Origin of the sequence: Nonomuraea solani, from assembly GCF_900108335.1 — a bacterium.
In the GTDB taxonomy this organism is placed as follows: domain Bacteria; phylum Actinomycetota; class Actinomycetes; order Streptosporangiales; family Streptosporangiaceae; genus Nonomuraea; species Nonomuraea solani.
Window position 1 is genome coordinate 57,672 of sequence record NZ_FNVT01000015.1, and the last position, 115,343, is coordinate 173,014.

Sequence of the window (115,343 nt, forward strand, 5' to 3'; positions counted from 1 at the left end):
CTGGGCGCGCGGCTGCCCGGCTACATGGTGCCCGAGATCGTGATCTTCCTTGACGAGTTGCCCCTCGGCACGTCGGGCAAGCTCGACAGGGCCCGGCTGCCCGAACCGCCTCAGACCCGTCCCGATCTCGACCGGCCCTACGTCGCCCCGGACACCGCCACCGAGCGGCGCCTGGCGGCGGTGTGGGCGCGGGCGCTGGGGGTGTCCGAGGTGGGGCGGCACGACAACTTCTTCGACCTGGGCGGCAACTCGATCCGGCTGCTCGCCGTCCTGGCGGGGCTGCGGGAAGACGGCCAGGGTGGCGGCGTCGAGCTCGTCGACCTGTTCCGGCATCCGACGGTGGCGGCGCTCGCCGCCCACCTGGACGGCTCCGGCCAGGACGATCACGGCGAATCCCGCCGACGGGGGCAGGCCAGACGCGAACGGCTGGCCGCCCGCAGGAACGTACAGAGAGGCAGGGGGCAATGACCGACGTACCGGCGGTGGCCATCGTGGGGATGAGCGGCCGCTTTCCCGGCGCCCGCGATCTGGGCGAATTCTGGCGGAACCTGCGCGAGGGCGTCTGCTCGATCGCCGACTTCACCGAGGAGGAGCTGCTCGCGGACGGGGTGGACGCCGCCGAGCTGCGCGGCCCCGGCTACGTGGCGGCCAAGGGGTTCCTGGCGGGGGCGGACCGGTTCGAGCACGAGCTGTTCGGCTTCAACGCCACGGAGGCGGCGGCGCTGGATCCGCAGCATCGGCTGCTGCTGGAGACGGCGTGGTCGGCGCTGGAGGACGCCGGGTACGACCCGCGCCGCGCGCCCGGCAGGACCGGCGTGTACGTGGGCGGCGGGCCGACCGAGCACTCCGTCGCGGCACAGGTCGACCGGGGGCTGCGGTCGCGGCTCGGGCCCATGCATGTGCGGGTGTTCACCGATCGCGAGTTCCTGGCGGGCTGGCTGTCGTACCGGCTGGACCTGACCGGGCCGAGCCTGACCGTGCAGACCGGCTGCTCGACCTCTTTGACCACGGTGCACGTGGCGGTGCAGGCGCTGCTGGCCGGGGAGTGCGACCTGGCGCTGGCGGGCGGGGCGTCGATCGACTCGCCGTACAAGCGGGGTTACGTGTACGAGCCCGGCGGCATCCACTCCCCCGACGGCCGCTGCCGGCCCTTCGACGAGAAGGCGGCCGGCATGGTCGGCGGCGACGGCGTCGGGCTGGTGGTGCTCAGGCGGCTGGAGGACGCCGTCGAGGACGGCGACCCGATCTACGCGGTCGTGCGCGGCACGGCGGCGACCAACGACGGCATGGCCAGGGTGGGGTTCACCGCGCCCGGCGTGGACGGCCAGACGGCGGCGATCGTGGAGGCGTGGGCGGCGGCCGGGCTGGAGCCGTCCGAGGCCCAGTTCCTGGAGGCGCACGGCACGGGGACGGACCTCGGCGACCGGATCGAGGTGTCGGCCGCGGCGGCGGCGTTCGCCGGGGCCGGGCGGTGCGGGATCGGCTCGGTGAAGTCGAACGTCGGCCACCTGAACGCGGCGGCGGGCATCGCCGGCCTGATCAAGGCCACCCTGATGCTGCACCACCGCACGATGGTGCCCACGGTGAACGTCACCCGGCCCGGCCTGGACACCGCCCCGTTCCACCTCCTCACCGAGACCATGGACTGGCCCCGGCCGGCGACCGGCTCCCGGCTGGCTGGCGTGTCCTCTTTGGGCATCGGTGGCACCAACGTCCACGTCGTCCTGGAAGAGTCCCCCGAGCCTTCGCGCTCCTTGGAGACCACGTCCGAGACGCCGAGGGTGCTGCCGTTGTCGGCCCGGACCGAGAATCAGCTCGCGACCGCGGCCGAACGCCTGGCCGCCGCGCTGCGGGCCCCCGGCGCGCCCCCGCTGGCCGACGTCGCCCACACCCTCACCCACGGCCGCGCCGCCATGAACGTGCGCGCCTATGTGCTGGCCACCACCCATGAGGAGGCCGCCACCGCCTTGGAGACCCTCGCCTCCCGGCCTTCCGGAGGCTCGGCGCTGGGTGAGGCATGGGTGGCGGGGCAGGACGTCGTGTGGCCCGCGACCGCCGGACGGCGGGTACGCCTGCCCGGCCACCCCTTCGCGGGCCCCGCCCACGGCGCCCTCACCCTGACCACCGCCCCCCAGACGGTCGAAGAACCCGCCGGGGACGACGACCTCGCCACCGCGGTGACCGAGCTGTTCCTGACCACCCTGGCCCTGGAGAGCTCCGACGACCTCACCAAGACCTACTTCGCCGTCGGCGGCGACTCCCTCACCGCCGTGTTCCTGGTCAGCGAGCTACGCGACCGCTTCGGCAAGGACCTGCCCATCGAGCTGTTCCTCGGCGAGCTGACCCTGGAGCAGCTCATCGCCCGCGCCCTGGGCGACGAGGAGGACGACCTGCTCGGCGACCTCCTGGACGAGCTGGAGCGATGAGACCCCACCCGGACCCCGCCGCGATCGACGGCCTGGACCTCCTCGACCCGCGGCTGCACGCCGACCACGACCTCACCCCGGTGTGGCGGTGGTTGCGCGCCCACGACCCGGTACGCAGGCACGACCGTTTCTGGAGCGTCACCCGGCACGCGGACGTCCTGCGCGTCATACGCGACCCCGCCACCTTCACCTCGCTCCAGGGCAACATGCTCCGTACCCTCCTGCGCGGCCACGACCCGGGGGCGGGCAAGATGATCGTGGTCACCGACGGCCCGAAGCACGCCGGGCTGCGCCGCCTCCTGACGCCCGGCTTCGGCCCCCGTACGCTCGGGCCGGTCACTCACTCGATCACCGAGGCGACCCGCGACCTGCTCGGCGCCCTGGTCGAGCGTGGCGGCGGCGACTTCGTGGCGGAGGTGGCCGCCCAGGTGCCCCTGCGCGCGATCTGCGAGCTGCTCGGCGTCCCGGAGCGGGACCGGCAGCGCGTACTGGAGCTGACCGGCGAGGCCATGCTGGGCGAGGTCGAGCAGGGGCACACGTCGATGGACGCCAGGATCGCCCAGAGCGAGATCCTTCTCTACTACACGCACCTGGCGGCCCAGCGCAGGGCCGCGCCGGGCGAGGACGTCATCAGCCTGCTCGTCTCCGCCGGCCTCACCGAGGAGGAGGTGCTGCTCAACTGCTACAACCTCATCATCGGCGGCGACGAGACCGCCCGTCTGGCGATGGCCGGCGGGCTGCTGGCGCTGGCCACGTACGAGGAGCAGTGGGCCCGCCTGCGCGCGGACCCCGGCCTCGTGCCGGCCGCCGTCGAGGAGATCCTGCGCTGGACCACCCCGGCGGCCCACGTCGGCCGGGCCGCGACGCGCGACACGGAGCTGGCGGGGCGGCAGATCGCGGCCGGTGACGTGGTGGCGCTGTGGACCGTGTCGGCCAACCGCGACGAGTCCGTCTTCGACGGCCCCGACCGGTTCGACGTCGGGAGGGCGCCGAACCGGCACCTGACGTTCGGCTACGGCCCCCACTTCTGCCTGGGCGCCCAGCTCGCCCGCGCCGAGCTCACGGCCCTGCTGACCGAGCTACGGGAGACCGTGACGGCCGTCGAGGTGACGGGCCCGGTCACCTGGCTGCCGTCGAACTTCGTCAACGGCCTCGCCACGCTCCCCGTGAAGCTGGCGTAGCCTGCGGACATGCCCGTCCATCTGAACCACACGATCGTGCCGGCCAGGGACAGAGACCAGACGGCCGCCTTCCTCGTGGACCTGCTGGGGCTGGAGCCCGCGCCGGTGTACGGCCCGTTCCGGGTCGTCACGCTCGGCAACGACGTCTCGCTCGACGTCGTCCAGGCCGGCGACGAGGTGCCGTCCCAGCATTACGCGTTCCTGGTGGGTGACGCGGAGTTCGACCAGATCTGGGGGCGCATCAAGGAGCGCGGCCTGCCGTACTGGGCCGACCCGTTCCACCAGCGACCCGGCGAGATCAACACCAACGACGGCGGCCGCGGCCTCTACTGGGACGACCCCAACGGCCACAACCTGGAGATCATCACCGTCCCCTACGGCGGCTAGCCCCTCGGCCCACGGTGGGTGCCCGGCCACTCCGTCCTGCGACGGCACCCCGGCACGCCGTCCCACGAGAGCGGCCCGACGCGCCATCTCACGGTCACCTCCCGACCCACACCACCGCCCGTCCCCTCCGAAGGGACCTGCACCGCCCGCCCCGCGCCCTCCCAGAGGACCAGCGCCACCACCCCTCCCTCTCCCAAAGGGACCTGTGCCGAAGTGCGGCGGGGAGCGGAGGGGCGGTGGGACACCCGGTGGTGAGCGAGCGTGCCGACGTCAGGGAGCCAGCGCCTCCAGAGCCTCCTCCGCCCGCCGCATCGCCTCCTTGGCGTCCGTCATGACGAACTCCCGGTCGAAGTTCAGGTCATGGAAGACGTCCGTCACCCCCTGGTCGGCCAGCGCCACCACATCGCTCCTGATCTTGGAGTACGTGCCCGTCAGCGGCCGCTCCTCATCCACGTCCCGGACCTGGGTGACGCCCCGGCACACGTACCGGAAGGCACTGCCGTCCCGCCCCGACTCCGCCAGCGTCCCCTTGATCAGGGCGATCCGCCCGGCGATGGCGGCCAGGTCCTCGCGGCTGGAGCTCACCCACCCGTCGGCCACCCGCGCCGCCCGCCGCAGCGCGACCTCGGCCGTGCCACCGAGCAGGATCGGCGGCGGCCCCGGCACCGGCTTGGGGTCGATGTGGGACGGCGGCACCCGGTAGAACTCGCCGCCGTGCTCCACCGGGTCGTCGGCCCACGCCTTGCGCAGCACCTCGACGAACTCCTCGCCCCGCCGCCCGCGCCGCGCCATGTCCACGCCCGCCGCCTCGAACTCCTCCGGCAGCCAGCCCAGCCCGATCCCCGCGGTGAGCCGGCCGCCGGAGAGCGTCTGGAGCGTGGCGAGCTGCTTGGCCAGCGGCACCGGCTGCACGTACGCGTTGATCACCGCCACGCCCAGCCCGATCCGCTCGGTGACGGCCGACAGGTGGGCCAGCGTGATGAGCGGGTCGTGCACGCTGCGGTAGGTCGGCCCCATCGGGTGCCCGACGGGGTACAGCACCCGCTGGAACGTCCAGAGCTCGGCATAGCCCAGCTCCTCCGCGCGGGTGGCGATGCGGCGCATGTTGTCGGGAGTGGCCCAGGGCCCTGACACGGGTACGGCGAAACCGACTCTCATGGCCCCTAGTCTGTACGACGTGAATTCGTTCTTGAAGTGAGCGTGTGACCTGCGCGGGAATATGTGGCGTCACCCGTGTCGTGGAGGCCGGCCGCGGCCACCACCCCGGCCGGCCCATGGTGCGGGGCACCCGCCGACCGGGTGCCCCCGCCATCGCGCACACTCATGTGGTCACTTTGCTGTTGCCGCTCAGCACCGTCTGATAGGTGCTCTCCCCGCTGTGGATCACCTGGACCTCGACACGTGTCCAATATCTGACCCCGGGCAGCTTGGCGCGGTGTATCTGCGGGTGATGGCCGAGAGTGCACGCCCGCCACCCGCTGGATGTGGTGGTGACGACGCCGCCCTCGTACATCCTGTACCTCACCCGGCAGGGGCGGCCGGGATTGCCCCTGGAATTGAGGTAGATGTCCCCGGAGACCTGAACCCTGTCGGAACTGCACACTCCCACATTCCATCCACTATGGATGTAGTCGTTGCATCCGCCCCCGGCGGCGGTGGCAGCCGGCGCACCCGCGACCAGCACCGCGCTGATGGCCGCCGCCGTCACTCCCCCGGCGAGCGCGCGCAGCAGGACGGCTCTTCCCCGTAACGAATTCACTTGCGCTCCTCACTTCTGGTCACCGACTTCTGGATTCCGACGGTAGGAGAGCGAGAGCCGAACATACTTACCGTTCAGCGCCAACGTGTTGTCATCGCGTGCCAGATTCAAGGACCCGGCACGACGTCGGGCGACGCGGGGTCGCCTGCCGCGGACGAGGCCGGCGGCGCGGTGGAGATCGCAGGTCCCGGGCGACCGCGTCCGGTGGCACGCGCGCCCGACACCGCCCCATAGTCTGTACGCGTGGGGCTGGAGGACGAGCTCGCGGGGATCGCCGCGGCATATGGGGGCAGGGGCGAGCCGGTTTTACACCCGACCCGCACGGACGTCGTGGTGTTACGGATGGGCGAGGTCGTGGTCAAGGCACACTCCGCCCGCGACGACGCCGAGTCGTTGCGGCCCAAGTTGAAGGCGACGGCTTCGGCCTCGGTCAGCGGCGTGATGCTGCCCCCGCTGGAGCCCGAGGTGCTGGAGGCGGCCGGCCGCGCGGTGACGGTGTGGCCGGCGGGCCGCCCCGTCGCGCAGGACGACCCCGACTCGGCGCCCTGGGAGGAAGGGGCCAGGCTGCTGGCCAGGCTGCACGCCATCCCCCTCACGCTGCTGCCGGGCCTGCCGCCCGCCGGAGGGCCCGCCAGGGCCGCCCGCGCGGTGGCCCGCATGCCGGGCGACGGTCCCGTCGAGCAGCTCGTCAGGCGGGCGTTCAAAGAACTGCCAGAGCCGCACTCCTCGTCGCTGCCCGAGCTGCTGACGCACGGCGACTGGCATCTGGGCCAGCTCGTCCACCGCGACCGCTGGCTGCTCATCGACGTGGACGACCTCGGCGTCGGCGACCCGGCATGGGACCTGGCCAGGCCCGCCGCCTGGTACGCCGCGGGCCTGCTCGACCCGGCCGTGTGGGAGCGGTTCCTGGGCGCGTATCTGGCCTCGGGCGGGCCCGCGCTGGGCCACGGCGACGACCCCTGGGGGCGGCTCGACCTGCCCGCCAGGGCACTGACCGTCCAACTGGCCGCCGTGGCGGTGCTCAACGCCGATCGCGAAGGCCGGGAACTGGACGAGGTCGAACATTCGTTGGTCGAATCGTGCAACAGAATCGTCCGAGCGTGATGACGTTGCGCGCGGTAGGTTTCACCCTGAGACCTCAAAGCCAAGGAGAGCGACTTAGATGCAGTGCCCTAAGTGCCGCGGAAGCATGCGGACCTATGAGCGCAACGGCGTCCACATCGAGCAGTGCGACAACTGCCGCGGGATCTTCCTCGACTACGGCGAGCTCGAGACGCTGACCCGGATGGAGACGCAGTACCACGCGCCGCCCCCTCCCGCCCCTGGCCACGCCCCCGGCCCCGCCTGGGGCGCCCCGCAGCACGGCGGCCACTACGGCCACCACCGCGGGCAGCGTAGCTGGGTGGGCATGCTGTTCTCCACCTGATCGCGAAGGCCGCGCACCTCATGGTGCGCGGCCTGTTTTTCAGCGCCTGTTCCGGCTCCGGGGCCTCAGCCGCCGGGGAAGTCGTCCGGATCCACGGGCGAGGTGCGGGCGTTGCCGCCGGTGATGGCGTGCAGCGTGATCCGCCAGTCGTGCCAGAGGATCTGCGTGGCGGTGAACGTCGTCTTGAACTTCACCGTCTTCTGGAACCGCTCGAAGCTGCAGTTCCTGGTGAACGCCTTGGTCTTGCCGTCCCAGTCCACGCCGTGCGTGAAGTAGATCTTGTAGTTGCCGTCCCGTACGCCCCGGACCTTGAACTTGGTCTTCCTGCGCACGTAGACGCTCATCGTCTTCGAGCCGCCCTTCATGACCGTGACGACGGCGTCGCGGGTGCTGCCGTTGTCGATCTCCAGGGAGCTGCGGCCGTTGAGCGTGCTCTTGCGAATGAAGGCGCCGTTGCGCAACCTCCTGGTCTGGCGGTCGCCGGCCTTGACGTTCACGACGTCGGCCGGGTAGTCGCCGGCGCTCTGCAGGGCCTTGCCCGCCTCGTCGAGCGCGGCCAGCTTGTCGTCGAGGTCGATCAACACGGCCGATGACGTGCACAGGTCCTTGGCGCCGACCTTGCCCGACGTGGAGCCCAACTCGGTGGAGAAGTCGCGCAGGGCGGTGACGTAGGCATCGTGCTGGGCGCGTACGGCCTCGGGCGGGGCCAGGGCGCCCAGCGCGTCGGCGGCGCCGGTCAGCTCCCGCTCGGCGCGCTCGACCCGCTGGTCCAGCGCCTTGATCCCGCGCGCGCCCGTCAGGGCCTTGATCGCGTCTGCCATCGATTCGCGCCGGCTGTCGAGCTCGCCCTTGTACGCCTCCGGCGTCAGCGCGGCCGCGCTCGGGCTGCCCTCGGCCGGACCGCTTCCGGTGGCGGGAGCGGCACCCTGGCCACCGGCGACACCGGAGACCGTCGCGTCACCGCCGGTCGGTGACGGCGCGCCGGAGGAGCACGCGCCGAGCGTGAGCGTCGCCGCGGCGAGAACACAGGAGATCAACCGGGGTGCAGCCACCTGTCACACTATCGCCGGGTTGATCCCCTACCGTCAATTACGATTCCGTCAGTCCGTCCTCCCGGTCCTGCCGCAGCCACCGCGTGATCCCGAGCGTCTCCAGGAACGGCAGGTCGTGGCTGACCACGATCAGTGCTCCCCGGTACGCGGCCAGCGCCTGCGCGAGCTGGCGGACGCTGGCCATGTCCAGGTTGTTGGTCGGCTCGTCGAGCAGGAGCAGTTGCGGCGGCGGATCGGCGGACAGCAGCGCGGCCAGGGTGGCGCGGAAGCGCTCGCCGCCCGACAGCGTGCCGACCGCCTGGTTGACCCGTTCGCCCCGGAAGAGGAAGCGCGCCAGGCGGGCGCGTACCTCGTTGACGGTGGCGGCGGGGGCCACGGCGCGCACGTTGTCCACCACGCTGAGCCCGTCGTCCAGCAGGTCGAGCCGCTGGGGCAGGTAGCGTACGGGCACGTGGGCGCCGTGCTCCATGATCCGCTTGAGGAGCGTGGTCTTGCCCGACCCGTTGGGGCCGAGCAACGCGATCCGCTCAGGACCGCGCACGACCAGCGACTCCAGCACGGCGGCCACCCGCTCCTCCGCCTCCGCCGCCGGCCGCTCCGGCGGCTCAGGCGGCTCAGGGCGGCCCGGCGGTCCGGACGGCTCCAGGGGCAGCGTCAGGACCGTGCGGCCCGCGGGGACCTCGGTGCCCGGCAGTTCGATGCGGATCTCGGCGTCGTCGCGTACGGCCCTCTCGGCCTCGGTGAGCCGGTCGCGGGCCTCCTCCAGTCTCTCCAGGTGGAGGGTGCGCTGCTTCCCGGCGGTGACCTGGGCCTTGCCCTTGAGGGTGTTGGCGACGATCTTGGGGACCTTCTTGTTCTCGAAGGCCTTCCTGCCGTACCGCAGCCCCCTGTCGGTCCTGGTCCTGGACTCGACGAGCTCCCGCTGCTGCCGTCGCACGTCCCCCTCGGCGGTGCGCACGACGCGTTCGGCGGCGTCCTGCTCGGTCGCCACCCGCTCCTCATAGTCGCTGAGGTTGCCCCCGTACATGCGCACGGCCCCGTCGCGCAGCTCGGCGATCTGGTCGACCAGTTCGAGCAGCGCCCGGTCGTGGCTGACCACCACCAGCACCCCCTGCCAGGCGGCGACCGCGGCGTAGAGCCGCCGCCGCGCGTCCAGGTCGAGGTTGTTGGTGGGCTCGTCGAGCAGCAGCACCTCGGGCCGTTTGAGCAACTGGGCGGCCAGCGCGACCATGATGGTCTCGCCGCCGGACAGCGTGCCGACCGTGCGGTCGAGCCCGATGTGGCCGAGCCCGAGCCGGTCGAGCTCCGCCAGGGCGCGCTCCTCCACGTCCCAGTCGTCGCCGACCGCGGTGAAGTGCTCCTCGGCGACGTCGCCGCCCTCGATGGCGTGCAGCGCCGCCCGCGTCGCGCTGATCTCCAGCAGGTCCGACACGGTACGGCTCGCGCCCAGCGGCACGTTCTGGGGCAGGTATCCCACCTCGCCCGAGACCGACACGCTCCCGGACCGGGGCGCCAGCTCCCGCGCGATGATCTTCAGTAGGGTCGACTTGCCCGACCCGTTGACGCCGATGAGCCCGGTACGGCCCGCGGGGAACGCGGCGTCGAGCCCGTCGAGGACCGTGGTGCCGTCCGGCCAGCCGAAGGACACGTGGTCGACCACAATGGAAAAAGACATAAGGCGGCTCCCATCACAAAACCCGAAATTTCGTGACTTGGCGGGAATCACCGCATACGCATGCGACACATGGGAAAGAAGAACGAGTCCGCGGCAGGGTCGAGGATGCGTTCGAGGTCCAGGTGTGCGCACGCGTGCCCATGACAGGGCGGAACGGCGCGGTGCCCGCGACCTCAGATCCTCACGTCAACTGCCTCCACGGCTCGGCGATAAGACATTCGAAAGCTTAGGGGATGCCCAGATCACGTGGCAAGTTTCCGAGCCCGGTGGGCGGCCACGTTGACCCTGTTCGCGCAGGCCGGCGAGCAGAACCGGCGCCGCCCGTTGCGCGAGGTGTCCACGTAGACGATCTCGCACCCGTCCCTGCCGCACCGCCCGAGCCGCCCGCCGCCGGCGAAGCACATGGCCATGGCCAGGCCGCCCGCCGAGGTGTCGCGCGCCCTGGAGACGATGTCGGCGTCGATGGAGAAGAAGTGCAGGTGGGGCTCGCGGCCGTCGTGGGCGCTGACGTACGGCTTGGACGCGGTGACGTCGAGCAGCTCGTTGACCAGCTTGATCTGCAGCTCCTGGTCGCTCTCCCCGAACACCGGGGCCAGCCGGCGCGCCCACGCCCGCAGTTCGCCCGCCTGCTCCACCGTCACGGCGGTGCGCAGCAGCCGGTGCTCGGTGAGCATCGCCTCGACGGCCCCGGGCGTGAAGTCGGTGGCGTTGACCAGGGCCGCCGCGAGGGCCGCCCCGTTGCCCCCGTAAGCGTTGAAATGCATAAGGCCATTACATCAGGTTGGAATCATGCACTCCAGAGATCTACACGATCCCCTCGCCATGACCGTGATCTCCTCCCACCGCACCTCCGAGGGCCTGGTCTCTTACTTACGGTGCGCCTGTGGCGCGTGGGAGGTGCGCACCGCGCGCATGGTCGCCACCGCCACGCCGCGATCACCGCGCACCATCGACTGACACGCCGCCCAGCCCCTAGAGTCGGGGCCAAGCACCCCCTGGAGGTCAGGCATGTCCAGCATTCCCTCCCTGCTGCGCGACCGGATCGCGGCGACCCCCGACGCAGAGGCGTACCGAGTGCCCTCAGATGGCGGGTGGACCTCTTTGACTTGGCGGGAGGTGGGCGAGCGCGTACGCGGGCTCGCCCTCGGCCTGTCCAAGCTGGGCTCGGGCCCCGGCACCCGCGTGTCGATCCTGTGCTCGACGCGGCTCGAATGGATTCTGACGGACCTGGCGGTGCTGGCCACGGGGGCGGCCACGACGACGATCTATCCGTCCAACACGGCCGCCGAGTCCGCGTTCGTCATCACCGACTCGGGCAGCACGATCGTCATCGCCGAGAACGACGACCAGGTCGCCAAGCTCAGGTCCGTACAGAAGGAGCTGTCCGACGTCGCCCACGTGGTGGTCATCGACGGCTCGGCCGCCGACGACGGCTGGGTGGTCACGCTCGACTCGGTGAGCGACGGCGAGGGCGACTACGACGCGATGGTGGACGCCATCGCCCAAAACGACCTGGCCACCCTCATCTACACCTCGGGCACCACCGGCCGGCCCAAGGGCGTGGAGCTGACCCACGACAACTGGATCTACGCCGCCGGCGCGGTCCGCGAGCTCGACCTGCTCTCCGGCGACGACCTGCACTTCCTGTGGCTGCCGCTGTCGCACTCCTTCGGCAAGCTGCTGGAGGTCGTGATGATCCACATCGGCGTGCCGACCGCGATCGACGGCCGCCTGGACAAGATCGCCGAGAATCTCGGCGTGGTGAAGCCGACCATCATGGCGGCGGCGCCGCGCATCTTCGAGAAGATTCACAACACGGTCGTGGCGACCCAGCAGCGCGAGGGCGGTGCCAAACTGCGCATCTTCACCTGGGCGCGCAAGACGGGCATCAGGGTCGTCAAGGCCCGCCAGCGCGGCGCGGAGATCCCGGTCACCACCAGGCTGGAATACGCCGTCGCCGACCGCCTGGTCTTCTCCAAGCTCCGTGCCCGGTTCGGCGGCCGGATCCGCTTCTTCATCTCCGGCGCCGCCCCGCTGTCCCAGGACATCGCCGAGTTCTTCGACGCGGCCGGCCTGACCATCCTGGAGGGCTACGGCCTGACCGAGTCGTCGGCGGGCAGCTTCCTCAACCGGCCCGACTCGGTGCGGTTCGGCACGGTCGGCCCGCCGCTCCCGGGCACCGCGGTCCGCATCGCCGAGGACGGCGAGGTCCTCATCGGCGGGCGCGGCATCATGCGCGGTTACCACGGGTTGCCGCAGGAGAGCGCCGAGGCGCTGGACGACGGCTGGCTGCGCACGGGCGACATCGGCGAGCTCGACGAGGCCGGGCGGCTGCGCATCACCGACCGCAAGAAGGAGCTCATCAAGACCTCAGGCGGCAAATACGTCGCGCCCACCTACCTGGAGGGCCGGATCAAGGCGGCCTGCCCGTACGTGTCGCACGTGTTCGTGCACGGCGACCTGCGCAACTACGTCACGGCGCTGGTCACCCTCGACATGGACGTGGTCACCCCGTGGGCGCAGGCCGAGTCGCTGCCCGCCGACGCGGAGAAACTGAGCGGGCACCCGCGCATGCGCGAGGAGGTCGAGAAGGCGATCGACCAGGTCAACGCCGACCAGGCCAGCTACGCGACGGTCAAGAAGTTCGCGATCCTGGCCGAGGACTTCACGGTGGAGACCGGCGAGCTGACGGCCAGCCTGAAGATCAAGCGCAAGGCCGTCGAGGCGCGCCACAGCGCGACGCTCGACTCCTTCTACGCCTGACCGGTGAAGGCGGTCACGCGCACGGTGTGGCCGCCCGACTCCAGGGTCACGGTGGCCGGCCCGGTGGTGAGCACCGCGCCGACCCACACGGCCGAGTGCCCGGCACAGCCGGTGAAGCGGTAGGACGCCGTGCCGTCGGCCAGCGAGTAGACGTTGTCGGCGCGGTAGCACGCCTGGTCGAACAGCAGCGCGGTGCCCGGCGTCCTGGTGGTCAGGGTGACGTCGGCGCATCGGCGCTGCCCCGGCGGGTCGTTGACGTCGGCAACGGTGGCGGCGGCACAAGCGGTGGCGGTACAGGCGGTGGCGAGCAGCAGCGCGCCCGCGGCGAGAAGTCTCATGCCCCCCGTTACACCGGCCGCCCGCGTAGGGTTCCTGACGTGATCTCGCATCTCCCGGTACGCCCCCGGCACTGCGACGCCCAGGCCATGATGCACGCGGCCCGCTACTACGAGTACTTCGAGGACGCCTTCCTCGACTGGCTGGGTGCCAGGGGCGGCTACGACCGGCTCCGGGCGGAGGGCGCCGACGTGGTGGTCAAGGCCAGCGGCTGCGAGCACCACTCCCCCGCCAGGCTCGGCGACGTGCTGGCCGTGGAGAGCGCGCCGGCCCGGGTCGGCACCACGTCGATCACGATGACGTTCACCATGCGGCGCGGGGAGGAGCTGGTGGCCGTCGGCACGATCACGTACGTGTGCGTCCGCGACGGCCGCGCGGCCCCGCTCCCTGCGATGCTCACAACACCCGCTTAGCTCCGGGCAGCGAGCGCGCCAGGTAGGCGATCCACCAGCACAGCGGCAGCGCCAGGGCCAGCACGATCGCGAACTTGACGATCGCGATCGCCTCCAGCCACCGGAACGCCCAGCCGAGCCCGACGAGCACGAGCGGGTGGATGACGTAGACGGTGTAGGCGTGGTCGGCCAGGAACCTCCCGCGCGGCCCCTGGCGGTTGAACCGTTCCCTGAACCACACCGTCAGCCCGATGATCATGCTGACCGCGAACGCCGACTCCCACAGGGCCGACACCGCCGAGGAGAGCGCCCCGCCGGTCACGAACAGCAGCGGCACCAGCACCGCGCTCGACACACCGGCCGCGACGAACCCCAGCCGCCCCGCCCGCGCGGGCAGCGTCTCGAACCAGCCGCGCCTGAAGGCCACGCAGCCGAGCGCGAACATGCTCGCGTACTGCGGCAGGAACTGCGGCGACGGCAGCCCGAGCACCGGAACGTAGGTGCCGGTCGGCACCGGGATCCGCCACAGGAACGTCACGGCCGCAAGCCCCAGCACGTAGAGCACGATCCACTTCGCCCTGAGCGGCTCGGCACGCTGCTCAAGGGGGGCGCGGCGACTCCGCCACAGCGCGTAGGCCAGCGCGAAGACGATCAGCACCTCGGCGAACCACATGGGGCCCGGGTCCCACGAGCCGATGTAGTAGTGCCAGTACGGCATGCCCTCCCGCCCGGCGAACCCGCCGAAGTTGACCAGGGGCCGCAGCAGCACGAGGAAGACCAGCAGCGGAATGCCCAGCCGGATCAGCCGGTCGCGCACGAACGAGCGCCCGCCCTTGCGGTCGTGGGAGCCGGGGGTGAAGAAGCCGGAGATGAGGAAGAAGAAGCCCATGAAGAACGCCTGGTCGAACATCACCAGCAGGTCGAGCAGGCCGCCCGAGGCGTCCTTGGCGGGCTCGGTGTAGAACCACAGCGGGATGTTGCCGTACGTGACCGCCACGTGGTGGGCGACGACCAGCACGGTCAGCACGATCCTCAGGTTGTCGATCGCGTAGAGCCTGGTCCTGGTTCTCGGCTCGGCCTTCATTTCCTGCATGCCCTTTCGAAGAGGTCGGCGAGCTGCCTGGCGTGTGCGTCGAGGTCGTGATCCGGAGTGGTCACCCAGTAAGCGAACATGTTGTCGATGGCCGAGGAGTGGGTGATCGCCATGACGCGGGTGTCGAAGTCCCTGAACTCCCCGCTCTCCTGGCCGAAGAGATAGATCCGTTCCAGGGCGAGGTAGACGTCCTCGTTGGCCTTGATCCCGTAGCGCGGCCGACCGTCGGCGGTGCGGAAGTTGTAGAAGATCTCCCCCAGCGCCTTGAGCTGGCTGCGGTGGCCGCGCATGTGCTCGGCCACGGCCAGGATGTGCGTCCTGAGCAGCTCGGTGGCCGTGACCACGCCCTCCATCTTCGCGGCCACGTGCTCGGCGATGGTGCCGTAGGTGCGCTCGACGACCTCCACCATCAGCTCGTCCTTGCCGGCGAAATGGTAGGAGATGACGCCCTTGCTGATGCCCGCGTGCTTGGCGATCCGCGCCAGCGACGCCTGGGCGAAGCCGGACTCGGCGATGACCTCGATGGCGGACGCCACGATCTGGGCGCGCCTGGCCTCCTCGATGAACGACCGAGGCTTCTGGCCGACCGGCTCATTTTCTGACCGCATGGCCAAAATTTAGCACGCTCGGATGGAGCCCGCGAGACGAGGGTGGTCAGAAGGGCAGCCAGCCCATGCGGCCGTACCAGGTGCCGCCGGCCGCGAGGTGGTCGGCGATGCCGCGTTCGAGCCGGGTGCGGCGGGGCAGCGCGGCGGCGTCACCCGGGGAAGGGGCGTCGCCGCCGAACACGAACGCCAGCAGGTCGCTGTTGTCGAACCGGTGCAGCAGGTGGAAGCGGCGCTGGAAGGCGAGGATGTTGGAGTCGGCGGGCAGATATCGCGCGAGCTGGTCGTCGAGCAGCCACGAGCCGCACGTCATGACCCGGACCTCGTCCCCGGGAAAGTGCCGGGGAAAGAACCGCCGGGCCCGCTCGAACGAGGCGTCGCACGCCTCGGGCGTCAGCGGGCCGTGGAAGTCGGGCACGTGCACCCCGAGCGACGGCGATCCGGGCCCCACCGGCAGCCCGGCGGCGCGGAGGGTCTCGCCGGTGGTCCGGCCCAGCGTGTCGCGGTTGAACTGGAGCCGGCCCAGCTCGTAGAGGATGCCCCGGGCGTGCAGCATGAACCAGTAGGGCACGAGCAGGCCGCCGGTGCCGAAGCGCTTGCGGTGCACGGCCATGTTGCGCCCCAGGTCGGTGAACGTCGCCCAGGACACCTCCTCCGGGACGCCCAGCTCGCGGTGGTAGGCGCGGGTGTGCGGGAGAGTGGCCAGGAAGACGTAGACGTAGAAGTAGGGCCCCAGCTCGGGCAGCGACTGGAACGGCGGCGGATCGGCCATCTCGCCCATGGTGGACACGAGCGAGTGCGCGCACCGCTCGGCCAGCCACCACTGCCAGGTGCCCGGCTCGGGGCGGGCGGCGAGGACCGCGTTGACGTCCTCGTGCGGCACCGCGAGCCGCAGCAGCTCGTCGGCCAGGTCGCCGCCGGGCAGGGCGAGGTCGAAGCCGCCGAGCGACTCCAGGTGCGCGAGCCAGTCGGGATAGGGCCGAAGCAGGGCTTTGACGTCCATCGGAGTCAGCCTAGCCGCCCCTGGTAAATCGTCCTGGCCTGCTGCAGCAGGGACACGTGGTCGCCGAACTGGTAGGGGCTGGCGAGCCTGCCGTGCTGCCTGATCAGGTCCTCCAGCAGGTCGAGCCATTCCAGGCACCAGAGCACGTCGTCCCGCCTGGCTACCTGGCGGCCGCCGACGTCCACGTACACGGGGCTGGTCAGGGCGTAGCCGGTGGTGGTCAGCGTGCGCGGGTGCGGGTCGCACAGGACCTCGGCCATCACGTACGTCGGCGCCTCCACCCGGAACTCGGCCGTCACCGTCAGCAGGTCCTCGCCGCGCCGCCGGTAGTCCGCCGACAGGCGTTCCGCCCCCGCCCGCACGCCCTCCGCCGTGCGGATGCGGACCGCCGCCACCTCGGGGCCGATGGCGGAGGCGGTGACGCTGATGCGCTCCCCCTCGCGGGCCAGGTGCACGTGGCCGGGACCGTGGCCGTTCACCGTCATCTCCAGCCAGGGGCCGGTCGTGGCGAACGTACGGCCCGCGCGTACGGCCGCCGCGAACGACCGGGCGGTCAGCTCGCCGTCGATCTGGGCGTAGACGCGCGCCCAGCCGGGCGGGTTCGACTGGTTGTCCGAGCGGGTGAACGAGATCATCGCGTCCGTGCCCGCGGTCACCGCCAGCCGGTTGCCCGCGCCGATCAGCCGCCGGTACACCGCCGCCGTGGACGGGATCGAGGCGTGGGTGAGCACGTCGAGGCTGTCGACGAGCCCGAGCGCGGCGTCGGCCACAAGCTCGCGGGCGGCGCAGTTGCGCGGCGCGGGCGACACGATGCCCTTGGGCGGGTCGCCGTCGCCGATCGGGGTGCGGAACGGGTGGCTGTAGCCGACCAGCGCACCGAGTCCGCGCAGCTCGCGCAGCCCGTCGGCGTTGGGCGGCCAGTCCGCGTCGCCGTCGAAACCCGTGTGGTAGCGGCCCGGGGCCGAGCGCGGCGCGAAGGCGTAGATGTGGCCGAGCAGGTCGTTGCGGTATTCGACGCCCATCCTGGCCAGGTGGGTGCCGTCGGACCAGGGCAGGTCCTGGCCGGTCCAGTGCTCCAGCGCCTCGCGGTCGTAGACGCGGCGGCCGGAGACGTTGCCGGCCAGCAGGTTGAGCACGTGCAGGTCCTCGCCGTGCTGGGCGGCGGCCGCGTCCGCGGGCACGCCGACCAGGTCGCCCGCCCAGTTGAGGTGGACGTGCATGTCGGCGCCGTACCAGCCGCGCCTGGCGGCGTCGTAGATGCGTTCGGGGGTCAGCTCGATCCGGTGCTCGGCGCCGGGCTCCGGGGTCAGCTCCAGCCGGGCCTCGTCGTACTCCATGCCCCTGGCGGCGATGATCGTCAGGGCGGTGGAGGGGACCTCCAGGACGAGGTCGTCGCCGTGGAAGTACGGGCGGCCGTGGTAGTCGTGGCGGTTGGGGGTGTCGGGCGGGAACCAGCCGCTGCCGTCGGCGGCCACGACGCTCCACCGGCAGGGCATCCCCGCCACCAGGCGCAGCCGGGACGCGCGGATGGGCCGCAGGAGGGTGTCCAGGCGGACGCGGGTGCCGTCGACGACGACCGTGCTGTCCTGGTCGACCTCGACGAGCCAGGCGCCGCCCGGCGGGAGCAGCCGCTGGGCGTCGTCCACGCCGACCAGGCAGGGCTCCTCCCGCCTGGAGTCGATGAGCAGCGACATCCGCTCCTCGCCGCGCCCCGGCAGCGGCGGGGTTTGCGCGCCGCCGGACGGCGCGGGCCTGGCGCCGCCGGGCAGCACCACGAACGGCACCTCGCCCGCCCAGCGGGCCGCCCTGCCGCGCCGGCCGCCCTCCCCCTCGCCCTGGATGGGGCGCAGCGGGTTCGACGGGAGCAGGACCGTCCTCGGGGCGCCCTCCAGGGCCACCCCGTCCTCCTCGATCCGTACGGCGACGAGGTGTCCCGGCAGGTCACCGTCGAGGGTGTCGCGCAGCACCCGGTCGTAGTCGGGCTCGTCGAGGCGGGCGGCGAGCTGGTCGAGCGGCCGGTCGGGATGCTTCTCGGCCACCGCCTTCAGCACGAGCTCCCAGAACCGGTCGAACAGCGCGGGCGGCAGCACTCTGCGCCTGGCGAAGAACTTCACGTAAGGGATCTCCGGCTCCCCCCAGGTGATCCCGTGCTCGCCCAGGAGGCGGCCGTACTCCTCCAGCGCGCCCGCCACCGTTTCCGGCAGCATCGACTCCGCACACATACGAGCCTCTCCCCACGTCGGTTGCGCGACATCGTGACATGGATCACGGGGCCGGTCCGACCGGTGCCGAGGCGGGGGGTGGGGATACTTCAACCCCGGGAGAGGTATCTTCACTCCGGGGTTTCCGATGCTGCTCCGGCACCCGGATGAGGGCGTCTCGTTCGCGGCTTTTCAGGGGCTTTCGAGGGGTTCTTTGCCAGAATCTTTTACCTTCCCCTTACCGGACGGTGACGGGCTTCTGGCGGGCGGTGACGGGCTTGCGGCGGGCCTGGCGAAGGCGGCCAGGAGGCGGTCGGCCGCGAGCGCCGGGGTGAGCCCGCCCGCCAGCACCTCCCGCTCCACCTCCTCCGCGATCGCGGTCACCCCCGGGTCGTTGCGCAGCTCGGTCAGCAGCCGGTCCTGCACCAGCGTCCAGGTCCACCGCACCTGCTGCCGGCGGCGTTTGCCGGCCAGGTCGAGCCCGTCCTGGTGGTCCAGCACGTGCCGCCAGAGGTCGTCCAGCCCGTCGCCGGTGAGCCCGCTGCAGGTGAGCACGGGCGGCGGGGCCGCGCCCGAGCGCAGCATGCGCAGCGCCCCGGCCAGCTCCCGGGCCGCCTTCCTGGCCGGCAGCTCGTGCTCGCCGTCGGCCTTGTTGACCGCGATGACGTCTGCCAGCTCCAGCACGCCCTTCTTGATGCCCTGGAGCTGGTCGCCGGTGCGGGCCAGGGTGAGCAGCAGGAACGTGTCCACCATGTCGGCCACCGAGGTCTCCGACTGCCCCACCCCGACGGTCTCCACCAGGACGATGTCGAAGCCGGCCGCCTCCACCACGACCATGGCCTCCCTGGTCGCCTTGGTGACGCCGCCGAGGGTGCCGGAGGTGGGCGAGGGGCGGATGTAGGCGGCGGGGTCGACCGACAGGCGGGCCATGCGGGTCTTGTCGCCGAGGATGCTGCCGCCCGTCCTGCTGGACGAGGGATCCACGGCCAGCACGGCGAGCTTGTGTCCGTCACCCGTCAGCCGGGTGCCGAGCGCGTCGATGAACGTGGACTTCCCCGACCCCGGCACGCCCGACACGCCGACCCTGCGCGCTTTTCCCGAGAACGGGGTCAGCTCGATGAGCAGCCGCTGCGCGAGAGCGATGTGGTCGGGTCTCGTCGACTCGACAAGCGTTATGGCGCGGGCGATCCAGGTACGCGACCCGGCTCGTACGCCCTGCGCGTAGTCCTCCAGCGAGTGCACCCTGCGTGCCCCTTTCTTCCCAGATAGTGAGCCTAACGTCTGACAAGTTTTGACTTTTGCCAGTAGGGTGCTGGACGTCTCATCACAGCCGTCACAGGAGTCACTCCCCTCATGCCCAACGTCGAACCCCTCCGCGAGGGCGACCCGGCAGCGGTGGGGCCCTACCGGCTGGTCGGGCGGCTCGGCGCGGGCGGCCACGGTGTCGTCTATCTCGGCCAGGCACGCAACGGCACCCCCGTCGCCGTCAAGGTGCTGCGCGAGGGGCTGACCGTGGACGAACGCCTGGCCAGGGCGATCGCCGCCGCGCGCAAGGTCGAGCCGTTCTGCCTCGCGCAGGTGCTCGACGCGTCGACCAGCGGCAGGCCGTACATCGTGGCCGAGTACGTGGACGGGCCCTCGCTGCAGCAGACGGGCCGGCACGGCGGGACGGAGTTGCAGCGGCTCGCCGTGGCGACCGCGACCGCGCTGGACGCGATCCACCAGGCCGGCGTCGTCCACGGCGACTTCACGCCGTCGAACGTGCTGCTCGGGCCCGACGGGGCGCGGGTGGTGGACTTCGGGCTGGCCGGGGCGCTGAGCTCGGGCATGAAGGCGACCAGCAACATCGTGGGCACGCCCGCGTACATGGCGCCCGAGCAGCTCGCCGGCCGGCCGGTGGGGGCGGCGGCGGACGTGTTCTCGTGGGCGTCGGTCATCGTGTACGCGACCACGGGGCGGCCGCCCTTCGGGGACGACTCGCTGCCCGCGGTGATCAACCGCATCCTGCGTGAGGACCCGAAGCTCGGCGACCTGCCGGGGCCGTTGCGCCAGGTGGTGCCGGCCTGCCTGGCCAAGGACCCGGGGGCCAGGCCCGCGATGCGCGACGTCCTGCTGCGCCTGGCCGCCCCTTCCCGCCGCCCGTCGGCCCCCGCCCCTGCCCCTGCCCCGCCGCCGCAGACGCCCGAGCAGAGCTGGGACCAGACTCCCGACCGCTCCTGGGAGCCGCCCGCCGACCGCTCGCGCGCTCAGGATCGGGGATCCGACCGCGCGTGGGAGCAGACCGCCGACCTGGACGCCGTCCCACCCCACGGCCATGCGCCCGGTCATGCGCCCGGCCACCAGCAGTCCCCCGGCCACTCGCAGGCCGCCGGTCACGCCCAGACGGCCGGGCACTCTCAGGCCGGGACGCCTCGCCGGCCGCATGACGTGCCCCGGCGGCACCCCGCGCGCCGGCCCGTCTCCGATCCGCACGAGGCTCAAGACGCGCACGACGGCTCCTCGCCGCTGCAGGCGCTGTTCGACCTCTCCTCTCCGGTCGAGCAACCGGCCGGCGATGGGCCGCAGGGCGGGCAGTCGATGCCTCTGGGAGCACCCGTGGCCACCGGCCCCGGATCTCAGGGTTCGCATGTGCCCGTCGGCACCACCGGGCCGCTGGGCGTGGTCGTGGCGTCCGATCAGATGGTTGCTCCCCCCGGGAAGGGCGGCGGGCAGGGCCCCCCGCCGCGCTCGCGGGGGCGGCGGGTGAAGACCGTGCTCATCGCGGGCGTCTCAGGCGTGTGCGTGCTGGCCCTGGCCGGCGCCATCATCTGGCTCACCCCCACGACCCCCACCCCGAAGACCTCGAACGTCTCCGGCAACTCCAGCGCCCCCGCCACCGACGCGGGCGCCACGCCGTCCAGTACGCCGCGCCCCACCCGTACGCGCAACACCAACAGGCCGACCCCCCAGTCGGACGGCACGCCGAGCGCCGTCACCAGCGACGACCCGGCCGCGAACCGGCTCAGGCTCGTCTACATCCGCCCGAACGGCACCAAGAACGGCACCTGCTGGTCCGGCGGCGAGGTGACGCTCCAGGCGCTGGTGCAGCGCACGGGCGCCCCCGTGACGTTCAGCTACACCTGGATCATCGACGGCGTGACGACCAGCCGCGCCTCGGCGATCATCTCCGAGAACGGCCGGCGCTACCTCGCCTCCCCGCGCACCCTCCAGAGCACGGGCGGCACCCACAACGTCACCTTACGGATCACCGCGCCGACGACCGCCCAGCGGACGATCTCGGTCGCGATGTGCGAGGACGGCCTCTAACGGTCTCCTCTGAGCTGTTCGAGCAGGTCGAGGGCGGCGTCGGCGATCACGGTCCCCGGCGGGAAGATCGCGGCGGCGCCCGCGGCCCGCAGCTCGTCGTGGTCGCCGGGCGGGATGACGCCGCCCACCACGATCATGACCTCGGGAGCGTCGAGCCCGGCCAGCGCCTCGCGCAGCGCGGGCACCAGCGTGAGGTGCCCGGCGGCCAGCGACGACACGCCCACGATGTGCACGTCGGCCTCGACCGCCTGCCTGGCGACCTCCCCCGGCGTCTGGAACAGCGGGCCGACGTCCACGTCGAAGCCCAGGTCGGCGAAGGCGGTGGCGATCACCTTCTGGCCGCGGTCGTGCCCGTCCTGGCCCATCTTGGCCACCAGGATGCGCGGCCGGCGCCCTTCGGCCCGCTCGAAGTCGGCGCAGGCCGTACGGACGCGTTCGATGTTGCCGGCCTGGCCTGATTCGTCGCGGTACACGCCAGAAATGGTACGCACCTGCTCGGCGTGCCGCCCGAACACCTTCTCCAGCGCGTCTGAGATCTCGCCCACCGTGGCCTTGGCGCGGGCGGCGTCCACGGCCAGTTTGAGCAGGTTGTGCTCCAGGCCGGGCGCGGGATGCCCGGCGGCCTTGGTGAGCTCCTCCAGCGTGTGCCCCACGGCCGCGTCGTCGCGTTCGGCCCTGAGCCGGGCGAGCTTGTCGAGCTGCTGGGCGCGTACGGCGCTGTTGTCGACCTTGAGGACCTCGATGTCCTCGTCGCTCGTGGCCCGGTACTTGTTCACGCCGATCACCGGCTGCCGGCCGGAGTCGATGCGCGCCTGCGTGCGGGCGGCGGCCTCCTCGATGCGCAGCTTCGGCAGGCCCGCCTCGATGGCCTTGGCCATGCCCCCGGCGGCCTCGACCTCCTCGATGTGGGTCCAGGCGCGTTCGGCGAGGTCGTGGGTGAGGCGTTCGACGTAGTAGGAGCCGCCCCAGGGGTCGATCACCTGCGTGGTGCCCGACTCCTGCTGCAGGAGGAGCTGGGTGTTGCGGGCGATGCGGGCGGAGAAGTCGGTGGGCAGCGCCAGGGCCTCGTCGAGGGCGTTGGTGTGCAGCGACTGGGTGTGGCCCTGGGTGGCGGCCATGGCCTCGACGCAGGTGCGGGCGACGTTGTTGAACACGTCTTGGGCGGTGAGCGACCAGCCGGAGGTCTGGCTGTGCGTACGCAGGCTCAGCGACTTCGGATTCTTGGCCCCGAAATCGGCGACGAGTTTCGCCCACAGCAGCCGCGCCGCGCGCAGTTTGGCGACCTCCATGAAGAAGTTCATGCCGATGCACCAGAAGAACGACAGGCGCGGCGCGAACCGGTCGATGTCCATTCCCGCGGCGACCCCGGCGCGCAGGTATTCGACCCCGTCGGCGAGCGTGTAGGCCAGCTCCAGGTCCAGGGTCGCCCCGGCTTCCTGAATGTGGTAGCCGGAAATGCTGATGGAGTTGAATTTCGGCATCTTCTCGCTCGCGTACGCGAAGATGTCCGAGATGATCCGCATCGACGGGCCCGGCGGATAAATGTAGGTGTTGCGGACCATGAACTCTTTGAGAATGTCGTTCTGAATGGTTCCGGCGAGTTGCTCGGGCGCGACGCCCTGTTCCTCGGCCGCCACGATGTAGAGGGCGAGAATGGGCAGCACGGCGCCGTTCATGGTCATCGACACCGACATGCGGTCGAGGGGGATGCCGTCGAAGAGCTGCCGCATGTCGTAGATCGAGTCGATCGCCACTCCCGCCATGCCGACGTCGCCGGCCACGCGCGGGTGGTCGGAGTCGTAGCCCCGGTGCGTGGCCAGGTCGAAGGCCACCGACAGGCCCTTCTGCCCGGCGGCCAGGTTGCGCCGGTAGAAGGCGTTGGAGTCTTCGGCCGTGGAGAAGCCCGCGTACTGGCGGATGGTCCAGGGCTGGTTGACGTACATGGTGGGGTACGGGCCGCGCAGGTAGGGGGCGGCGCCGGGGTAGGTGCGCAGGAAGTCGAGCCCGTCGAGGTCGGCGGCCGTGTAGAGCGGCTTGACCCCGATGCCCTCGGGGGTCTCCCACACCTCGCCCGCAGGTTCCGGCCCGCCAGAGCTTTGGGCGGGCAGGTCGTTGAGCGGGATGCCGGAGAAGTCCGGGATCATCGGGTCACCTCCAGGCCGTCGGCCGGGTCATCGGGCCGGTCATGGGGCCGGTCGTCAGGCCGATCATCGGGCAGGTCATCGGACCGGTCGCCCGGCCGGTCGTCGGGCAGGTCGTCGGGCAGGTCGTCGAAGGTCGTGCGGAGGACGGCGAGCGCGTCGCAGCCGGCGTGGAGGTTGGCGTCCACGCCCTCGTAGCGTCCCTTACCCGCCAGCCACACCCTCTTCGCGCCCGCCTTGTGGAGCGCGGCGGCCACGGCGGTGGCGTGCTCGTCGTAGAGCCGGTCGCTGGAGCACAGGCAGGCGACCGTGGCGCCGCTGACGGCGAAGGCGGTGGCGATCTGCTCGGGGTCGGTGCCGGGACCGGCGGTCTCGGTGGCCAGGCCGCCCGCCTGGAACAGGTTCGCGGCGAACGCGGCGCGGGCGGTGTGGGCGGCGATGGGGCCGATGGTGGCGAGGAAGACGGCGGGCCGCTCGGGCCGGGCGTCGGCGAGGTCGCGCAGCCGCTCGAACGGCTCGGCGTACCGAATCTTCGGCAGGCCCTCGGGGTCCTCGGGGTCCTCGGCGGGCCGCGCGTCCGGCAGGCGCCCGGGCTCCTCGGTCTTCGTGCGGCGGACGGGTTTTTCGTGGATGTCGGGGTATTCGGACACGCCGGTGATCGGGAGGCGGCGGTGCGCGATGTCGGCGGCGCGGCGGTCGCGGGTGGCGGCGAGGCGGTCGGCGATCAAGCCCGACGCCCGCCCGGCGCCGCCGACGGCCTCGATCTCCTGGAACCAGGCCCAGGCGGCCTCGGCCAGGTCGGCGGTGCGGCGTTCGACGTACCAGGAGCCGCCCGCCGGGTCGATCACCCGCCCCAGCCCCGACTCCTCCAGCAGCAGCGCCTGCGTGTTGCGGGCGATGCGGCGGGAGAAGGCGTCCGGCAGCCCGAGGCAGGCGTCGAACGGCTGCACGGTGACCGCGTCCGCCCCGCCGACGCCGGCGGCGAAGCAGGCGAGGGTGGTGCGCAGCATGTTCACCCAGGGGTCGCGGGCGGTCATCATGGCCGAGCCGGTGACGGCGTGCTGGCGCTGACCGCCGGCCTCGGGGGCGCCGCACACCTCGGCGACCCTGGCCCACAGGCGGCGCGCGGCGCGCAGCTTGGCGATGGTGGCGAACTGGTCGGCGGTGGCGGCGTACCGGAACTCGATCTGTCCCAATGCCTGCTCGGCGGTGAGCCCGGCGCCGGTGAGCGCCCGCAGCTCGGCCACGCCCTGGGCGATGGAGCAGCCCAGTTCCTCGGCGTCGCTGCCCCCCGCGTCGTGGAAGGGCGTCGCGTCGACCAGCACGGCCCGCAGGCCGGGGAAGCCGGCGGCGCAGCGCGACGCCAGCTCGGCGGCGGGCCCGTGCGCCGCGGATGCTCCCAGGTTGCCGCTCAGCGTCGTGCCCCGGGCCGCGGCCAGGCCGAACAGCACCTCGGCGGCCTCCCGCACCCGCTCCCCGGCCTCCAGCGCGATCGGCGCCAGGTCGAGGTAGACGTCCTTGAGCACGGTTTCGAGCGATTCCACCGGGATCGCGCCGTCGCCGACCACCAGCCACAGCGAGGTGACGCCGTTCTCCAGGTCGGCGAGCACGGCCTCGGGGTCGGCCACGGCGTGCCGCTGCCGCACGTCCCATCCGGGCGCGGCCGTGGCCCCGCGCACGTAAGGCGCCGCGCCCGGCGGCCCCGGGTCGCCCGGCAGGTCGCCGGCGTCGTAGAGCGGCGCGACCGTCACCCCGTCGCAGGTCGTCCTGGACAGCGCCTCCTCCGGCGACCCCGCCTCGACGCCGGATTTTCGCAGGACCTCCAGCGCCAGCTCTCGCCAGTCGTCTCGGGAGGTGGACGCGAACCCCGCTGCCAGTTCCATGTTCGGATAGTAGGCCGAACACGCGGGCAACCAGTACCCCAGGGTTAGGGGACAGGGGCCTCCCACGTCAGCCGCCAGGTGATCGGCCCGACCACGCCGTCGTCGTCGATGCCCTGCTGGCGCTGGAAGCGGCGGCACATCTCGCGCGACTCGCTCCCGTACGCGCCGTCCACCTCCAGCTCCCAGCCGCGTTCGAGCATCCGCGCCTGCCAGGTGCGCACGTCCTCGCCGCGCATCACGGGCGGGTATGTGAGCAGGCGGCCGGGGAACGGCGGCGTCTGGGGCTCGGGGGTTCCGTCCGGCCGGGGCGCGCCGCGGCGTACCCAGGCGTAGAGGGACTCGCCCGGGCAGTCGGTGGCGTAGCCGTCGCGGTGTCCCTTGATCTCGTTGCCGGCGCGGCCGCGGTCGCGTACGTATTGGACCGCGTCGAGGATGCCGTGCAGCATCTCGTCGGGCGGCTGCACGAGGCCGGCGTTGCCCACGAGCCCGAGCACGGCGTAGTGCCCGGCGTTGAGCCCTGGGCCGTTGGCGGCGGGCAGGTGGTGCAGCCCGCGGCCCTCGAAGACCTTCATGTGCGGGCAGGCGACATAGGAGTATCCGATGTCGATCCAGCCGTTGCCGTCCATGTGATGGCCCTGGATGGAGCGCACCAGGGCCGCGCAGCCCGTGTGGTCGGAGACGATGCCGGGATCGACTCTGCCGCCCGTGTAGTGGACTTTGACTCCCTTGGTGGAGTCGAGCTGTGTGTAGTCGCCGCGCGGGGCGCGGGCGTTCCAGTCGCGCCGTAACACCAGGTCGATGGCCACGGTGATCTCCGAGGGTCGCTGTCGTGACGACTGAGCGTAACGCGGGCGACGTGAGCCGTCCCGGAGATCCCGGGATTCGGCGTTACGGTCTGATCACTCGTTTGTCCGTGACGATGGCGGTGATCAGGTCGTGTGGCGTCACGTCGAACGCGGGGTTCAGGGCCTGCGTTCCCTCGGGCGCCAGGCGTACACCTCTGATCGTCACGATCTCGTCCGCCCCGCGGTCCTCGATGTCGATCTGGTCGCCGGACGGGGTGCCCGGGTCGATCGTGGTCTCGGGCGCGACCACGATGAACGGCACCCCGGCCCGTTCGGCGCCGAGCGCGAGCGCGTACGAGCCGATCTTGTTGGCGGTGTCGCCGTTGGCGGCGATGCGGTCGGCGCCGATGAGCACCGCGTCCACCCCGCCCTTGGCCAGCAGGTACGGCCCCGCCGAGTCGGCGATCAGGCGGTGCGGCGCGCCCATCCTGGCCAGCTCCCAGGTGGTGAGCCTGGCCCCCTGCAGCAGGGGCCTGGTCTCCAGCGCGAGCACCTCGGCCAGCCGCCCGCGCTCGTGCAGCGTCTGCACCACGCCCAGCGCGGTGCCGCGCTCGACGGCGGCGAGCCCGCCGGTGTTGCACACGGTCATGATCCGCAGCCGGTCGCCTTCGAGCAGATCGGCCCCGCGCTCGCCCATCGCCCGGCAGGCGGCGAGGTCGTCGTCGCGCACCCGCAGCGCCGCCGCCAGCACCGCCTCGCGGCCCCGGGGTAGCTGGGCGGCGGCCTGGTCGACGCCCCAGGCCAGATTGACGGCGGTGGGCCGGGCGGCGCGCAGCGCGGCGATCTGCTCGGCGACCTGGGCGGGCTCGCCGTCGGCCAGCAGCACGCCGAGCGCTCCCGCCACGCCGAGCGCGGGCGCGCCGCGCACGGCCAGGCGCCTGATGGCGTCCACGAGCTCCCCGACGGTCTCGATGCGCAGTGTCACGCACTTGTCGGGGAGCAGTGTCTGGTCGACGAGCTCGATGGCGCCGTCGACCCAGTCAATGGTCCTCACGGGCGCAACGTTAGCGTTCTGCGAGGACGATGACGGAATCCTTCTCGCCCAGGACGAGACTCTCGGCCTTGTCGGGGTTCAGGACGATGCCGTAGTGCGGCGGGTCGTTGCGCGCCGTGGCCTTGCGGTAGCCGATGGCGGTCTCGCCCCTGCGCCTGGCCGACTCGACGACCGTGGAGAACGTCACCTGCGCGCCCGGCTTGACGTACGAGGCGGCGGGACGGGGGTAGATCTCCGACCCGCGCGAGTCGAAGAGGTAGCCGAACACGTCCGCCAGGTGCCGGTTCTCGGCGAGCTGGGCGAGGAGCAGGCCGATGACGGTGTCGCTGATGACGATGTCGTCGGCCTCGGTGACCTCGGCCAGGGAGCGGTTGTTCTCGTCGTGCATCTCGCTCACGATCGAGTAGTGCTCGCCGAGCCGGCTCTGCATGTCGCGCAGTTGCAGCAGCGTCATGAGGGTGCGCGTGTCGGAGTGGTGGGGGTCGAAGCGGTCGTCGGACAGGACGATGACGTGCTGGAAGAGGCCGACGCCGAGCGACTCCAGCGCGTACCGGTCGGTGGTGTCGCAGTCCTTGACGTTGACGGTGAGGTTGCGCAGGCCGGCCAGGTTCGTCCCGGCCTTGGGGTGGTCGGCGGCGACCTCTAAGACCGAGCCGGGTGCGACGTAGCCGTCCAGGTAGCGGATGATCTGCTCGGCTCTGCCGTTCCAGTTGAGCAGCAGCGTGCGCTCGGGCTCCGTGGGCGCCTTCTCCTTCACGACGACGGCGCTCTCGTTCACCGACGGCTTGCCCGCGGCCAGGCGGACGTGGGAGTCGTCGTGCGCGATGACGATGACCTCGTCCTCGGCGGCGATGACGGTGTCCATGGGCGGGTTCAGCACGACGCCCGACGGCCTGCGCAGGCCGATCACGGACGCGGTCTGGTAGGCGTGCAGCGCCTCGCCGTAGGTGAGCCCGACGGTCTTCTTGGGCGTGCGCAGGTAGATCTCGCCGCCGTCGAAGTTGAGCAGGTCCATGCAGACCACGGACATGCCGGACTGCCGCGAGGACTGCACGATGAGCCTGGAGGCGGTGTCGTCGGAGTCGACGAGGTGCACGTCCGCGCCGCCGGCCAGGCGGGCGGCGGCGATGTTGCGGCTGGAGGCCAGGCCCGCGACCACCGGCGGGTGGATGCCGGTGCGCTTGGCCAGCGCGAGCAGGATCTTGATGACGTGGGCGTCCGGGTCTTCGCTCTCGGGCGAGAGCACGACGACCGAGCGGGCCGCGGCGAGGTTCATCAGCGCGAGGTCGCGCGGCTCGGTGGGCCGCCCGGTGCGGCAGACCACCCTGGTCCTGCCGAGGTCGCCGACGTGCTCGCGGATCTCCTCCTCCATCTCCAGCTTGTCGCGTTCCGCCAGTACGGCGATCACCGAGCCCTTCTGGCTGGCGTGCGCCTTGACCAGTTCGGCCACGATCGTGAACATCTGGTCCGACCAGCCGAGCACGACCGTGTGGCCGGACTCGACGATGCGCGAGCGGCCTCTGCGCAGGCGGTCTACCCGCTCCTTGAGCCCGTTCGACAGCAGGCCGACGAGCATGCTGACGATGAACAGCCCGCCGAGGGAGCCGGCGAACATCACGGTCATGTACGTGATCGAGCCCTTGTCGCTGGCGATCCTGCCGGGGGTCAGCGCGTGCATGAGAGCGATCCAGAGCACTTCCCCCGCACTCCCGACGCCTTCCGGCTCGCCAGGCGTGAGCCAGAGCGTCAACCCGGCCACCACCACGATCAGCCCGATCGACACCACGGCCAGCCAGCCGATCAGCGACGCGGTCCCCCTGGACATGGTGTTGTCGAACCAGTACCGCGCCCGTTCGCGGAACGTGATCTTCGACACTTCCCCGATACCTCCGTGTAAGGAGTGATTTGACCCGACGACACAAGGTACCGGTGGATCTTGGCTTCCGCATGACGACCGGTAACGTATCGGCCATGGCGCAGCCCCTCACTCCCGGCGATCCGGCGTCGCTGGGCGGGTTCCGGCTGGCCGGGCGGCTGGGCGAGGGCGGGCAGGGGGTGGTCTACCTCGCGCATTCGGCCGACGGCGAACCGGTCGCGGTCAAGCTGCTGAGCGCGGGCGACAGGCAGACGCGGGCCCGGCTGGCGCGCGAGCTCGACGCGCTGGAGAGCATCGCCTCCTTCTGCACGGCCCGCGTCATCGACGTCTCGGCCGACGGCCCCCGGCCTTTCGTGGTCAGCGAGTTCGTGGACGGCCCTTCGCTGACCGAGCGCGTACGCGAGCGTGGCCCGCTGCGCGGCGGCGACCTCGAACGCCTGGTCGTCGGCACCGCCACGGCGCTGGCGGCCATTCACGCGGCCGGGATCGTGCACCGCGACTTCAAGCCGTCCAACGTGCTGCTCGGGCCGGACGGGCCGCGCGTGGTGGACTTCGGCATCGCCAGGACCGAGGGGCCGGCGACCATGACCTCGGGGCTGATCGGCACGCCCGCCTATCTGGCTCCCGAGCAGATCAACGGTTTACCCGCGACGGGCTCATCGGACGTGTTCGCCTGGGCGGCGTCGATGGTCTACGCGGCCACGGGGAGGAGCCCGTTCGGGGCGGACACCGTACCGGCTGTGCTGCATCGGGTGCTGCACGCCGAGCCGGACCTGTCGGCGCTGCCGGGGCGGTTGCGCGAGGTGCTGGCGTCCTGCCTGTCCAAGGACCCGGCACGGCGGCCCACGGCACAGCACCTGATGCTGTCCCTGGTCAACCCCAGAACCCCACCGGCCGGCCCGCCTGCCGGCGGCTCCTACCGGCAGGATCCGACACAGAGCACGGTGGGAACGGCACGCGGGGCGCGGCGCAATCTGCTCGTCGGCGCCCTGGTGGCGGTCGTGGTCGCCGTGGGAACGGCCGGCGGCACGGCCCTCTACCTGAACCGCACCCCCACCACCACCCTCACGTCGTCACCGTCCACCACTCCGGAAACGGCGCCCGGCACATCACCTCCGCCGGCCACGGAGACGGGAGGCGACGGGAATCTGAAAATACCGGCCGCCTTCGCGGGAGAGTGGTCCGGGCGCACCACCAGCACGAACCCGCTCGACTCCGACGGCGCGGACAACACGGTGTCCCTGAAGGCGGGCGAATCCACCGCACCCTGGACGGAGAGGGACCAGAATGACGACTGTAAGGGAACCATCAACCTCACCAAGGTCGAGGACGACCGCCTCACCTTCCACTTGGGCGAGAACGACGGCGGCTGCATCGCCGGCACGATCACGCTGACGCGGAAGGGCGGCGACGCCCTCACCTATACCTGGCGCGACGTACCGGGGCCCGGTCTCGTCACCCAGACCGGTATTCTCAAGAAGTCTTGAACGAATTCCTGACCAAAACCCTTAGACATCCGGCGGGGAGATGGAGATCATGGACGATATGTCTGTGATCAGGGAGGTGCCGTTCCCAAGCCCGGACTCCTCCGCCGAGCTCCCGATGAACATCTGGATCGACGACGCCGACTCCGCCATCGATGTCATCGACGCGCTGGCATTGTCGCCGTTCGCGACGGGTGCTCAGCCGTGGTCGCGCCTGGCCAACCTGGAGCGCGTACGCCCTGACGCCACGCTCACGCCCGCCGGCGGGCGCGTCCTGCGTACCGCGCGGGTGGAGGACGGCTCGGAGTCGCGGCTCATCTCCGGCGACGGCTGGACGCTGCGCGTCATCCGCCACCGCAACCGCACGGCGACCGTCAGCGTGACCGCGGTGAACGAGGACCTCGCCAAGACCGTGCTCGCGGAGAGCATCGAGGGCGCCGAGGAGCCGGTGCCGGAGGTCGATCACGTCGAGATGGGCTTCTGGTGGCGGGGCATGCACGGCGGCACCCGCTCGGAGAAGCCGATCACGGCACAGCCCTGGAACGAGATCAGCGCCAACTACTCGGCCAAGGTCCGCCCGGCCCTCGACCGGCTCATGTCGGTCACGCCCGCCGACGTCAACGGCCGCCTCATCCTCCTGCACGGCCAGCCCGGCACCGGTAAGACCACGCTGCTGCGCACCCTGGCCAAGCAGTGGAGCGAGTGGTGCCAGGTCGACTGCGTCCTCGACCCGGAGCGCCTGTTCAACGAGCCCGGCTACCTGATGGAGGTGGCCGTCGGCTACGACACCGACGAGGACACGCAGCGGTGGCGGCTGCTGGTCCTGGAGGACTGCGACGAGCTGATCAGCGCGGGGGCGAAGGCCCAGGCGGGGCAGGGGCTGTCGCGCCTGCTCAACCTGACGGACGGCCTGCTCGGCCAGGGCCGCGACGTCCTGGTGGCGATCACCACGAACGAGGACCTGACCCGCCTCCACCCGGCCGTCGTCCGCCCGGGCCGCTGCCTGGCGCAGGTGGAGGTCGGCCCGCTGACCAAGGACGAGGCGGTCACGTGGCTGGGCGCCTCGAAGGGCGTCGGGCCGTCCGGGGCGACGCTGGCCCAGCTGTACGCCCTCCGCGCCGGCCGCGACATCACCCCGACCCCGGAAGACGACTCCACGGGCCTGTACCTCTAAGCGGCCGGGTTTCTTCTCGCCCTCGACGTAGGCGAACCGGCCCCACCGGTTGGGGCCGGTGTGGCGCCGTGCCCTGACAGTCGTTTTGACCCTTTGAGTACCGGTATTGACCTTATTGATCTCTTCGCTTCGACGATTGATCATCGAGGGCAGTAGCTCTTCCTCCCCCAGGAAGGATCCCCATGATTCGCCGCGTATCGCTGGCCGTCCTGCTCGCCGTCGGCACCCTCACCGTCATCAGCTCGCCGGCGCACGCCCGCGCCTGCAAGATCGACTACCACTGCGAGACGTACTACTACACCGACTCCTCCCGCACCACGCTGGTGGGGGTCAAGTACGAGAACTGCGTCGGGGATGAGACGTGGGTGGGCAGGCGCGGGTCGTATCCGGAGTTCTTCGAAACCCCCTGCTGAGCGTCCACCCAGAGGCCTCCGCACAGAAGTCGAGGCCGCCCGGTCGGCGAACAACGCTCGGCAGGCAGGCCCGCCAGAGTCGCGATGGCGACCTCCGGCGGGTGCGGGAGCCGATGTCGAGCCCGATCGGGCGGCGCGGGCGTGCTCCCGGCCTGAGGGGGACGCGGCCGCAGGCGGCACACCCACCTCCGGCCCTCTCCGATTGGGCGACAGCGCCAAGACCGCAACCAGGGACGCGGCCGCAGGCGGCACACCTACCTCCGGCCCCCTCGGCCCCCTCGGCCCCCCGAAGAACGAAGAGGGCGGCCGGCCTGACTCCCGCGGCCCTCCGACATACCGCAGACGTCAGGTGAGGTAGGTGTGGAGACGGCGCGCCTCACGAACGAAGTTGTTCGACGCCCTGCGCCGCGCGATCTCCGCCACACAGGGCACCGGCCCTCGTGCCCCGGCCCACTGAGCGGCGCGCAGGGCGAAGCCGAGACACTGGGTGTGCCTGCTGAGCACCTGCTCCCCCGGCCCCGGCAGGTACGCGGCCAGAAACCCCATCATGATCCGCCACACCTCCCGATGAGCGCCCAGCTTGGCGGCACTCTCCAACGTCTCGAACACGGGCCCCGTCTTGAGCGCCGTCCTCCGTACCAGTAACGCCAGTTGCCGCCCCAGTTGCTCGGCGTCGAGATCCCCGCGAGCCACCATGCCGACCACCGGCCGCGCCCGCTCCTCCGGCCACCGCGACCAGGCCCGGTCGGCCACGAAGTACGCCTGCACGAGCGCCACCCCCTCCCCCGGCGGCCCGCCCGCCAGAGCCAGCGCCTGCGCCTGGGCCGGCTCGACCTGCGGCCGCCGCCACCGCAGCAGCAGGTGCGGCACGAGGTGAAGCGCCACGGCCTCCCGATGGGACGGCATCACGTACGGCCACCACGACATGCAGGCGTCATGGTCCTCAAGGCGGTGCGCGGTGGGCCCGGACAACAACTCGTCGACGAGCGGCAGCCCGGTCGGCGTGGCCCGCATCCTCGGCACCAGGTCATAGACATGCGCACCGGACACCTCGCGATCGTCGAGATACTCCCCCACCCACCCGACCTCGGCCCCACCCGACGTGTACGCCCTGCGCGACCCATCCGCACCCGACTTCGCAAGGCCACCTCGCCCAGAACCCGCCTCACCCATTCCAGAGGGGCCGAATCGACCAAGATCAGCCTCGAACGACCCCGAAACGCCAACTCGACCCGGGCCCGCCTGCTCCGGCTCCTGCTTCGGCACCGGCTCCTGCTCCGGCACCGACCCCGGAACCGGAACCGAAAGACCCTCTCGACCCGGATCCGCCTCGCCCGGCCCCGAGGAGCCACCTCGACCGAGATCCGCCTGACCCGAGCCCGGCAGACCGGCTCGGCGCGGATCCGCCTCGTTCGAGCCCGAAAAGGCGACACGACCGAGATCCGCCTGACCCGACCCCGGCAGACCGGCCCGGCGCGGATCCGCCTCGTTCGAGCCCGAAAGGGCAACACGACCTCGACCTGCCGCACCCGCCCCTGAAAGACCGGCTCGGCCCGGATCCGCAACGGCGACATGACCGAGACCCGCCACATCCGCCCCCGAAACGCCGGCCCGGCCAGGGGCCGCCTGGGCTGGGCCCAGCAGGTACGCCCAGCCGATCTCTGAGACCGGGTCGGGTCGGCCGCCGTTCATCCATCGCGCCACCGCCCGCCCCGCCGCCGAGGTGAGGCGATTCGCCCGTGCGGCCACCTCCGGGGCGACCTCACGCGGCAACCGCAGCAACGCCTGCTGCAGATCGACCGGCAATGCCTCCACTCCCAAGCGCTCGTACCCCGCCACCCGCTCGACCAGCTCACCCGCGTTCAGATGCCCGGTCCCTTCGGTGGGCTCGCTCAGCAGGTACGGCGGAAGCGTCCCGGCCTCGATCGCCTCGTACACCTCGGCCCACCGCCGCAACAGGAACAGGTGCACCACCGGCACCTCACCGGCCAGGGGCAATCGCGGCCCTCCTCGCCTGGGACGCCTCCCCGTCCCGAGCACCCCTCGCCCCCGCGCCTTCCTCCCGGCCCGGCCCACCGCACCGCCCGCCTCGGCCACAGCCCCAAGAGACCGCCGCACGACCCCGCCGGTGTTCACGCCGGTCGCTCCTCCGGCGATCGCTTTTGCGGCGGTCGCTCCTCCGGCGGTCGCCACGTGAGTCCCTTCCCCGATCAACTTCTCTTCGGGTAAGGGGGTACGGGTCACGATGAGGCGGGCGATCTCATCCGACCACTGCCCGATGTGCGGCCACGGGCGTTCCAGGGCCTCGCCGGACGTACGTTCCCGCGCCAGCCTGACCGCCAGTCCCTCCGGGTCGTGGGCGTGCAGACGTACGACCCCCGCCAGCCACAGTTCGGCCGCCACCCACCCTGTGCCGTTCGGGACGGTGCCCAGGTTTTCGGCCGCCAGAATCGGGGCGGGGAACGGGCCCGGCTCCCGGGGCGCGGGCAGCGGGGTAGGGGTGAAGGCGTCCGGGTCACGTTCGGCCTCACCGCCGAACACCGCGGCCAGCGTCTCACCGAACTCCTGTGGCAGGGCGCCGATCGCGTCCCTGAGGGCCTGTGCCCCGGGTGCGGTGAATCGTTTGGCGTGTTTGACCGCCATTCGTACCGCCCGTCCCTGTACGTCGGCGGACTCGCAGGCGAACGCGCTCCCCAGGGCGGGAGCCAGTGCGTCGAGGTCGATGGCGGGGTCACGGGCTGCCTCGTCGAGCCACGTGAGCCCGGCCGTCAGCAGCTTGCGCTCCCCTCGGAACAGCAGGGCCCGCAGCGCCTCCGTCACCTCGCCGGGGCCGAGCGCTTCGAGCCGCCGTACGTACCGCAGCACCGACTCCGCCACGGGCCCGGGCACGGTGGGCAGCAGCCGCAGGTAGGTGTGGCGGCGCTGGTACACCTCGTCGTGGGACGGGTCGAGCAGCTCGTGCAGGCGAACGAAGAAGCGCAGGTCGGCGGCGGGACCGCCACGCAGGAAACGTCCCAGGCAGCCGTCGAGCAGCAGGTCGCGGCTGATCCTGCCCTCGTGCGTGAGCTCGTCGAGGGCGGCCAGCCAGGCTCGGGAGGTGGGTGACGCGCTGCGCTCGTCCCGCAGCACGGCCCCGGCACCCTCCGCCTCGAACAGCCGTGGCAGGAGGTGGTCGAGCAACGGGTCCGTCCGCAGTTCCGCGACCGTGGGCGGGACGCTCGCCCAGGCCACCACCAGCGGGTCGTGCTCGGGCGGGACGGCACCACTGCGGCGCAACATGGCCAGCGCGAGCGCGGCCGTCCCGTCGGGTCCGCGTCGCTTGCGCGGGGCGGGGGCAAGCGAAAGCGCAAGGCGAACGGCGAAGTCGACATGCCAGCCGATCGGCCGGTCCGCCAGCACCCGCTCCAGGGCGGTCATGGCACCGCCCTGACCGGTCGAGCCCGCCGTCGGGTCCTGACCGATCGGGCGATCCGGGTTGATCGGGCGATCCTGGCTGATCAGCCCAGTCCGCCGGTCCTCACCAATCGAACCGGGAGGCTGACCCTGGCCAAGCGAGCAATCCGAGCCGATTCGGCGGTCAGAGCCGGTCGAGCCGATCGGCTGATCCGGACCGGTCAGGCTGGTCGGCCGATCCGGGGTGGCCGAACCAGTCGGCCGGTCCTGGCTGCTGGTCAGGCCAGTCGGTCTGGTGGCACCGGCCGCCCGATCCGGGCCGCTCAGAACAGTCGGACCGGCCGGCCGATCCGGGGTGGTCGAACCGGTCGGCCGGTCCTGGCTGGTTTGGCTGGTTTGGAGGTCGCGTAGGTTGAGCCAGGCCACGACGGCTGCGGCGTCGCTGATGGTGCCGGCGCCGGCGACGCGCATGGGCTCGATCCAGCTCTCGCCGGGCTCCGGGTGGCGCGGTGGGTTCCAGGGGGCGTCCCAGCGCCAGCGTTCGTGGTCATAGACGGTACGGCCGGCGCGGGCGGCTTGGCGTACGTATTCGCGCCAGGTCGCCTCGGCCTTTCGCTCTGTTCTGGTCACCCGCTCCTGGCGTCTGAGCGCCGCCCGCCGTTCCGCCACCAGGAGGTGATCGGGCAGCGCGGCGGCCACCGCGCGGCGCTCCTCGTCATCGAGCGCCAGCACCCGGTCGGCCACCAGTTCGGGATCACCGGTGTCGATCGCCGCCACCACCATCTCCCACGCACCGGCGTCCGTCGTCCCCGGCACGCTCACAGCGCCCGGCCCGGCCACGATCCCTGACACCGCCACGACCGCCGCACCGGGCTCTGCCTCCTGAACGACCTTCCCATCCGGAGCCGCCACATCTCCCGAGGCGAGCGCGGCTCCCACAGCGGGCACGGCCTCCTGAACGGCCCTCCCGCCCGGAGCCGCCACATCCCCCGAAGCGGGCACGGCCTCTGGAGCGGGCACTCCGCCGGGAGCCATCGCGCCTTCCAGAGCGGGGATCCCTTCCGAGGCGGTCACACCTTGCGAAGTGAGGATTCCTTCCGGGGCCGTCACACCTTGCGGAGTGGGCACGGCCCCCGGAGCGGGTGCCTCTGCCAGGGTGGTCGCACCTTCCGTAAGGGCGGGCGCCCCTCCCTGCCCGGGCACAGCCCCCGGAGTAGGTGCCCCTCCCAGGGTGGTCGCACCTCCCGTAGCGACGAGCGGCCTTCCCGACCTGGGCACAGCCCCCGGAGTGGGCGTTTCGCTCGGGGGCGGCGAACTCCCCACGACGGGTTCGCTCCCCGGAACGAACGTCGCTCCCGAAGCGGGCACCAGGTCCGGAGCGGCTGCCAGGTCCGGCGTGGGCGCTAGGTCCGAGGTGGGTGCGGTCGCGGAGGTGAGCGGGATGCCCGGAGATGAGGTGGGCGCCACGTCGGGGGTGAGTGCGGTCGCCGGAGTGAGCGGGGCGCCCGGAGAGGGGGTGATCAGGCCGTCTGGCGTGGTCATGGGGCTGCCTGCGCGGTGGTGGCCGTCGGTGCGTCCGTGGTGACGCGGGCGGCGATTCGGGCGGCCAGGACGTGCTTGCACGGCCCCCGCGAGCCCCGGTGGTCGAACCACCACGGGCACGTGCACTCCCCCGCCGACACCCGGACCCGCCGCACCCCGCCGTCCGTCGTGACCTCGGCCTCGTCGGTGGGCAGGAGGCGGACGGCGCCCGAGTCGACCAGGCGGCGGGCCGAGGTGAGGCGGGGGTTGAGTTCGGCGACCTGCTCCTTGTCGTACGGCAGCTCCCGGTGGAAGTGGGCCGCCTCGTGCAGGTCGTAGCCGACGCGGCCGGCGGTGCCGAGCTGGGTGAGGGCCGCGCGTACGCGGTCGAGGGGCAGGCCGGCGCGGTCGGCGAGGAGGCCCAGCTCGACGGTGGGTTCGAAGTTGAGGAGCATGCCCACCACGTCGGCGTCGGCGGCGGCCTCGTCGGTGGACAGGTCGTCGAGGACGGCGCCCTCGCCGGAGAAGCCGCGCCACGGCTCGGGCGAGATGGCCAGGGTGTAGCGCATGCCGGGCAGCTCCAGCTCCCACGCGCTGGCGGTGGAGGAGCCGTCGGCGGGGCCGTACACGCGCAGGGCCTTGGCGAACCTGAGCAGGGGCAGCAGCGTGGCCACCCGGCCGGTGCCGGACAGGCAGACGCCGCCCCGGACGGGGGCGGAGGAGACGCGGAGGTCGCGGCCGGAGGGGACGGCCCAGACGGTGGAGCGGGCGCCGCGGGGCAGGGAGCGCAGGAAGCGTACGGCGTGCGGGCCGGTCAGCTCGGCGCGCAGGTCCCAGGCGGCGGCGATCACCTGGACCTCCGCGAAGCCGCGCAGCCACCGCGACGGCAGCGGCACCTTCTTCTCCACCACCGCCCCGTCGAGCGTGGTCACCGTCAGCTCGTCGGGCCCGACCCCGAGGTGGAGCGGGTCCCGGCCGCCCACCCTGGCCAGCGACTCGCGCAGCGGCCCGTTGACGTCGACGTTGGTGGTGCCCCGGTCGAGCACGTCGCCTTCGAGCTCCAGCACGTCGAGCCGGGCGTAGACGCCGCCGCACGCCGAGAACGACTCGAACCGCAGTCTTCCGCCGTCACACGTCACCACCGGGTCGCGGGTCCAGCCGGGACGGGGCTGGTGGTAGCGGGTGAGCGCCACGTCGGCCACGGCCAGCAGCCCGGCGGCGGCGGGCGCGGCCTGGGTGAGCAGGCCGCTGAAGAACCTGGGGTGGGCCTGCGGGCCGGCCAACGCCGTGCCACCGGAGGTCGAGAGGCCGAGCCTGCCGTCGGTGAGTGTGGAGTGGCCGGCGTAGGCGTAGGACTGGATCGCTTGGGTCATGTCCCGAACGATAGAGATGATCACTGACACAATCGGGCCGGTACGTAAACCATCCGATGTGCGACACAGTGTGCGAAAGCACAATGTGTTCGGTGCTCACCGTTGATCTGGCTCGCGTCGCCTTCGCCCGCTTCGCCGTCCCAGACCCGACCGCACCAGAGCGTACAAGGACAGGCGCGGACGTGTGGACCGGCGAGGAGTGCCAGATCGGCTTCGCGGCCACCCAGATCGTGCCGTCGTGGACCGCGCGCACCCCGCCAGGCTCCTGGATCGAGATCGAGGTGAGGGCCAGGACCGCGCAGGGCCGTCTCACCAAGTGGTACGTCATGGGCCGCTGGTCCGAGCACGGCGATCCGCGCACCTCGGTGCCCGGCCAGGGTGACGAGGACGGGGACGTGGCGGTGGACACGTTCGTGGCCAGGCGGCCGGTGGTGGCGTACCAGGTGCGGGTGAGCCGGCACGGCGGCGGCGCCCGGGTGACCGGGCTGGGCGTGATGGCCTCGGCGCTGCCCAGGACGCCGGTGGTGCCGAGCGCCGCCGGCGTGGCCGAGCCGGTGGAGCTGGCGGTGCCGCGGCACTCGCAGCACGAGCACGCCGGGCACCACACGCGCTACGACGGCGGGGGCGCCAACTGGTGCAGCCCCGCCTCGGTGGCCATGGTGCTCGGCTTCTGGGGACGCGGGCCGGACCCGGGCGAGCTGGACTGGGTGGGGGACGGCGACCCGGCGCCGGTCGTGGACCACGCGGCGGCCGGCACGTACGACGACAGCTACCAGGGCACCGGCAACTGGCCGTTCAACGTGGCCTACGCGGGCCGGTACGGGCTGGCCGGGTTCGTCACGCGGCTGCGATCGGCGACGGAGCTGGAGGCGTTCGTCAGGGCGGGCATCCCGGTGATCACCTCGCAGTCGTTCAAGACCCACGAGCTGCCCGGCTCCTGCTACACCACGAACGGCCACATCCTGGTCGTGACCGGCTTCACGGCCGAGGGCGACGTCGTGGTGAACGACCCGGCCGCCCCGTGCGACGCCGAGGTCCGCCGGGTCTATCCGCGGGCGGCGTTCGAGCACGTGTGGCTCAGGAGTTCGGGCAGCGGCGGCATCGTGTACGTCCTCCACCCACCAGAGACCCCCCTTCCTCCCTGTACCAACGGCAATTGGTGAGTTGATGAGCATTCGACCGATCGACGTGGCCCATACCGATGGTGGCCCCCAGTGGGTGGAGGCGGTGGCCACGCCCTCCGGAGTCGAGGTCTGGTGGGACGAGCCGCGCCCGCACGAGGGCGGCCGGCGCTGTGTGGTGCGCCGCCTGCCGGACGGCTCCCGCGTCGACGTCCTGCCCATGGGCTGGAACGCGCGCAACCGGCTCGTCGAGTACGGCGGCCGCTCCTGGCGCCCGCTGCCCGGCGGCGGCCTGGTGTTCACGAACTGGGCCGACCAGCGCCTCTACCGCCTCGACGGCACCGAGCCGGCGCCCCTCACCCCAGAGGGCCCGTCCCGCTACGGCGACCTCTACCTGCCGCCCGGCCGCGACGAGGTGTGGGCGGTCAGGGAGACCGGCGACGTACGGGACCTGGTGGCGGTGCCGCTCACCGGAGGTCCGCTCAGGGTCATCGCCAAAGCCCAACATTTCCTGATAAATCCGAGAATCTCCCCAGACGGCCATCATGTCGCCTGGATCGGCTGGGACCACCCCAACATGCCCTGGGACGGCACCGAGCTGTGCGTGGCCCCCCTCCAGGACGACGGCACGGCGGGCGGGCACCGCGTGGTCGCGGGCGGCCCCGAGGAGTCGGTCACCCAGGCCGAATGGCGCGACGGCACGAGCCTGTACGCGGTCACTGACCCCAGCGGCTGGTGGAACGTGCACCTCGTCCCCCTGGACGGCTCCCCCGCCCGCAACCTCACCCCGATCGAGCAGGAGTTCGGCGCCGCCGTCTGGAAACCGGGCCTGACCACGTTCGCGGTCGCCGAAGACGGCAGGCTGGCCGTCGTCTACGGCACCGCCGACCACCGCCGCCTGGGCGTCCTCGACCCCGCGACGGGCGAGCTGCGGGAGCTGGGCGGCGCGGCCACCCACTGGTCGTCGACCGTGTCGGTGGCGGGCGGCAAGGTGGCGGGCGTGGGGGCGACGCCGTACACGCCGCTGGAGGTCACCCTCGCCGACCTCGGCGACGGCGCGCACGAGGTGGCGTCACCGCGCAAGCCGCTGCCCGACCGCGCCCTGCTGCCCACGCCCGAGGCCGTGACCATCGAGGGCGTGCGCGCGCACCTGTATCCCGCGATGAACGCCCAGGGGCCGGGCCCGTACGTGATCTTCGTGCACGGCGGCCCGACCGGGAACCTGCCGATCGTGCTCGACCTGGAGATCGCGTACTTCACCAGCCGCGGCATCGGCGTGGCGGTGGTGAACTACGGCGGGTCGACCGGCTACGGCCGCGCCTACCGTGAGCGGCTGCGCCACCAGTGGGGCGTGGTGGACGTGCACGACTGCGCCCGGGTGGCCCGCGGCCTGGTCGAGCTGGGCCGGGCCGACGCCGCCAAGCTCGCCATCCGCGGCGGCAGCGCGGGCGGCTGGACCACGGTGGCGGCCCTGGTGCACAGTGACGTGTTCGCGGGCGGGGTCGCGCACTACGCGATCACCGACCCGGAGAGCTGGGCGGCCGAGACGCACGACTTCGAGTCCCGCTACCTGGACGGCCTGGTGGGCCCGCTGCCCGAGACGCGGCAGCGCTACACCGAGCGTTCGCCGCTGCTGAACGCCGCCCGCGCCTCGGGCCCGTGCCTCATGCTGCACGGCCTGGAGGACGCGATCGTGGACGTCGGCCAGGCCGAGCGGTTCACCGCCGAACTGGACAGGCACGGCAAGGAGTGGGCCCTGCTCACCTTCCCCGGCGAGCAGCACGGCTGGCGCAGGGAGGAGACCATCGTCGCGGTGCTGGAGGCCGAGCTGGCCTTCTACGGGCTGATCTTCGACATGGAGACGCCCGAGGTGCCGCCGTTGACCCTGAAGGGGAGAGTGTGAAGAGCGTTGCCGAGATCTGCTCGGATCTGATCAGGTTCGACACCACCAACCCGGGCTCGGGTGAGCGCCCGGCCGCCGAATACGTGGCCACGCTGCTGGCCGACGCGGGGCTGGAGCCGGTGGTGTTCGAGTCCGCGCCGAAGCGGACCACCGTCGTGGCCAGGATCGACGGCGACTCGCCCGACGCGCTGCTCGTGCACGGCCACCTCGACGTGGTGCCCGCCGACCCGGCCGAGTGGCAAATGCATCCGTTCTCGGGGGAGATCACCGACGGCTGCGTGTACGGCCGGGGCGCGGTCGACATGAAGGGCTCGTGCGCGATGACGCTCGCGACCGTGCTCGGCATGGCGGCGCGGGGCGTACGGCCCAGGCGCGACCTGGTGCTGGCGTTCCTGGCGGACGAGGAGGCGACCGGCGACTACGGCTCCCGGCACGCGGTGACCGAGCACCGGGAGCTGTTCGACGGCGTCACCGAGGCCATCAGCGAGTCCGGCGGCTTCAGCGTGGACGCGGGCGGGCACCGGGTCTACCCGATCGCGGTCGGCGAGCGGGGCACCGCCTGGATGAAGCTGACGGCGCACGGCGTGGCGGGCCACGGCTCGCGGCCCGCCGTGGACAATCCCGTCGCGACGATGGTGCACGCCTTGTCGCGGGTGGCGTCGCATGAGTGGCCGGTACGGCTGACGCCGTCGGTCGCGGCGCTCATCCGGGAGCTGTCGGAGATCACCGGCCAGGCGATCGACCTGGACCGCCTCGACGCGGAGGCGGCCCGGCTCGGCGCGCTGGGGGGCCTGTTCAAGGGCCAGATCCGCAACTCGGCGAACCCGACGATGCTCGACGCCGGCTACAAGGTCAACGTGGTGCCCTCGACGGCCGGGGCGCACGTGGACGGGCGCTACCTGCCGGGGCTGCAGGAGGAGTTCCTGGCGACGATCGACGAGCTGCTCGGGCCGAAGATCACCCGGGAGTTCGTGAACCTGGAGGACGCGCCGGACGCGCCGTACCCGTCGGCGTTCTTCGACGAGCTGGCGGGCTCGCTGGTGGCGGAGGACCCGCTGGCCAGGCCGGTCCCGTACGTGATGGCCGGCGGCACCGACGCCAAGTCGTTCGCCAGGATCGGCATCAAGGGGTACGGGTTCGCACCCCTCATGCTCCGCCCCGACCTCGACTACTTCGGCATGTTCCACGGCAAGGACGAGCGGGTCCCGGTGGCGGGCCTGGAGTTCGGCACCCGGGTCCTCACCCGCCTGCTCACCTGACCGGCGGGCCGAACCAGCCGCTGAGCGCCTCGCCGAACCCGTCGCCTCCCCCCGCCCACGCGACATAGCCGTCGGGGCGCACCAGCAGCACGTCGCCACCGCCGGGCCCGGCCGGGCGCACACGGTCGTCGTAACCCGCCACGACAGCCCCCATCAAGAGCCCGCGTCCGTCGCACAGCGGTTCCGGCGCCGGGGCGAAGCGGCCGACGCGCGGGTCGGGCGAGCCGGGCGCGTAGTCGGTCTCCGTCCCGTCGGCCATTCCCGTGAAGTGCGCCCTGGCCTCCGGCAGCGCCAGCACCTCTGAGAGCACGTCCCGCAGCGCGTCCACCTGCGCCCCGGGCCGCATCAGCGCCACCTGCGCCCGCGAGTTCCGCAGCACCCTGGCCGCGACCGGGTGCCGCTCGGCCGTGTACGTGTCGAGCAGGCTCTCCGGCGCCCGCCCCCGGACCACCAGCCCCAGCTTCCACCCCAGGTTGACCGCGTCCTGCAGCCCCAGGTTGAGCCCCTGCCCGCCGATCGGCGCGTGCACGTGCGCGGCGTCCCCCGCCAGCAGCACCCGCCCCTTCCGGTACGTCGCCGCGTGCCGGGTGTTGTCGCCGTACCGGATCCCGGTCTCCAGCCGCTCGACCACCACCTCCGTACCGGTCACCCGCCGCAGGCTCTCCTGCAGCTCGCCGGCCGTCAGCGGCGTGTCCCGGTCGTCGGGCCCGCCGTCGAACTCGATGGTCGCGATCTCCCCCGGCACCAGCGACAGGTTCACCAGCCCCCCAGGGCCGCGCAGCGACGAGGTCACCATGCCCGGATCGGCCAGCTTCGCCACGGCGGTCCGCCCGGTCATGGTCGGCGGCGTGCCCTCGAAGGCGAACCCGGACCGCTTGCGCACCACGCTCCGCCCGCCGTCGCACCCCACCAGGTAGGCGGCTCGCTCCACCCGCCCGTCGTCGAGGGTCGCCGTGGCGCCCGAGGCGTCCTGCGCGACGTCCGCCACGCGCCCCCGCGCGATCCGCACGCCCATCGCGGCGGCCCGCTCGGCCAGGATGGCCTCCAGCCGGTCCTGCCTGAGCATGACGTATTCGGCCCGCCCGCCCTCGTCCAGCAGCGGCAGCCCGGCGAAGTGTCCCTTGATCCGCCCTTTCCGCAGCAGCTCGACCATCAGGGCGACCAGGTCCGCCCCGGCCGGCTCGCGGCGGGCGGCCAGCTCGTCGAGCGTCTCCCACTGGGCGCGTTCGACCGGTTCGAGCAGGCCGCGCAGGGCCAGCGACCGGACGGTTCGGGCGTTGAGCGAGCGCAGGCCGAGGCTGCGCGTCCTGCGGTCCTCGCCCGTGGCCGCCTCCAGGACCAGGGGGTCCGCTCCGGCCAGCTTGAGCTCGCACGCCAGCAGCAGCCCCACGGGCCCGCCGCCGACGACGATCACGTCGGTCATCCCGCCTCCTTACTTACGTTGTATGCTTACGTCGTAAGTAGAGCACGTACACCGTAAGCTTTGTCAACATGCGAGCAGCGCTGAACAGGGAGAAGGTCCTCGACGCCGCCTTGGCGCTGGCCGACGAGGAGGGCATCGACGGCCTCACCATGCGGCGGCTGGCCAAAGTGCTCGGCGTCGAGGCGATGTCGCTCTACAACCACGTCTCGAACAAGGCCGACCTGCTCGACGGCATCGCCGAGCGGGTGTTCGCGCAGGTCGAGCGGCCGGACCCGGAGGCGCCCTGGCCGGAGCAGGTCCGCGGGGTGGCGCTGAGCATGTACCGGGTGTTCCGCCGCCATCCGGTCGTGCCGCTGGCGCTGGTCACCGACCGGTCCAACCCGACCTCCGTGCGCGCCCTGGAGCCGGCCGACGCCCTGGTGGGCGCCCTGTTCGCGGCCGGGTTCGACGACGTGAGCGCCTGGCGGGCGCTGGGGGCGGTGAACGGGCTGGTGTTCGGGTCGCTGCTGCTGTCCACCGGCGGGTTCACCGGGGATCCCGGGAGGCACGCGGGCGAGCGGAACGTGGGCGCGTACATCCGCGAGATGGATCCCGTGGCGCTGCCGCACTTCAGCCGGGTGCTGCGGTCGACGCGGAGCGGGGTGGATCCGGAGGCCGACTTCATGTACGCGCTCGACCTGCTGTTGCGCGGACTGGCGGACGACAGCCGGACACTATGAAAAATCCGGAAATGTCAGGCGGCGAGGGCCGGCTGGAGCCACCCTGGGTCGGTTCCACTCGTTCGGCCGGGGCGCAAACAGTGGAACAAAGCATTCCGTTCTGATATAGTGGAGACATCGAAGCAAAGGGGGCTCACCGATGAGCGACAACATCACCATCAGCGGCTGGGACGTTCTCGACGCCTCGCACAGGGCGCTGCGCGAGGCGGTCGGCGGCGTCACCGCGGCCGGCTGGGACCGGCCGACGCCCTGTGACGGCTGGACCGTCGCCCAGGTCTTCCAGCACGCCGCCGGCGACCAGATCGGCTTCGCCGCCGCGCTGACCGGCGAGCCCGGCCCCTCGTTCAACCCGTTCGACCCGTCAGGCGTGCTGGACGGAGATCCGCGGGAGCTCCTGGAGGACGCGCTGACCCGCTCGGCCAAGGCGTGGGCCGGGGTGGACCCGGAGGCCGCCGAGGTGGCGACGCCGGTGCCGCCGAACACGATGACGCCGTGGTCCGGCTCGGCGGCCTGCGCGCTCGACGCGGGCGTGCACGCCTGGGACATCGCCGTGGCGACCGGCCGGCCCTCGCCGCTCACGCCCGAGCTGGCCCGGCCGCTGCTGGTGGTGGCCAAGGAGATCGTCGAGCCGCTGCGGGCGTGGGGCGCATACGCTCCGGCGCTCGACCCGGGCGCCGGCGACGACGACGTGGCCGCGCTCCTGCGCTACCTGGGCCGCGACCCGCACTGGACCGCCTCCTGACGAAAAAGGGCCTGCCGCCGCGATGGCGGCAGGCCCTTTCGCTCAGCCCGCGCGGCGGAGGGTGCGGCGGACCGCCAGGCCGCCGAAGACCGCCGACGCCAGCCCCAGGATCCCCGCCTCCGTCCACTGGAAGCGCCAGAACAGGGTCGGCGGGTGGTAGTAGATCGCGTACCGGTAGCCCTTGCCGAACAGGCACGTCTGCCACGCCTCGGTGTTCCTGCTGCTCTGCCCCTGATCCACCCGGCGCGGGCAGCCGCTGCCGGTCGGGTCGGCGACCTCCCTGCCGGAGGGCTCCACCCAGGCGGCGCTCACCAACCGGATGTCGGGGTCGTCGATCACCACCGTGCCGGTCAGCTCGGTCCGCGCCGGTTCCGCGTACCCGTCGCTGATGGCGAACAGCACGAACGTCGTCGCCGCCACTCCGGCCACGACCAGGGCCATCGCGGGCAGCGTACGCCGGAACAGGGTCCCGGCCAGGGTGCCGAGCGCGAACGCGTAGAGCCACCAGGCCGCCGGCGCCACCCCGACCATGTTGAACACGCCGATGTTGCCGAACGAGGAGTCGATCCCGGCCCTGAACACCGGCCGCCACAAACTCACCATCAGCGACAGCAGCAGCCCGCCCGCGACGACCGCGCCGCCCAGCACCGACAGCTTGACCGCCAGCCACCGCCACACGGGCACGGCCTGGGTCCAGGCCAGGCGGTGGGTGCCGCGCTCGTACTCGCGGCCGAGCAGCGGCGCGCCCCAGAACGCCCCGATCAGCGCGGGCAGCACGAGGGGCATCCAGCCGAACACGGAGTAGACCGCGTCATAGCGCTGCCCGAGCGCCACGTCCAGCTCGCCGCAGGCCACGGCGGGCCCGGGACAGCCGGGCGGGGCGTGCTCGGCGACGTAGAGCCCGGCCTCCACGGCCGAGGCCAGCAGCAGCGCCCCCAGCAGCACCAGGAAGCCGGCCGTCACGAGGATCTGCGCCCGATGCTGGCGCCACGTCACCCAGATCACGCGCCCACCCCCGTCAGTCCCGGGAGCGCCGCCGACTCAGGGCTGCGCAGGTAGCCCATGACGAGCTCGTCCAGCCCGGGTCGCCGCGCCTGCCAGCGCGGATCGTGCGGGGGCGCGCCTCTGACCAGCATGCTCACCTGCCTGCCGGTACGGCTCGCGCCCACCACGTGCGTCCCCGCCGCCGACGCCTCCTCCGGCCCGGTGAGCACGAGATGCCCGTCGAGCAGCTCCTCGATGTCGCCGCTGACCTGCAGCCGCCCGCCGTTCAGCACGACGAGCCAGTCGCAGGTCTCCTCCAGGTCGGAGACGACGTGCGAGGACAGCAGCACGGTCAGCTCCCGATTGGCCACCTCCGCCATGATCGTGCGCATCACGTCGTGCCGGGCCAGGGGGTCGAGGTTGGCCAGCGGCTCGTCCAGCACGAGCAGGTCAGGCCGGCCGGCCAGCGCCATGGTGATCGCCACCTGGGCCCGCTGGCCGCCCGACAGCCGGCTCACCTTCCTGTCGAGCGCGACACCCAGGCGGCCGAGCCGGTCGGCGGCGGCCTCGCCGTCCCAGCGATCGTTCATCCGGCGGCCGAAGGAGAGCATCTCGGCGACGGTGAAGCTGTCGTACAGCGGCTTGTCCTGCGCCACGAACGCCACCTCGCCGGACACCCGCGCCTGACCCCGTGTGGGCCGCAGCAGGCCGACGGCGGCGTGCATGAGCGTGGTCTTGCCCGCGCCGTTCGGGCCGACGAGCGCGGCCACGCGCCCGGCGGGGACGGCCAGCGAGCAGTCGCGCAGCGCCCAGGAGCGGCGGTAGCGCACGCCCAGCCCGGTCACCTCGAAGACGGGCCTCACGCGACCCCCTCCTGCGCGGCGTCGGTCAGCACCGCGGTGAACAGCGCCCGCAGGTCCTCGTGGTCGAGCCCGGCCGCGCTCGCCTCACGCACCCACGCCTCCAGCCCGCGCCGGAACCGCGCGTGCTCGGCCAGCGTGGCGCCGCCGACGCCCTGCCGCACGAACGTCCCCATCCCGGGACGGCCCTCGACCAGCCCCTCGCGCTCCAGCTCGCGGTACGCCTTGAGCACGGTGTTGGGGTTGATGGCCAGGCTCTCCACCACCTCGCGGGCGGTGGGCAACTGGTCACCGGGCCGCAGCGTGCCGAGCCTGAGCGCCTGCTTGACCTGGTGGACGAGCTGCAGGTACGTCGATACCCCCGAGCCGCGGTCGAGGCGGAAATCGATCACCACAATACCCTTTCACTATTCGAATAGTGAAAGGGTGTTGTACGAGGTGACCTCTTGTCAAACCTCAGGCGAACTTGCTCTTCGGCCGCTCCTGGAGCTCACCGTCCACGTAGACGTCGAGCTTCTCGTCGTAGAACGCCACCAGCCCGGCCACCTTCTCGCTCTCCGGCAGCGGCGTCCGGTAGGACCAGGCCAGGTCCTTCTTGCCGTTGACCGCCCAGTATTCGGCCGTCCCCTTGTACGGGCAGTGCGTGACCGTGTCGGTGTGCTCCAGCAGGTCGAGCCGTACGTCGGTCTTCGGCAGGTAGTAGCGGGTGGGCAGCCCCGTCTCGAAGAGGATGCGCGGGCCGTGGGAGTCGGCCACGGTGACGCCGTCGACCTCGATGCGCACGTGCCGCGAACTGGCCAGGATGTCCACCCTGGTGTACGGGTCGCGCGGGTGGAAGAAGATCTCCTCGTCCTCCTCGAACCAGGCGTCCATGGCGTCCCACTCGAAGCGGACGTGGCCGCGGATCTGCTCCAGCGGCGACTCGGGATAGGCCAGCGCCGCGCCGTCGGCCTCCGCGGTGCCCGAGGTGACCGTGTAGACGACGGCGTCACCCCTGCTCGGCGAGTGCTTCGTGACCCCGGTCGCCTTCAGCGCCGCCTCGTCCACGTCGCTCAGCGGGAAGTAGTAGGTGGGATAGTAGGGCACCTCCCACACCAGGAGGGCGGCGGTGGTGTCGGCCACCACCCGGCCGCCGAGGTAGGTCCTCACACGCTTGGCCGTCCGCTCGACGCGCACCCGGCCGCGGTTCGTGGCATCCATGCACGCGCCAACCCCGGCGGCCCGCCCGCTATTCCACGAGCCGTTTCTTCACGGCCCGCCGACCTCAGCCGAGGCCGAAGGCGCTCAGGGTGGCCCAGGTCGTCAGCGTGCCGGCCGCCGCGCCCGCGACGACCTGCGCCAGGGTGTGGTGCGCGAGGCGTACCCGGGCCCAGCACACCAGCGCCACCACCGCCGCCCCGACGAGCGCGGCCGGCAACGCGGGCAGGACGTGCGCGAACACCACGACGGTGCCCGCGGAGACGGCGGCGTGGAAGGAGATCTTCCAGCGCAGCGTGATCGGCACGGTCACGGCGAGCGCGGCGAGCATCGCGGTCACGGTGGCGACGAGCAGCGTCGGCGCGCCCAGCGCGACCAGCAGCGCCAGCGCGACCAGCACGGCCGCGACCGCCGCGAGCAGCGGCCCGGTACGGCGGGCGCGGTCCACGATGTGGTGGGAGTCGAGACGCCCCGAGCGCACGCCCACCGCGATCACCGCCGCCGGCACGCCACCGCAGAACGCCGAGGCCACCAGCCCCCACGCGGCCCCGGCCCACCCTTGCGCGACCAGGCCGACCAACGGCGGCATGGCGATCACCAGCACCTGCGGTGCCAGCAGGTTCGTCACCCGCTTCGCCAGGACGTCGGCTGTCATGTCACGAAAGATTACGCGATCATGAGTGCCGTCTCTTCCAGCAGGCCGGTCTCAGCCCTTGCCCGCCGCGTTGACGATGCGGGTCGTCGAGCGGTCGGCGATGGCCTCCAGCTCCCAGCACTCGGCCCCCAGGATCGCCGCCGCCGCGGCGCGGCCCCCCGCGTGCGGGTCGCCCGCCGTGTGCGCGAGCGCCGCCGGCCGCATCGGCGCCAGCAGGTCGATGTAGTCTTCCGGCCCGTGCGCCTCGGGCGGCCCCGTCACGATGAACACGCCGGTCACGAAGCGGAGCGCGGCCAGCACCTCGGCCCGCTCCGCCGACGGGTTGAACGGGCGGGTCGGCCCCTTCCACGCGCGCACGCGCGGGTCGTCCTCGACCCCGATGACCAGCGGCAGCCCGCGCGCGGCCACCGCGCCCAGATAGCGCACGTGGCCCACGTGCAGGATGTCGAAGACCCCCGTCACGACCGCCGCCCCCGGCCGCTCGTACGGCTGCACCCAGACGGCCTCCAGGCTGCTCACACGTCCTCCTGCTCCCCCACGGGCCTAGACGACTCGTCGATCGCAGCGTACTCGGTCGGCGTCCGGAGTCGTGCAGGCGACCTTGGGAAAGGCCATTCCTACCTTTTGGCGATAATCTGCACCCCCTGTCTGGCGCGTCTCATAACGTCACCGGATTTGGGGGAGGTCGCCGTGGCGGCGCCGGAATCGCAGCTTGCCGATGAGGACGATCAACGTGGCGCCGATGATCCCGCGATACGGCTGAGGGGGATCCCCTCCCAGGTGTCCGAGGCCAGGGGGCTCGTGACGACCGTGCTCGGGCGCGACCACCCGCTCTACGACGACGTGGTGCTGCTCACCAGCGAGCTGGCCACGAACGCGATCCTGCACACCAGGTCGGGCGCGGGCGGCTCGTTCACGGTGACCGTGATCAGTTCGGAGACGGCGGTACGGGTGCTGGTGACGGACGCGGGCTCCGACGGGCCGCCGTGCGTGTGCCGTACGAGTCCGCAGTCGACCAGCGGCCGCGGCCTGCCCCTGATCGAGGCGCTCAGCCACCGCTGGGGCTTCACCCGGCAGGACGGCTCCACGACGGTCTGGTTCGAGCTGCTGCAGGAGCGGGTGCCCGCCGGCGCGGCGCTCTAACGCCCTTGATCTTCCGCCGTCCGCGCATCGGCGGCTACGAGATTCGCGGACTCGTCGTCGAGGCGGGCCCCACCTGAGCGGTCACAGATGTCGCCGCACGCCCTGGTCGAGCAGGTCCGTTCGGTCTTCGTCCACGCCGGAGCCCGGCCCACATCAATCTCCTTCGAGGTCTTCGCAGGCTCGTAGCCGGCGCCGCAGGTGCGCCTGCTCGGGCTCGGTGCCGGCCGAGGCGAGCGCCTCCCGGTACGCGTCCGCGGCCTCGCGACGGCGGCCCAGCCGCCGCAGCAGGTCGGCCCGGGCGGTCGCGTACGGGTGGTAGCCGCGCAGCCGCTGTTCCCCGGCCAGTTCGTCCAGCAGGGCGAGCCCCGCCTCGGGCCCGTCGCGCATCGCCACCGCCACGGCCCGGTTCACCGCGATCACCGGGGAGGGCGCGAGCGCGAGCAGCACGTCGTACAGGGCCACGATCTGCGGCCAGTCGGTGGTCGCGACGTCGGCGGCCTCGTCGTGCAGGGCGGCGATGGCGGCCTGCACGCCGTACAGGCCCGCCGGACCCCCGGTGAGCGCCACGACCACCAGGTCCTGGCCCTCCTCGATCATCGCCCGGTCCCAGCGGCCGCGGTCCTGGTCGTCGAGCAGCACCAGTTCGCCGTCCCGCCCGACCCGGGCCGCGCGGCGGGCGTGGATGAGCAGCATCAGGGCGAGCAGGCCGGCGATCTCCCGCTCCCCCGGCAGCAGGCAGCGCAGGATCCGGGCCAGCCGGATGGCCTCCTCCGCCAGTTCCAGCCGGAGCAGGTCGGGGCCCGAGCTGGCCGCGTACCCCTCGGTGAAGATCGAGTAGATCACCTGGAGCACACCCGGCAGCCGCCCGGGCAGCTCGTCCGGGCCGGGCACCCGGAACGGGATGCGCGCCTCGCGGATCTTCTTCTTGGCGCGCACGATCCGCTTGGCCATGGTGGCGGGCGGGAGCAGGAAGGCCCGCGCGACCTCCGGCGTGGTCAGCCCGGCCAGGCAGCGCAACGTCAGCGCCACGCGGTCCTCGGCGGGCAGGGCGGGGTGGGCGCAGGTGAAGAAGAGCTGCAACCGCTCGTCGGGCAGCTCGCCGTGGGCGTCGGCGGCCGGTGCGGGTCCCGCGCGGTCGGCCTCCACCTGGAGGACGGCGAGGCGCGCGGCGTACGTGCGGTCGCGCCGCAGCCGATCGACGGCCCGCCGCCGCGCCGTGGTCATCAGCCACGCCCCCGGCTTCGGCGGGACCCCGTCGGCGGGCCAGTGGATCAGCGCGGCCTCGATCGCCTCGGAGGCGACCTCCTCGGCCAGGTCCAGGTCGCCGAAGCGGCGGACCAGGGCGGCGAGGAGCCGCCCCCGTTCCTCCCGGAAGATCGCCTCGATGGAGGGCCCCACCGGTTCGCACCCGCCCGCCGCCATCACAACCCCCTCTTTCAGAACTCGGCGATCGGCCGGACCACCACGGAGCCGCCGCCGCGCGCGCCCGGGCAGCGGGCCGCCCAGTCGAGGGCGACGTCGAGGTCCGGTACGTCGATGACGTAGTAGCCGCCGAGGACCTCCCTCGTCTCGGCGAACGGCCCGTCGGTGACCGTCCGCTCGCCCGACGCCCCGACCCGGACGGTGGTGGCGGTGGTCAGGTCGGCCAGCGAGTGGCCGGCGACGTGGATGCCCGACTCCCTGACGGTCTTGTCGTAGGCGATCCAGTCCTCGAACGAGGCCGTCTCCTCGCCCTGGGCGTCGTCCTCGGTGGCGGGGCTGTTGATGAGCAGCATGTACTTCACGGCCGGACTCCTGTCGTCGTCACGCGGCGGCGATCGCCGCGTCGTCATGTCTACGAACGGGACGGGCGTGAAAGGACACGTCCCCGGAAGTTTTCTACCGCGTTCGGAGAAACCGGGTCAGGCGTCCAGGCGGCACAGGCCCTCGGCCAGGGCCTTGGTGGTCAGGCGGGTGCGGCTGTCGCAGCCCAGCTTGGCGAAGATGTGCTCCAGGTGTGTCGTCACCGTACGGACGCTGAGCACGAGCGAGGCCGCGATCTGCGGGTTGGAGTCGCCGGCCGCGACCCGGGTCAGCACGTCGACCTCCCGGCCCGTGAGCTCGTAGGGCAGCGAGCACGGCCGCTCGGCGGCGATGGCCCCCTGGAGCGTGCCCTGGAACCCGACGCCGGCCCGCAGCAGCCGCATCTCGTGCCAGCGGCCGTCGCGGTCGAGCCAGAGCCCGTGCCGGCTCAGCTCCCTGGAGTCGATGAACGCCCGCGCGCACTCCTCCACCGCCGGCTCCCGCAGCGCGGCCGACGTCTCACGCCCCGGCACCTCGCGGCGGACGCCGCGCCGGTCGAAGGCGATCACGCGGTAGTCGGGCGGCAGCCCGACCGGGTCGATCACGCATCTGCTCAGGTCGGTGATGTGGGCCAGCATCGGGCTCGCCGCCGCCACGAGCTCCCCGGTGAGCCGGGGGAAGTCGTCTCTGGTGGCCAGGTGCAGCAGCCCGGTGTAGCGGCCCTCGCTCAGGAACAGCGGCGCCGTGAGCCCGGCCCGCCAGCCGTAGGGGGCCAGGTGGCGGCGGAAGTAGCGCTCGGTGCCGGGCTGCTCGGGCATGCCGACCGGCGCGCGGGTGGCCATGGCGGTCCGGTAGGCCTCCAGCCCCGCGTATTCCTCGGCCGCGTCGCGGTCGATCCGGGTGTGCCCGTCGGAGACGACGCTGTGGTGCCGCCGGGTGGCGGGGTCGTAGGCGACGAACTCGTAGGCGTCGAGCGGGACCAGACGGCGCAGCGCCGCCATCGCCCCGTGCGCGCCCCCGCCGTTCGCGACCTGGTAGCCGACCTCGGCGAACGCCTGGAGGCGGCAGACGTCCAGGGTGATCTCGGCCACGGTTCTTTATATCATTGCCCGATTTTGCAGGTTCCTTGGCAAAACAGGGATGTTATGGTCGTGCCATGCAGCGCGCTTTCGTCACGACGACGCCGGACCCCGTCCCGGCGCGCTGATTCTCGCATCCCGGGCGAACGCCCGGGAGCCGCTGGTCGTTCGCCCTTTCCCAGGAAAGGATGATCATGAACGACCACCGCAGGCTCGGCCGTGAGCTGGGCATCTTCGACACCGACCCGCTGATCGGCTCCGGCCTGCCCTACTGGCCGCCCGCCGGGGCGGCCGTGCGCAAGGCCATCGAGGACTACGTGCACGAGCTCGAACGCCGCAACGGCTACCAGCACGTCAACTCGCCGGTGCTCGGCAAACGCGAGCTCTACGAACGCTCCGGCCATTGGGCGCACTACGCCGAGGACATGTTCCCGCCGATGGAGGTGGGCGGCGAGGAGTTCGTGCTGCGGCCCAGCCTGTGCCCGCACCACGCGATCATCTACCGCTCGCGGCAGCGCAGCCACCGCGACCTGCCGCTGCGGATCGCGGAGCTGGGCGGGATGTACCGGTCGGAGGCGTCCGGCGTGCTGGGCGGGCTGACCAGGGTGCGTTCCATCCAGCTCAACGACGGGCACGTGTTCTGCGCGCCGGAGCGGGCGGCCGAAGAGGTGTCGGCCGCGCTCGACCTGATCGAGGCCGCGCACGCGCAGCTCGGCATCGAGGCGGCGCGCTACCGGCTGTCGCTGGGCGGCGACGGCGGCAAGTTCGTCGACGATCCTGGCATGTGGGCGCGGTCCGAGGCGCTGCTGCGGGACGTGCTGAAGGAGCGCGGCCGCGCGTACGACGAGGAGCGCGGCGAGGGCGCCTTCTACGGGCCGAAGATCGACATCCAGATCGCCGACCCGGCGGGGCGTGAGGCCACCCTGTCCACCGTCCAGGTCGACTACTTCCAGCCCGAGCGCTTCGACCTGCGCTACGTCGGCGGCGAGCGGCCCGTGATGGTGCACCGCAGCGTCGTCGGCGGGCTCGAACGCCTGGTCGCGCACCTCATCGAGGTCCACGGCGGCGCCTTTCCCGCCTGGATGGCGCCGGTGCAGGCCGTGGTGCTGCCGCTGTCGGACGCCGGGCGGCCGGCCGCCGAGGACGTGCTGCGGCGTTGCCTGGCCGCCGGGCTGCGGGCGGAGCTGGTGCCCGCCGGCCGGGGCAGTCTGGGGGCCAGGATCAGGGCGCACCGGCTGGTGCCGTACCAGCTCGTGGTGGGGCCACGGGAGATGGAGAGCGGCGGCGCCGCCGTGCGCCGGCGTGACGGCGGCCAGGCGGGTGACGTGCCGATCGAGCGGTTGGCGGCCGGCGCACGCCCCCGGTTCTGAGGCAGGCAACCAAAAAGGTAACGGCCCCTTCCCTAAAGCTGTAAACGACTCGTAAAGTCCCTGCAACGCCTGTCGGGGAGGAAAATTTTGACCGAGCTGAGCGACCGCGAGAACGAGCTGGTCTCCGCCCACGAGCAGGAACGACCGGCGCGGGAGCTCGGCGGGGCGCTCAAGCTCGGCGTGTGGATCCTCGGCGGGCTGTTGTCGGTCTATTCGCTGGTGGTGGTGTTCCGGCCGGTCGAGGCGCTGGAGCACCGGATGACGTTCCTGGCGGTGGCCCTGCCGCTGGTCTTCGTGAGCTACCGCTCGGGAATGGGGTCGTGGCTGCGGCGGCGGCTCGGCCGCGAACGGCCTCCGTCGGAGGAACCTCCCAGGCGAGACCGGCCCGGCGTGGCCGACTGGCTGCTGGCCGCCGCGTCCCTGGCCGTGCTGGTCTATCCGCTGCTGGACATCGACGCGTTCCGGGATCGGGGCTCGGGCGCGGCGCTGACGGACCTGGACATCGTGGCCGGGCTGGTGCTGACGGGGCTGCTGCTGGAGGCGGTACGGCGCACGGTCGGATGGTCGCTGACCATCATCTGCATCCTTTTCCTGATTTATGCCTATTACGGGGCCTACTTGCCGATTGATTGGACGATCGGCCATCGCGGCTTCGACCTCGGGCAGATCGTGTCGCAGCTCTATACGGGCACCGAGGGTTTCTTCGGCGTCCCGATGCAGGTGGCCGCGAGTTACATCATCCTTTTCACGATTTATGGTGCCGTACTGGACTTTTCAGGCGCGAGCCGGTTCTTCATCGACCTCAGCTTCGCCGCCTTCCGCAGGTCCCGCGCCGCCCCCGGCCGTACCGTGACCCTGGCGGGCTTCCTGCTCGGCACGGTCTCCGGCTCCGGCGTGGCCACCACCGTCAGCCTCGGCAGCGTCGCCTGGCCGGTGCTCAAACGGGCCGGCTATCCGAGGGAGGCGGCGGGCGGCATCCTGGCCGCCGGCGGCATCGGCGCCATCCTGTCGCCGCCCACACTGGGCGCGGCCGCGTTCATCATCGCCGAGTATCTGCGGGTCAGCTACCTCGAAGTGCTCCTGTACGCGACCATCCCCACGATCCTCTACTACCTGGGCATCTTCCTGGCCATCGAGATCGACTCGCGCCGCTTCAGCACCCACGCCGTCCAGGTCGACGCCCCCAAGGCCGGCAAGCTGCTGCTGCGCTTCGGCTACCACTTCAGCTCGCTGATCCTCATCATCGTGCTGATGGCGCTGGACCGGTCGGCGTTCCAGTCCGTGGTGATCGCCACCGCGGTCGCGTTCGCGCTGTCGTTCCTCGACCCCGAGCACCGGATGGGCCCCAAGCGGGTCGGGCAGGCCCTGGCCAAGGGCACCCTCGAAGTGCTGCCGGTGACCGCGGTGTGCGCGGCGGCGGGCATCATCGTCGGCGTCATCACCCAGACCGGCCTCGGGCTCAACCTCGCCGACATCATCGTGGACGCGGCCGCCGGCAACCTGGTGCTGACCACGTTCCTGTCCGCCGTCGCGGTCATGCTGCTGGGCCTGGCCGTGCCGGTGACCGCCAGCTTCATCATCGCGGCGGTCATCATCGGGCCCGCGCTCTTCGCGCTCGGCGTCACGCAGGCCGAGGCGTACATGTTCGTCTTCTACTACGCCGTGCTGTCGGAGGTGAGCCCGCCGACGGCCCTGTCGGCGGTGGCGGCGGCCGCGATCACCGGCGGCAACACGTACAAGACCATGATGATGACCTGGCGGTACACGCTGCCGGCGTTCCTGGTGCCGTTCGCCTTCGTGCTGACGCCCAACGGACAGGCCCTGCTCGGGCAGGGCCCGATCGGCACGGTGCTGCTCATGACCGTCGTCTCGGCCGTCGCGGTGGCGGCCCTGGCCATGGCCACCGGCGGGCTCAGCGGCTGGCCCGAACGGCTGCTGGCGGCGGCGGCCGCGGTGCTGCTGCTGTTCCTCGAGCTCGTCCCCATCGTCGCCGGCCTGGCCCTGCTGGCCGTGGCCGCCGCCGTGCACCTCGTCAGAAGCAGAAGAAAGGACCCAGCGTGAAGCGGATTCTTGCGATGGTCGCCGTGGCCGCCCTGGCCGTGGCCGGCTGTGGCGGTGGTGGCGGCGGTGGCGCGGGCAACCGGCTGTCGATCGCCACCGGCGGCACGACGGGCGTCTACTACGTGTACGGCGGCGGCCTGGCCAAACAGTTGTCGTCGAGCATCGCCAACACCCAGGCCACCGCCTCGGTCACCTCGGCCTCCATCGAGAACATCAAGCTGCTGGCCTCCGGCAAGGCCGACATCGGCTTCTCCCAGGCCGACACGGCCGCCGACGCGGTCAACGGCAAGGACTCGTTCACCGCCAAGCAGCCGATCAAGGCGCTGGCCCGCATCTACGACAACTACACCCACGTCGTGGCCGCCCCCGGCGTCGAGGCCACCAAGGTCGCCGACCTGAAGGGCAAGCGCGTCTCGCTCGGCCCGGCCAACTCCGGCACCCAGGTCGTGGCCAGGCGCATGCTGGAGGCCGCCGGGGTCAACCCCGACACCGACATCACCAAGCAGCAGCTCTCGATCAACGAGTCGGTGCAGGCGGCCAAGGACGGCACCATCGACGCCTTCTTCTGGGTCGGTGGCCTGCCCACGGCCGGCATCACCGACCTGGCCGCGAGCAAGCCGGACATGAAGCTGCTCGACACCGGTGACGTGCTGGCGAAGATGCAGACCACCTATGGCCAGCAGTACGTCCCGCTCGATGTGGACATGTCCCTCTACAAGCTGGAGGGCACGGTCAAGACCGTCGGCATCGCGAACGTGCTGCTGGTGCCCGACAAGATGAGCGAGCAACTCGCGTACGACATCACCAAGACCCTCTTCGAGAAGAAGACCGAGCTGTCGGCCGTGCACCCTGAGGCGAAGAAGCTCGACGTCGCGCTCGGGCAGAAGGTGGAGCCGGTCCAACTGCACCCGGGCGCGGCCCGCTACTACAAGGAGAAGGGCTGACCCGGCTGCTCCTGGCGCTCGTGATGGTGGCGGCGCTCGGCTCGGGCGCCGGCGCCGGGCGCCTGACCGCGGGCGGCCTGCCGGTCTCCGGCGGGTTCGCCATCGGTTACGTGCATTCGGTCTATCGCGCGCCCTCCGCGGAGGTGTTCACCGTGGAGGGCCGCCGTTTCACCATGCGGGCGGTGCTGTCGCTCAATGAGAGCGTGCTCGACTACTACGCCGTCGAAGGCGTCCGGACGCGTGATCCGGACGGCGTGTGGGTGCTGTGGCTGGCCGAGCCCGCCACGTACGGGGAGCTGTCGCTGCTCACCACGTCGATCGGCCGCCGTACCCTGATCGCCGGCGGGCGTTGCCTGCCCCTCTATCCGGCCACGGGCGCCGCCGAGGTGCACCTGACGCTCCGGGCCACCCTGGACGTCCGCAGCCGGCCCTGTGACTACAACCAGTCCTTCTTCTTGAAGACCACGTACAGCGCCACCGAGCTGACGGCGACCAGGACCGTGGAGACCCAGAAGCCCCACGTCTCCCCCGTCCCGGGATAGGGCACGTTCTGGCCGTAGAAGCCGGTGATCGCGGTGGGCACGGCGATGATCGCGGCCCAGCTCGTGACCCGCTTCATGATCTCGTTGAGCCGGAAGCCCTGCTGGGACAGGCGGGTCTCGCGGGCGTTGGCGAGGGTGTCGCGGATGGAGTCGACCCCTTCGCCGACGCGCAGCACGTGGTCGTGGACGTCCTGGTAGTAGGGGGCCATCGCCGTGTCGCTGACGATGTCCTGGTCGCGGCGGAGCAGGGTGCCGACCACCTCGCGCATCGGCATGGTGATCTTGCGGAGGGCGGTGGTGTTCCTGCGCAGGACGTACATTCTGCGCTGCAGCTCCCTGCCGGCGCTCAGCCGCCCCTCGAACAGCACCTCCTCGAGGGCCTCCGCCTGCCCGTCGAGGTCCTGCACCAGGTCGAGCTGGCCGTCCACCACCGTGTGGAGCAGGCCGTGGAGCAGGAACGTCACGCCGTGCACCGCCAGGCGGGAGGTGGCGTCCCAGCGCCTGATCACCTCGCGGATGTCGAAGTGGTCGTTCTCCCGCACGGTGACCAGGGCGTTCCTGGTGACGAAGACGTTGATCTCGACGGCGTCGAGCCGTTCGTCCTCGACGCGCACGGCGTAGACGGTGACGAACAGGTGGTTGTCGTAGACGTCCACCTTCGGCCGCTGATGGTCGCCGATCACGTCTTCGACGGCCAGCTCGTGCAGCCCCAGCTCCTCGCCGATCGCCTTGAGCTCGTCGGGCGTGGGGGTGCACAGGTCGAACCAGACCGTGTTGTCCGGGTCTCCGACGTGGTCGGAGACCTCCTCGATCGGGAACCCTTCCTTTTCGAGGACGCCGTTGCGGTAGAGACGCGTGTGCACTAGGTGAGTCTGGCAAATCGGCGGGCGTTGCGCACGGCGGCCCCTCCCGGGTCGTTGTTGAAGTAGACGTAGGCGTCCCGCCAGCCGGCCTCGTGGACGCGCCCGGCCCACGTCCGCAGCGCGGTGTCGCCGTACTCCATGCCCGCGCGCCCTTCGTGCAGGCGGACGTACCCCCAGTCGGCGGTGCGCCAGAGCGGGGTCACCGGGCGGCTGCGCCGGTCCGCCCAGCACAGCGCGGCCCCACGGTCGCGCAGGAGCCGCTCGATGTCGCCGGTCCACCAGGAGTCGTGGCGCGGCTCGACGGCCACCCGGACGTCGCCGGGGAAGCAGTCGAGGCAGCGGCCCAGCGCGGCGGCGTCGGCCTGGAGCGTGGGCGGGAGCTGCAGCAGGATCGGGCCGAGCTTGTCCCCCAGGCCGGCGGCGGCGTCCATGAGGCGCCGTACCGGCTCCTCCGGCTCCGACAGCCGCTTGATGTGGGTGAGGTATCGGCTGGCCTTGACGGCCATCACGAACCCGTCCGGAGTGCGCTCCCGCCAGGCGGCGAACGTGTCGCGGCTCGGCAGGCGGTAGAAGGCGTTGTTGCTCTCGACGGTGCCGAACTCCGCCGCGTACGTCTCCAGCCAGAGCCGCTGCGGCACGCCCGCCGGGTACAGCACGTCCCGCCAGTCCTTGTACTGCCATCCCGACGTTCCTGCCAGCCATGTCATGCCGTTGGGCTACCCCGGGCGGCGGGGTGCAGTACTGTCCTTGTTCGTCACCCCAAGGAGGACCTTTCACGCGATGGGCGCCAACCACGCGCACGGCACCGCCGTCCCCACTTCGCGGCGCACGGTGGTGGCCGGTCTGGCCGTCCTGGTGCCGCTCGCCGTCATCACGCTCGCCGGCCTGCTGTGGCTCTGGCCGAGCGGGCAGGACGCCGCCGCGCCACAGTCCGGCGTCGAGCGGCTGACCGGCACGGTCACCGGTGTCACGCTCGCCAAGTGCCCGGCCGCGACGCCGGGCTCGCCCCAGCCGGACCCGGCGACCTGTGGCAACGCCACCGTCCGGGTCAAGGACGGGCCCGACGTGGGCAAGGACGTCAAGCTCCGCCTGCCGGGCGGGCCCGGGGCGCAGCACTTCGCCGTCGACGACGAGGTGATCCTGCTGCGCGACGGGGAGGGCGCCTACCAGATCTCCGACCACGACCGGGCGCTGCCGCTGTGGTTGTTCGGGGCGGCGTTCGCGCTGGCGGTGATCGCCTTCGGCCGCTGGCGCGGGGTGATGGCGCTGGTCGGGCTGGTGGTGACGTTCGTGCTGCTGCTGACGTTCGTGATCCCCGGCATCCTGGAGGGCAAGCCGCCCATCCTGGTGGCCATCGTGGGGGCGGCGGCGATCATGCTGGCGGTGCTCTACCTGACGCACGGCTTCTCGCTGCCCACGTCGATGGCCGTGCTCGGCACGATGGCCAGCCTCACGCTGACGGGGCTGCTGTCGTACGGCGCGCTGGGGTTCGCGCGGCTCAACGGGGTCACCGACGACAGCGCGCTGATGCTGGGCATGAGCCTGTCGATCGACACGCAGGGGCTGCTGCTGGCCAGCATCATCATCGGCGCGCTGGGGGTGCTCGACGACGTCACGGTGACGCAGGCGGTGACGGTGGCCGAGCTCGCGCACGCCAACCCCTCCTACGGCTTCACCCGTCTCTACCGGTCGGCGAGCCGGATCGGGCGGGCGCACATCGCCTCGGTGATCAACACGATCATCCTGGCGTACGCGGGCGCGTCGCTGCCGTTGCTGCTGCTGTTCAGCATCGGCGCGCAGCCTCTGGGCGAGGTGCTGACGACACCGGTGATCGCCCAGGAGATCGTCCGCAGCATCGTCGGCACCCTGGGACTGATCGCCGCGGTGCCCATCACCACGGCCCTGGCCGCCCTGACGGCCTCCCGCCGCTCCCACGAGGAGGAGCCTCATGACGAGGAGCCGCTCCCCCGCCGTGAGGGCAGGCGGGTCACCGTCAAGGACACGTCCGACGACTTCTTCGCGCCGCACGCCGACGACGAGGACTTCTTCTCCCCGCAGCCGACCGGCCCTCAGCCCGCCGTCACCCGGCAGGACGTGACCTCGCCTCCCGGTGGGTTCTTCACGCCGCAGCCGCGCCAGGAAGAGACCCCGCCGCTCCCCGAGCGTCCCGCGCGGGGCCGCCGGCGCCGCACGGGCCCCTGAGCGGGGTCAGTCGGCCTCGGCGCTGCCGCCCACGCGGAGCTTGCGGCGGGCGCGCTCGTAGAACGTGGTGCCCAGCCGGACCACCTTGGCCGCCCCCGGCCAGGCGGTGACGGTGACGCTCTCGCCGGGGCACAGGTGGGCGACCACGGCCCCGTCGACCTCCACGGCCAGCCGCCCGCTGGTCGGCAGCACATGGAGGGTCACGTCCTCGTCGGCGGGCAGCACCAGGGCCCGGTTGAAGGAGGAGTGGGCGGCGGCGGCCACCACGAGCACCGCCTCCACCCGGGGCGAGACGATGGGGCCGCCGGCGGAGAAGCTGTAGGCGGTGGACCCGGTGGAGGTGGCCACGATGACGGCGTCGGCGGCGTAGCGGACGAAGGGGCTGCCGGCCGGGGTGACGGACACGGCGGCCAGCCCGTCGCCGGGGATGCGGACGAGCGCGATGTCGTTGAACGCGGTCACGTCGACGCCCGACACGGAGCAGCGGATGGCCATGCGCGGCTCGATCGTGTACGCGTGCGCGTCGATCGCCGACAGCGTGTCGGCCAGCTCGTCCACGTCGATCTCGGCCAGGAACCCGAGCTTGCCGAGGTTGACCCCCAGGATCGGCGTGGGCCGCCCGGCGATCAGCCGCATCGTGCGCAGCATCGTGCCGTCACCGCCGAGCCCCACCAGCAGGTCGGCCCGGTCGACGAGGGTGGCCGTGTCGACGGCCACGGCGGTGCAGTCGATGCGCCCCACCTCGTCGGGCAGGCCGATCACCGTGGCGCCCTTGTCCCCGGCCCAGCGCAGGATGGTGTCGATCGCCTTCCTGGAGTCGCGCTGGGGATGCAACACCAGCCCGACCGTCCCGACCATGCCCATGAGGCCAGCTTACGGTGCCCCCGGAGCGCGATCTTCGGTAGCGTCCTCTTTCATGCGGCTTCACGTGGGATGTGCGATGTGGGCTCACGCGCGCTGGCAGGGGCGCCTCCTGCCCGCCGGGCTCGCGCCGGGTGAGCGCCTTCGGGCGTACGCGTCGTGGTGCGACGCCGTGGAGGGCAACACCACGTTCTACGCCACCCCGTCCAGGAGCACGGTGGAGTCCTGGGCCGCCCAGACCTCGCCCGATTTCCGTTTCGTGGTCAAGCTGCCCAAGCCGGTCACCCACGAGCACCACCTGATGGGCGCCGACGAGGTCCTGCGCGCCTTCCTGGACGCGATCGAGCCGCTGGGGCCGCGGGCGCACGCGCTGTGGATCCAGTTGCCGGCCTCGTTCTCCCCGGCCGACGCCGGCACGCTGGCGGCCTTCCTGCACCGCCTGCCCCGGTCCCACCGGTACGCCGTCGAGGTGCGCCACCGCGCCTTCTTCGAAGACGAGCGCTCCGCCCGCCTGCTCGAACGGGTGCTGGCCGCCAGGGACGCCGAGTGGGTGCCGTTCGACACCACGGTCATGTTCCAGAGCCCGCCGGCCAGCGACGCCGAGCGGGACGCGTGGGCGAAGAAGCCGCGCGTGCCACGGCGTTCGCGGGCCCTCACCGGTCACCCGATCGTCCGCTATCTGGGGCGCGACGCCGAGGAGCGCACGGTGGAGGGCTGGCGGCCCTGGCTGGGCACGGTGGCGGAGTGGCTGCGCGAGGGGCGGTCACCGACCGTGTTCATCCACACCCCGGACAACGCCGACGCCCCGGTCCTGGCCCGCCGGTTCCACGACGAGGTGCGCGCGCTCGTCCCGGACCTCGACCCGCTGCCCACGCCGATGCCCCTCCCGGAGCCGGACGAGCCGCTGACGCTGTTCTGAACGTTTCATGTGTCCGCCCAGGTCAGGCGGCCCCCGGGGGCGGTGATCTACCCCGGGGGCGCGGGCCGGTGTGATACTTCCTCGACTTCCGAGGAGGATGCATGCGCAAAGCAGCGACGTTACTCGCCTCGACCGCCCTGGCCACCGGCCTGGCGCTGTCGGCCGGCGCGGCCCCGGCCCAGGCCGAGACGCTCCGCAACGTCTACTACTACGACTGGGACTGCCACCGGGTCGGGAACCTCGGCATCGACAGCGGCTGGTGGACCTCCTACCGGTGCGTCCCTCAGGGTCAGTACTGGTTCCTGTACGCCTGACGCACCTTCATCGCACCAGGCAGGGCCGTTTCGGGTCGAAGGTCCAGCCCTCCACGAGGTAGCGCATGGCGACGGCGTCGTCGCGGGCGCCCAGGCCCCGGCTCAGGTAGAGCTCGTGGGCCGCGGCCAGGGCGTCCCGGTCGAGCTCGACCCCCAGCCCGGGGGTGACGGGCACGTCGATGCCGCCGTCGGTGATCTGGAACGGCTTGGTGGTGAGCGCCTGGCCGTCCTGCCAGATCCAGTGCGTGTCCAGCGCCGTGATCTCGCCCGGCGCGGCCGCTCCGACGTGTGTGAACATCGCCAGCGAGATGTCGAAGTGGTTGTTGGAGTGCGATCCCCAGGTCAGGCCGAAGTCGTGGCAGAGCTGGGCGACGCGCACGGATCCGGCCATGGTCCAGAAGTGCGGGTCGGCGAGCGGGATGTCCACCGCGGCGGCGCGTACGGCGTGCGCCATCTCCCGCCAGTCGGTGGCGATCATGTTGGTCGCGGTCGGCAGCCCGGTGGCCCGCTTGAACTCGGCCATCGTCTCCCGCCCGGAGAACCGGCCCTCGGCGCCGCACGGGTCCTCGGCGTAGGCGAGGACGTCGCCGAGCCCTCTGCACAGCCGGACGGCGTCGGCCAGCAGCCAGCCGCCGTTGGGGTCGAGGGTGATCCGGGCGTCGGGGAAGCGGCGGGCCAGCGCCGTGACGGCCGCGATCTCCTCCTCGCCGGCCAGCACGCCGCCCTTGAGCTTGAAGTCGGTGAAGCCGTAGCGCTCGCGGGCGGCCTCGGCCAGCGCGACCACCGCGTCGGGCGTGAGCGCCTCCTGGCGGCGCAGCCGGGACCAGTGGTCGCCGCCACCGTCGTCGACCACGTACGGCAGGTCCGTCTTGCCCGGGTCGCCCACGTAGAACAGGTAGCCCAGCATCGGCACCCGGTCGCGCTGCCGGCCCTCGCCGAGCAGCTCGGCCACGGGCACGCCGAGGTATTGGCCGTGCAGGTCGAGCAGGCTGGATTCGAGGCCGGTGACCGCGTGGACGGTGGTGCGCAGGTCGAACGTCTGCAGGCCGCGGCCGCCGGCGTCGCGGCCGGCGAACCGCTCGGCCACCAGGCGCAGCAGGCTGCGGTAGCGGGCCACCGGCTCTCCCGCCAGCAGCGCGCCCGCCTCCTCGATGGTGCGGCGGATGGCCTCGCCGCCGGGCACCTCGCCGAGGCCGGTGCGCCCGTCGGAGTCGATGGTGATGACGACGTTGCGGGTGAAGTACGGCCCGTGCGCGCCGCTCAGGTTGAGCAGCATGCTGTCGTGTCCGGCGACGGGGACGACCTCGACGCGCTCGATGGTGGGAGACAAGACGGCGGCCCCTAGCTGATCTTGTTGATGAGGGTGGTCAGCTCGGCGAGCTCGCCGTCCGTGAGGTTCTGCAGCGGCGGCCGCACCCCTCCCGCCGGGCGGCCGACGGCGGCCAGGCCCGCCTTGATGATCGACACGGCGTAGCCCTTCGTGCGGTCGCGGATGTCCAGGTAGGGGATCAGGAACTCCTTGACGCGCCGGTAGACCGCGTCGCGGTCCTGGGCCTTGACGTCGGCGTAGAAGTCGAGCGCGTACTGCGGGACGAAGTTGAAGATCGCCGACGAGTACGTGCTCACGCCGAGCTGCAGCAGCGGCAGCGCGAACGTCTCGGCCGTGGGCAGGCCGCCGATGTAGGCCAGGCGGTCGCCGACGGAGGCGTAGATGCGGGTGAGGTTCTCGATGTCGCCGACGCCGTCCTTGAACCCGATGAGGGTCGCGTTGCGGTCGGCCAGGGCCTCGACGGAGCGGTCGTTCAGCACCGCGTTGGCCCGGCTGTAGACGATCACGCCCAGCCCGGTGCTGCCACAGACCGCGGAGATGTGCTCGACCAGGCCCGCCTGGCCGGCCTCCGTCAGGTAGGGAGGCATGAGGAGCACGCCGTCGGCGCCGGCCGCCTCGGCCGCCTTGGCCTGGGCGATGGCGTTCACGGTGCCGCCGGTCGCCGGGGCCACGACCGGCACCTTGCCGTTCACCTCGGTCACCGCCGCGCGGACCACCTGGTCGATCTCGGCCGGGGTGAGCGAGAAGCCCTCACCCGTGCCGCCGGCGGCGAACAGGCCGGCCACGGGGTATTCGCTCAGCCAGGCGAGGTGGTCACGGTAGCGCGCCTCGTCGAACTGCAGATCGTCGGTGAAATGCGTGACGGGGAAGGACAACAGGCCGCTCTTGAGCTGTGTGGCGAGCTCCTGCGGCGAGTGGTTCGGCATGACGGGCGCTCCTCGCTTTACACGCGGCGGTGGGAAGAGCCCCCGCCGCCGGTAAGGTCTGTCGCCGTCAGGCTAAAGAAGTGGGGCGATTCCTGTCCAAGTGCGATTCTGTATCCGACGATACCGCCAGGGCATCATCGCTTCGCCTCCAGGTCGGGCAGGAGCTCCAGGACGCGCCAGAGCGCGGGGTTGGTGGAGGTCGCGGCCCAGATGACGTGCAGCTCGACCGGCTCGCCGGTGGCGGCGTCTTCGGCGTCGACCGGGTCGCCGCCCTGCACCAGGTCGCAGAAGGTGATGCCGTCGATGCCGAGCGAGCGCGCGCTGGCGGGCGCCAGCGCCACGCCCCGGCCGGCCGCCACCAGGAGGGCGGCGGTGAGGATCTGGTGCACCTGCTGCTCGATGCGCGGGTGGGCGTTGGTGAGGAAGCGGACGGTCAGCTCGTGGAAGTAGCGCGACTGGACCGGGTTGTAGCTGATCACCGGCAGGCCGTCGAAGTCGTCGGGCGTGAGCGGCCGGTCGAGGTCGGCGAGCGGGTGGCCGAGCGGGACCACCGCGCACAGCGGCTCGCGGAAGACGACGCGGGAGTCGAGCGAGGCGATGTCGAAGGGCGGGCGGGCCAGGCCGAGGTCGAGCTCGCCGCGCAGCAGGCCGTCCACCTGCCCGGCGGTGACCCGTTCGTGGAGGATGACGTCGATCTCGGGGAGTTGCTCGGACAGTCGCCTGAGCAGGGGGCCGAGCATGCTGATGGCGGAGACGGCCGTGAAGCCGAGCCGTACGGTGCCCGCCGCGCCGCTGGCGATCCGGCGCGCCCGGTCGCCGGCGGTGTCGACGAGCGAGAGCATGCGGCGCGCGTCTTCGAGGAAGGCGCGCCCGGCGTCGGTGAGGACGACGCGCCGGTTGTCGCGCTCCAGCAGGGTCACACCGACCACGCGCTCCAGCTTCTGGATGTGGCGGCTCAGCGGCGGCTGGGTCATGCTCAGGCGATCGGCCGCGCGGCCGAAATGGAGCTCCTCCGCGACCGCCACGAATGCCCGAATCTGATCCAGTGTTAGCATGATGCGTAAAGAGTATCACTCGATACCGAATTGAGGCTGGACAGGCATCGAGGCTGGTCCTTAGTCTCCGGAGACTACGAGTGGAAACCTTGCCGTAACCTTACGCAACTCCCCTCCGCTCCCGAGCAGATCACGGGTGGCCGCGCCGCCCGCACGAAGGAGAAGTCAATGCCGACATCTCGGACAGCCCCCCGCCGCATCCTCATGGGTGTCGCCGGTGCCGCCGCCGCGATCGCACTGACCGCCTGCGGTGGCGTCAAGACGACCTCCTCCGGGAGCAGTGAGGGCAAGTATCCGTCGGGCAACATCGAGTTCAGCGTCGGCGCCTCCGCCGGCGGCTCCACCGACCTGATCACCCGGGCGCTGGCCCAGGGCATGTCCAAGGAGCTGGGCGTCTCGGCGCCGGTGCTCAACAAGCCCGGCGCCAACGGGGCGCTCAACGCCAAGGAGCTGCAGGCCGCCAAGCCCGACGGCTACAAGATCGCCGTACAGAACGCCTCGCTCTTCACGATCACGCCGCTCACGGTGTCGGCCGCCGAGGCCACGAAGATCGACTCGTTCGATGTCATCACCGGGATCTCCCGTGACGACTACGTCATGGCGACCAACCCCAAGTCCGGCTTCAAGTCCATCGAGGACATGAAGAAGGCGGGCAAGACGATCCGCTACGGCACCACCGGCGTCGGCACCGGCGCCCAGCTCGCCTCGGCGCTGACCTTCAAGAGCGCCGGGATCGAGGCCACGGCCGTGCCGTTCGACGGCGGCGCCCCGGCCCTGACCGCGCTGCTGGGCAACCAGGTCGACGTCTCGACCATGCAGATCGGCGAGGCCATCGAGAACGTCAAGGCCGGCAAGCTCGTCCCGCTGGCGGTGTTCTCGCAGGAGCGCATCCCGTTCATGCCGGACGTCAAGACGGCCAAGGAGCAGGGCTTCGACGTCCTCGTGACGCAGTACCGCTTCCTGACGGCGCCCAAGGGCACGCCTGAGGACGTCAAGGCCAAGCTGCTCGAGACCGCGAAGAAGACGTTCGCCACGCCCGAGTACAAGAAGTTCAACGAGGACAACTCGCTCACTCCGATGGAGGTCTCCCCGCAGGAGGTCCTGACCTCGCTGCAGAGCGACTCCGAGACCTACAAGAAGCAGCTGGACGAGTTCGGCATCAACCTCGCCGGCTGATCGAGGAGTTCACATGTCCATGTCCGACCCCAACGGGCCGCCCGCGCCGGATGAGCCCGAGGGCGACCTGAAGGCCGAGACCGAACGGCTGCTGGCCGAGCTCGAAGAGCAGCGGCCGCCCCACGCGGGCCCGATCGCGCAGGTCGGCGCGGCCCTGGTGGCGCTCGTCGTCGGCGTGCTCGGCGCGGTCGGGTCGTACGCGCTGGGCCTCGGGCGGCTCACCGCTCCCGGGCCCGGCCTGTGGCCGTTCGCCATCAGCGTCGTGATCGTCGTGCTGTCGGCGGTGCTCGTCTTCACGGGCCGCGGCCTGCAGGACACCGAGCGCTTCTCCAAGGCGAGCCTGCTGACCGCGGGCGGCCTGGTGACGCTCGTGGTGTGGGCCGCGCTGCTGCCGGTGATCGGCTTCGAGATCCCGTCTCTGCTGCTCATGTTCGTCTGGCTCCGCCTGCTGGGCAAAGAGTCGTGGCGCTCCTCCATCGTGGTCAGCATCGGCGCCGTGGCGGCGTTCTACGTGCTGTTCGTGGTGCTGCTGCAGATCCCGCTTCCGCGACTCATCTGAGAAAGTCACATGGACATCTCCCCGATCATCGACGGCTTCGGCGTCGTCCTCGAACCGGCCAACCTGCTCTACTGCTTCATCGGCGTCATCATCGGCATGCTGATCGGCGTGCTGCCGGGCCTCGGGCCCGGCGCCACGATCGCCATCCTGCTGCCGATCACGTACGGCATCGGCCCGGTCTCCGCGATCATCATGCTGGCCGGCATCTTCTACGGCGCCCAGTACGGCGGCACGATCACCTCGGTCCTGCTGCGCCTGCCGGGCGAGGCGTCGTCCGTGGTGACCGTCTTCGACGGATTCGCGCTGGCCAGGCAGGGCAAGGCGGGCACCGCGCTCGGCATCGCGGCCATCGGCTCCTTCGTCGGCGGCACGGTCTCGATCCTCGGCCTGACGCTCGTCGCGCCGATCGTGGCCGGGTTCGCGCTCGACTTCGGGCCGCCCGAGTACGCGGCCCTGGGCGTTCTGGGCGTGCTGCTGATCTCCTCGGTCGGCAACGGCAACAAGCTCAAGGCCATCGTCGCCGCCTGCGTCGGCCTGCTGATCGCGACCGTGGGCCGCGACACCTTCACCGGCGCGGAGCGCTTCACGTTCGGCAGCCTGAACCTGGCCGAGGGCATCGACTTCATCCCGATCGCCATGGGCCTGTTCGGCCTGAGCGAGATCCTCTACAACCTGGAGGAGCGGCACAACAAGGTCTCCGCCCCGGCCAAGGTCGGCAACGTGTGGCCGTCGCGCCAGGACCTCGGGCAGGCCAAGGGCGCCATCGGGCGCGGCTCGCTCATCGGGTTCGTGCTGGGCGTGCTGCCCGGCGGTGGCGCGGTGCTGTCGTCGCTGGCCGCGTACGCGTTCGAGAAGCGGCGGGCCAAGAACCCCGAGCGCTTCGGCAAGGGCGCCATCGAGGGCGTGGCCGCGCCGGAGACCGCCAACAACGCCGCGGCCACGTCGTCGTTCATCCCGCTGCTGACCCTCGGCATCCCGGCGAACGCGACCATGGCCCTGATGTTCGGCGCGCTGCTCATCCAGGGCATCCAGCCGGGCCCGCAGCTCGTCACCGAGCACCCCGACGTCTTCTGGGGCGTCATCAACTCGATGTACATCGGCAACATCCTGCTGCTGATCATGAGCATCCCGATGGTGGGCGTGTTCGTGAAGATCCTGCGGATCCGCCCGGCCGTGCTGGCGCCGATCACGGTGCTCATCACCCTGCTCGGCGCGTACACCGTGAACAACCAGGTCTACGACATCTTCCTGGTGATCGCGTTCGGCCTGCTGGGCTATCTGATGAAGAAGTTCGGCTTCGAGCCGGGGCCGCTCGTGCTCGCGTTCGTGCTGGGCTCGATGATCGAGAACTCGGCGCGGCAGTCGCTGCTCATCTTCGGCGGCGACCCGGCCGGCTTCCTCACCCGTCCCATCTCGGGGACCGTGTTCGCCCTGGTCGTGATCGTCGCGGCCTGGCCACTGATCCGTAAGGCACTGCCCCGCCGTACCAAGGAGCTGACCTCATGACCATCCTCGTCGGTTACCTGCCGACGCCCGAGGGCGAGGCCGCCGTGGACGCGGGCCTGCGCGAGGGCGCCCTGCGCGGTGAGCGCGTGATCATCGTGAACTCGCCGCGCCGCGGCGCGCCCGTCGACGAGCGCAAGATCGACGAGGCCGCCGGCGACGCGCTCCTGGAGCGGGCGCGCGCGGCCGGTGTCGAGGCCGAGGTACGCCAGCCGCTGCACGACGACGACCTGCCCGAGACCTTCGAGGCCCTGGTCGGGGAGACCGGCGGCACGCTGATCGTCATCGGGCTGCGGCATCGTTCGCTCGTGGGCAAGTTCATCCTGGGCAGCGAGGCGCAGCGCATCCTCATGGAGGCGAGCGTGCCGGTGTTGACCGTGAAGGCTCCCCAGTGAGCGCGGGCCGGGTCAGCCGGGTCTCCGTCACGCCGGTCGCCTTCCGCGACCCGCCCCTGCTGAACGTGGTGGGGGTGCACCAGCCGTACGTGCTGCGCGCCATCGTCCAGGTGCACACCGACTCCGGGCTGGTGGGGCTGGGTGAGACCTACGCCGACCTGGCCCATCTCGAGCGGCTCGGCGCGGTGGCGGCCTCGCTGCCGGGCACGGACGTGTTCGACGTCAACGGGCTGCGCCGCGTCGTGGTGGAGACGCTGGGCGCGTCCACGGGCGGGGCGGGCGCCAGCTTCGGCGGCATGCTGGAGGTCTCCAGCGCCGTGGACACCGTGGCGGCGCCGTTCGAGGTGGCGCTGCTCGACCTGCAGGGCAAGGCGCTGGGCCGGCCGGTGAGCGACCTGCTCGGCGGCGCCGTACGCGACCATGTGCCCTACTCGGCGTACCTGTTCTACAAGTGGGCCGGCCACCCCGGCCACGACGACGACTCGTGGGGCGAGGGCCGCACGCCCGAGCAGATGGTCGCCCAGGCGCGGCGGATGATCTCCGACTACGGCTTCACCGCCATCAAGCTCAAGGGCGGCGTGTACGAGCCCCGCCACGAGATCGAGACCGTCGAGGCCCTGGCCGCCGCGTTCCCCGGGCACGCGCTGCGCATCGACCCCAACGGCGCCTGGACGGTGGAGACCTCCATCAAGGTGGCCGACCGGCTCGCGGGCGCCCTGGAATATCTGGAGGACCCGACGCCCGGCATCGAGGGCATGGCCGAGGTCGCCAAGCACACCGACCTGCCGCTGGCGACGAACATGTGCGTCATCGCCTTCGAGCACCTCAAGCCGGCCGTCGCCGCCGACGCCGTCCAGGTCGTCCTGTCGGACCACCACCTGTGGGGCGGGCTGCGGCGCTCGGCGCTGCTCGGCGGCATCTGCGAGACGTTCGGGATGGGCCTGTCGATGCACTCGAACTCGCACCTCGGTGTGAGCCTGGCCGCGATGACCCACCTGGCGGCCGCGACCCCGAACCTCACCTACGCCTGCGACACGCACTACCCGTGGAAGACGGAGGAGGTCGTCAAGCCGGGGGCGCTGGAGTTCCGCGACGGCGGCGTGGCCGTGCCCACCGGTGCGGGGCTGGGCGTCGAGCTCGACGAGGACGCGCTGGCCGCCCTGCACGAGCAGTACGTCACCTGCGGCCAGCGCGGCCGCGAGGACACCGCCTACATGCGCACGATCGAGCCGGGCTTCTCTCCCAACACCGCCCGCTGGTGAGTCAGGGCGTCTGCAGGCGGGCGCGCGAGTTGGACAGGTGCAGCCGCATCGCCGCCCGCGCCGCCGCGGCGTCCTGGTCGGCGATGGCCCGGTAGACGTTCTCGTGTTCGAGCGTCACCCGCGTGAAGTGGGTGGCGTTCGAGACCGAGTAGACGTGCTCCAGCCGCGTGCGCGGCAACATGATCATCATCGGGCCGAGCGAGGCCAGCAGGTCGGAGTAGAACCGGTTGCCCGACGCGAGCGCGACCTTCAGGTGGAACTCGAAGTCGGCCTCGACGGCGTGGCCGGGCTGCTCGCCGGTGCTCCCGAGGTCGACCAGGGCCCGTTCGATGGCCTTGAGCTGCAGGTCCGTACGGCGTTCAGCGGCCAGCCCGGCCGCCTCCGACTCGATCCCGATCCGGAAGTCGATCATGTCGAGGACGTCGCGGTGGGTGCGGATCCGCGACGCCTCCACGGAGAAGGCCGTGGAGGCGGGCAGGGCCAGCACGAACGAGCCGCGTCCCTGGAAGGTCTCGACGAGGCCGGCGGCCTGGAGCCGTGAGACGGCCTCGCGGACCACCGTGCGGCTCACGCCGAACTCCTGGATCAGCGAGGACTCGGTCGGGAGCTTCTGGCCCGGCTCGATCTCGCCGGCCAGGATGCGGGCCTTGAGCCGCTCGACGAGCTCGTGCGCGAGGCCGCGCCCGGTGTCGCGGTCGAGCCTGCGATCCGGGGGAACGTCTGGCACGGGGGACAATTTACCGGATCTCGATGTCGTCGAGCCGCCACTTCGCCGCGTCGCCGGCGAGGGTGAGGCCCAGTCCCGGCCGGTCGGGCACCCGCATGCGCCCGTCCTCGATCGTCAGGCGCTCGGCGAACAGCGGCGAGAGCCATTCGATGTGCTCGACCCAGGAGTCGCGCGGGTAGGCGGCGGCCAGGTGCACGTGGATCTCCATCACGAAGTGCGGGGCGACCTGCAGGTGGGCGTGGTCGGCCAGCGCGGCGATCCGGAGGTAAGGCGTGATGCCGCCGACGCGGGGCACGTCGGGCTGCAGGAAGTCGGCGCCGCGCAGGTCGATGAGGCGGACCAGGTCGGGCACGCTCGTGAGCATCTCGCCGGTGGCGATCGGTGTGTCGAGGGTGGCCGCGAGCCGCGCGTGCCCTTCGGCGTCGTACGCGTCGAGCGGCTCCTCGATCCAGACCAGCCCGAACTCCTCCGCGACCCTGCCGAACCGCAGCGCGGAGGGCCGGTCCCACTGCTGGTTGGCATCCACCATCAGCGGCGTGCCGTCGCCGATGTGCTCACGGACGGCCGCCAGCCGCCGCAGGTCGGCCCGCATGTCGGGCTGGCCCACCTTGATCTTGATGCCGCCGATGCCGTCCTTCAGCGACTGCGCGGCCCGTTCCTTGACCTCCTCGATCGGCGCCTGGAGGTAGCCGCCCGAGGTGTTGTAGACCCGGACGGAGTCCCGGTGGGCGCCGAGCAGCTTGGCCAGCGGCAGGCCCGCCCGCTTCGCCTTGACGTCCCACAGGGCGACGTCGATGGCGGCCAGCGCCTGCGTGGCCACACCGGAGCGGCCCACCGAGGCGCCCGCCCACAGCAGCCGCTCGTAGATCCGCCCGATGTCGGAGGGGTCCTCGCCGAGCAGGTTCGGGGCCACCTCCTTGGCGTGCGCGAACTGGGCCCGGCAACCGGCCCGCGTCGTGTAGGAGAACCCCAGCCCGGTCAGCCCGTCCGTGGTCGTGATCTCACAGGTCAGGACGTCGATGTGGGTGAGGGGCCGCTGCCGCCCCGTGGCCACCTTGGCGTCGCTGACGGCGAAGGCGAGCGGGACGGCGTAGTGGCCGAGCCGTACCGACGCGATGCGGTCGCCCACGGGTCAGGCCTTCCCGAACTCGACGCTGTCGACGACCCACTTGCGGCACTGCTCGCTGAGCGTGAACCCGAGCCCGGGCCGGTCCGGGACGATCATGCGGCCGTCGCGGGTCTCCAGGCGCTCGTTGAACAGCGGATTGAGCCACTCGAAGTGCTCGACCCAGGGCTCGCGCGGGTAGGCGGCGGCCAGGTGCAGGTGGATCTCCATGGCGAAGTGCGGGGCGAGCTGCAGCCCGGCGTGGTCGGCGAGCGTGGCCAGCCGCAGGAAGGGGGTGATGCCGCCGACGCGCGGGGCGTCCGGCTGGATGATGTCGGCGGCGCGGGCCTCGATGAGGCGGACGTGCTCGGCGACGCTGGAGAGCATCTCGCCGGTCGCGATCGGCGTGTCGAGGGCCGCGGCGAGCTGGGCGTGCCCTTCGGCGTCGTACGCGTCGAGCGGCTCCTCGATCCAGACCAGCCCGAGGTCCTCGACCGCGCGCCCGAACCGCAGGGCCGAGGGCCGGTCCCACTGCTGGTTGGCGTCCACCATCAGCGGCGTGTCGTCGCCGATGTGCTCGCGGACGGCCGCCAGGCGCCGCAGGTCGGCCTTCATGTCGGGCTGCCCGACCTTGATCTTGATGCCGCCGATGCCGTCCGCCAGCGACTGCGCGGCCCGCGCCTTGACCTCCTCGATCGGCGCGTGCAGGAAGCCGCCGGAGGTGTTGTACGTCCGGACCGAGTCGCGGTAGGCGCCGAGCAGCTTGGCCAGCGGCAGGCCCGCCCGCTTCGCCTTGAGGTCCCAGAGTGCGACGTCGATGGCGGCCAGGGCCTGCGTGGCGACGCCGGAGCGGCCGACCGAGGCGCCGGCCCACAGCAGGGTCTCGTACACCTTGCCGATGTCGGAGGGGTCCTGGCCGAGCAGGTTCTCGCCGACCTCCTTGGCGTGGGCGTACTGGGCGGGGCCGCCCGCGCGCTTGGAGTAGCTGAAGCCGGTGCCGCTGTGGCCGTCCTCGGTCGCGATCTCGGCGAACAGGAAGGCGATCTCGGTCATCGGCTTCTGCCGCCCGGTGAGGACCTTGGCGTCGCTGATGGGGACGTCGAGGGGCAGCGTGACGGAGGAGAGCGAGACGTGGCGGATGCGGTCCATGGAGGTCCTCGTACGTTGGCGGCAGAATCGTATGTCATCGTACAAATTCATAAGTCGTATGACAAGTCAGGCGTCGCTCGGCCCCGGGCTCCAGCCGGTCGCCTGGGCCCAGCCGTCGGCCCGCCGGATGATGTCCCACACGATGCCGGACTTCTCCTCGACGTACGCCTGCCGGTCGTGCGCGTGCTTCACCGCCAGCCGCCGTTTGACCTGCTCGTACTCGCGGGCGTCCGCCGGGTGGAGGCGAAGGTGGTCGCGGAAGAGCAGTGCGAACTGCTCCGAGAAGCTGCCGGTCCCGCGGACGTGGATGTGCGTGCGCCTGGCGCCGGGGCGCTCCCTGAAGTAGCGCTTGGTCAGCTCGGGGTTGCCGGACCGGTACACGAACCCGGCCTCGGTCAGGGCCGCGACGAAGCCCGGGTGATCGAGCGAGGGCACCGAGATCTGCACGTCGATGATCGGCTTGGCGGCGAGGCCGGGGATCGAAGTGGAGCCGATGTGGTCGATCCGGTCGGCCTCGTCGCCCAGCAGGGCCCGCAGCTCCGCGCCCAGCCGCGCGAACAGGCCCGGCCAGGCGTCGTCGTAGTCGGCGATCACGATCACGGGTGGCGTCCTTTCGCCGGGCGGGCCGAACGCCGTGCGCGCCCGGCCTGCCCCGGCCTCGCTACTGCGACAGGACCTCGCGCAGGGTGACGGCGAAGGCGTCCGGGTCGCCCGCCATGCCGAACCGGTCGTCGAGGAAACCGCCGTGGTGGCTGGGGAAGATCACGGGCTTGCTTCCGAGCCGCTCGGCGACCGCCTCGCCCGCGCGACGGGCCAGCGTGCCCTCCGACTCGACGCCGACGGCCACGACCACGCGCGTGGAGGCGGCGCGCAGGGCCTCGAAGTCGTGCCGGTGGTGCGTACAGGTCATGAGATTCTGCCCGAACAGCGCGTCGTCGCGGGAGCCGTCGTCGTCCGCCGGCATCCCGAACTGGGCCGGGTCCGGCGCGGGCCGGTCGGCGAAGTCGGCCGGAATGTCGCCCTGGTGGCTGGTGATCGCGATGAACTTGCCCATCGCGGCCCCGAACCCCTCGCGCTCGTACGTCTCGCGGATGTCCGCGACCGCGGCCAGCGCGTTCTCCCGGTCCGGCAGCTCCTGGACGGCGGGCGGCTCGTGGGCGACCAGCGTGCGCACCTGCTCGGGGTGCTTGGCCACCAGCGCCAGCCCGTTGACCGCGCCGCCACTGCTGGCGAAGATGTCGACCGGCCCGCCGCCGAGCGCGGCGATCAGCCGGTGCAGGTCGTCGGCGTGCAGGTCGGGCGTGGACTCGGCGAGGCCGTCGGTCCGCTCGCTGCGCCCGATGCCGCGCGGGTCGTAGGTCACGACCGTGCGGTCATGGAACCGCTCGGCCAGCGCCTCGAACCCGGTCGCGTCCATGGGCGACCCGATCATCAGCAGGGCCGGCGCGGTGCTCCGCTCCGCCTCCCGCACGTCGTAGTGCAATGTCGCGCCGGGCACCTCGACGGTGTGGCTCATGCGCTCGCTCCTCTTCGAAGGGGACTACTGATGGGCAGACCGGCGGCGGGGGCGAAACTCATCGGCCGATTATGCCACCGTCACCCCTTCAGGCCCCCGCTGAGCAGGTCGAGCCGCCAGAAACGCTGGAGGAACAGCAGCAGGGCGATGAGCGGGACCACCGAGACGGCCGCGCCCACGATGGCGATGCCGTACAGGGCGGGCTCGGAGGAGCCCTTGGCGAGCAGGGTGTAGAGGCCCACGGTGATCGGGAACTTGGACTCGTCCGACAACATGATGTACGGCAGCAGGAAGTTGTTCCACGTCCCCACGAAGTGCAGCATGAAGATCGTCACCATTCCGGGCACCATCATGGGCAACCCGATGGCGCCGAAGATGCGATATTCGCTCGCCCCGTCGATCCTGGCCGCCTCCAGTGTGGCGTCGGGGACCGAGGCGGTGGCGTACACGCGGGCCAGGTAGATGCCGAACGGCGAGATGAGGTTGGGCAGCAGGACCGACCAGTAGCTGCCCACCAGGCCGGTCTCCGACATGATCAGATACTGCGGGATCGCCAGCGTCATGCCGGGCACGAGCACCCCGGCCAGGATCGCGTAGAACAGCACGCTGCGGCCGCGGAAGTCGTACTTGGCCATGGCGTAGCCGGCCAGCGTCGAGATCAGGGTCGAGGCCAGCGAGCCGACGACGGCGTAGAGCGCGCTGTTGCCCGCCCAGCGGACGAACCGGCCGTCGCCGTAGGCGAACAGGTCGCGCAGGTTGTCCAGCAGGCCCGTCCCCGGCGCGAAGGTGAACGTCGAGAACAGCTCCGCGCTCGACTTGGTCGCCGCCACGATCACCCAGGCGACCGGCACCAGGCAGTAGAGGGCGCCGACGAGCAGGACGAGGGTGGGCAGGATCTTGGCCCGATGCTGCGGGAGAGCTCTCATCGCATGCCTCCGAAGGCCCGCTTCTGGGTGACCTTCAGCAGCAGGACCGACAGGGCGAGCGTGCCGGCGGCCAGGATGACGGACGCGGCGGCGGCCAGGGGCAGGTCGTCGCGGATGAAGCCGTCGCGGTAGATCTGCATCAGGGGCACCCAGGTCTGGGAGATCTCCGTGGTCATCGGGCTGAGGGTGGTCGGCTCGCCGTACACCTGGAGGGTGCCGATCAGGGCGAACAGGCCCGTGAGGACGAGCGCGGGGGCCACCAGGGGGATCTTGACGCGCCAGGCGATCTGCCATTCGGAGGCGCCGTCGATGCGGGCGGCGTCGTACAGCTCCGCCGGGATGCCGCGCAACGACGTGAAGATGATGATCATGTTGAAGCCGACGCCGCCCCAGATGGCGATGTTCGCCAGCGAGGGATAGATGCCGGTGGAGCCCAGGAACGGGATCTCGCCGAGGCCCAGTTCGCGGGTGAGGTAGTTGAAGGGGCTGGTGGACGGCAGGTACATGAAGCCCCACAGGAGCGAGGCCGTCACCCCGGGGATCGCGTACGGGAGGAAGATCGCCGTACGGGAGAACCGGCGGGCGCGGGAGCCCGCGTGGTCGAGCAGCAGGGCGAACAGCAGCGCCAGGCCGAGCGTGAGGGGCACGCTGATCAGCCCGTAGAGCCCGAGCCGGCCGAAGCCGGCCAGGAACTCGGGGTCGGTCAGCGTCTTGACGTAGTTGTCGAGCCCGACGAAGACCTCCTGGCGCGTGCCGAAGATGCCGCCGCCGGTCAGCCGCAGCCCGCGGGCGCTGAGGTGGACGGCGTAGGCGATCGGCACCGCCAGGAACGCCACGAACAGCAGCACGGCGGGCGCGACGAACAGGTACGGCGCCCGCGACCTGCGGCGGGCGCCGACGGGAGCCGTCATGGGCCGGCGACCTTGAAACCGGTGGCCTTCATGTCGTCGACCACGACCTGCTGGGTCTTCTTCAGCGCGTCGGCCAGCGGCGTCTTGTCGCGGACGGCGGCGGCCATGGCGTCCTGGAAGGCGCTCTGGGCGGTGCTGACGTTCGGCCCCCAGCTGATGTGCGGGATCGTGCTCTGGGCGGCCTTGGTCGCGACGTCCCAGTAGTCCTTCTGACCGGCCACCAGCTTGGGCGGCTCGCTGGCGCCGGTGGCCTGCTGGCCGGCCTTCGACGCCGGGTACTCCCCCTCGGCGATCTGGATGTCGTAGGCCGTCTTGTCGGTGTTCATCCACTTGGCGAACGTGGCCGCGGCCTGGGCGTGCTTGGAGTTCTTGGTGACCGCGATGGCGCTGCCGCCCTGGAAGGCCACGCGTGAGTCGCCCTTGGTCCACTGCGGGAGCGGGGCGATGGCCCAGTCGCCGGCCTGCTTCTCGGCGATCCCGTACAGCACGCCGGCTCCCCACAGGGCGCTCGGCCAGGTGAGGATCTTGCCCTTGTTGAGCTGGTTGTTCCACTCGGGGGTGAGCAGCGGCTGGGCCTTGACCAGGTCCTTGTCGATGAGCCCCTGCCAGTAGCCGGCCACCTCCAGCGAGGGCGCGTCGGCGATGCCCACACTCCACGTCGTGTCCTGGACCTTCCACCAGGAGGCGCCGGCCTGCTGGGCCAGCCCGGCGAAGTTGCCGAACTCGGCCGGGGCGAACGTGGCCAGATACGCCTCGGGGTCCTTCTTCCGCACGTCCGCGGCCACCTCGGCGAAGTCGGCCCAGGTGGCGGGCGGCTCGATCTTCAGCTCCTCGAAGCGCTTCCTGTTGTAGACCAGCACCATCGGCCCGACGTCCTGCGGCACGCCGTAGACGGCGCCGTCGAAGCTGGTCAGCGACCACACTTCCGGGCTGAAGGCGTCCTTGATGTCGCCGGTGTGGGCGGAGATGTCGGCCAGCGCCCCGGCCACGATCATCGCGGGCAGCGTCTGGTACTCCAGGCACGTGGTGTCGGGGGCGTTGCCCGCCCGGCTCGCGGTGACCAGCTTGGTCGCCGTGTCGGTGCCGCCGCCGGCGTCGGTGTGCCGTACCTGGATGTCCGGGTGGGCCTTGTTGAACGCCTCGACCTTGGCCTTCTGGCCCGCGCCCCAGCACCAGTGCTGCAGTGTGACCGGCCCGGTCCCGGCCGCCCGCGTGGCGGCGCTCCCGCTCGTGGTCTCGTTCGTGCCCGACGAGCAGGCGCCCACGAGAACGAGCGCGGCGAGCGCGCCGGAGACCCCTCTGATACCCATCCGCGTCCCCTTCCGCTGCGCAAGCACAGTTGGCTTCGCAGGAAAGCCAACCTAGAGAACGAGTGAGGTCCATGTCACTACTTGTGTCGAGATTTCGTGAACTGTTATGAACATGGCTGTCATGTTAGCTTTACCGCAAAGCCAACAACGGGAGGCTGGCGTTGAGGACGGTTGGGGCCCGAAGATGGGTCGGCATGTGGGACGCCCTGCCCGACGCCGCTCGCTCCATCGTCAAGGAGCTGATCATCCACGGCCCGCAGTCGAGGACCGCGCTGGCCAAGACCCTGGACCTGTCGACCGGCAGCCTGACGCGGCTGACCAAGCCGCTGATCGACGCCGGTCTGCTCGTCGAGGGTGACGTGGTGCACGACCCGGTCAACGGCCGCCCGACCCGTCCCCTGGACGTGGCCGCCGGCGAGCACCGCTTCCTCGGTCTCAAGCTGACCGCTGACCGGGTCCACGCCGTCGTCACCGACCTGCGCGCCGAGATCATCGCGGCCCGCGACGAGCCGATCGGCGACCAGAGCCCCGACGCCGTGTGCCGGCAGGCCAGGCGACTGCTCGACGAGTTGTCCGGCGGGGCGGGCGCGCTCGTCGGCGCGGGCGTCACGCTTGGCGGCAACGCCCGCGCCTCGGCGCAGGTCGGCGGCGAGCGGCTGGTGGACGCGCCGTTCCTGGGCTGGCGGCAGGTGGAGCTCAGGCCGCTGATGGAGCGGGCGCTGGGCGTGCCGTGCGTGGTGCAGAACGACGTGGCGGCGCTGGCCCACCAGCACCACTGGTTCGGGCCGGGGCGCGGGCTGCGCGACTTCGCGCTGGTCACGATCGGCGCGGGTATCGGGTACGCGCTCATCATGCACGACCACCTGGCGGTCGCGACCGAGGCGGACCTGGGCATGTTCGCCCATCTGGTGCTCCACCCCGGCGGCCCGATGTGCCCGGAGGGCCACCGCGGGTGCGCCGCCTCCTACCTGTCGAGCTGGGCCGTCGAGACGTGCGCGGGGCAGGGGCTGCGGCGGCCGGTGACGTACGACGAGGTCATGCGGCTGGCCGCGGCGGGCGACAGGGTGTGCCTCGGCGTCGTCCGCGAGGCCGCGCACGCCCTCGGCCGGCTCATCGCGCTCGTCGCGACCGTCTCTACGGCCAAGACGGTGGTCCTGGCGGGCGAGGGCGTGGAGCTGGCCCGCATCGCCAAGGACGAGCTCGCGCTGGCCCTCACCGCGAACCGGCGCGACCTGCCGGACTCGGTCGACGTGGTGATCGAGTCGGACGACTTCCGCGAGTGGGCCCGTGGCGGCGCCGTGGTCGCCATCCAGAGTTTCGTCACCGGCAGCGACTGAAAGGCCCGCGTTCTTGCGCCGGTCTCGGACCCGGGCCGAGACCGGCAAAAGCATTTACGTTAGAAGTCCCTGTTTCTGCGCATGACGATCACCCCCTCGCTGGCGGTGGCTGCCTTGACGCACGCGATCTTAGGCAGGCCGGTACGGCGTTCCGCTGAATTTCAGAATTCGTCGAAACGTGCCGCCATGAGCGTGCGACAGGTGAAGATCGAAAAAGGCCGGTGACCGAAAAGCCGCCGCCGTCCGTATCTCCTGGAGAGCAAGTGAGCCACCAGGAGACAGCATGCGCTACGCATCCAGAGGCGCCGCCGTCGCGGTGACGGCAGGGCTGCTGGCCTACGCCGTGCCCGCGATCGCGCTGGCCGGCGCGGTGCCGCGGGACACCTGGGTCGCCGGTGTGAACGTCGGCGGCCTGTCCGAGGAGCAGGCACGTACCCGGTTGGAGAGCGCGCTCGGCCGGCCCCTGACGCTGTCGGCGGGCGGGCGGACGCTGCGGCGGGCCCCGGCGCGGCTCGGGATGACCGTGGACGTCCCGGCCACCGTCGGCGCGGCGTTCGAAGGCGCGAGCACCCCGGCCGGGGTGCTGCGCTCGCTGTTCGGCGGCGGCCGGCGGGTGGTGAGCCCCCGGGTCACGCTGGACGAGACGCGCCTCGCCGCCGAACTGGCCGCCATCGACGTCGCCCCGCGCGAAGGCGGCGTGCGCTACACGGGCACCCGGCCGCGCGCGGTCCTGCCCAAGCCGGGCCGCGCCCTCGACCGCGCCGGCGCGGCGGCCGCCGTCCGCCAGGCCGTGCTGGCCGGCCGTACCTCGGTGACCCTCACCACCCGGCCGCGACCGGCCGGGACGCCGGCGGCGGAGATCCGCCGCGTCACCGGCACGCTCGCCCGCGCCGCCGTCGCCGCCCCGCTCACGCTGACGAACGGCGGCAGGAAGACCACGTTGTCCGGCTCCGACGTGGCCGCCGGGCTGCGCTGGGTCGCCGACGGCCGGGGCGGGCTGCGCCCGTCCTTCGACGCCCGCGACCTTCCTTCCGACCTGGGCAAACGGCTCGTCGCCGCGGGCGGGCGCCCCAAGGACGCCACCTTCCGGATCGTCCGCGGCCGCCCCCGGGTCGTCGCCGCCCGTCCGGGCCGCGGCGTCGACGCCAAGGCCCTCGGCCCGGCCATCGCGACCGCGCTGGCGACCGGCCGCCGCAGCGTCGAGGTCCCGACGGCCGACGCCGCGCCCCGCGTGACGACCGAGCTGGCCGGCCGGCTCGGCGTCAAGGAGAAGGTGAGCACGTTCACCACCCGTCACCCGTGCTGCGCGCCCCGGGTGACCAACATCCACCGCATCGCGGACCTCATCGACGGGTACGTGGTCAAACCCGGTGAGACGTTCTCCCTCAATGACGTCGTGGGCAGGCGGGACCGGGCGCGCGGCTTCGTCGAGGCGCCGATGATCCTCAACAACCGGTTCGTGAACGACGTCGGCGGCGGCGTGTCGCAGTTCGCCACGACGATGTTCAACGCGGTGTTCTTCGGCGGCTTCGAGGACGTGCAGCACCGGGCGCACCAGTACTACATCTCCCGCTACCCGGCCGGCCGGGAGTCCACGGTCTCCTTCCCGCAGCCGGACTTCCGCTGGCGCAACAACTCCCCCTACGGCGTGCTGATCAAGACCTCGTACACCGGCACCTCGATCACGGTCCAGTTCTGGAGCACCAGGCGCTACACCGTCGAGTCGCGCAGCTCGGCCCGCTACGCCGTGACGTCCTTCCCGACACTGCGCGAATCCGGGAAGGAGTGCATCCCGATGGACGGGGTGGAGGGCTTCGCCATCGACGTGTGGCGCATCTTCAAGAAGGACGGCAAGGAGATCCGCCGCCAGCGGTTCCACACCGTGTACGCCCCGGAGCCGCGCCTGCGGTGCACGTGACGTCACCCCTCCGGGAGCCACACCTTCAGCAGGACCAGCACCAGCAGGACGAGCATCACGGCGGAGATCACGGTCATGGCGGCGGCGAGCGCGCGTCTGAAGATCAGGTAGCTCGTCGGCGGGCGGCCGGCGGCGCGCGGCCGGGGCTCCCAGGGCCGCCGCGCCTCACCCGTCGTCAGCTCGCTCACGGCCGTGGCCGTCTCCCCCGCGAGGCGGCCGTTCAGCCGGAGCCCGCCCGCCCAGGCCAGCAGCTCGGCGATCCGGGTGCCCTCGGGCGGGATGCCCGAGGTGAGGTAGCGGACGTCGGCTTTCTGGTGGTCCAGCTCGCGTACAAGATTGCCGAGCCCCATGGTCCTGAGCCAGGAGGGCAGGTCGTCGGCGCCGCGCCCCGAGGTGGTCTGCCGGAGCAGGTCGGCCTTGCTGAGCACGACGGCGACCCGGCGCTGCCTGCCGCCGTCGGCGCGGCTGACCAGCTCGTTGCGCAGGCGCGCGAAGGTGTCGGCCGGGTCCTCGCGGGACAGCACGACCCCTTCCTCCAGCAGGGTTCGCCGCTCGGACTCCAGCAGGTGGTCCTGCACCTCCGGGATCGCGAAGGGGTCGATGACCAGGATCAGCGCCTCCCCGTGGGCCAGGTAGCGCATCTCCTCGACCTTGCTGGCCCCGGTGTAGTGCTCACCGGACGGGTCGAACAGGTAGAGGATCCGGTTGCCACCGCTCTTCCCCTTTCCCGGCAGCGCCACGTCCAGGATGACGGCCTTGGGCAGGTCGGGCAGGGTCTTGCTGATCCGGCCCGCGGCCAGCTCCCTGCGCAACTGCCGGAAGGCCTGGTCGTCGCTCCGGTCGGCGAAGAAGGCCCGGCCGCCGGCGGCGTGCACGGCCTCGTGGACGGCCTCCACGCCGAGCGCCATGAACGTCGTCTTGCCCGCGTCGGGCCCGCCGACGAACGGCAGCGGCTCGATCCGTACCCGGCCGACCCGGTCCGGGAGCAGCCGGTCGCAGGCGGGGCAGTGCGCCTGGAGGCGGTAGCGGCCGAGCAGGACGGTGGTCGGCAGCCGCACGCCGCAGCGGCAGACGTGCCGGGCGGCGCCGTTCAGGTCCGGTCTGAGGTTCGCGTGCGCGGCGCCGCACTCCGGGCACGCGTAGACCGGCAGCGTGAACCGGGCGTAGCACCGCGGATAGGGGCAGGTCTGCAGGATCCGGTACGCCAGCACGAACACGTGGTCCAGCACCCGGAGCACCCCGACGCAGAGCAGCCAGACGAGCAGCCCGAGCGCGGTCGTCACCGCGTACACGGCCATGATCAGCGCGGCGATGACGCCCGCGGGCACCACGGCGGACACGATCCCGCCGCAGACGGCGAGCCAGATCGGGAACAGGAACCAGCGCTGGTCGCCGCCGGCGAGGGTGCCGGTGGCGCCGCGCAGCGCCCGGTCCGCCTGGGCCTTGACGCGCGGGACGACCGCCCTCAGGATCGTCGTCCAGTCCTTCCACACCTGCCCGGACAGGTAGTGCGGATGGGCCGGATCGCGCTCCTCGTCGTCCCTCGGCGGGGCGACGGGCGACGAGCCGGGCACCAGGACCGTCCACGCCTGCACCAGGTAGTGGCCGACCGCGACCAGCGTGCTCGCCAACAGCACGAGCGGGTAGATCATGATGCCGGCGAACACGCCCGCCAGCACCGCGGCCAGCCAGGCGATGAGGAGCAGGAAGCCCATCAGTCGCCCCCGAAGACCCGGCGCTTCGGCTTCATGAGCCTGCGCAGCCCCTCGGCCAGTTCGCGGTCCTTCCTGAACCGGCTGTCCACGGATCCGAACGGCAACCTGCCTCTGACCAGGGAATAGGCCCACTCCTCCAGCCGGGGCACGTGCACGCCCTCCTCCCTGAGCCTGATCGCGATCTCCAGGAGCGCCGCCTGCTCCGCCCGGTTCGGGCGCGCGGTGAGCCACTGTTCGAGCAGCCAGTCGCGGGACTGCCGCGACAACTTCCTCATCAGCGCCGTGCGGGACTTCGGCTCCTGCTCGGCCAGCGTCCTCGCCGCCCGGTCGCGGGTGAGCGTGACGAGTTCGGGGTCGATCCTGGGGTTCAGGCCGGTGAGCCGTTCCACCTCGGCCACCGCCTGGTTCAGGGAGCCGGCGTGGGCCAGGCCGGTGGCGGCCAGCACGGCCTCCGCGTCGTCGATCACGGAGCCCTGGAGCCCGGCCTTCCTGATGCGGTCGGCGACCTCGACCACGTCTTCGCCCCTCAGCCCGGTGCGGACGAACAGGCGGGCGGGCAGGCTGTTGAGCACGTAGTAGTCCTGCACCTGGCGGCCGGCCTCCTCGATGAGGCGGCGCAGCTCGGTGGCCGTCGGCTCCTCGCGCCAGATGTCGCCCAGCGCGGCCTCCCGCTCGCGTGCCGTTCCCGGCGCGTGGTCCAGCGCGAGGAGCCGCATGGTCGCCTCCACCCGGTCGAGGCGCGCCGACTTCACCTCCCAGACGATCACCGCCGCGGCGGTGCCGGGGGTGGCTCGCAGGTCCCGGCCGGCCAGCGCGCGGCACACCTCGGGGGTGAGCGCGCTCTCCCGGACGGCGGACGTGGCCCGCTCCAGGCCGGTGACCAGCCCGGCCAGCAGGGCCTCCCGCCATCGGTAGGGGGTGCGTTCGAGCTGGCCGGGCACGTCGGTGAGGCGGGCGTCCACGAGCGCGGCGACGGCCCGCTCCACCTCCCGCCCGGGCAGCCCGATCCCGGCCGCGTCGGCCACCCGCAACACCCCGACCAGGCGCTCCAGCCGATCCGCCACTCCCAGCGCCTCCCGCGCCGCCCCGGCCACCTCCTCCCGATACGCCTCGGGCACCGCCACCTTCCGCGACACCGCCGATGGCTCGTGCGGGCCCAGATCGAGGGCGGCCAGGGCCGGGTCGCGCAGGGCCAGCAGGACGCAGCGTGCCGCGCAGGGCCCGGCCGCCGTCGCGGGGCCGTGCAGGGCGACCGCGGCGGCCAGCGGGTAGCCCAGCCGGTCGGCCCGCTCCCCCAACGGCGGCCACACCCACTCGGGCGGCCCGTCGCCGAGCAGCCGGGCGACCGCCGCCTGTTCGGCGGCCGGCAGGTCGGCGCCGGTCCGGCAGAGCGCCACCAGCGCCGCCGCCGTGTCGGGGTCGTCCGGCCCGAACGCGGCCAGCTCGTCGATCCCGTCGAGGTCCATGGCCTGCCACAACTCCCGCACGGTCTCCGAGAACCGCCCGGTCTCGATCGCCGCCGGCTCGTCGGCCAGCGCCACCACGGTAGCGTCCACGTCACGGGGGATCCACACGTCGGGCGTGGTGCCGACGATGAGCTGCGTCGTGGCGGCCGGATCACCGCTGTAGGTGACGAACGACAGCCGCGTGACCGCCTCCCACGCCAGCGAGTACGAGATCACCGCGATCCAGCGGACGATCTCCTCGCAGTCGGCCCCGACCAGGATGAGCCGCCCGTACCCTTCGACGAGCCCGCGCCGGACGAGTTCGAGCAGCCCGCTGAGCCGCCGGTAGGCCCCGGGCCCGCCGGCGGCCAGCCACTGCCCGAGCGAGTCGGGGTCGAGCGCGGTGCCGGGCATGAGCTCGGCCAGTTCGGACAGCGAGGCACCGGGTGTGACCGGCGTGTCGGCCCACAGCGGCGCCCGCCAGAACTCGATCGGCCGCACCCCCACCAGGTCGTCGCCGGCCAGCACCAGGGCGTGGCCGAAGAAGTTGCCGTAGCGCCCCGAGTAGTCGCGCCCCAGGTAGTGGCAGCGGACCAGGGCGTAGTGGTCGTCGGCGGGGCCGTACGACATCGCCACCGGCATCGCCCGGATCTCCTCGGGCGAGGGCGCGGCCGGCGCGCTGGGCGGCGGCCGGTAGGTGAGGTAGGGCGTGACCCGCGCGCCCGGCCCGGCGGGCAGCCCGGGGCTCTCGGCCACCACCTGGAACCCGGCCCGCCCGGACGGCCCCGCCGCCGCCGAGGTGTAGTGGAGCTGCCAAGCCACGGCGCTACCTCCGTATGCCGTCGAGCATTCTGAACCGGTAGAGCAGCCACAGCAGTGGATCTTCGATGCGGTAGGGGCGAATGCCGCTGCGCGCGACCGTCCTGCCCTCCGGCACCGTGCCGAGGGCGGACAGCCCGAACAGGGCGTAGTCGCGGTACTGCTGGCTCAGGTAGCGGTCGATCATGCCCGCCTGCCACTGCTGCAGCAGCGCGCGGACCTGCTCGTCCACCGCCTCGCGGTCGTCCAGGTCGAGCGCCCCGACCGGCTCGCGGGTCCGGTGCAGCGCCGACTGGCGCTCCATCGACTCCCGCAGCTCGTCGATCTTGCTGAGCGCCACGGCCGCCGGGATGGCCAGGCGGCCCTTGTCGCGTTCGCGCAGCAGCTCGGTGACCCGGACGATGACGTCCATCTGGTCGCTCAGCAGGTCGTCGGCGAGTGTCCCGCCACGGCCGCGCGCCGAGCCGGACAGCGCGGCCTGCGCGCCGGGCAGTTCGAGCGGGTCCAGCAGGAAGATCACGGCGTCGGCGGCGCTCAGGTAGCGCAGGTGGAGCTCGCTCATCTCGCGCTGGCGAAGGTCCTCACCGGCCGTGTCGAACAGCACCAGCGTCAGCGACGCCGTACGCCCGCGCAGCCGCCCCGGCACGGTGCGCGTGAACCGGTAGACCAGCGGGTCGCGCGGCGCCGAGCCGGCCGACTGCGTGCCGGCCAGGAGCTGGTGCTCGCCGTAGAGGGGACGGTCGAAGTCCGTTTTGTAGCGTTCGATCGTCCGGTCGTCACACGGTACGAGCGAGGCCCCGAGCTCCTCACCGACCCGGTTCATCAGCTCGTGCACCAGGACCGCGATGTAGGTGCTCTTGCCGGCGTTCTTCGCCCCGACGAGTGCGACGATCTTGCCGGGGTTCGCGCAGTATTCCGTGGGCAGCCGGCTGTGGCACGCCGGGCAGACCCGCCACGCCGTCTCCCGCGCGCAGGCCGGGCACACCGCGCGCCGCCCCGGCCGCCGCACGGTGAAGACCGGCGGCAGCACCGGAGGCGTGCCGCCACGGAACGCGCCGAGCACCTCGTCCGGCTGCGCCTGGCAGCCCTGGTTGCGCCCGCCGCGCCCCATGCAGCGGAACCCGATGTGGCGGGGCGCCACCTTGGCGAAGCAGTACGGGCACGTGATCATGGCCTCACCCCGACTTGAGCACGCGTACGGGCGGATCGACGAGTTCGACGGGGCCTTCGGCGAAGCAGCGCAGCCAGTAGGGCTTCGGCTGCCTGGGCATGGGCACGGAGAGCCGCGCGGGCGGGTCGAGGCCGGACCACTCGGCCAGCACGCGCCCGTCGTCGGCCGAGCACGGCAGGACCCGGCCCGGCTTGATCACGAGGAGCAGCCGCGTCACGCGTACGGGCCGCTCGGCGGACAGGTCGACGACCAGCTCGCGCCGCCACGGCGGCCCCTCCGCGCGCAGCGAGTAGCGGACCGGCACGACGGCCGAGAGCGGCACCCGCACCGCCGGGCCGTGCACCCGCCTGCCGTTCATCAGGGTCGTCGGGGTGAGCCGGATCGCCGGCGCCTCCGCCTCGGGGACGTCGAGCCGGATCCCGCCGCCGGAGCGGTAGGCCGCCGACGACACGAGCAGGCGGCGCTCGCCCCACCGGACCTCGATCTCCGGCACGCCGGGCGGCCACTCCAGGCCGACGTGGACGGTGCCGCCCCGGCGCACCGCGCTCACGCCCCGGGGTGCGGGCAGGTTGACGTGCTCGCGGTGCGCGCCGATGGTAGCGCTCTCGCCCGCGACGGTGACGGCCAGGAGCACGCCGGACACCTGGGCCGAGCGCAGCGCGTAGCCGTCGCGCGCGGGGGTGGCGGGCAGGACGCGCCCGGCCGCGTACACCTCGTCGAGCGGGACGACCGCGCCGTACGGCCAGCGCGGCTCCCCCGCGAGCAGCACGAACTCCAGCACCCCCGACGGCGGCTCGGCGCAGCGGACCAGCAGTTCGCCGCCGCCCGCGTCCGGCTCGACCGTGAACGCGGCCACCGGCACCGGCTTGGCCCGCGGCGTGACCGTGCGCCGCAGCCCGGGCGTGGTGACCTCGCCCCGGCCGTCGGGATAGACGGCCGCGACGAGGTAGTCGTAGGTGGTGCCGTTGCGCACGTCGCGGTCGCGGAAGCCGGAGCCCTCCACCCGGATCGGCACGCCGTCGCGCTCGACGACGACGCGCAGCACCTCGGCCGGCGCCCGCCAGTGACCGGTGACGACGCCGTCGACCGCGCTCAGCCGCAGGTCCGCCGGCTCCGGCCGGAACGTCAGCGGCGCGCACTCGACCGCGGCCGAGACGGCCTGCCCGCGCCGGGCCGCGACCGCGTAGGTCACGGGCGTGTTGACCGGCGGCCGTTCGTCGGACGCGTGCGGCCGTGTCGTCTCGGCGAACGGGAACCCGTCGCGGTAGACCTCGTAGTCGACGCTCCCGCCCCGTGACGGCGACGGCGGCCACGTGATCGCCACCACGCCGCCCCGCAGCCGGGCCTGCGGCTTGCCCGGCGGCCGTGGCGCGAGCCCGGCGAGCAGCGCTTCGGTGCCCGGCAGGTCGGGCGCCCGGCGCAGCGCGTCTTCCAGCATCAGCCAGGCCCGGTCGGGGTCGGCCTCCGCGCGGGCGGTGTCGCGCAGCCCCACGGCGGTGTCGAGCCGGGCGCGCGCCTCGGCGGCGAGGACGGCCGTCTCGCCGGTGAGCGCCTCGGGGGGCAGCGCCGCCGCGAAGTCCACGGCCTCCTGGATCAGCCCCGCGCCGATCAGCTCGCGCAGGCGGTCGAGCGGCCCGCCGGCCACGCCGCTCTCCTGCCGGATCGCGAAGATCAGCCGCTTGGCGTCGTCGGGGTGCAGGCCGAGGTCGCCGGTGGCGTGCCGCAGGAGCGTGTCGTCGTACGGGTGCTCGCGCACGCGTTCGCGCAGCCGGGCGGCGATGTCGTAGCGCAGGAGCGCCGCCGCGTCGGGGGTGTTGCGCAGCGCCGAGAAGATCATGTCGGCGCTCACGGTCCACGGGCCCCTGGTCCTGCGCTGCGCCTCCTGCTCCAGCAGGGTGACCCGCTCGGGGATCCCGGACAGGTCGCCCATGATCCGGATCTCGGCGTCGGCGAAGACGAATCCGGCGAGGTGGGGCCGGCCGAGCGTGTCGAGGGCCGCGCGGACCTTGGGGTAGGCCACGTAAGGGGGCGTCTGCGGCAGCCGGTCGGGCTCGCGCACCTCGATGTCCAGCTCGGCGGCGATGCTCACGGCGGCGGGCGCGTCGAGCCCGGCCGACGTGGCGATGCCCGCGACGACGTCGGGCGGCAGCATGCGGAGTCTGCCCGCCGCGTCGTTCAGCCGCCGCCGCACGTCGGCCAGCCGCCGGCCGTCGCGCTCGGCGGCCTGTGCGACGTGTGCCCGCAGCGGGCCGAGATCGCCGCCGGCGGCCGCCTTGAAGACCTCGGTGTAGCGTTCGGCGTGCTCGGCCTCCAGGGCGTCGACCAGCTTGCGGAACTTCAGCAGTTGCCGCGAGCGCCGCCAGCACTGCCGGACCTGCCGCACCGTCTCGGTGACCTCGGCCGCGCTCATGCCCTCCGTGAGCTGGTAGCGCGGGCGCAGGTCGACCGGGGGCAGGCCGCCGGAGCGCCGGGCCGGATCCAGCACCTCGCGCACGTATCGGGCCTCGTCGAACGCCATGGATCAGTCCACGCGCACCCGGGCGAGGGAGTCGCGCGACGACACGACCTCCTCCTCGGACATGCCGCCGATCTGGATGTCGAGGTCGAGCCGCTCGCCCCGCTCGTGCTCGCGCGCGGTGACGTGCAGCAGCCCCGAGGTGTCCAGCGCGAAGGTGACCTCGATCGGGAAGCCGGCGGGTTTGCCCGGCGGGATGCGCAGGTCGCCTTCGCCGATCTGGTCGTTGTCGCCGAGCTCCTTGGACTCGGCGCTGCCCGCCTGCTCCATCACGCGCACGGTGACGCCGGTCTGGTCGTCGTCGAGGGTGGCGAAGTCTTCGGTGACCGACGCGGGCAGCGGATCGTTGGCGTGGACGAGGTGCGCGACGTAGTCTTCCCGGGTCCGCCGGTTCGTCGTGACGATGCCGAAGGCGCGGGAGGCGACCGTCTTGATGGTGCGCCCCTCGATCGCGCGCCGCTGGACGGCGGACAGCCCGGCCTCCAGCGCCATCGCCTCGGCCTTGGCCCGCTCGCCCGAGTTGGCCAGCCGCCGGTAGGTCTCCTCGAAGGCGTAGAGCGCGGCCCCCTTGGCCACGGCCAGGTCGGGGTCCTGCAGCCGGGGCGTGAGGCCGAACTCCTTGCTCAGCGTCTCGGCCACGGCGGGCATCCGCGACGAGCCGCCGACCAGGACCAGGTGGTCGAAGGAGAGCACGCCCTTGGCCCGCGCGGTCTCCAGGGTGCGGCGCGTGATGGCCACCGTGCGCTCCAGCAGGTTTCTGGTGAGCGCCTCGAACTCCTCCCTGCCGAGCTCGACCGTGGTCACCCGCCCTTCGTGCATCACCCGGACGGTGTGCCTGAGCCGGGTGGACAGGGTCTTCTTGAGGTCTTCCGCGATCTTGCGCAGGTCTTGCTCGGTGGCGTTGCTCTCCAGCGGGTCGCCGGCGTCGGGGTGCTCCCGCCGGAAGCAGGCGGCCAGGTGCTCGACCAGGTGGTCGTCCCAGTCTGCGCCGCCCAGGTCGTGGTCGCCGTCGGTGCACACGACCTCGATGTCGCCGCCGCGCAGGGTGATGACGGTGGTGTCGAACGTGCCGCCGCCCAGGTCGTAGACGAGGATGTGGCGGTCTTCGTCGGGGTTGAGCACGCCGTACGTGATCGCGGCGGCGATGGGCTCGGAGATGATGTCGATCACGTTGAGCCCGGCGATCCGGCCGGCCTTCCTGGTGGCGTCGCGCTCGGCCGCGCCGAAGTAGGCCGGAACGGTGACGACCACGTCGGTCACGGTCTCCCCGGTGGCGACCTGGGTGTCGGCGGCGAGCTTGCGCAGCACGAAGGCGGAGATCTCCTCCGGTGTGTACGGCCGTCCGTGCAGGGTCCTGGTGACCTCCTGGCCCATGTCGCGCTTGATCCGGCTGATCACGAGGTCGGGCTGCACGACCGCGCTGTCCTTGGCGGGCTGGCCGACCACGACGTTGTCCGGGGTCTCGAAGAAGACCACCGAGGGCGTGGTGTCGGAGCCCTCGCTGTTGCGGTGCATCTCGGCCCGGCCGATCCGGTCGATGCCGGCGATGCACGAGTAGGTGGTGCCGAGGTCGATCCCGTAAACGGCCATCTATGCGTCGTCCTCCCTGTGCTGTACGGCCTGGCCGATCGCCACGTCGGCCTTGCGCAGGACGCGTTCGCCCTGGTGGAAGCCCTCGGCGAGCACCGCCACGACCCGGCCCGGCGGCCCCGGCTCCGTCCTGGTCGCCCGGTGCCTGGCGGCGTCGTAGGGGTCGCCGGGCGCCACGTCGAGCAGCTCGGCCCCGGTCCTGGCCAGCACCTCGGCCACCTCGGCGGCGATGGCCTCCATGAGCGAGCCGTCCTGCCCCGCGCCGCGCAGCCGGGCCGCCTCGCGCCCGGCCAGGTCGTGGAGGCGGTAGAGGCCGGCCCGCACCGGCGTCAGCGCCTCCTGGAGCAGGCCGTGGCGCAGCGCCTGGTTCTCCTCGAAGAGCCGGTCGATGATCTCTTCGCGGTGGGCGGCGCGGTCGTGCTCGGCCTTGATCTCCTCGGCGAGCCGGTCGAGCGCGGCCGCGGTCGAGGTCATATCAGGGAATTCTGGGGGGATCGTCATAATAAGGTGCGATTCCAAGCGGCAACGTGAAATGGCGAATCCAGAGTATCGGCACCACCACCGCCCTGAATATCGCCGGATCCCTCGATCCATAGGCGATCGGTATTTGACTCGCGCTTATTGGACCTTTCGGTCCCCGGGCTGCCCGACGGGTCCCCACTTCCCCCGCCGGACAGCCGTCTCGGAGGCGAGATCAGGAAACGATATTTATCCGGCGAGAGAGATTTTCAACAACGACTGCAATATTTAAGGTCATTCGGACCATATCGCGGGCCCCGATTTGAGTCAAGGTGACCTAAACGCGCGCACTGGAGGCGTACGACGCCGGTTCCCCATCGGCCGATCGCGGCATCGGCGGGAACAGCAGCGCCGCCGGCCCCCGGCGGTAGAGCGCGGCGGGCCGGCCGATCTCCGGCGTGCGCAGCTCGCCCGTCGGCACCACGAAGTCCGTCGCCTTGGTCACCTTGCGGCGGAAGTTGCTGGGGTCGAGCGGGAACCCCCAGATGACCTCGTAGACGTGCCGCAGCTCCGCCATGGTGAACGGCTCCCGGCAGAAGGCCGCCGCCACCGTCGTGTACTCCAGCTTGGCCCTGGCCCGGTCGAGCCCCTCCCGCAGGATCGCCAGGTGGTCGAAGGCCAGCTCGGACGCCAGGGCCGCCTCGACGGGCGCCCAGTGCGCGGTCGCGGCGTCGGTGCCCGCCACCGGCGCGGGCAGGTTGGGGCCGAGCGCGAGATAGGCGACGGTGAAGGTGCGGCCGCGCGGGTCGCGCCCCGGCGCCCCGAACGTGCGCAGTTGTTCCAGGTAGAGCTCGTTACCGTTGATGCCGGTCTCCTCGGCCAGCTCGCGGAGCGCGGCCTGGTCGAGGTCCTCACCGACGCGTACGAAACCGCCCGGCAGGGCCAGCTCCCCCTTGAAGGGCGGCTTGCCCCGCTCGATCAGCAGGACCCGCAGCCCCGCGTCGAGCACGGTGAAGATCACCAAGTCCACGGTCACCGCCGCCGACGCCGACCCGTCATGCTTTGATGCCCGGTTCACCACGCACCCACCATACCTATGGTCACCTTGACCCAATCAACTCCGCCATTTATGGTCAATTAGACCTTAACGGGGGTTTGGAGGGCCACATGGGCCGATCCACCACGCGTCAAGAACACGGCGGGGCCTTACGGCAGGACACGGCCACGCGGCATCTGTGCACGGGGGTGCACCTCGACACCAAACTGCGGGTCGTCGTCCTTCGCCGGGTGCACAACGATCCGCGGCATCTGGTCGCTCCGTCGTACGGGTTCGACCTCGTACCCGTCGTCGTGCACGCCTGGCGGGCGTGGCGGCTGCAGACCGCGCAGGACCTCGCGCTGCTCGGGCTCTTCGCGGCGGGCTGCGCCGTCAGCCGTCCTGCCGCCATCGTCGTCGCCTGCGCCCTGGCGTTCTGGTGGACGTGCGGCATGATCGTCAAGAGCGCCCGGGTGGTGCTGCCGCTGTGGGCCAAGGAGGTCGCCGACCACTGGCTGCACCGGGTGCGGTGGCGCAGCCAGTCCGACGAGCTGCGCGAGCACCGACGCCGGCTGCGGCTCGGCGCCATCGCGTGCGTGCTGCTCGCCCTGGTGACGCTGATGGCGTCCGCGCCGGCCGGCGACGCGTTCGGCGACACCATGCGGACCGCCGGAATCGTCCTCGCGGCGATGGCCGTGGTGGTGGCGGGCAGGGGCGCCGCGCAACAGGTGTGCCTCAACCGCATGTACCACGCCACTTCGCTGCGCCCGGCCGAGCTGTCCCCGCGCCAGGAGGCGATCTCCGACCAGCAGTCACACCCGTACGTCGTCTACCGCCGTCCCAAGCCCCAGGACACCGGGACCAAGAAGCCGGAGGAGCTCGACTGGGACCTCATCGACGGCGACCTGATCCCCTTCGTCGGCAGCGGCCAGCTCGTGCACCGGTGGCTGCCCCCGTTCACCGTCCAGCTCCTGTCGGCGGTGGGGCTCGTGGACGCCGTCGAGCACCGGCCCCTGGAGGAGCGCGAGCACGCCAGAGCGCCGTTCCAGCCGCACGAGCTCGTGAAGTACCTGAAGAAGGTCATGGCTCCCATGGGCGACGAGAGCGACCCCACCGCCCTGCGCGGGTTCACGGTGCGCGACCGCGTGTACGTCGCCGAGCCCGACGTGCCCGCGCCCGCCGGCTGGCTGCGGCAGCCACCGAGTGAGGCCGAGCTGAACGCCATCATCGACGAGCCGTACGGCGACGAGCACCATTTCCTGGAGTTCTGCGCCAGCGTCGCCGGTGAGATCGTCACGACCGTCTTCCTCCGGCTGACGGTCAAGGGCAGGGCGCTGAGCCTCTACTTCGCCGCGTGCGCGCTGACGCGGACCCCGGCCGAGTACCACGTGCTCAACGCCTACCGCGAGAACGACGCGGGCGCCGTCCTGCGCTCGGCGCTGCGCGAGCTGCCCTTCCTGCCGTGCCGGGCCGCCGGGACCTGGCGGCTGGTCCAGGCCCCTGGGCTGGTGGCCGGGGCCCTGCGGGCGCGCAAGAACCGCATGCTGAAGCCGCGCCGCGGGATGGCCATCGGCGCGCGGATCAGCGTCCGGGAGGAGAAGTCGACGCCGTGGGAGGACGCGCGGCTGGACGAGGTCACGATCGAGGACCACGTGAAGCTCATCGAGCAGCGCCTGCTCAGCGCCGTCCAGGACTTCCTCGAAGAACGGAAGATCGACACCTCGGCCTTCAGGAAGCGGGCCGACCGGATCATCAACACCGGCGTGCTGAACATGGGCGGCAAGGTCGACATGAGGCAGTCGGCCGTCGGCACGAACGCCCAGGTGCGCCAGGACAGCCGCGAACCTGACAAGAGCTCTGAGGGAGGTCACGGCGATGAGCGGCAATAGCGGCTTCGTCAACTACGGCGGTCATGTGACCATGCACCAGTCCGCCGTCGGCGACAACGCGCGGGTCGACGTCTCGGCCGCGCCCCGCGAGGACGACGTCCCCGGGCGCGCGGACGTCGGCGTCATCACGATCCTCGGGAACGAGGCCAGGGCCGCCCATGAGGTGCTCGGGCTGCGCCCGGCCGGCGGTGCCGCCCTGCCCTTCTTCGAGGGCGACGTGACCACGGGCGGCACGACCCGGCGGGTCGTCGCGCTCCGGGCCCTGTCGCAGGGGCAGCGTTCGGCCGTCGTCGCCTTCGACCACCTGCGGCGGCACTACCGGCCCGCCGTCGTGGTGCTGGCGGGCATCGGCGGGGGTGTTCATCCCGGCATCGAGGTGGGCGACGTCGTGGTGACCACCAGGGTCGTCTACTACGACCTGCGCAAGGAGACCCGGTCCGGGCGGCGGCGCAGGGGTGAGGAGCGGGAGTCGCCCGCCGTGATGGGGCACGCGGTCAACTCCTTCTTCACCGCGTACGGCGAGCCCGCGGTGCTGCCGGGCGGGTTCCGGGTGCTGACCGGGCCCATCGGCTCGGGGGACGCGGTGATCGCGGACGCCGAGTCGGAGATCGTCCGCTATCTGCGGGCGTTCAACGACAAGATCCTCGCCGTGGACATGGAGGCGGGCGGGCTGACGCAGGCCTTCCACGAGCAGGACGGCCCCGGGGCGGTGCGGGGGTGGGTGGTGGTGCGCGGGATCTCCGACGACGCGAGCGCGGCCAAGAACGACGACCACCAGGACCGCGCGGCCCGCAACGCCGCCCTCACGCTGCGCCACCTGCTGCCGTACCTGCCGTCCACCCGGCCCTGACCCGGCGCCGGGCGGACGGCGGTTCCGGGTCAGAAGGCGAGCCGGCGCCAGTTCGGGACCTCGCCGGCCGTCAGGGCGCGGGCGAGGATGGCGGCGCGGTCCACGGCGCCGGTCAGCCGCTGGCCGCCGCCCTGGTCGGCGCCGAAGCGCAGCGGGCGGGCGGTGCAGCCGGTGATGCCGTCGGAGGTGGCCTGGCCGGTCGCCTTGCGTTCGCCGTCCACGTACACGGTGATGGCGCCGGAGCGGTCGAGGGTGACCACGAGGTCGATCCAGCGGCCGGTGGGCAGGGTGGTGTTCAGGCCGACGTTGGCGCCGGCGCCGATGAAGCGCAGCGTGCCGGCCGGCGTCACGTCTATGAGGACGCCGTCGGTGCCGGGGTCGCCGGAGCGCTGGGAGTCGAACAGGCGGCGGTAGCCGCTGCCCGCGATCTTGACCTCGGCGGCGAACGTGGCCTCCCTGACCAGGCCGAGCGTGGTGCCCGCGGTGGTCAGGTAGGTGTCGCCGTCGAGCGTGAGCCCGCTCCCGGTCGGGGCGGTGGCGTCGTAGGCGGCGGTGCCGGTGACGGTGGCGTGGCGGCCGTTGCCGGAGGTGTCGGCGACGGTGCCGCCCTCCTTCGGGTCCCAGGCGACCAGCACCGAACCGGCCGGTGGCGGGGCGCAGGGTTCGAGGGCGAGGACGGCGGTGGCCGCGCCCTGCCAGGAGCCGGTGACCGCCGCCGAGAGCACCGCCCGCCGCGAGCCGTCGGCCGGTCCGGGTGTGACGGTGAAGGCGGCGGTGCGCGACCGTCCGGGCGCCACGCCCGGCAGGTGCCGGGTGGCCGGCTCGACGGTCCACCCCTGGGGTACGGCGAGCGCCACGTCGGAGGCGGGCACCGAGCGGCGCCGGGTGGCGGTGACCGTGACCTGGGCCTCGAACGGGGTGCCCGGCCTGGCCGTGGCGGGCGTCTTCAGGGCGACGGCGGCCTCGTTCTGGATGGTGTACGCCTTGCCCGCCCGCGCGTTCCAGCTCAGCGTGTCGCCGTCGCGGCGCGGGCCGACCTCGTGACCTCGCTCGTCGAAGACCCGGTAGCGGCCGGCGACGAACGGGGAGGCGACCTTGATCGGGCCGGTCCTCCCCGGACGCACGGTGACGGTGTCGGGGGCGCCGTCCTTCCAGGTGGCGTCCACGGTGACGTCGCCGCGCGCCCGCAGGCCCGACACCGACCCGTCCCGCCAGGCGGACGGCAGCGCGGGCAGCACGCGTACGACGTCGTTCTGGCTCTGCACCAGCATCTCGGCGATTCCGGAGGTGGCGCCGAAGTTGCCGTCGATCTGGAACGGCGGGTGGGTGTCCCACAGGTTGTCCAGGGTGGAGCTCTTGAGCTGCTCGGCGAGCATCTTGTGGGCGTGGTCGCCGTCCAGCAGCCGCGCCCAGAAGTTGATCTTCCATGCCTTGGACCAGCCGGTGCCGCCGTCGCCACGCGCGGTCAGCGAGACCTCTGCCGCCCGCGCCTCGGGGCTGCCGGGGGTGATCTGGTTCCCGGGGTGCAGGGCGTACAGGTGGGAGACGTGCCGGTGGGTGTCGGTCCTCGCGTCCCAGTCGGTCTTCCACTCCTGGAGCTGGCCCCAGGAGCCGATCCGCAGGCCGGGGTCGAGCTGGGCGAGGGCCGCGCTCAGCTCCTTCCGCAGCCCTTCGTCCACCTTGAGCGTCCTCGCGGCCGCGAGGGCGTGGGTGAACACCTCGCGGACGATCTGCTGGGACATCGACGCGCCGGCGGAGAAGTCGCCGTGCTCGGGCGAGTAGCTCGGGGAGACGACGAGCCTGCCGTCGCGCGGGTCGGTGTGCAGGAAGTCCAGCCAGAACTCGGCCGCGCCCTTGATCACCGGGTACGCGGTCTCGCGCAGGTAGCCGGTGTCGCCGGTGAAGCGGTAGGTGTCGTACAGGTGCTGGGTGGTCCAGGCGGCGGCCTCGGGGAACCAGAACGACTGGGCGTAGTCGTGCACGCCGGTGAAGCCGAAGGGGTTGGTCTCGTTGTTGACCACCCAGCCGCGGGCCCCGTACATGTCCTGGGCGGTCTTGCGGCCGGGCGCGACCAGCGCCGCGATGTAGCGGTCGTACGGGCGGGTCGTCTCGTGCAGGTTGGTCTGCTCGGCGAGCCAGTAGTTCATCTGCAGGTTGATGTTGACGTGATAGTCGGCCGACCAGGGCGGGCTGGTGGAGTCGTTCCACACGCCCTGCAGGTTGGCGGGCAGCAGGTCGTTCTCGCGGGAGGAGGAGATCAGCAGATAGCGGCCGTACGCGAAGAACAGCGCCTCCAGCGCCCGGTCGTCGGCCGCGCCACCGCCGGTGTAACTCCTGCGCAGCCGGTCGGTGGGAACCCGCGGCGTCTCCTGGCCGAGGTCCAGCTTCACCCGGTCGAACAGCCTGCGGTAGTCGGCGACGTGCGCCCGCCTCAGCTCGTCGTAGCCCTTCGCGGCGGCGGCGTCCACCGCGGCGGTGACCCGGGCGTGCGGGTCCTCGCCCCGATAGTCCGGGTACGTGCCGGCGTAGTCGGTGCCGGCCGAGAGCACGAACACGGCGCTGTCGGCGCCGGTGACGGTGATCTCGTCCCCCGCGTCGGTACGGCTGCCGCCCGTGATGATGACCTGGACCTGGACCTCGAACCGCAGCCGGTTGTCGCGCAGCGTGCCGCGGATGGTGAGCCGGCCGCCGGCGGCCGTGACCGTCTTGTCGTCACGCGGCGAGGTGTGGCGCAGGGTGAACGACACCTGGCCCGGCCGGTCCGCCGAGAGGCGGCCGACGATGACGTTGTCGGGGTTGGCGGCGAAGTACTCGCGCTCGTGGCGGACGTCGCCGTCGGTGTAGGCGACGCGGGCCACGGCCTCGCGCAGGCTCAGCTCGCGGCGGTAACCGGCAGGGCTCTCGGGCGCGCCGGGGAGGTCGAGGCGCAGGTCGCCGAAGGTCTGGTACGCGCCGAAGCCCGTCTTGGGCTGGCCTAATAGGGCGGCCACGTCGGCGGGCGTCATCCAGCCGTCGCGGTCGATGCGCCGCCGCACCTCGGCGATGGCGTCCGGCCGCGGGGTCTTTCAGCCGCCATGGTCGTAGCCCGGCGACCCCGGGCCGCCGGTCCACAGGGTCTTCTCGTTGAACTGGATCCGCTCGGACGCCACGCCGCCGAAGATCATGGCGCCCAGGGGGCCGTTGCCGATGGGCAGGGCCTGGGTCTCCCAGTCGGTGGCGGGCTTGTCGTACCAGAGGGTCAAGTCATCGGGTGTCTGTTCCGGTTCGGGGGCGGCGTAGGAAGGGGCCGGGAGCCCGGCGGCTAGGGTGAACACGACGATCAAGGTAGCGCTGAAGCGTCGGCGTGGGGGGTGGGCCACTGATTCCTCCGATCAGGCGGCGATCCCCACAAGGAGATAGCACCGAAATCGGACGGCAACAAGGCGCCCCTCTCATGTCATCGGCTTTCCGAAATTTTCGAGCATCGCAACCGGACCGGGCCGAACAGGCCGGTGGTGCGCTGGCCGGGGAAGACGAAGTGGGTGGGGCTCGCCTCGTCCATGTAGGGGGCCAGGGTGCCGAGCACGAGGATCTCGATCTCGTTGGCGCCTTCGTCGAGGTCGACGTCGAAGACGTAAGGAGAGCACACCCGGACGCCGCAGGGCCGCCCGTTGACGCTCACCTCGGCGGTGCCCCTGACGCGCCCCAGGTCGAGCGCGCCCGGCCCGGCGGGGGCGTCCATCGTGGTCCGATACCGTACGCCGCCGCTGTAACCGGCCAGCCCGCGCTCCTCCCAGTCGCCGAGCCGCATCCGCCCCGGCCCGCAGGTGAACCGGACGGGGCCGGTGAAGGCGGCGCCCGCCTGCGCGCCGGGGGTGGTGTCCACCCGGATCTCGGCCTCGCCGTGCGGCCCGCCGAACTCGGCCCGCACCTCGGCCCGGCCCAGGGCGTTCACCTCGATCCCGGTCGCCCCGGGAGGCACGTCCAGCAGGAACAGCTCGGTACGCGCCCGCGCCCCCGGCACCGCGAACACGACAGGCACAGCGCCGGGGGTATCGGTCAGCCAGTGCGTCTCCGGGAGGGGGTGCGGGCGCGGCAGGAGCCAGAGGGCGGCGGGGTCGCCGTGCTGGCGGCGGCGGACGCGCGGGGCCGGTGACCAGTCAGGGCCGGAGACCGCCAGGCCGTCGGTGAGCACCCAGCCGCCGGACTCGACGCGTACCGTGTTGGCGCCCTCCCGCAGCAGGTGGGCGACGTCGTAACGGCGCACGCGCGGGATGTCCGCCTCCGCGTACGGGTCGAAGCCGCCCTGCCGGCCCGCCTCGACGCCGTTGACCAGCACCCGGCAGAACGACGTGGAGGCGACCTGCAGCAGCGCGGGCCCGGGGCCCGGCACGTGCACGACCGTCTCCAGCGGCGCGCCCGCGATCCACTCCGGCCGGGCCGCGCCGGCGGGGTCGGCCACGAAGCAGACGTACGCCCGCAGGTCGAGCTCCTCGTCCGGCACGAGCACCAGCTCCAGCAGGTGCTCCCCGGCGGGAATGGGCAGGCGCGACACGGCGGCGTAGCCGTGGTCCTCAAGTGGCACGGACGAACGCGGTTGCTCGGTCCCGTCGAGCCAGACCGTCTTGGCCGCCCCGGCGCCGATGGCCAGCCAGGCGGGACCGCCGTCAGGGACGGTAACGACCGTGCGGAAGCGCGCCTCCATGCCCGCCTCGACGCGGCCGAACGCCAGGAACTCCACCGGCACCCGGCCCTTCGGCCCCAGCGTCTCCCGGTGCACCGGATCCTTGTGCAGCCCCCGGGAGGACGACCACACCGACGGGGTCCAGGGCCCGGCGCCGGTTCGCTGCTCGCCGCGCGGCCCGAACGTCACGTCCACCGGCACCCCGTCCGGCGTGCGCAGGGTCCGGCATTCGACCCCCGCCCCGCCCCCGAAGTCCGACCAGGTGTCGTCCAGGGTGGGCACGAGCTCGACGTCCCACTCGTCCCCGAGATCCACTTCCACGGGGTAGGCGGGCCGCGAGGCGGGCTCGGCCTCCGTACCGTCGAACACCAGCAGCGCCGCCGGCCCGTCGTCGAACGGGACCACGACCCGCACGGCGTCACCGTCCCTGGTGTACGGCAGCGCCACCGCCTCACCGCCGGAGAAGGGCCGCAGCAGCAGCGGTGTCCCCGAGACGCCCCGGACGGTGATCGGCATCTCGCGGGCGTACCGGGCGGGGTCGAAGTCGATGACCGCGTCCAGCCAGCCCAGGTCCACCCCGCGCTCCTCGGGCCGCCCCACCCCGATGCGGCTGGCCATGGGGAACGCGGCCGGCAGGAACACCAGCGTCGTCTCCCCGTCCTGCCGCACCAGCGCGGGCACGGGCGCCTCGACCCGCCGCTCCAGGTCGCCCAGCGCCTCCCCCAGCCGATCGGCCCCGGCCACGAACCGAGCCCCCAGCCGGGCCCCAAGCCGAGCGACGTCCACGGGCACATCCACCGGCACATCCACCGGCCCATCCACCGGCCAATCCACCGGCCCGTCCACCGGCCCACCGGCCGGGACCTGCTCGGCGCCGACCTCGATCAGCAGGCCGCCGCTCGCGGCGAACTCCGCGAGCCGGTCGGCCACCTCCTCCTCCAGCACCGTGACGGCCGGCAGCACGATGGCGCGGTACGCCTCCGTGGACACCGTCAGCCGCCCGTCCTTGACGACCGCCCGCCGCACCGAGTCCTCGTCGATGACGTCCGCGTCCAGGCCGAGCCGGTCCAGCACCCCCGGCTTGGTGGCGAACCAGGCCATGTCGCCCACCAGCTCGCGATAGACCTCCTGCGCCCGCAGCGCGGCCCGGCCGGCGCCGTCCACCCCCGTCCCGGCCTGCGCGGTGGCCGTCGGAAGCAGGACGGCGACGTCGCAGGCGTGCCGGCCCAGCGACAGGGCCGCGCACAGCCGGGTGACGGCCTCGGCGAAGACCCGGTGGTGCCGCCAGTACGGCTGACGCCAGTCGGTGGACGGCGGCGCCCACTCCCACCAGCCGCGTTTGGTCGTGTAGTAGACGGCGTGCGGGTTGTACAGGGTGGCCCCGGCCCGCAGCCACGGCAGCAGCCAGTCGAACGTCTCCTCCAGCGTCCCGCCCCACCCGCTCGAATGGAACGCCTCGATCCAGGTGCGCGGCCGCCCGTACAGGTGGGCCAGCGAGGAGTGCAGACGCGCGTCGCCGTGGTGGTCGGAGCCGGGCGCCCCGAACCAGCGGTGGGTCCGCGCGTAGTCGGCGTACAGCCGCACCCCGTCCACCGGATGCCCCGCCCGGGCGGGATCCTGCTGGTCACAGCCGTGCACGAGACCGTGCCGGGCGTGCCACTCGGCCAGCGGCCGGAAGAACGCCTCCTCGGCCAGCTCGGCCCGGGTGACCTGGTACGCCCGCCAGTCCGGCGAAGGGGAGTCCAGGTCGAACGCCTGCCCGCGACGGGCCAGATGCTCGGCGGCGAACCCGGACGACCAGGTGGGCAGCGTCGGCAGCTCGTCCTGGAACGACCCGGCGATCACCCGGCCGAACCAGTGCCCGATCCGTCGTTCGAACTCCCCGTGCACCCGGTCCAGCAGCACCGCGCACGCCTCGCGCGAGAGATAGTCGAAGCCCCGCGACGTGACCGACCCGTCGGCGGCGAGCCACTGCCCGGCGAACTCGGGCCGTTCCTGCACCAGCCGCGCCTGCAGGTCGGCCCCGGAGAAGCCGAGCTGGTCGTAGAACCACAGGTGCGCGCCCAGCTCGTACGCGTCCTCGCACACCCCGTCGAGCAGCTCCCACCACGCCTCCGACAGGAACGGCGGGTCGTCGGCGCCGGCCCCGAACATCGGCCCTGAGGGGGCCAGGTTGAGGATGACGAGATTGTGCACACCCCCGGCGACCAGGCGTTCCATCTGCCAGCGCAGCCGATCCCGGCGCAGCGGCTCACCGCTCCACCACCAGATCGCCGCGGGGGAGAACGTGCGCGGCGGCTCGCGGAAGACGTCGAAGACGTTCATCCCTTGAGCCCGCTGGAGAAGCCCTTGATGACGTACCGCTGCAGCAGCAGGAAGACGACGACGATCGGCAGCGCGCCGAGCACGAGGCCGGCGAAGACGAGGCCGTGCTGGGAGACGTACTGGCCGACGTAGGCGAACACGCTGACCGGGACGGTCTCGAAGCCGGAGCCGCCGAGGTAGACCAGCGGGGTGAAGAAGTCGTTCCAGATGAAGACGGCGTTGAGGATCAGCACGGTGCCGGTGATCGGCCGCAGCAGCGGGAAGACCACGCGGGTGAACGCCGTCAGGTGCGAGGCGCCGTCGATCTGGGCGGCGCTGGCGTACTCGCGGGGCAGCGCCCGGATGAAGCCCGTGTAGAGGAAGACGGTGAACGGGAGCTGGATGCCGGTGTAGAAGAGGATCATCCCGGCGTGCGTGCCGATCAGCCCCAGGTCGGTCACCAGCTCGTACAGCGGGATCATGCCGAGCTGGAAGGGCAGCACGATGCCGAGCAGGAACAGGACGTACAGGCCGTAACCGAGACGGGTCCGCACGCGGGCCAGGAAGTACGCGGCGAAGGAGCCGAGCGCGACGAGCGCCACCAGGCTGACCACGGTGATCACGGTGCTGTTGACCAGCGACGGGCCGAGCGCGGCCGCCGACCAGGCGCTGGCGAAGTTGCCGAGCGTGGGCGGGTCGGGCAGCGCCAGCGGCGACGACGAGATCTGCGCCGGGTCCTTCAGCGACAGAGAGATCAGCGTGTAGACGGGGAACATGAACGCCACCGCCGCCGCGATCATGACGATCTCAAGCCAGAACGTCCTTTTCACGCGGTCACCTCCCGTCCGCGCAGGTAGTACACCTGGATGAGCGACACCGCGGCCACGAACAGCGCCAGCACCAGCGCGATGGCGGTGCTGTAGCCGAACTTGCCGAACACGAACGCCTGCTTGTAGAGCACGGTCGACAGGGTCTCGGTGGCGTAGCCGGGGCCGCCGTTGGTGGCGGCGAAGATCTGGTCGAAGAGCTTGAGCCCGCCGATCGTGGAGAGCATCAGGTTGATCGTCACGGCGGGGGCGAGCAGTGGCCAGGTGACGTAGCGGAAGCGCTGCCAGGTGCCCGCCCCATCGATCATCGCGGCCTCGTGCAGCTCGCGCGGCACGCCCTCCAGGCCGGCCAGGAAGATGACCATGCTGTAGCCGGCGTACTGCCACACCACCATGCCGGCGATCGACCACAGCGCGACCGACGGGTCGCCGAGCCAGTCCACCTCCAGGCCGAGCAGCCCGTTCAGGCCGGCCGCCGGGTCGGGGTTGTAGATGTACTTCCACAGGAAGGCCACCATGACGGGGCTGACGACGACGGGCGCGAAGAAGACGACGCGCAGCAGCGCGCGGCTCTTCAGCTTGGCGTGCACGCCGAGCGCCAGCAGCAGGCCGACGCCGTTCTGGACGACCACGATGGCCACGGTGAGCAGCAACGTGTTGCCGATCGAGCCCATGGCCTGCTCGTCGTCCAGCAGGGTGCGGAAGTTCGCCAGGCCGACGAAGGACATGTCGCGGCCGATGCCGCTCCAGTCGGTGAAGGCGTAGACGACGCCGGAGATGGCCGGGTACAGCACGATCAGCGCGTACACGGCCAGGGCGGGCGCGGCGAACAGCCAGGACGGCGCGGCGGCGTCGAAGCGCCGCCGCCGCGCGGCGTGGGCGGGCCGGCTCCGCCCTGCGGTCACGGGGGTCACTTCCGGTACGCCTCGTCCATCTTCTTCAGCGCCTCGTCGATCGTGGAGTCACCGGCCAGCAACTCCTGGACGACCGCGAAGTGCACCGGCTGGACCTCGGCGTTCGGCCAGCGCTGGTCCATGAACGGCACGGCGCGGTCCTTGGTGAACGGCAGGAACGACTGGACGGCGGGGTCGATGGTGGAGCTCGCGTCCTGGGTGAGCGGGATGGCGGCGATGGCCTTGGCCCAGGCGTTGATGTTCTCCTGCTTGCCGAGGTAGTCGATGAACGCCTTGGCCTCCTCGGCGTTGCGGCCCTTGGCGTTGGCCCCGAGCCCGACGACGACGCCGGCGGGGATCCACACCTGGTTCGCGTCGTCGGCGCCCGGCAGCGGGAACATCGACAGGTCGTCGGGCGAGGAGGCGGCCTTGCGGAAGTCGGGCAGGACGGCCGAGACCTGGATGGCCATGGCCGCCTTGCCGGTGGCCACCATGGAGGTCTGCTGCTCGAACGTGGTGCCGTTCGGCTTGTCGTTGAAGAAGCCGCGCTTCTGCAGCTCCAGGTACATCTCCATGGCCTGCCGCCAGCCCGAGTCGGCGAAGCTGGCCTGCCCGGCGAGCTGCTTGTCGTCGAACGTCGGGTCCTTGGCGTAGACGGTGGAGGGCACCAGCGCGTACGTGATCAACTGGGTGACCCACGGCGTCTGCGCGCCCAGCGCGATCGGCACCACGCCGACCTTCTTGAGCTTGTCGCACACGGCCAGGAACTCGGTCCACGTCGTCGGCGGCGCGTCGATCCCGGCCTTGGCGAAGGCCTTCTTGTTGTAGACCGCGCCGATCACCGACGACCCGGCCGAGTAGATGTAGGTCTTGCCTTCGAGCTGGAAGGCGGGCTTGAACCCGGCGGGGATGGTCTGCGTCCACGTCTGCGCGGACAGGTCGGCCAGCAGCCCGGCCCCGGCGATCTGGGACATCGACATCGCGCTGCCGTTGCCGGGATAGACCACGTGCAGGTCGGGGGCGTTGCCGGCGCCTAGCTGGGTGCGCACCGAGGTCTGTACCTGGTCGGTGGGCGCGTAGGAGGGCGTGATGCGGACGGCCGGCTTGACCTTCGCGTAGGCGGCGGCCAGCTCGTCCATCGGCGTCTTCTGGTCGGCCACGCCGATGAACTTGAGCTCGGTCGTGGCGGCCCCACCGGTGGTCGCGGTGGTCTCGGGCCTGGTGGAACAGGCCGTGGCGAGCGTGGCCGCGGCCAGACCGCCCATCATGCGCAGGAACTGGCCGCGGCTGACCCTGGCGCCGTGCAGCAGGTCGGTCATGTCGCTGTCTCCTCGGTCGTGCGGAAAGCTGAAGATCCCCGAGAGCTGGATGCGAACGTTTTAATATCTTGTTAAGTTCACAAACAATCATGTTAAAACTGGCGGTGGGGGGAGAGTACGAGTCGCCCCAGCGGGGTGTCAAGGGTAGGATGCGCAGCCGTCCGACAGGGTCGGAGACAGGGTGGAAACGGTGGACACACAGGTGAATGCGCGTCAGCACACCTCCAGCAGGTCAGCGCGATGGCAGGGCATGGCCGAGCACATCGTGCGCCGGGGTTCCGCCTCCGTCACGGAGCTCGCGGAGAGCTTCGGCGTGAGTCTGATGACCGTCCACCGCGACCTCGACGAGCTCGAACGCCAGGGCATGGTGCGCAAGGTCAGAGGCGGTGCGACCGCCCAGGCCAGCAACGTGTGGGAGAGCAACATCGCCTACCGGCTCAAGGCGCACACGGCCGAGAAGGACGCCATCGCCCGGGTGGTGGCGGGGCTGATCGAGCCGGGCAGCTCGCTGATGCTCGACGACTCCACGACGGCGCTGGCCGTGGCCCGCCACCTCGACGAACTCGCCCCGCTGACCGTCGTGACGAACTTCCTGGAGGCGATCAGGCTGCTGGCCGGCCGGTCCGACATCCGGCTCATCGCGCTGGGCGGCGAATATCACGCCACGCATGATTCGTTTCTCGGGCTCGGCTGCGTCGACGCGGTCGAGGCGGTGAGCACCGATGTCGTCGTGGTCTCCACCTCGGCCATCTCCGAGCAGTACGCCTACCACCAGGAGCAGGAGATCGTGCTGGTCAAGCGGGCGATGCTGCGCTCGGCGGCGCGCCGCGTGCTGGCCGTGGACGGCTCCAAGCTGGCCCGCGTGGCACTCCACCGGGTCGCGCCGCTCGACGACTTCGACGTCGTGGTGGTCGACTCGGGGGCCCCGGCCGAGCTGCTGCAGCGGCTGCGCGACCACCATGCGAACGTTCAGGTGGCACAAATGTAACGCGATCCTGCGTTATTTGTAACTTGCATCTTGTTAAGTGCTCGGCTGCTTGCTACAAAGTGAGGGCTTTCGCCCCCCAGCTTAGGAAGCAGCATGCATCCCTCCCGCCGAGGCTTCCTCGGGATAGGCAGCGCGGCCTTCGCCCTGGCCTTCACCACGAACCTGGCCGATCCGCGAACCGCCCAGGCGCGGGCCGCGGTCAAGGCCGACTACCCGTTCCGGCTCGGTGTCGCCTCCGGCGATCCGCTGCCCGACCGGGTGATCCTCTGGACCCGCCTGGCGCCCAGGCCGCTGGAGCCGCTCGGCGGGCTGCCGTACAACAGGATCCAGGTCGACTGGGAGATCGCCGAGGACGAGGCGTTCACCCGCCGCGTCCGCCACGGCTCCGCCTGGGCCACCCCCGAGTACGGACACTCGGTGCACGTGGACGCCAAGGGCCTGCGGCCCGGCCGCGAGTACTTCTACCGGTTCCGCGCCGGCGGCGAGCTCAGCCCCGTCGGCCGGACCAAGACCGCGCCCGCGCCGCGCAGCAGCCCCGACGCGCTGCGCCTGGCGTTCGCCTCGTGCGCCTCGTGGCAGGACGGCTACTACACCGCCTACCGCCACCTCGCCGACGAGAACCCCGACGTGGTCTTCCACCTGGGCGACTACATCTACGAGTACGGCATCGTGCCATCCGGCGGCACCCGCAACACCCCGGTGCCCGAGCAGTTCCGGGTGCAGTGCGACACCCTCGACCGCTTCCGCGTCCAGTACGGCCTCTACAAGAGCGACCCCGACCTCCAGGCCGCCCACCACCGCGCGCCGTGGATCGTCACCTGGGACGACCACGAGGTGCTCGACAACTGGGCGGGCCGCTACGGCCCCGGCGGCGAGGTGACCGAGCAGGACTACCTGGTGATCCGGGCCAACGCCTTCCGCGCCTTCTGGGAGAACATGCCCGTCCGCGTGCCTGAGGTGCGGGGCCCGGACGCCCGCATCTACCGCCGGTTCACCTTCGGCGACCTGGCCGAGTTCAACGTGCTCGACACCCGGCAGTACCGCGACGACCAGGTGTGCGGCGACGGCCAGCAGGTGGACTGCGCCGAGCGGCTCGACCCGGCCCGGCAGATGATCGGCGCCGAGCAGGAGCGGTGGCTGCTCGACGGCCTCGGCGCCTCCCGCGCGAAGTGGAACGTGCTGGCCCAGCAGGTCGCCATGATGCAGCTCGACTACGACGCCGGACCGGCGCAGCGGCTCAGCATGGACCTGTGGGACGGCTACCGGGCCGCCAAGGACCGCCTGTTCACCGGCATGGCCGAGCGCCAGGTCAGCAACCCGGTGGTGCTGACCGGCGACATCCACTACAACCTGGCCGGCGAGCTGCGGGCCGACTTCGACGACGCCACCACGCCGCCCATCGGCGTAGAGTTCGTGTGCACCTCGGTCAGCAGCGGCGGCAACGGCAACGCCTCGACGGGCGTGCCGCCGGGCGGCTCCGACCCGGTCAACCCGCATCTGCGCTTCTCCAGCTACCAGCGCGGCTACGTCTCCTGCGAGGTCACGCGCGGCCAGTGGCGCTCGGACTTCAAGGTCGTCCCGTACGTGGACCGCCCCGGCGCCCCCGTCTCCACCCGCGCCAGCCTGCTCACCCTCGACGGCGCCCCCGGGCTGCACGCCCTCTAGGAAGGAACGGATCATGCGTATTCTCGCCGCCGCGCTGGCCGTCGCCGCCACCCTCACCACGACGGCCGCCGCGTGGGAGCCCGAGCAACCGCCCTCGTCGCTGTCCGTCAAGGTCAGGCCGGGCACGTCCCACGGCACCGGCAGGCTCACCCCGATCGCGGGCGCGGACAAGCTCGTGGCCCCGATCGGCGTCGACCCCGCCTGCCCCGCCCGGATCGACATCGGCCTGCGCAGCGACGCCAAGAAGGCCACGTACGCCACCATGCAGGTGGAGATCGACCCCCCGCTGACGGCGTCCCGGTCGATGCTGACCAGCTACCTGCCACCCGGCTACGAGCTGGGCGCGAAGCTGCTGGTCGCCGTCCCGCCCGACATCAAGCAGGGCACGTACGGCCTGCGCCTGCGCACGCCCGCGCAGACCCTGAAGGTGCCGGTCGAGGTCGTGCCCGTGGACGGTCTCGACAACGGCGGCAACCTGGCGCTGCGCCGCCCCGTCACCGCCTCCTCCCAGCACACCAACGCCAACTACCCGCCGTGCAGCGTCGCCGACGGCGACCGTTCGTCGAACGGCTGGGCCGGCGGCAACGGCTGGAACGACGCCACCGCCAGGGCCTGGCCCGACACGATCGCCATCGGGCTGGGCGGGGCGCGGCAGGTGTCCCGGGTGGATCTGTACACGCTGGACACCGAACGCTATCCCGCCTCCCGGCACGGGCTGCGCGACTGGGACGTACAGGCCCAGGTGGGCGGGCAGTGGCAGACGGTCGCGCAGGTGCGCGGCAACACGGCCGGGACGGTGCGCTCCGACTTCGCGCCGGTCACGGCCGACGCCGTCCGCATCGTCGCGCTCGCGTCGAACGGCGCCAACGACTACACGCGCATCATCGAGGTCGAAGCCCGCTAGGAGAATCCATCGTGACCGAAAGCACGTTCACCCGCATCAGCCCGCGCCGTCCCAAGGTCGGCCTGGTCGCCGGCGGGCTGGGAGCCTACTGGCCGCAGTTCCCCGGGCTGCTCCCCCAGCTCCAGCGCTCGGCCGCCCGGGTCGCCGAACGTATGGGCGAGCTGGACGCGGAGGTGGTGGACGTCGGCTTCGTCTCCGACGCCCAGGAGGGGGCCGAGGCGGCGGAGAAGCTGCGGGCGGCGGGCTGTGACCTGATCGTCGGGTTCCTGACGACGTACATGACGGCCACCATGCTCGTCCCGATCGCGCAGCGCAGCGGCGCGCCCGTGCTGCTGATCAACCTGCAGCCGACCGAGTCGATGGACCACGCCACGTTCGACACCGGCCAGTGGCTGGCCTACTGCGGCGCCTGCCCGCTGCCGGAGATGGCCAACGCCTTCACCCGCTGCGGCATCCCGTTCCGCTCGGTCTCCGGTTACCTGGAGGACGAGCGGGCGTGGGAGCGGATCGGCCGCTGGGTGCGCGCGGCGGGCGTACGCGCCGCGCTGCGCCACGGGCGGCACGGCCTGATGGGCCACCTCTACCCGGGCATGCTGGACGTGGCCACCGACCTGACGCTGGTGAGCGCGAACTTCGGCGGCCACGTGGAGGTGCTGGAGTTCGACGACCTGCGGGTACGCACCGAGAAGGTCACCGACGCCGAGGCCGCAGAGCGGGTGACGCTGGCCCGCGAGGTGTTCGACCTGGCCGACTCGGTGGACGAGGACGACCTGGCGTGGGCGGCCCGCGTGTCGGTGGGCCTCGACCGCCTGGTCGAGGACTTCGAGCTGGACAGCCTGGCCTACTACCACCGGGGCCTGGACGGCGAGATCCACGAGCGGCTCGGCGCGGGCATGATCCTGGGCGCGTCCCTCCTCACCGCGCGGGGCGTGCCCGCCGCCGGCGAGTACGAGCTGCGCACCTCGCTGGCCATGCTCATCATGGACCGGCTGGGCGGCGGCGGCTCGTTCACCGAGTTGCAGGCCCTCGACTTCGCCCGTGGCCACGTGGAGATGGGGCACGACGGCCCCGCCCACCTGGCGATCAGCTCCCGGCGGCCGCTGCTGCGCGGCCTCGGCGTCTATCACGGCAAGCGCGGGTGGGGCGTGTCGGTCGAGTTCGACGTGACGCGTGGCCCGGTGACCGCGTTCGGGCTGCGGCAGGCCAGGGACGGGAGCTACGGCTTCGTGGTCTCGGAGGGCGAGGTCGTGTCGGGGCCGCTGCTGCAGATCGGCAACACGACGTCCCGGGTGGACTTCGGCTGCGACCCGGGCGAGTGGACGGACGCGTGGAGCGCCAGCGGCATCTCCCACCACTGGGCCCTGGGCACCGGGCACCGCCTGGCCGACCTGCGGGCGGTGGCGGACCTGCTCGGCGCGGAGGTCACCCACGTCCAGCCCGGCTGATCGCGTCAGTTCGACGGCACGGGGAGCGCGTTCGTCAGGAAGTCCCTGGTAGAGGTGGTGTAGGCGGAGCAGAGCAGGCCGCCGAGGCGGGTCGCCCGGCCGTCCCCGAGACGCCGGGTGGCGACGCCCATCGCGTTCACGCTGCGCTCCACCGCCACGCTGGAGACGGCGACGATCGTGTCCCCGTGCCGATCGACCCAGCGGAACGCCTCCCAGAGCAGGGCGCGGGCCAGGTCGCCGAAGCCCGCCGCCACGGTACGCGACCAGGCGCGGTCGGTGGCCAGGCGGCTCATCTCCCAGACGGCCGGATCGTGCGGAGCCTGGCCGCCGCGTAACGCCTCGAAGAAGACGTCGCGCAGCATATAGGGACCGTCGGTGGGCAGCAGCCGGCAGCACCCGGTGACCCGCCGGTCCGCGTGGCCGATCACGTAGACGGGGTCGTAGTCGTCGTATTCGTCGCGTTCCCTGCCGTGGAGGCTGCCGACGTCCCAGCGGAGGCGTTCGCGGAACACCTCGTGGCGGAGCCGGAACATGCCGTCGAGCAGCCACCCCGGCAGGTCGCCCGCCCGCCCCACCACGATTTGTGATCCCCTCGGCACGAGCAAACGGTATGGGCTGCCGGGGGCCGGTGTCTTCGTGACTTCGCGCAACATCACTTTCGGCTTCCCACGCGGCGAGGCCCGTAGTTTCAACTAATTTCCGAAACTTTTGTCAGCCATCCGCAGCTCATCGGCACGATCTACCGAAACATTTCGACCATGCGTTGACATGTTTCGGCGATGTTCGCAAACTGATCACCGACGTCCCCCTTGGAAGGGAGAGCCCAGTGATCAACAGGTCGGCCCCTTCGAGAGTCGTCGCCCTCATGGTGGCGGCGCTGCTCTCGGTCGCCGGAGCGGTGACGGTGGCCTCCCCCGAGGCCGTCGCGGCCGCTGGAGTCGAGAACGAGGGTGCCGACTGCGCGGTGCCCGGCCTGCCTGACGCCGGATCCCTGCCCGCCAACGCCCGGCTGCCCGATCCCTTCAGGAAGCTGGACGGCACGCGCATCTCCGCCAAGTCGGATTGGCGGTGCCGGCGGGAGGAGATCAAGCGGCTGTCCGAGAAGTTCGTCTACGGCGAGAAGCCCGTGAAACCGGCCAGTGTGACGGGGACGGTCTCGCGGACCGGCATCACCGTGAACGTCAACCACAACGGCCGCAGTTCCAGCTTCTCCGCGAGCGTCTCGCTGCCGAGCGGGACGGGGCCGTTCCCGGCCGTGGTCGTCTTCGGCGGGTTCGGGGCGGACACCGCCGCCATCACGGCGGCCGGCGCGGCCGTCATCAATTACGACCCCTACGCCGTCGGGCGGGAGGGCACGCCGCGCAGCAACAAGCAGGGCGCGTTCTACAGCGTCTACGGCTCCGCCAGCGGCACCGGGCTGCTGCTCGCCTGGGGATGGGGAGTGAGCCGGATCATCGACGTCATCGAGCAGTCGGGCGGCGCCATTCTCCGGGCGGACGCCACCGGGGTCACCGGATGTTCGCGGTTCGGGAAGGGCGCCTTCGTGACCGGCGCGTTCGACCAGCGCATCGCCCTGACCATGCCGATCGAGTCGGGCAGCGCGGGCGTGCCCATCTTCCGCGGGATTCCCGGGGAGGGCGCCCAGAGCCTGAGCAGCGCCTACGGGGAGCAGCCGTGGCTCGGGGACGCGTTCGGCTCGTTCACGAGCAGCCCGAACCGGCTGCCGGTGGACACTCACGAGATGGTGGCCATGGTCGCGCCGCGAGGGCTGTTCATCATGGACAACCCGCACATCACCAACCTGGGCCCCCGGTCCGCGAGCGTGGCGGCCCTGGGCGGCGCGGAGGTCTACAAGGCGCTCGGCGCCGGAGAGAACATCACGTACTGGTCCGACGTCCAGGACGGCAGCCACTGCGCCAACCGGGCGGAATGGCGGACCCCGCTGCAGCAGAACATCCAGAAGTTCCTGCTGAAGACCGGCAACGCGGCCGGCTCGATGAGGATCTCGGCCAGGGCGGCGGGCAACCTGGCCGACTGGCGTGACTGGCAGACGCCGGTCCTCGGCGACTCCGGCGACACCACCGCGCCGAGCGCGCCGGGCGCCCCGGCCGCGTCCGGTGTGACCGCCACCGGCGCCACGCTGACCTGGGCCGCCTCCACCGACCAGGGCGGTTCCGGGCTGGCCGGCTACGACGTCCATCGCGAGCAGGGCACCACCGATCCGCGGCTCGGCCAGTCCACCACCCCCTCGATCACCCTCACCGGGCTGACCGCCAACACCCAGTACCAGGTGTACGTGCGGGCGCGCGACGGCGCGGGCAACCTGTCCGCGAACTCGCCACCGGTCACGTTCACGACGGCCACGGGCGGGGGCGACACCTCGCCGCCGACGGCCCCGGCCGGCCTGGCCGCCTCGGGGACCACGTCCACGGGCACCACCCTGAGCTGGACGGCCGCGACGGACGACACCGGCGTCACCGGTTACGACGTGCTGCGCGCGCCCGGCGCGAGCGGCGGCACGTTCACCCAGGTCGGCACGTCGGCCACGACCTCGTACGGCGACACCGGCCTGACCCCGAGCACCACCTACCGCTACCAGGTCAGGGCACGGGACGCCGCGGGCAACGCCTCGCCAGTCTCGAACACCGCCCAGGTCACCACCCAGCCCGGCCCGTCCACCGGCACCTGCTCGGCCGTGCCGACCGTCCAGACCCAATGGGCCACCGGGTACGTCGTCCAGCCCCTGACCATCACCAACACGAGCACCGCGACCATCACCGGCTGGACGGTCACCTTCACGCTGCCCGCCGGGCACACCCTGACCGGCTCATGGAACGGCACCGCCACCGTCAGCGGGCAGACCGTCACCATCAGGAACGCCGGTCACAACGGCACCCTCGCCCCCGGTGCCGCCACGACCAGCGTCGGCTTCCAGGCGACCCGCCCGAACGGCAACACCGCGCTCCCGTCGGGCTACTCCTGCGCCTGACGGCCGGCGCTGCCGGCCCACCCGTCCCCACGGGGGCGGGTGGGCCCACACGCGCGGGTCTGGAAGCATGGTCACCGATGACCGAGCAGCGGAAGCGGCGCGCCTACTCCAGCGGCCTGCGCCAGGAGCACGCCCAGGCCACCCGGATGAAGATCGCGACGGCGGCGCGCGACCTGATGGCCGCGAAGGGCTACGCCGGCACCACCATGGCCGAGGTGGCGCGCGAGGCCGGCGTGGCCGTCCAGACGCTGTACACCTCGTGCCCCGGCGGCAAGCCCGCGCTGGCCAAGCTCGTCTACGACATCACGCTGGCCGGAGACGCCCAGGCCGTGCCGCAGAGCGACCGGCCCGAGGTCCAGGCGATCGTCGACGAGCCCGACCCCGCGCGCAAACTCGCCCGCTATGCCGCCATGGCCACCGCCATCCTCCGGCGTGTCGGCCCCGTGCACCGTCTCCTGCGCGCGGCGGCCGCCGCCTCCCCCGCCGACGCCGGGCTGCACGACGTGCTGGCCGGGATCGAACGCGAACGGCTGGCGGGCGGCCGCGGCCTGGCCGAGCACCTGCACGCCCTGGGGGCGTCGCGCCCCGGCCTGTCCACCGGCCGGGCGGCCGAGCAGATCTACGTGCTCACCTCGGCGGAGAACTTCGAGAAGCTGACCGAGGTGTGCGGGTGGAGCGAGGCCGACTACGAGGAGTGGCTCGCCCTGATGCTGGCGGCGGCCCTGCTCGGGACCTGACTCAGGCCCGCCAGGTCGCGGCCTGGGTGAGGAAGGCCGCGTTCTCCTCGGGCAGCCCCAGGGTGACGCGGACGCCCTCGCCCGGGAAGGCGCGCACGATGATCCCGTGGTCCAGGCAGTGGCCGGCGAAGGCCGCGCTGTCCTGGCCGAGGGGCAGCCACAGGAAGTTCGCCTGGGACTCCGGCACGTCGTAACCGAGAATGCGCAGTTCTCCGGTGACGCGTTCGCGTTCGCCGATCGTGAGGGCGGCCCGCCTGGTGACCTCGTCGCCGCTCTGGAGCGCGGCGATCGCCGCCTCCTGGGCGAGGGCGCTGACGCTGAACGGCGTCTGGGTCTTGCGCACCTGCGCGATGATCTCCGGCGCCCCGAC

Annotated in this window: 96 protein-coding genes and 2 pseudogenes (2 of these 98 cut by a window edge); 41 read left to right on the plus strand and 57 right to left on the minus strand. The window is 72.0% G+C overall.

Annotated elements, in window-relative coordinates; all coding sequences use genetic code 11:
• The 4 genes in view from C4V41_RS40090 to C4V41_RS40105 are tightly spaced (at most 9 nt apart) and all read left to right on the plus strand, a layout consistent with a single transcriptional unit that may run on beyond the window.
• Nucleotides 1–468: the 3' end of a non-ribosomal peptide synthetase gene (locus C4V41_RS40090; protein ID WP_103961245.1), read on the plus strand. The gene continues 2,685 nt to the left of window position 1, outside the view; only the last 468 of its 3,153 coding nucleotides appear in the window; its start codon lies off the left edge, out of view; it ends in the stop codon at nt 466–468.
• On the plus strand, nt 465–2,426 hold the full coding sequence (locus tag C4V41_RS40095; RefSeq protein WP_103961246.1) for a type I polyketide synthase: 1,962 nt from the start codon (nt 465–467) through the stop codon (nt 2,424–2,426). Before C4V41_RS40090 ends, C4V41_RS40095 begins: the two co-directional genes overlap by 4 nt.
• Complete coding sequence (locus tag C4V41_RS40100) at nt 2,423–3,607, plus strand: cytochrome P450 (RefSeq protein WP_103961247.1); 1,185 nt, start codon at nt 2,423–2,425, stop codon at nt 3,605–3,607. Before C4V41_RS40095 ends, C4V41_RS40100 begins: the two co-directional genes overlap by 4 nt.
• A gap of 9 nt (nt 3,608–3,616) precedes the next feature.
• Nucleotides 3,617–3,994: a VOC family protein gene (locus C4V41_RS40105; protein WP_103961248.1), complete on the plus strand. Its 378-nt coding sequence runs from the start codon at nt 3,617–3,619 to the stop codon at nt 3,992–3,994.
• 270 nt (nt 3,995–4,264) lie between these two features.
• Here the strand turns inward: C4V41_RS40105 and C4V41_RS40110 are convergent, their stop codons facing one another.
• Nucleotides 4,265–5,152, minus strand: coding sequence for a TIGR03619 family F420-dependent LLM class oxidoreductase (locus C4V41_RS40110; protein WP_103961249.1), 888 nt, complete (start codon nt 5,150–5,152; stop codon nt 4,265–4,267).
• A 163-nt stretch (nt 5,153–5,315) separates the two neighbouring features.
• Complete coding sequence (locus tag C4V41_RS61060) at nt 5,316–5,753, minus strand: hypothetical protein (RefSeq protein WP_146103957.1); 438 nt, start codon at nt 5,751–5,753, stop codon at nt 5,316–5,318.
• Between the two features lie 243 nt (nt 5,754–5,996).
• Here C4V41_RS61060 and C4V41_RS40120 point away from each other — a divergent pair, with 243 nt between their 5' ends.
• Both C4V41_RS40120 and C4V41_RS40125 read left to right on the plus strand, forming a co-directional pair.
• Complete coding sequence (locus tag C4V41_RS40120) at nt 5,997–6,857, plus strand: phosphotransferase (RefSeq protein WP_103961251.1); 861 nt, start codon at nt 5,997–5,999, stop codon at nt 6,855–6,857.
• A gap of 58 nt (nt 6,858–6,915) precedes the next feature.
• Nucleotides 6,916–7,179, plus strand: coding sequence for a TFIIB-type zinc ribbon-containing protein (locus tag C4V41_RS40125; RefSeq protein WP_103961252.1), 264 nt, complete (start codon nt 6,916–6,918; stop codon nt 7,177–7,179).
• 65 nt (nt 7,180–7,244) lie between these two features.
• Here the strand turns inward: C4V41_RS40125 and C4V41_RS62285 are convergent, their stop codons facing one another.
• The 3 genes from C4V41_RS62285 to C4V41_RS40140 form a co-directional block, all read right to left on the minus strand.
• Nucleotides 7,245–8,231: a hypothetical protein gene (locus tag C4V41_RS62285; protein WP_160150551.1), complete on the minus strand. Its 987-nt coding sequence runs from the start codon at nt 8,229–8,231 to the stop codon at nt 7,245–7,247.
• Between the two features lie 37 nt (nt 8,232–8,268).
• Nucleotides 8,269–9,906 carry an ABC-F family ATP-binding cassette domain-containing protein gene (locus C4V41_RS40135; protein ID WP_103961254.1) on the minus strand — a complete coding sequence of 546 codons (1,638 nt, stop codon included), beginning with the start codon at nt 9,904–9,906 and terminating at the stop codon, nt 8,269–8,271.
• A 242-nt stretch (nt 9,907–10,148) separates the two neighbouring features.
• Nucleotides 10,149–10,670 carry a CGNR zinc finger domain-containing protein gene (locus C4V41_RS40140; RefSeq protein WP_103961255.1) on the minus strand — a complete coding sequence of 174 codons (522 nt, stop codon included), beginning with the start codon at nt 10,668–10,670 and terminating at the stop codon, nt 10,149–10,151.
• A 25-nt stretch (nt 10,671–10,695) separates the two neighbouring features.
• On the opposite strand from C4V41_RS40140, the gene C4V41_RS62290 reads away from it, so the two are divergent.
• Together C4V41_RS62290 and C4V41_RS40145 are read left to right on the plus strand one after the other, a co-directional pair.
• The gene (locus C4V41_RS62290) at nt 10,696–10,863 is read left to right on the plus strand and encodes a hypothetical protein (RefSeq protein ID WP_160150552.1); all 168 of its coding nucleotides are present in this window, start codon (nt 10,696–10,698) and stop codon (nt 10,861–10,863) included.
• A 51-nt stretch (nt 10,864–10,914) separates the two neighbouring features.
• Nucleotides 10,915–12,669, plus strand: a complete 1,755-nt coding sequence (locus C4V41_RS40145; protein WP_103961256.1) for an AMP-dependent synthetase/ligase — start codon at nt 10,915–10,917, stop codon at nt 12,667–12,669.
• Here C4V41_RS40145 and C4V41_RS40150 read toward each other — a convergent pair.
• Complete coding sequence (locus tag C4V41_RS40150) at nt 12,660–13,007, minus strand: hypothetical protein (protein WP_103961257.1); 348 nt, start codon at nt 13,005–13,007, stop codon at nt 12,660–12,662. The two genes, C4V41_RS40145 and C4V41_RS40150, sit on opposite strands and share 10 nt — an antisense overlap.
• A 39-nt stretch (nt 13,008–13,046) precedes the next feature.
• On the opposite strand from C4V41_RS40150, the gene C4V41_RS40155 reads away from it, so the two are divergent.
• The gene (locus C4V41_RS40155) at nt 13,047–13,418 is read left to right on the plus strand and encodes an acyl-CoA thioesterase (RefSeq protein ID WP_103961258.1); all 372 of its coding nucleotides are present in this window, start codon (nt 13,047–13,049) and stop codon (nt 13,416–13,418) included.
• Here the strand turns inward: C4V41_RS40155 and C4V41_RS40160 are convergent.
• The 5 genes from C4V41_RS40160 to meaB form a co-directional block, all read right to left on the minus strand.
• Complete coding sequence (locus C4V41_RS40160; protein WP_235030680.1) at nt 13,402–14,490, minus strand: acyltransferase family protein; 1,089 nt, start codon at nt 14,488–14,490, stop codon at nt 13,402–13,404. The genes C4V41_RS40155 and C4V41_RS40160 overlap by 17 nt on opposite strands.
• Nucleotides 14,478–15,098, minus strand: coding sequence for a TetR/AcrR family transcriptional regulator (locus C4V41_RS40165; RefSeq protein WP_103961260.1), 621 nt, complete (start codon nt 15,096–15,098; stop codon nt 14,478–14,480). The genes C4V41_RS40160 and C4V41_RS40165 overlap by 13 nt, the downstream gene beginning before the upstream one ends.
• Before the next feature lie 46 nt (nt 15,099–15,144).
• Nucleotides 15,145–16,098, minus strand: coding sequence for an acyltransferase domain-containing protein (locus C4V41_RS40170; protein ID WP_160150553.1), 954 nt, complete (start codon nt 16,096–16,098; stop codon nt 15,145–15,147).
• Nucleotides 16,099–16,103: 5 nt separating this feature from the next.
• Nucleotides 16,104–18,320, minus strand: coding sequence for a CehA/McbA family metallohydrolase (locus C4V41_RS40175; RefSeq protein WP_146103959.1), 2,217 nt, complete (start codon nt 18,318–18,320; stop codon nt 16,104–16,106).
• A 171-nt stretch (nt 18,321–18,491) separates the two neighbouring features.
• Nucleotides 18,492–19,541 (minus strand): methylmalonyl Co-A mutase-associated GTPase MeaB, encoded by a 1,050-nt coding sequence (gene meaB, locus C4V41_RS40180; RefSeq protein WP_103961262.1) that lies wholly within the window; start codon nt 19,539–19,541, stop codon nt 18,492–18,494.
• A gap of 111 nt (nt 19,542–19,652) precedes the next feature.
• Between meaB and C4V41_RS63335 the strand changes: the two genes are divergently transcribed.
• Nucleotides 19,653–21,605 (plus strand): serine/threonine-protein kinase, encoded by a 1,953-nt coding sequence (locus tag C4V41_RS63335; RefSeq protein WP_103961263.1) that lies wholly within the window; start codon nt 19,653–19,655, stop codon nt 21,603–21,605.
• Here C4V41_RS63335 and scpA read toward each other — a convergent pair.
• The 5 genes from scpA to C4V41_RS40210 all read right to left on the minus strand — a co-directional run bounded on the left by scpA (nt 21,602) and on the right by C4V41_RS40210 (nt 29,344).
• Nucleotides 21,602–23,749: a methylmalonyl-CoA mutase gene (gene scpA / locus C4V41_RS40190; RefSeq protein WP_103961264.1), complete on the minus strand. Its 2,148-nt coding sequence runs from the start codon at nt 23,747–23,749 to the stop codon at nt 21,602–21,604. The two genes, C4V41_RS63335 and scpA, sit on opposite strands and share 4 nt — an antisense overlap.
• Nucleotides 23,746–25,629, minus strand: coding sequence for a methylmalonyl-CoA mutase subunit beta (locus C4V41_RS40195; protein WP_103961265.1), 1,884 nt, complete (start codon nt 25,627–25,629; stop codon nt 23,746–23,748). Before C4V41_RS40195 ends, scpA begins: the two co-directional genes overlap by 4 nt.
• A 44-nt stretch (nt 25,630–25,673) precedes the next feature.
• Entirely contained in the window at nt 25,674–26,435 is a 762-nt protein-coding gene (locus C4V41_RS40200) for a peptidoglycan recognition protein family protein (RefSeq protein ID WP_103961266.1), read from the minus strand.
• A gap of 82 nt (nt 26,436–26,517) precedes the next feature.
• The gene (gene mtnA, locus C4V41_RS40205) at nt 26,518–27,468 is read right to left on the minus strand and encodes an S-methyl-5-thioribose-1-phosphate isomerase (protein WP_103961267.1); all 951 of its coding nucleotides are present in this window, start codon (nt 27,466–27,468) and stop codon (nt 26,518–26,520) included.
• Between the two features lie 10 nt (nt 27,469–27,478).
• Nucleotides 27,479–29,344: a CASTOR/POLLUX-related putative ion channel gene (locus C4V41_RS40210; RefSeq protein WP_103961268.1), complete on the minus strand. Its 1,866-nt coding sequence runs from the start codon at nt 29,342–29,344 to the stop codon at nt 27,479–27,481.
• Nucleotides 29,345–29,439: 95 nt separating this feature from the next.
• On the opposite strand from C4V41_RS40210, the gene C4V41_RS40215 reads away from it, so the two are divergent.
• The 3 genes from C4V41_RS40215 (at nt 29,440) to C4V41_RS40225 (ending at nt 32,415) form a co-directional block, all read left to right on the plus strand.
• Entirely contained in the window at nt 29,440–30,831 is a 1,392-nt protein-coding gene (locus tag C4V41_RS40215) for a serine/threonine-protein kinase (RefSeq protein ID WP_103961421.1), read from the plus strand.
• Nucleotides 30,832–30,889: 58 nt separating this feature from the next.
• Complete coding sequence (locus C4V41_RS40220; protein ID WP_103961422.1) at nt 30,890–32,002, plus strand: DUF5925 domain-containing protein; 1,113 nt, start codon at nt 30,890–30,892, stop codon at nt 32,000–32,002.
• Nucleotides 32,003–32,184: 182 nt separating this feature from the next.
• Nucleotides 32,185–32,415, plus strand: a complete 231-nt coding sequence (locus tag C4V41_RS40225; protein WP_103961269.1) for a DUF6289 family protein — start codon at nt 32,185–32,187, stop codon at nt 32,413–32,415.
• A 345-nt stretch (nt 32,416–32,760) separates the two neighbouring features.
• Here the strand turns inward: C4V41_RS40225 and C4V41_RS65540 are convergent, their stop codons facing one another.
• Both C4V41_RS65540 and C4V41_RS40235 read right to left on the minus strand, forming a co-directional pair.
• A complete protein-coding gene (locus C4V41_RS65540; RefSeq protein WP_146103960.1) occupies nt 32,761–36,756 on the minus strand; it encodes a DUF6493 family protein in 3,996 nt (1,331 codons plus the stop codon).
• Nucleotides 36,757–37,346: 590 nt separating this feature from the next.
• Complete coding sequence (locus tag C4V41_RS40235; protein WP_103961271.1) at nt 37,347–38,702, minus strand: SWIM zinc finger family protein; 1,356 nt, start codon at nt 38,700–38,702, stop codon at nt 37,347–37,349.
• An 83-nt stretch (nt 38,703–38,785) separates the two neighbouring features.
• Between C4V41_RS40235 and C4V41_RS40240 the strand changes: the two genes are divergently transcribed.
• From C4V41_RS40240 to C4V41_RS40250, 3 genes are read left to right on the plus strand one after another with little or no spacing between them, the layout of a single operon-like run.
• Nucleotides 38,786–39,865 (plus strand): C39 family peptidase, encoded by a 1,080-nt coding sequence (locus C4V41_RS40240; protein ID WP_103961272.1) that lies wholly within the window; start codon nt 38,786–38,788, stop codon nt 39,863–39,865.
• Nucleotides 39,866–39,869: 4 nt separating this feature from the next.
• Nucleotides 39,870–41,726 carry a dipeptidyl-peptidase 5 gene (locus C4V41_RS40245; RefSeq protein ID WP_235030681.1) on the plus strand — a complete coding sequence of 619 codons (1,857 nt, stop codon included), beginning with the start codon at nt 39,870–39,872 and terminating at the stop codon, nt 41,724–41,726.
• Nucleotides 41,723–42,985, plus strand: a complete 1,263-nt coding sequence (locus tag C4V41_RS40250; protein WP_103961274.1) for a M20/M25/M40 family metallo-hydrolase — start codon at nt 41,723–41,725, stop codon at nt 42,983–42,985. The genes C4V41_RS40245 and C4V41_RS40250 overlap by 4 nt, the downstream gene beginning before the upstream one ends.
• Here the strand turns inward: C4V41_RS40250 and C4V41_RS40255 are convergent.
• Entirely contained in the window at nt 42,978–44,408 is a 1,431-nt protein-coding gene (locus C4V41_RS40255; RefSeq protein WP_103961275.1) for an FAD-dependent monooxygenase, read from the minus strand. The genes C4V41_RS40250 and C4V41_RS40255 overlap by 8 nt on opposite strands.
• A gap of 68 nt (nt 44,409–44,476) precedes the next feature.
• Here C4V41_RS40255 and C4V41_RS40260 point away from each other — a divergent pair, with 68 nt between their 5' ends.
• Both C4V41_RS40260 and C4V41_RS40265 read left to right on the plus strand, forming a co-directional pair.
• Nucleotides 44,477–45,127: a TetR/AcrR family transcriptional regulator C-terminal domain-containing protein gene (locus tag C4V41_RS40260; RefSeq protein ID WP_103961276.1), complete on the plus strand. Its 651-nt coding sequence runs from the start codon at nt 44,477–44,479 to the stop codon at nt 45,125–45,127.
• 139 nt (nt 45,128–45,266) lie between these two features.
• The gene (locus tag C4V41_RS40265; protein ID WP_103961277.1) at nt 45,267–45,869 is read left to right on the plus strand and encodes a TIGR03086 family metal-binding protein; all 603 of its coding nucleotides are present in this window, start codon (nt 45,267–45,269) and stop codon (nt 45,867–45,869) included.
• 42 nt (nt 45,870–45,911) lie between these two features.
• On the opposite strand, the gene C4V41_RS40270 is transcribed toward C4V41_RS40265, so the two are convergent.
• The 6 genes from C4V41_RS40270 to C4V41_RS40295 form a co-directional block, all read right to left on the minus strand.
• Nucleotides 45,912–46,874, minus strand: coding sequence for an ABC transporter permease (locus C4V41_RS40270; protein WP_103961278.1), 963 nt, complete (start codon nt 46,872–46,874; stop codon nt 45,912–45,914).
• On the minus strand, nt 46,871–47,716 hold the full coding sequence (locus C4V41_RS40275; protein ID WP_103961279.1) for an ABC transporter ATP-binding protein: 846 nt from the start codon (nt 47,714–47,716) through the stop codon (nt 46,871–46,873). The genes C4V41_RS40270 and C4V41_RS40275 overlap by 4 nt, the downstream gene beginning before the upstream one ends.
• On the minus strand, nt 47,713–48,105 hold the full coding sequence (locus C4V41_RS40280; RefSeq protein ID WP_103961423.1) for a GntR family transcriptional regulator: 393 nt from the start codon (nt 48,103–48,105) through the stop codon (nt 47,713–47,715). The genes C4V41_RS40275 and C4V41_RS40280 overlap by 4 nt, the downstream gene beginning before the upstream one ends.
• A 64-nt stretch (nt 48,106–48,169) precedes the next feature.
• Nucleotides 48,170–48,913 carry a DUF427 domain-containing protein gene (locus C4V41_RS40285; protein ID WP_103961280.1) on the minus strand — a complete coding sequence of 248 codons (744 nt, stop codon included), beginning with the start codon at nt 48,911–48,913 and terminating at the stop codon, nt 48,170–48,172.
• 64 nt (nt 48,914–48,977) lie between these two features.
• The gene (locus C4V41_RS40290) at nt 48,978–49,565 is read right to left on the minus strand and encodes a hypothetical protein (protein WP_103961281.1); all 588 of its coding nucleotides are present in this window, start codon (nt 49,563–49,565) and stop codon (nt 48,978–48,980) included.
• A 51-nt stretch (nt 49,566–49,616) separates the two neighbouring features.
• Complete coding sequence (locus C4V41_RS40295) at nt 49,617–50,084, minus strand: adenylyltransferase/cytidyltransferase family protein (protein WP_103961282.1); 468 nt, start codon at nt 50,082–50,084, stop codon at nt 49,617–49,619.
• Nucleotides 50,085–50,345: 261 nt separating this feature from the next.
• Between C4V41_RS40295 and C4V41_RS40300 the strand changes: the two genes are divergently transcribed.
• On the plus strand, nt 50,346–50,708 hold the full coding sequence (locus C4V41_RS40300; protein ID WP_235030682.1) for an ATP-binding protein: 363 nt from the start codon (nt 50,346–50,348) through the stop codon (nt 50,706–50,708).
• A 153-nt stretch (nt 50,709–50,861) separates the two neighbouring features.
• Here C4V41_RS40300 and C4V41_RS40305 read toward each other — a convergent pair whose 3' ends face one another.
• The 3 genes from C4V41_RS40305 to C4V41_RS40315 form a co-directional block, all read right to left on the minus strand.
• Nucleotides 50,862–52,106, minus strand: a complete 1,245-nt coding sequence (locus C4V41_RS40305; protein ID WP_235030683.1) for an RNA polymerase sigma factor — start codon at nt 52,104–52,106, stop codon at nt 50,862–50,864.
• Nucleotides 52,107–52,144: 38 nt separating this feature from the next.
• Nucleotides 52,145–52,483: a YciI family protein gene (locus C4V41_RS40310; protein ID WP_235030697.1), complete on the minus strand. Its 339-nt coding sequence runs from the start codon at nt 52,481–52,483 to the stop codon at nt 52,145–52,147.
• A 126-nt stretch (nt 52,484–52,609) separates the two neighbouring features.
• Nucleotides 52,610–53,581 (minus strand): helix-turn-helix transcriptional regulator, encoded by a 972-nt coding sequence (locus C4V41_RS40315; protein ID WP_103961286.1) that lies wholly within the window; start codon nt 53,579–53,581, stop codon nt 52,610–52,612.
• Between the two features lie 173 nt (nt 53,582–53,754).
• Here C4V41_RS40315 and thrS point away from each other — a divergent pair.
• From thrS to C4V41_RS40335, 4 genes and pseudogenes are all read left to right on the plus strand, one after another.
• Nucleotides 53,755–54,939: pseudogene (gene thrS / locus C4V41_RS40320) on the plus strand (threonine--tRNA ligase); the annotation flags it as partial.
• An 87-nt stretch (nt 54,940–55,026) separates the two neighbouring features.
• Complete coding sequence (locus C4V41_RS40325) at nt 55,027–57,000, plus strand: TRAP transporter permease (RefSeq protein ID WP_200824548.1); 1,974 nt, start codon at nt 55,027–55,029, stop codon at nt 56,998–57,000.
• On the plus strand, nt 56,997–57,944 hold the full coding sequence (locus C4V41_RS40330) for a TAXI family TRAP transporter solute-binding subunit (protein WP_200824549.1): 948 nt from the start codon (nt 56,997–56,999) through the stop codon (nt 57,942–57,944). The genes C4V41_RS40325 and C4V41_RS40330 overlap by 4 nt, the downstream gene beginning before the upstream one ends.
• Before the next feature lie 20 nt (nt 57,945–57,964).
• Complete coding sequence (locus tag C4V41_RS40335; RefSeq protein ID WP_146103961.1) at nt 57,965–58,486, plus strand: DUF1850 domain-containing protein; 522 nt, start codon at nt 57,965–57,967, stop codon at nt 58,484–58,486.
• Here C4V41_RS40335 and C4V41_RS40340 read toward each other — a convergent pair.
• Both C4V41_RS40340 and C4V41_RS40345 read right to left on the minus strand, forming a co-directional pair.
• Nucleotides 58,381–59,349 carry a magnesium transporter CorA family protein gene (locus C4V41_RS40340; protein WP_235030685.1) on the minus strand — a complete coding sequence of 323 codons (969 nt, stop codon included), beginning with the start codon at nt 59,347–59,349 and terminating at the stop codon, nt 58,381–58,383. The genes C4V41_RS40335 and C4V41_RS40340 overlap by 106 nt on opposite strands.
• On the minus strand, nt 59,349–60,056 hold the full coding sequence (locus tag C4V41_RS40345; protein ID WP_103961291.1) for a DUF72 domain-containing protein: 708 nt from the start codon (nt 60,054–60,056) through the stop codon (nt 59,349–59,351). Before C4V41_RS40345 ends, C4V41_RS40340 begins: the two co-directional genes overlap by 1 nt.
• A 73-nt stretch (nt 60,057–60,129) precedes the next feature.
• Here C4V41_RS40345 and C4V41_RS40350 point away from each other — a divergent pair, with 73 nt between their 5' ends.
• On the plus strand, nt 60,130–61,551 hold the full coding sequence (locus tag C4V41_RS40350) for a YibE/F family protein (protein ID WP_103961292.1): 1,422 nt from the start codon (nt 60,130–60,132) through the stop codon (nt 61,549–61,551).
• A gap of 6 nt (nt 61,552–61,557) precedes the next feature.
• Here the strand turns inward: C4V41_RS40350 and C4V41_RS40355 are convergent, their stop codons facing one another.
• Entirely contained in the window at nt 61,558–62,415 is an 858-nt protein-coding gene (locus C4V41_RS40355; RefSeq protein ID WP_103961293.1) for an NAD(+)/NADH kinase, read from the minus strand.
• A gap of 76 nt (nt 62,416–62,491) precedes the next feature.
• On the opposite strand from C4V41_RS40355, the gene C4V41_RS40360 reads away from it, so the two are divergent.
• Entirely contained in the window at nt 62,492–63,331 is an 840-nt protein-coding gene (locus C4V41_RS40360; RefSeq protein ID WP_200824550.1) for a DUF72 domain-containing protein, read from the plus strand.
• A 101-nt stretch (nt 63,332–63,432) separates the two neighbouring features.
• A complete protein-coding gene (locus C4V41_RS40365; protein WP_103961295.1) occupies nt 63,433–63,645 on the plus strand; it encodes a hypothetical protein in 213 nt (70 codons plus the stop codon).
• A gap of 7 nt (nt 63,646–63,652) precedes the next feature.
• Here the strand turns inward: C4V41_RS40365 and C4V41_RS40370 are convergent, their stop codons facing one another.
• The 3 genes from C4V41_RS40370 to C4V41_RS40380 all read right to left on the minus strand — a co-directional run bounded on the left by C4V41_RS40370 (nt 63,653) and on the right by C4V41_RS40380 (nt 66,956).
• The gene (locus tag C4V41_RS40370) at nt 63,653–64,975 is read right to left on the minus strand and encodes an enolase C-terminal domain-like protein (RefSeq protein WP_103961296.1); all 1,323 of its coding nucleotides are present in this window, start codon (nt 64,973–64,975) and stop codon (nt 63,653–63,655) included.
• An 11-nt stretch (nt 64,976–64,986) separates the two neighbouring features.
• Complete coding sequence (gene kdgD / locus C4V41_RS40375) at nt 64,987–65,901, minus strand: 5-dehydro-4-deoxyglucarate dehydratase (RefSeq protein WP_103961297.1); 915 nt, start codon at nt 65,899–65,901, stop codon at nt 64,987–64,989.
• Between the two features lie 134 nt (nt 65,902–66,035).
• Nucleotides 66,036–66,956, minus strand: a complete 921-nt coding sequence (locus tag C4V41_RS40380) for a LysR family transcriptional regulator (RefSeq protein ID WP_103961298.1) — start codon at nt 66,954–66,956, stop codon at nt 66,036–66,038.
• Nucleotides 66,957–67,124: 168 nt separating this feature from the next.
• Between C4V41_RS40380 and C4V41_RS40385 the strand changes: the two genes are divergently transcribed.
• The 5 genes from C4V41_RS40385 to C4V41_RS40405 are packed head-to-tail and all read left to right on the plus strand — an operon-like array spanning nt 67,125 to nt 71,851.
• On the plus strand, nt 67,125–68,132 hold the full coding sequence (locus tag C4V41_RS40385) for a tripartite tricarboxylate transporter substrate binding protein (protein ID WP_103961299.1): 1,008 nt from the start codon (nt 67,125–67,127) through the stop codon (nt 68,130–68,132).
• A 13-nt stretch (nt 68,133–68,145) separates the two neighbouring features.
• A complete protein-coding gene (locus tag C4V41_RS40390) occupies nt 68,146–68,691 on the plus strand; it encodes a tripartite tricarboxylate transporter TctB family protein (protein WP_103961300.1) in 546 nt (181 codons plus the stop codon).
• A 9-nt stretch (nt 68,692–68,700) separates the two neighbouring features.
• Nucleotides 68,701–70,197: a tripartite tricarboxylate transporter permease gene (locus C4V41_RS40395; RefSeq protein WP_103961301.1), complete on the plus strand. Its 1,497-nt coding sequence runs from the start codon at nt 68,701–68,703 to the stop codon at nt 70,195–70,197.
• Nucleotides 70,194–70,589, plus strand: coding sequence for a universal stress protein (locus C4V41_RS40400; RefSeq protein WP_103961302.1), 396 nt, complete (start codon nt 70,194–70,196; stop codon nt 70,587–70,589). The genes C4V41_RS40395 and C4V41_RS40400 overlap by 4 nt, the downstream gene beginning before the upstream one ends.
• A complete protein-coding gene (locus C4V41_RS40405) occupies nt 70,586–71,851 on the plus strand; it encodes a glucarate dehydratase family protein (protein ID WP_103961303.1) in 1,266 nt (421 codons plus the stop codon). The genes C4V41_RS40400 and C4V41_RS40405 overlap by 4 nt, the downstream gene beginning before the upstream one ends.
• A 1-nt stretch (nt 71,852) precedes the next feature.
• On the opposite strand, the gene C4V41_RS40410 is transcribed toward C4V41_RS40405, so the two are convergent.
• The 8 genes from C4V41_RS40410 to C4V41_RS40445 form a co-directional block, all read right to left on the minus strand.
• Nucleotides 71,853–72,578: a FadR/GntR family transcriptional regulator gene (locus C4V41_RS40410; RefSeq protein WP_103961425.1), complete on the minus strand. Its 726-nt coding sequence runs from the start codon at nt 72,576–72,578 to the stop codon at nt 71,853–71,855.
• 10 nt (nt 72,579–72,588) lie between these two features.
• Nucleotides 72,589–73,707 (minus strand): L-talarate/galactarate dehydratase, encoded by a 1,119-nt coding sequence (locus C4V41_RS40415; protein ID WP_103961304.1) that lies wholly within the window; start codon nt 73,705–73,707, stop codon nt 72,589–72,591.
• A gap of 3 nt (nt 73,708–73,710) precedes the next feature.
• Nucleotides 73,711–74,832, minus strand: a complete 1,122-nt coding sequence (locus tag C4V41_RS40420) for an L-talarate/galactarate dehydratase (protein WP_327537500.1) — start codon at nt 74,830–74,832, stop codon at nt 73,711–73,713.
• 66 nt (nt 74,833–74,898) lie between these two features.
• Nucleotides 74,899–75,432, minus strand: a complete 534-nt coding sequence (locus tag C4V41_RS40425; RefSeq protein WP_103961306.1) for a GrpB family protein — start codon at nt 75,430–75,432, stop codon at nt 74,899–74,901.
• Between the two features lie 61 nt (nt 75,433–75,493).
• Entirely contained in the window at nt 75,494–76,348 is an 855-nt protein-coding gene (locus C4V41_RS40430) for an alpha/beta fold hydrolase (protein WP_103961307.1), read from the minus strand.
• Nucleotides 76,349–76,428: 80 nt separating this feature from the next.
• Nucleotides 76,429–77,274 carry a carbohydrate ABC transporter permease gene (locus C4V41_RS40435; protein ID WP_103961308.1) on the minus strand — a complete coding sequence of 282 codons (846 nt, stop codon included), beginning with the start codon at nt 77,272–77,274 and terminating at the stop codon, nt 76,429–76,431.
• Nucleotides 77,271–78,185: a carbohydrate ABC transporter permease gene (locus C4V41_RS40440; RefSeq protein ID WP_103961309.1), complete on the minus strand. Its 915-nt coding sequence runs from the start codon at nt 78,183–78,185 to the stop codon at nt 77,271–77,273. The genes C4V41_RS40435 and C4V41_RS40440 overlap by 4 nt, the downstream gene beginning before the upstream one ends.
• Entirely contained in the window at nt 78,182–79,495 is a 1,314-nt protein-coding gene (locus C4V41_RS40445; RefSeq protein ID WP_103961310.1) for an ABC transporter substrate-binding protein, read from the minus strand. The genes C4V41_RS40440 and C4V41_RS40445 overlap by 4 nt, the downstream gene beginning before the upstream one ends.
• Before the next feature lie 194 nt (nt 79,496–79,689).
• Between C4V41_RS40445 and C4V41_RS40450 the strand changes: the two genes are divergently transcribed.
• Nucleotides 79,690–80,832 carry an ROK family transcriptional regulator gene (locus C4V41_RS40450; RefSeq protein ID WP_103961311.1) on the plus strand — a complete coding sequence of 381 codons (1,143 nt, stop codon included), beginning with the start codon at nt 79,690–79,692 and terminating at the stop codon, nt 80,830–80,832.
• Nucleotides 80,833–81,115: 283 nt separating this feature from the next.
• Nucleotides 81,116–82,750, plus strand: a complete 1,635-nt coding sequence (locus tag C4V41_RS40455; protein WP_103961312.1) for a VanW family protein — start codon at nt 81,116–81,118, stop codon at nt 82,748–82,750.
• 2 nt (nt 82,751–82,752) lie between these two features.
• Here C4V41_RS40455 and C4V41_RS40460 read toward each other — a convergent pair whose 3' ends face one another.
• The 7 genes from C4V41_RS40460 to C4V41_RS40490 all read right to left on the minus strand — a co-directional run bounded on the left by C4V41_RS40460 (nt 82,753) and on the right by C4V41_RS40490 (nt 93,542).
• Nucleotides 82,753–84,465 carry a TRAFAC clade GTPase domain-containing protein gene (locus C4V41_RS40460; protein ID WP_103961313.1) on the minus strand — a complete coding sequence of 571 codons (1,713 nt, stop codon included), beginning with the start codon at nt 84,463–84,465 and terminating at the stop codon, nt 82,753–82,755.
• Nucleotides 84,465–86,732, minus strand: coding sequence for a GAP1-N2 domain-containing protein (locus C4V41_RS40465; RefSeq protein ID WP_103961314.1), 2,268 nt, complete (start codon nt 86,730–86,732; stop codon nt 84,465–84,467). The genes C4V41_RS40460 and C4V41_RS40465 overlap by 1 nt, the downstream gene beginning before the upstream one ends.
• A gap of 4 nt (nt 86,733–86,736) precedes the next feature.
• Nucleotides 86,737–87,900, minus strand: coding sequence for a GTPase (locus C4V41_RS40470; RefSeq protein ID WP_103961315.1), 1,164 nt, complete (start codon nt 87,898–87,900; stop codon nt 86,737–86,739).
• 4 nt (nt 87,901–87,904) lie between these two features.
• On the minus strand, nt 87,905–90,418 hold the full coding sequence (locus C4V41_RS40475) for a hypothetical protein (RefSeq protein ID WP_103961316.1): 2,514 nt from the start codon (nt 90,416–90,418) through the stop codon (nt 87,905–87,907).
• A 3-nt stretch (nt 90,419–90,421) separates the two neighbouring features.
• Nucleotides 90,422–92,005 carry an Hsp70 family protein gene (locus tag C4V41_RS40480; RefSeq protein ID WP_103961317.1) on the minus strand — a complete coding sequence of 528 codons (1,584 nt, stop codon included), beginning with the start codon at nt 92,003–92,005 and terminating at the stop codon, nt 90,422–90,424.
• Entirely contained in the window at nt 92,006–92,479 is a 474-nt protein-coding gene (gene grpE, locus C4V41_RS40485) for a nucleotide exchange factor GrpE (protein WP_103961318.1), read from the minus strand.
• A 322-nt stretch (nt 92,480–92,801) separates the two neighbouring features.
• Nucleotides 92,802–93,542, minus strand: coding sequence for an NUDIX hydrolase (locus C4V41_RS40490; protein ID WP_235030686.1), 741 nt, complete (start codon nt 93,540–93,542; stop codon nt 92,802–92,804).
• An 89-nt stretch (nt 93,543–93,631) separates the two neighbouring features.
• Between C4V41_RS40490 and C4V41_RS40495 the strand changes: the two genes are divergently transcribed.
• Both C4V41_RS40495 and C4V41_RS40500 read left to right on the plus strand, forming a co-directional pair.
• Nucleotides 93,632–95,389, plus strand: coding sequence for a hypothetical protein (locus C4V41_RS40495; RefSeq protein ID WP_146103962.1), 1,758 nt, complete (start codon nt 93,632–93,634; stop codon nt 95,387–95,389).
• Nucleotides 95,376–96,239: a 5'-methylthioadenosine/S-adenosylhomocysteine nucleosidase family protein gene (locus C4V41_RS40500; protein ID WP_103961321.1), complete on the plus strand. Its 864-nt coding sequence runs from the start codon at nt 95,376–95,378 to the stop codon at nt 96,237–96,239. The genes C4V41_RS40495 and C4V41_RS40500 overlap by 14 nt, the downstream gene beginning before the upstream one ends.
• A gap of 29 nt (nt 96,240–96,268) precedes the next feature.
• Here C4V41_RS40500 and C4V41_RS66225 read toward each other — a convergent pair whose 3' ends face one another.
• From C4V41_RS66225 to C4V41_RS40525, 6 genes and pseudogenes are all read right to left on the minus strand, one after another.
• Nucleotides 96,269–97,510, minus strand: a complete 1,242-nt coding sequence (locus tag C4V41_RS66225; RefSeq protein ID WP_235030698.1) for a LamG-like jellyroll fold domain-containing protein — start codon at nt 97,508–97,510, stop codon at nt 96,269–96,271.
• 6 nt (nt 97,511–97,516) lie between these two features.
• Nucleotides 97,517–99,598, minus strand: a pseudogene (locus C4V41_RS66230) (glycoside hydrolase family 95 protein); the annotation flags it as partial.
• 77 nt (nt 99,599–99,675) lie between these two features.
• Entirely contained in the window at nt 99,676–103,227 is a 3,552-nt protein-coding gene (locus tag C4V41_RS40510; protein WP_103961322.1) for a hypothetical protein, read from the minus strand.
• A complete protein-coding gene (locus tag C4V41_RS40515) occupies nt 103,224–104,036 on the minus strand; it encodes a carbohydrate ABC transporter permease (RefSeq protein WP_235030687.1) in 813 nt (270 codons plus the stop codon). Before C4V41_RS40515 ends, C4V41_RS40510 begins: the two co-directional genes overlap by 4 nt.
• Nucleotides 104,033–104,938: a carbohydrate ABC transporter permease gene (locus C4V41_RS40520; protein WP_235030688.1), complete on the minus strand. Its 906-nt coding sequence runs from the start codon at nt 104,936–104,938 to the stop codon at nt 104,033–104,035. The genes C4V41_RS40515 and C4V41_RS40520 overlap by 4 nt, the downstream gene beginning before the upstream one ends.
• Nucleotides 104,939–104,943: 5 nt before the next feature.
• Entirely contained in the window at nt 104,944–106,245 is a 1,302-nt protein-coding gene (locus C4V41_RS40525) for an extracellular solute-binding protein (protein ID WP_103961324.1), read from the minus strand.
• A gap of 190 nt (nt 106,246–106,435) precedes the next feature.
• Between C4V41_RS40525 and C4V41_RS40530 the strand changes: the two genes are divergently transcribed.
• The 4 genes from C4V41_RS40530 (at nt 106,436) to C4V41_RS40545 (ending at nt 111,247) form a co-directional block, all read left to right on the plus strand.
• The gene (locus C4V41_RS40530; protein ID WP_235030689.1) at nt 106,436–107,233 is read left to right on the plus strand and encodes a DeoR/GlpR family DNA-binding transcription regulator; all 798 of its coding nucleotides are present in this window, start codon (nt 106,436–106,438) and stop codon (nt 107,231–107,233) included.
• A 93-nt stretch (nt 107,234–107,326) separates the two neighbouring features.
• Nucleotides 107,327–108,898, plus strand: coding sequence for an alkaline phosphatase D family protein (locus C4V41_RS40535; RefSeq protein WP_103961326.1), 1,572 nt, complete (start codon nt 107,327–107,329; stop codon nt 108,896–108,898).
• 13 nt (nt 108,899–108,911) lie between these two features.
• Entirely contained in the window at nt 108,912–109,802 is an 891-nt protein-coding gene (locus tag C4V41_RS40540; RefSeq protein ID WP_103961327.1) for a discoidin domain-containing protein, read from the plus strand.
• Between the two features lie 11 nt (nt 109,803–109,813).
• On the plus strand, nt 109,814–111,247 hold the full coding sequence (locus C4V41_RS40545; RefSeq protein WP_103961328.1) for an L-fucose/L-arabinose isomerase family protein: 1,434 nt from the start codon (nt 109,814–109,816) through the stop codon (nt 111,245–111,247).
• Nucleotides 111,248–111,252: 5 nt separating this feature from the next.
• Here C4V41_RS40545 and C4V41_RS40550 read toward each other — a convergent pair whose 3' ends face one another.
• Nucleotides 111,253–111,846 carry an acyl-homoserine-lactone synthase gene (locus tag C4V41_RS40550; RefSeq protein WP_160150554.1) on the minus strand — a complete coding sequence of 198 codons (594 nt, stop codon included), beginning with the start codon at nt 111,844–111,846 and terminating at the stop codon, nt 111,253–111,255.
• Between the two features lie 227 nt (nt 111,847–112,073).
• Here C4V41_RS40550 and C4V41_RS64625 point away from each other — a divergent pair, with 227 nt between their 5' ends.
• Both C4V41_RS64625 and C4V41_RS40560 read left to right on the plus strand, forming a co-directional pair.
• Nucleotides 112,074–114,236: a fibronectin type III domain-containing protein gene (locus tag C4V41_RS64625; protein WP_235030690.1), complete on the plus strand. Its 2,163-nt coding sequence runs from the start codon at nt 112,074–112,076 to the stop codon at nt 114,234–114,236.
• A 77-nt stretch (nt 114,237–114,313) separates the two neighbouring features.
• Nucleotides 114,314–114,973 (plus strand): TetR/AcrR family transcriptional regulator, encoded by a 660-nt coding sequence (locus C4V41_RS40560; protein ID WP_103961330.1) that lies wholly within the window; start codon nt 114,314–114,316, stop codon nt 114,971–114,973.
• Nucleotide 114,974: 1 nt separating this feature from the next.
• Here the strand turns inward: C4V41_RS40560 and hisC are convergent, their stop codons facing one another.
• Nucleotides 114,975–115,343, minus strand: the end of a protein-coding gene (gene hisC, locus C4V41_RS40565; RefSeq protein ID WP_103961331.1) for a histidinol-phosphate transaminase. It continues 678 nt past the right edge of the window; 369 of the gene's 1,047 nt are visible here — the last part of the coding sequence; its start codon lies off the right edge, out of view; its stop codon occupies nt 114,975–114,977.

Bases quoted from the DNA above. Each gene is read 5' to 3' on its own strand.
- C4V41_RS40235 (WP_103961271.1), bottom strand. From the start codon at position 38,702: ATGACCCAAGCGATCCAGTCCTACGCCTACGCCGGCCACTCCACACTC.
- grpE (WP_103961318.1), bottom strand. From the start codon at position 92,479: ATGACCTCGACCGCGGCCGCGCTCGACCGGCTCGCCGAGGAGATCAAG.
- C4V41_RS40110 (WP_103961249.1), bottom strand. From the start codon at position 5,152: ATGAGAGTCGGTTTCGCCGTACCCGTGTCAGGGCCCTGGGCCACTCCC.
- C4V41_RS40145 (WP_103961256.1), top strand. From the start codon at position 10,915: ATGTCCAGCATTCCCTCCCTGCTGCGCGACCGGATCGCGGCGACCCCC.
- C4V41_RS40360 (WP_200824550.1), top strand. From the start codon at position 62,492: ATGTGGGCTCACGCGCGCTGGCAGGGGCGCCTCCTGCCCGCCGGGCTC.
- C4V41_RS40095 (WP_103961246.1), top strand. From the start codon at position 465: ATGACCGACGTACCGGCGGTGGCCATCGTGGGGATGAGCGGCCGCTTT.
- C4V41_RS40175 (WP_146103959.1), bottom strand. From the start codon at position 18,320: ATGTGTGCGGAGTCGATGCTGCCGGAAACGGTGGCGGGCGCGCTGGAG.
- C4V41_RS40435 (WP_103961308.1), bottom strand. From the start codon at position 77,274: ATGAGAGCTCTCCCGCAGCATCGGGCCAAGATCCTGCCCACCCTCGTC.
- C4V41_RS40160 (WP_235030680.1), bottom strand. From the start codon at position 14,490: ATGCAGGAAATGAAGGCCGAGCCGAGAACCAGGACCAGGCTCTACGCG.
- C4V41_RS40355 (WP_103961293.1), bottom strand. From the start codon at position 62,415: ATGGGCATGGTCGGGACGGTCGGGCTGGTGTTGCATCCCCAGCGCGAC.
- C4V41_RS40430 (WP_103961307.1), bottom strand. From the start codon at position 76,348: ATGAGCCACACCGTCGAGGTGCCCGGCGCGACATTGCACTACGACGTG.
- C4V41_RS40135 (WP_103961254.1), bottom strand. From the start codon at position 9,906: ATGTCTTTTTCCATTGTGGTCGACCACGTGTCCTTCGGCTGGCCGGAC.
- C4V41_RS40450 (WP_103961311.1), top strand. From the start codon at position 79,690: ATGTGGGACGCCCTGCCCGACGCCGCTCGCTCCATCGTCAAGGAGCTG.
- C4V41_RS40240 (WP_103961272.1), top strand. From the start codon at position 38,786: ATGTGTTCGGTGCTCACCGTTGATCTGGCTCGCGTCGCCTTCGCCCGC.
- C4V41_RS40260 (WP_103961276.1), top strand. From the start codon at position 44,477: ATGCGAGCAGCGCTGAACAGGGAGAAGGTCCTCGACGCCGCCTTGGCG.
- C4V41_RS40285 (WP_103961280.1), bottom strand. From the start codon at position 48,913: ATGGATGCCACGAACCGCGGCCGGGTGCGCGTCGAGCGGACGGCCAAG.
- C4V41_RS40475 (WP_103961316.1), bottom strand. From the start codon at position 90,418: ATGGCGTTCGACGAGGCCCGATACGTGCGCGAGGTGCTGGATCCGGCC.
- C4V41_RS40220 (WP_103961422.1), top strand. From the start codon at position 30,890: ATGTCTGTGATCAGGGAGGTGCCGTTCCCAAGCCCGGACTCCTCCGCC.
- C4V41_RS40195 (WP_103961265.1), bottom strand. From the start codon at position 25,629: ATGGAACTGGCAGCGGGGTTCGCGTCCACCTCCCGAGACGACTGGCGA.
- C4V41_RS40385 (WP_103961299.1), top strand. From the start codon at position 67,125: ATGCCGACATCTCGGACAGCCCCCCGCCGCATCCTCATGGGTGTCGCC.
- C4V41_RS40140 (WP_103961255.1), bottom strand. From the start codon at position 10,670: ATGCATTTCAACGCTTACGGGGGCAACGGGGCGGCCCTCGCGGCGGCC.
- C4V41_RS40560 (WP_103961330.1), top strand. From the start codon at position 114,314: ATGACCGAGCAGCGGAAGCGGCGCGCCTACTCCAGCGGCCTGCGCCAG.
- C4V41_RS40165 (WP_103961260.1), bottom strand. From the start codon at position 15,098: ATGCGGTCAGAAAATGAGCCGGTCGGCCAGAAGCCTCGGTCGTTCATC.
- C4V41_RS40500 (WP_103961321.1), top strand. From the start codon at position 95,376: ATGAGCGGCAATAGCGGCTTCGTCAACTACGGCGGTCATGTGACCATG.
- C4V41_RS62290 (WP_160150552.1), top strand. From the start codon at position 10,696: ATGCACTCCAGAGATCTACACGATCCCCTCGCCATGACCGTGATCTCC.
- C4V41_RS40480 (WP_103961317.1), bottom strand. From the start codon at position 92,005: ATGGCCGTTTACGGGATCGACCTCGGCACCACCTACTCGTGCATCGCC.
- kdgD (WP_103961297.1), bottom strand. From the start codon at position 65,901: ATGCCGAACCACTCGCCGCAGGAGCTCGCCACACAGCTCAAGAGCGGC.
- C4V41_RS40290 (WP_103961281.1), bottom strand. From the start codon at position 49,565: ATGACAGCCGACGTCCTGGCGAAGCGGGTGACGAACCTGCTGGCACCG.
- C4V41_RS40350 (WP_103961292.1), top strand. From the start codon at position 60,130: ATGGGCGCCAACCACGCGCACGGCACCGCCGTCCCCACTTCGCGGCGC.
- C4V41_RS40440 (WP_103961309.1), bottom strand. From the start codon at position 78,185: ATGACGGCTCCCGTCGGCGCCCGCCGCAGGTCGCGGGCGCCGTACCTG.
- C4V41_RS40390 (WP_103961300.1), top strand. From the start codon at position 68,146: ATGTCCATGTCCGACCCCAACGGGCCGCCCGCGCCGGATGAGCCCGAG.
- C4V41_RS40310 (WP_235030697.1), bottom strand. From the start codon at position 52,483: ATGCTGCTCATCAACAGCCCCGCCACCGAGGACGACGCCCAGGGCGAG.
- C4V41_RS40265 (WP_103961277.1), top strand. From the start codon at position 45,267: ATGAGCGACAACATCACCATCAGCGGCTGGGACGTTCTCGACGCCTCG.
- C4V41_RS40255 (WP_103961275.1), bottom strand. From the start codon at position 44,408: ATGACCGACGTGATCGTCGTCGGCGGCGGGCCCGTGGGGCTGCTGCTG.
- C4V41_RS40525 (WP_103961324.1), bottom strand. From the start codon at position 106,245: ATGACCGACCTGCTGCACGGCGCCAGGGTCAGCCGCGGCCAGTTCCTG.
- C4V41_RS40535 (WP_103961326.1), top strand. From the start codon at position 107,327: ATGCATCCCTCCCGCCGAGGCTTCCTCGGGATAGGCAGCGCGGCCTTC.
- C4V41_RS40245 (WP_235030681.1), top strand. From the start codon at position 39,870: ATGAGCATTCGACCGATCGACGTGGCCCATACCGATGGTGGCCCCCAG.
- C4V41_RS40420 (WP_327537500.1), bottom strand. From the start codon at position 74,832: ATGGACCGCATCCGCCACGTCTCGCTCTCCTCCGTCACGCTGCCCCTC.
- C4V41_RS40445 (WP_103961310.1), bottom strand. From the start codon at position 79,495: ATGGGTATCAGAGGGGTCTCCGGCGCGCTCGCCGCGCTCGTTCTCGTG.
- C4V41_RS40540 (WP_103961327.1), top strand. From the start codon at position 108,912: ATGCGTATTCTCGCCGCCGCGCTGGCCGTCGCCGCCACCCTCACCACG.
- C4V41_RS40215 (WP_103961421.1), top strand. From the start codon at position 29,440: ATGGCGCAGCCCCTCACTCCCGGCGATCCGGCGTCGCTGGGCGGGTTC.
- C4V41_RS40460 (WP_103961313.1), bottom strand. From the start codon at position 84,465: ATGGGCTTCCTGCTCCTCATCGCCTGGCTGGCCGCGGTGCTGGCGGGC.
- C4V41_RS40105 (WP_103961248.1), top strand. From the start codon at position 3,617: ATGCCCGTCCATCTGAACCACACGATCGTGCCGGCCAGGGACAGAGAC.
- C4V41_RS40225 (WP_103961269.1), top strand. From the start codon at position 32,185: ATGATTCGCCGCGTATCGCTGGCCGTCCTGCTCGCCGTCGGCACCCTC.
- C4V41_RS66225 (WP_235030698.1), bottom strand. From the start codon at position 97,510: ATGCTGGTGCAGAGCCAGAACGACGTCGTACGCGTGCTGCCCGCGCTG.
- C4V41_RS40495 (WP_146103962.1), top strand. From the start codon at position 93,632: ATGGGCCGATCCACCACGCGTCAAGAACACGGCGGGGCCTTACGGCAG.
- C4V41_RS40510 (WP_103961322.1), bottom strand. From the start codon at position 103,227: ATGAACGTCTTCGACGTCTTCCGCGAGCCGCCGCGCACGTTCTCCCCC.
- C4V41_RS63335 (WP_103961263.1), top strand. From the start codon at position 19,653: ATGCCCAACGTCGAACCCCTCCGCGAGGGCGACCCGGCAGCGGTGGGG.
- C4V41_RS40455 (WP_103961312.1), top strand. From the start codon at position 81,116: ATGCGCTACGCATCCAGAGGCGCCGCCGTCGCGGTGACGGCAGGGCTG.
- C4V41_RS40470 (WP_103961315.1), bottom strand. From the start codon at position 87,900: ATGATCACGTGCCCGTACTGCTTCGCCAAGGTGGCGCCCCGCCACATC.
- C4V41_RS40170 (WP_160150553.1), bottom strand. From the start codon at position 16,098: ATGGACGTCAAAGCCCTGCTTCGGCCCTATCCCGACTGGCTCGCGCAC.
- C4V41_RS40345 (WP_103961291.1), bottom strand. From the start codon at position 60,056: ATGACATGGCTGGCAGGAACGTCGGGATGGCAGTACAAGGACTGGCGG.
- C4V41_RS40100 (WP_103961247.1), top strand. From the start codon at position 2,423: ATGAGACCCCACCCGGACCCCGCCGCGATCGACGGCCTGGACCTCCTC.
- C4V41_RS40365 (WP_103961295.1), top strand. From the start codon at position 63,433: ATGCGCAAAGCAGCGACGTTACTCGCCTCGACCGCCCTGGCCACCGGC.
- C4V41_RS40380 (WP_103961298.1), bottom strand. From the start codon at position 66,956: ATGCTAACACTGGATCAGATTCGGGCATTCGTGGCGGTCGCGGAGGAG.
- C4V41_RS40125 (WP_103961252.1), top strand. From the start codon at position 6,916: ATGCAGTGCCCTAAGTGCCGCGGAAGCATGCGGACCTATGAGCGCAAC.
- C4V41_RS40400 (WP_103961302.1), top strand. From the start codon at position 70,194: ATGACCATCCTCGTCGGTTACCTGCCGACGCCCGAGGGCGAGGCCGCC.
- C4V41_RS40150 (WP_103961257.1), bottom strand. From the start codon at position 13,007: ATGAGACTTCTCGCCGCGGGCGCGCTGCTGCTCGCCACCGCCTGTACC.
- C4V41_RS40395 (WP_103961301.1), top strand. From the start codon at position 68,701: ATGGACATCTCCCCGATCATCGACGGCTTCGGCGTCGTCCTCGAACCG.
- scpA (WP_103961264.1), bottom strand. From the start codon at position 23,749: ATGATCCCGGACTTCTCCGGCATCCCGCTCAACGACCTGCCCGCCCAA.